Source organism: Pseudomonas sp. MAFF 730105, from assembly GCF_055380705.1.
Genome location: NZ_AP018438.1, coordinates 5,981,520 through 6,096,862 on the forward strand (window position 1 = coordinate 5,981,520; position 115,343 = coordinate 6,096,862).

At 60.9% G+C, this 115,343-nt stretch carries 96 protein-coding genes, 1 tRNA gene and 2 pseudogenes (2 of these 99 cut by a window edge); 50 read left to right on the top strand and 49 right to left on the bottom strand.

The genetic code is table 11. The features are described 5' to 3' along the window. On the bottom strand, nt 1–227 hold the 5' portion of the coding sequence (locus PCOSP_RS26385; protein WP_003206127.1) for an OsmC family protein. Its footprint begins 196 nt before the window's first position; only the first 227 of its 423 coding nucleotides appear in the window; its start codon is at nt 225–227; its stop codon lies beyond the left edge, outside the window. 238 nt (nt 228–465) lie between these two features. Here PCOSP_RS26385 and crp point away from each other — a divergent pair, with 238 nt between their 5' ends. Further along, the gene (gene crp, locus PCOSP_RS26390; RefSeq protein ID WP_041023614.1) at nt 466–1,110 is read left to right on the top strand and encodes a cAMP-activated global transcriptional regulator CRP; all 645 of its coding nucleotides are present in this window, start codon (nt 466–468) and stop codon (nt 1,108–1,110) included. On the opposite strand, the pseudogene PCOSP_RS26395 reads toward crp, so the two are convergent. The 4 genes and pseudogenes from PCOSP_RS26395 to PCOSP_RS26410 form a co-directional block, all read right to left on the bottom strand. Further along, a pseudogene (locus PCOSP_RS26395) lies at nt 1,107–1,801 on the bottom strand (lipoate--protein ligase family protein). The gene crp and the pseudogene PCOSP_RS26395 overlap by 4 nt on opposite strands. 4 nt (nt 1,802–1,805) lie before the next feature. After that, entirely contained in the window at nt 1,806–2,642 is an 837-nt protein-coding gene (gene trpC, locus PCOSP_RS26400; protein WP_139640565.1) for an indole-3-glycerol phosphate synthase TrpC, read from the bottom strand. Beyond that, nucleotides 2,639–3,688, bottom strand: coding sequence for an anthranilate phosphoribosyltransferase (gene trpD / locus PCOSP_RS26405; protein WP_047702270.1), 1,050 nt, complete (start codon nt 3,686–3,688; stop codon nt 2,639–2,641). Before trpD ends, trpC begins: the two co-directional genes overlap by 4 nt. A gap of 9 nt (nt 3,689–3,697) precedes the next feature. Next, a complete protein-coding gene (locus tag PCOSP_RS26410) occupies nt 3,698–4,291 on the bottom strand; it encodes an aminodeoxychorismate/anthranilate synthase component II (protein WP_019693903.1) in 594 nt (197 codons plus the stop codon). A gap of 402 nt (nt 4,292–4,693) precedes the next feature. Between PCOSP_RS26410 and estP the strand changes: the two genes are divergently transcribed. Next, on the top strand, nt 4,694–6,592 hold the full coding sequence (estP, locus tag PCOSP_RS26415; protein WP_464709826.1) for an esterase EstP: 1,899 nt from the start codon (nt 4,694–4,696) through the stop codon (nt 6,590–6,592). A 129-nt stretch (nt 6,593–6,721) separates the two neighbouring features. On the opposite strand, the gene trpE is transcribed toward estP, so the two are convergent. The 10 genes from trpE to PCOSP_RS26465 form a co-directional block, all read right to left on the bottom strand. Then, the gene (trpE, locus tag PCOSP_RS26420) at nt 6,722–8,203 is read right to left on the bottom strand and encodes an anthranilate synthase component I (RefSeq protein ID WP_139640568.1); all 1,482 of its coding nucleotides are present in this window, start codon (nt 8,201–8,203) and stop codon (nt 6,722–6,724) included. A 71-nt stretch (nt 8,204–8,274) separates the two neighbouring features. Then, nucleotides 8,275–9,093: a phosphoglycolate phosphatase gene (locus PCOSP_RS26425; RefSeq protein ID WP_139640570.1), complete on the bottom strand. Its 819-nt coding sequence runs from the start codon at nt 9,091–9,093 to the stop codon at nt 8,275–8,277. Beyond that, on the bottom strand, nt 9,090–9,764 hold the full coding sequence (gene rpe / locus PCOSP_RS26430) for a ribulose-phosphate 3-epimerase (RefSeq protein WP_047702273.1): 675 nt from the start codon (nt 9,762–9,764) through the stop codon (nt 9,090–9,092). Before rpe ends, PCOSP_RS26425 begins: the two co-directional genes overlap by 4 nt. A gap of 78 nt (nt 9,765–9,842) precedes the next feature. Beyond that, a complete protein-coding gene (locus PCOSP_RS26435) occupies nt 9,843–10,991 on the bottom strand; it encodes an iron-containing alcohol dehydrogenase (protein WP_175362419.1) in 1,149 nt (382 codons plus the stop codon). Nucleotides 10,992–11,165: 174 nt separating this feature from the next. Beyond that, nucleotides 11,166–11,990, bottom strand: coding sequence for an ABC transporter permease (locus tag PCOSP_RS26440; RefSeq protein WP_041023958.1), 825 nt, complete (start codon nt 11,988–11,990; stop codon nt 11,166–11,168). 12 nt (nt 11,991–12,002) lie between these two features. After that, on the bottom strand, nt 12,003–13,250 hold the full coding sequence (locus tag PCOSP_RS26445; RefSeq protein WP_175362418.1) for an ABC transporter permease: 1,248 nt from the start codon (nt 13,248–13,250) through the stop codon (nt 12,003–12,005). Nucleotides 13,251–13,451: 201 nt separating this feature from the next. Next, nucleotides 13,452–14,495 (bottom strand): ABC transporter substrate-binding protein, encoded by a 1,044-nt coding sequence (locus PCOSP_RS26450; RefSeq protein ID WP_047702277.1) that lies wholly within the window; start codon nt 14,493–14,495, stop codon nt 13,452–13,454. A 53-nt stretch (nt 14,496–14,548) separates the two neighbouring features. Further along, the gene (locus PCOSP_RS26455; RefSeq protein ID WP_139640577.1) at nt 14,549–15,673 is read right to left on the bottom strand and encodes an ABC transporter ATP-binding protein; all 1,125 of its coding nucleotides are present in this window, start codon (nt 15,671–15,673) and stop codon (nt 14,549–14,551) included. 336 nt (nt 15,674–16,009) lie between these two features. Next, complete coding sequence (locus tag PCOSP_RS26460; RefSeq protein ID WP_041023954.1) at nt 16,010–16,639, bottom strand: response regulator; 630 nt, start codon at nt 16,637–16,639, stop codon at nt 16,010–16,012. 114 nt (nt 16,640–16,753) lie between these two features. Further along, entirely contained in the window at nt 16,754–19,150 is a 2,397-nt protein-coding gene (locus tag PCOSP_RS26465; protein WP_175362417.1) for a PAS domain-containing sensor histidine kinase, read from the bottom strand. Nucleotides 19,151–19,224: 74 nt separating this feature from the next. Here PCOSP_RS26465 and PCOSP_RS26470 point away from each other — a divergent pair, with 74 nt between their 5' ends. Then, nucleotides 19,225–20,220, top strand: coding sequence for an alpha/beta hydrolase family protein (locus tag PCOSP_RS26470; RefSeq protein WP_139640583.1), 996 nt, complete (start codon nt 19,225–19,227; stop codon nt 20,218–20,220). 103 nt (nt 20,221–20,323) lie between these two features. Here PCOSP_RS26470 and PCOSP_RS26475 read toward each other — a convergent pair whose 3' ends face one another. Genes PCOSP_RS26475 through PCOSP_RS26485 form a run of 3 tightly spaced genes read right to left on the bottom strand, consistent with a single transcriptional unit; the run spans nt 20,324 to nt 22,786 of the window. Beyond that, nucleotides 20,324–21,091, bottom strand: coding sequence for a TerB family tellurite resistance protein (locus tag PCOSP_RS26475; protein ID WP_464709828.1), 768 nt, complete (start codon nt 21,089–21,091; stop codon nt 20,324–20,326). A 1-nt stretch (nt 21,092) separates the two neighbouring features. Further along, nucleotides 21,093–21,764, bottom strand: coding sequence for an N-acetylmuramate alpha-1-phosphate uridylyltransferase MurU (gene murU / locus PCOSP_RS26480; protein ID WP_139640587.1), 672 nt, complete (start codon nt 21,762–21,764; stop codon nt 21,093–21,095). Then, the gene (locus PCOSP_RS26485) at nt 21,761–22,786 is read right to left on the bottom strand and encodes an aminoglycoside phosphotransferase family protein (protein ID WP_139640589.1); all 1,026 of its coding nucleotides are present in this window, start codon (nt 22,784–22,786) and stop codon (nt 21,761–21,763) included. Before PCOSP_RS26485 ends, murU begins: the two co-directional genes overlap by 4 nt. Before the next feature lie 130 nt (nt 22,787–22,916). On the opposite strand from PCOSP_RS26485, the gene PCOSP_RS26490 reads away from it, so the two are divergent. The 11 genes and pseudogenes from PCOSP_RS26490 to PCOSP_RS26540 all read left to right on the top strand — a co-directional run bounded on the left by PCOSP_RS26490 (nt 22,917) and on the right by PCOSP_RS26540 (nt 36,998). Further along, entirely contained in the window at nt 22,917–25,715 is a 2,799-nt protein-coding gene (locus tag PCOSP_RS26490) for an LPS-assembly protein LptD (RefSeq protein ID WP_175384782.1), read from the top strand. Next, nucleotides 25,696–27,012: a peptidylprolyl isomerase SurA gene (gene surA / locus PCOSP_RS26495; RefSeq protein WP_139640593.1), complete on the top strand. Its 1,317-nt coding sequence runs from the start codon at nt 25,696–25,698 to the stop codon at nt 27,010–27,012. The genes PCOSP_RS26490 and surA overlap by 20 nt, the downstream gene beginning before the upstream one ends. After that, complete coding sequence (gene pdxA, locus PCOSP_RS26500) at nt 27,009–27,998, top strand: 4-hydroxythreonine-4-phosphate dehydrogenase PdxA (protein WP_175362411.1); 990 nt, start codon at nt 27,009–27,011, stop codon at nt 27,996–27,998. Before surA ends, pdxA begins: the two co-directional genes overlap by 4 nt. Then, a complete protein-coding gene (gene rsmA / locus PCOSP_RS26505) occupies nt 27,995–28,813 on the top strand; it encodes a 16S rRNA (adenine(1518)-N(6)/adenine(1519)-N(6))-dimethyltransferase RsmA (protein ID WP_139640597.1) in 819 nt (272 codons plus the stop codon). Before pdxA ends, rsmA begins: the two co-directional genes overlap by 4 nt. Before the next feature lie 108 nt (nt 28,814–28,921). Next, nucleotides 28,922–29,302 carry a Co2+/Mg2+ efflux protein ApaG gene (gene apaG / locus PCOSP_RS26510; protein WP_041023945.1) on the top strand — a complete coding sequence of 127 codons (381 nt, stop codon included), beginning with the start codon at nt 28,922–28,924 and terminating at the stop codon, nt 29,300–29,302. Then, nucleotides 29,302–30,180 (top strand): symmetrical bis(5'-nucleosyl)-tetraphosphatase, encoded by an 879-nt coding sequence (locus PCOSP_RS26515; RefSeq protein ID WP_139640599.1) that lies wholly within the window; start codon nt 29,302–29,304, stop codon nt 30,178–30,180. The genes apaG and PCOSP_RS26515 overlap by 1 nt, the downstream gene beginning before the upstream one ends. 31 nt (nt 30,181–30,211) lie before the next feature. Then, the gene (glpE, locus tag PCOSP_RS26520; protein ID WP_139640601.1) at nt 30,212–30,541 is read left to right on the top strand and encodes a thiosulfate sulfurtransferase GlpE; all 330 of its coding nucleotides are present in this window, start codon (nt 30,212–30,214) and stop codon (nt 30,539–30,541) included. Between the two features lie 300 nt (nt 30,542–30,841). Beyond that, nucleotides 30,842–32,764: a PrkA family serine protein kinase gene (locus PCOSP_RS26525; RefSeq protein WP_041023943.1), complete on the top strand. Its 1,923-nt coding sequence runs from the start codon at nt 30,842–30,844 to the stop codon at nt 32,762–32,764. A 111-nt stretch (nt 32,765–32,875) separates the two neighbouring features. Continuing rightward, the gene (locus PCOSP_RS26530) at nt 32,876–34,147 is read left to right on the top strand and encodes a YeaH/YhbH family protein (protein WP_139640604.1); all 1,272 of its coding nucleotides are present in this window, start codon (nt 32,876–32,878) and stop codon (nt 34,145–34,147) included. After that, nucleotides 34,144–35,708, top strand: a pseudogene (locus PCOSP_RS26535) (SpoVR family protein). Before PCOSP_RS26530 ends, PCOSP_RS26535 begins: the two are co-directional and overlap by 4 nt. Before the next feature lie 63 nt (nt 35,709–35,771). Continuing rightward, nucleotides 35,772–36,998, top strand: coding sequence for a multifunctional CCA addition/repair protein (locus tag PCOSP_RS26540; protein ID WP_464709830.1), 1,227 nt, complete (start codon nt 35,772–35,774; stop codon nt 36,996–36,998). 116 nt (nt 36,999–37,114) lie between these two features. Here the strand turns inward: PCOSP_RS26540 and folK are convergent, their stop codons facing one another. Together folK and folB are read right to left on the bottom strand one after the other, a co-directional pair. After that, nucleotides 37,115–37,642, bottom strand: coding sequence for a 2-amino-4-hydroxy-6-hydroxymethyldihydropteridine diphosphokinase (gene folK, locus PCOSP_RS26545; RefSeq protein WP_139640608.1), 528 nt, complete (start codon nt 37,640–37,642; stop codon nt 37,115–37,117). Beyond that, the gene (gene folB / locus PCOSP_RS26550; RefSeq protein WP_139640610.1) at nt 37,633–37,986 is read right to left on the bottom strand and encodes a dihydroneopterin aldolase; all 354 of its coding nucleotides are present in this window, start codon (nt 37,984–37,986) and stop codon (nt 37,633–37,635) included. Before folB ends, folK begins: the two co-directional genes overlap by 10 nt. A 74-nt stretch (nt 37,987–38,060) precedes the next feature. Here folB and plsY point away from each other — a divergent pair, with 74 nt between their 5' ends. Then, nucleotides 38,061–38,630 (top strand): glycerol-3-phosphate 1-O-acyltransferase PlsY, encoded by a 570-nt coding sequence (gene plsY / locus PCOSP_RS26555; RefSeq protein WP_024777402.1) that lies wholly within the window; start codon nt 38,061–38,063, stop codon nt 38,628–38,630. 5 nt (nt 38,631–38,635) lie between these two features. Here the strand turns inward: plsY and tsaD are convergent, their stop codons facing one another. Further along, the gene (gene tsaD, locus PCOSP_RS26560; RefSeq protein ID WP_139640612.1) at nt 38,636–39,661 is read right to left on the bottom strand and encodes a tRNA (adenosine(37)-N6)-threonylcarbamoyltransferase complex transferase subunit TsaD; all 1,026 of its coding nucleotides are present in this window, start codon (nt 39,659–39,661) and stop codon (nt 38,636–38,638) included. 199 nt (nt 39,662–39,860) lie between these two features. Between tsaD and rpsU the strand changes: the two genes are divergently transcribed. From rpsU to PCOSP_RS26585, 5 genes are all read left to right on the top strand, one after another. After that, nucleotides 39,861–40,076, top strand: a complete 216-nt coding sequence (gene rpsU / locus PCOSP_RS26565) for a 30S ribosomal protein S21 (RefSeq protein ID WP_002551877.1) — start codon at nt 39,861–39,863, stop codon at nt 40,074–40,076. 478 nt (nt 40,077–40,554) lie between these two features. Then, nucleotides 40,555–42,525 (top strand): DNA primase, encoded by a 1,971-nt coding sequence (gene dnaG, locus PCOSP_RS26570; protein WP_175384779.1) that lies wholly within the window; start codon nt 40,555–40,557, stop codon nt 42,523–42,525. A gap of 67 nt (nt 42,526–42,592) precedes the next feature. Further along, a complete protein-coding gene (gene rpoD / locus PCOSP_RS26575; protein ID WP_139640616.1) occupies nt 42,593–44,440 on the top strand; it encodes an RNA polymerase sigma factor RpoD in 1,848 nt (615 codons plus the stop codon). 126 nt (nt 44,441–44,566) lie between these two features. Beyond that, nucleotides 44,567–48,310, top strand: a complete 3,744-nt coding sequence (locus PCOSP_RS26580; RefSeq protein WP_139640619.1) for a bifunctional diguanylate cyclase/phosphodiesterase — start codon at nt 44,567–44,569, stop codon at nt 48,308–48,310. 15 nt (nt 48,311–48,325) lie between these two features. After that, nucleotides 48,326–48,402: transfer RNA gene (locus PCOSP_RS26585), tRNA-Ile, on the top strand. Nucleotides 48,403–48,472: 70 nt separating this feature from the next. Here the strand turns inward: PCOSP_RS26585 and PCOSP_RS26590 are convergent. After that, the gene (locus tag PCOSP_RS26590; protein ID WP_139640621.1) at nt 48,473–49,669 is read right to left on the bottom strand and encodes a type II toxin-antitoxin system HipA family toxin; all 1,197 of its coding nucleotides are present in this window, start codon (nt 49,667–49,669) and stop codon (nt 48,473–48,475) included. Beyond that, nucleotides 49,669–49,920, bottom strand: coding sequence for a helix-turn-helix transcriptional regulator (locus PCOSP_RS26595; RefSeq protein WP_139640623.1), 252 nt, complete (start codon nt 49,918–49,920; stop codon nt 49,669–49,671). Before PCOSP_RS26595 ends, PCOSP_RS26590 begins: the two co-directional genes overlap by 1 nt. A gap of 251 nt (nt 49,921–50,171) precedes the next feature. Between PCOSP_RS26595 and PCOSP_RS26600 the strand changes: the two genes are divergently transcribed. From PCOSP_RS26600 to PCOSP_RS26650, 11 genes are all read left to right on the top strand, one after another. Next, the gene (locus PCOSP_RS26600; RefSeq protein ID WP_464709832.1) at nt 50,172–52,535 is read left to right on the top strand and encodes a hypothetical protein; all 2,364 of its coding nucleotides are present in this window, start codon (nt 50,172–50,174) and stop codon (nt 52,533–52,535) included. A gap of 35 nt (nt 52,536–52,570) precedes the next feature. Next, a complete protein-coding gene (locus PCOSP_RS26605; RefSeq protein ID WP_024779396.1) occupies nt 52,571–53,032 on the top strand; it encodes an Lrp/AsnC family transcriptional regulator in 462 nt (153 codons plus the stop codon). A gap of 279 nt (nt 53,033–53,311) precedes the next feature. Continuing rightward, nucleotides 53,312–54,994 carry a flavin monoamine oxidase family protein gene (locus PCOSP_RS26610; protein ID WP_041023931.1) on the top strand — a complete coding sequence of 561 codons (1,683 nt, stop codon included), beginning with the start codon at nt 53,312–53,314 and terminating at the stop codon, nt 54,992–54,994. 26 nt (nt 54,995–55,020) lie between these two features. Beyond that, entirely contained in the window at nt 55,021–55,815 is a 795-nt protein-coding gene (locus PCOSP_RS26615; RefSeq protein WP_175384777.1) for a carbon-nitrogen hydrolase family protein, read from the top strand. 55 nt (nt 55,816–55,870) lie between these two features. Beyond that, nucleotides 55,871–58,303 carry a pyrroloquinoline quinone biosynthesis protein PqqF gene (gene pqqF / locus PCOSP_RS26620; protein ID WP_464709833.1) on the top strand — a complete coding sequence of 811 codons (2,433 nt, stop codon included), beginning with the start codon at nt 55,871–55,873 and terminating at the stop codon, nt 58,301–58,303. Between the two features lie 157 nt (nt 58,304–58,460). Next, entirely contained in the window at nt 58,461–58,535 is a 75-nt protein-coding gene (gene pqqA, locus PCOSP_RS26625; RefSeq protein WP_003177660.1) for a pyrroloquinoline quinone precursor peptide PqqA, read from the top strand. An 80-nt stretch (nt 58,536–58,615) separates the two neighbouring features. Beyond that, on the top strand, nt 58,616–59,527 hold the full coding sequence (gene pqqB, locus PCOSP_RS26630; RefSeq protein ID WP_139640631.1) for a pyrroloquinoline quinone biosynthesis protein PqqB: 912 nt from the start codon (nt 58,616–58,618) through the stop codon (nt 59,525–59,527). A gap of 194 nt (nt 59,528–59,721) precedes the next feature. After that, nucleotides 59,722–60,474, top strand: a complete 753-nt coding sequence (gene pqqC, locus PCOSP_RS26635; RefSeq protein WP_139640633.1) for a pyrroloquinoline-quinone synthase PqqC — start codon at nt 59,722–59,724, stop codon at nt 60,472–60,474. After that, a complete protein-coding gene (pqqD, locus tag PCOSP_RS26640) occupies nt 60,471–60,746 on the top strand; it encodes a pyrroloquinoline quinone biosynthesis peptide chaperone PqqD (RefSeq protein ID WP_042730665.1) in 276 nt (91 codons plus the stop codon). The genes pqqC and pqqD overlap by 4 nt, the downstream gene beginning before the upstream one ends. Further along, a complete protein-coding gene (gene pqqE, locus PCOSP_RS26645; RefSeq protein WP_464709835.1) occupies nt 60,718–61,869 on the top strand; it encodes a pyrroloquinoline quinone biosynthesis protein PqqE in 1,152 nt (383 codons plus the stop codon). Before pqqD ends, pqqE begins: the two co-directional genes overlap by 29 nt. Continuing rightward, nucleotides 61,835–63,658, top strand: coding sequence for a S9 family peptidase (locus PCOSP_RS26650; RefSeq protein ID WP_464709836.1), 1,824 nt, complete (start codon nt 61,835–61,837; stop codon nt 63,656–63,658). Before pqqE ends, PCOSP_RS26650 begins: the two co-directional genes overlap by 35 nt. A gap of 122 nt (nt 63,659–63,780) precedes the next feature. On the opposite strand, the gene PCOSP_RS26655 is transcribed toward PCOSP_RS26650, so the two are convergent. The 11 genes from PCOSP_RS26655 to bioB form a co-directional block, all read right to left on the bottom strand. Next, nucleotides 63,781–63,939 carry a YqaE/Pmp3 family membrane protein gene (locus PCOSP_RS26655; protein ID WP_003177654.1) on the bottom strand — a complete coding sequence of 53 codons (159 nt, stop codon included), beginning with the start codon at nt 63,937–63,939 and terminating at the stop codon, nt 63,781–63,783. Nucleotides 63,940–64,268: 329 nt separating this feature from the next. Next, nucleotides 64,269–66,047 carry an acyl-CoA dehydrogenase C-terminal domain-containing protein gene (locus PCOSP_RS26660; protein WP_175362401.1) on the bottom strand — a complete coding sequence of 593 codons (1,779 nt, stop codon included), beginning with the start codon at nt 66,045–66,047 and terminating at the stop codon, nt 64,269–64,271. Between the two features lie 223 nt (nt 66,048–66,270). Next, entirely contained in the window at nt 66,271–68,067 is a 1,797-nt protein-coding gene (locus tag PCOSP_RS26665) for an acyl-CoA dehydrogenase C-terminal domain-containing protein (protein WP_139640640.1), read from the bottom strand. Nucleotides 68,068–68,158: 91 nt separating this feature from the next. After that, complete coding sequence (locus PCOSP_RS26670) at nt 68,159–69,448, bottom strand: GGDEF domain-containing protein (RefSeq protein ID WP_464709838.1); 1,290 nt, start codon at nt 69,446–69,448, stop codon at nt 68,159–68,161. 330 nt (nt 69,449–69,778) lie between these two features. Further along, the gene (locus PCOSP_RS26675) at nt 69,779–71,584 is read right to left on the bottom strand and encodes a phenylacyl-CoA dehydrogenase (RefSeq protein WP_175362400.1); all 1,806 of its coding nucleotides are present in this window, start codon (nt 71,582–71,584) and stop codon (nt 69,779–69,781) included. Between the two features lie 275 nt (nt 71,585–71,859). Continuing rightward, nucleotides 71,860–72,156, bottom strand: coding sequence for a pyrroloquinoline quinone biosynthesis protein PqqE (locus tag PCOSP_RS26680; protein ID WP_139640647.1), 297 nt, complete (start codon nt 72,154–72,156; stop codon nt 71,860–71,862). A gap of 105 nt (nt 72,157–72,261) precedes the next feature. Then, nucleotides 72,262–72,942: a dethiobiotin synthase gene (gene bioD, locus PCOSP_RS26685; RefSeq protein ID WP_464709839.1), complete on the bottom strand. Its 681-nt coding sequence runs from the start codon at nt 72,940–72,942 to the stop codon at nt 72,262–72,264. Continuing rightward, nucleotides 72,939–73,751 (bottom strand): malonyl-ACP O-methyltransferase BioC, encoded by an 813-nt coding sequence (gene bioC, locus PCOSP_RS26690; protein ID WP_464709841.1) that lies wholly within the window; start codon nt 73,749–73,751, stop codon nt 72,939–72,941. The genes bioD and bioC overlap by 4 nt, the downstream gene beginning before the upstream one ends. Continuing rightward, nucleotides 73,744–74,475, bottom strand: coding sequence for an alpha/beta fold hydrolase (locus PCOSP_RS26695; protein WP_139640652.1), 732 nt, complete (start codon nt 74,473–74,475; stop codon nt 73,744–73,746). Before PCOSP_RS26695 ends, bioC begins: the two co-directional genes overlap by 8 nt. Then, entirely contained in the window at nt 74,468–75,646 is a 1,179-nt protein-coding gene (gene bioF / locus PCOSP_RS26700) for an 8-amino-7-oxononanoate synthase (RefSeq protein WP_139640654.1), read from the bottom strand. Before bioF ends, PCOSP_RS26695 begins: the two co-directional genes overlap by 8 nt. A gap of 168 nt (nt 75,647–75,814) precedes the next feature. Continuing rightward, nucleotides 75,815–76,870: a biotin synthase BioB gene (bioB, locus tag PCOSP_RS26705; protein WP_464709842.1), complete on the bottom strand. Its 1,056-nt coding sequence runs from the start codon at nt 76,868–76,870 to the stop codon at nt 75,815–75,817. Between the two features lie 91 nt (nt 76,871–76,961). On the opposite strand from bioB, the gene PCOSP_RS26710 reads away from it, so the two are divergent. The 5 genes from PCOSP_RS26710 (at nt 76,962) to rarD (ending at nt 82,741) form a co-directional block, all read left to right on the top strand. Continuing rightward, nucleotides 76,962–77,702: a double zinc ribbon domain-containing protein gene (locus PCOSP_RS26710; protein WP_464709844.1), complete on the top strand. Its 741-nt coding sequence runs from the start codon at nt 76,962–76,964 to the stop codon at nt 77,700–77,702. Between the two features lie 57 nt (nt 77,703–77,759). Then, complete coding sequence (locus tag PCOSP_RS26715) at nt 77,760–78,524, top strand: TOBE domain-containing protein (RefSeq protein ID WP_175384768.1); 765 nt, start codon at nt 77,760–77,762, stop codon at nt 78,522–78,524. 66 nt (nt 78,525–78,590) lie between these two features. Then, on the top strand, nt 78,591–80,492 hold the full coding sequence (locus PCOSP_RS26720; RefSeq protein WP_464709845.1) for a PhoX family protein: 1,902 nt from the start codon (nt 78,591–78,593) through the stop codon (nt 80,490–80,492). Between the two features lie 171 nt (nt 80,493–80,663). Continuing rightward, complete coding sequence (locus PCOSP_RS26725) at nt 80,664–81,638, top strand: serine/threonine protein kinase (protein ID WP_139640665.1); 975 nt, start codon at nt 80,664–80,666, stop codon at nt 81,636–81,638. Nucleotides 81,639–81,853: 215 nt separating this feature from the next. Then, a complete protein-coding gene (rarD, locus tag PCOSP_RS26730) occupies nt 81,854–82,741 on the top strand; it encodes an EamA family transporter RarD (protein WP_139640667.1) in 888 nt (295 codons plus the stop codon). Between the two features lie 217 nt (nt 82,742–82,958). Here the strand turns inward: rarD and PCOSP_RS26735 are convergent, their stop codons facing one another. Further along, the gene (locus PCOSP_RS26735; RefSeq protein WP_464709847.1) at nt 82,959–83,477 is read right to left on the bottom strand and encodes a glycine cleavage system transcriptional repressor; all 519 of its coding nucleotides are present in this window, start codon (nt 83,475–83,477) and stop codon (nt 82,959–82,961) included. Between the two features lie 548 nt (nt 83,478–84,025). On the opposite strand from PCOSP_RS26735, the gene PCOSP_RS26740 reads away from it, so the two are divergent. Further along, complete coding sequence (locus PCOSP_RS26740; protein ID WP_139640671.1) at nt 84,026–86,203, top strand: malate synthase G; 2,178 nt, start codon at nt 84,026–84,028, stop codon at nt 86,201–86,203. Nucleotides 86,204–86,396: 193 nt separating this feature from the next. Here the strand turns inward: PCOSP_RS26740 and PCOSP_RS26745 are convergent, their stop codons facing one another. Next, complete coding sequence (locus PCOSP_RS26745) at nt 86,397–86,843, bottom strand: response regulator (protein WP_139640673.1); 447 nt, start codon at nt 86,841–86,843, stop codon at nt 86,397–86,399. Nucleotides 86,844–87,096: 253 nt separating this feature from the next. Between PCOSP_RS26745 and PCOSP_RS26750 the strand changes: the two genes are divergently transcribed. From PCOSP_RS26750 to PCOSP_RS26790, 9 genes are all read left to right on the top strand, one after another. Then, nucleotides 87,097–89,037 (top strand): putative nucleotidyltransferase substrate binding domain-containing protein, encoded by a 1,941-nt coding sequence (locus PCOSP_RS26750; RefSeq protein WP_139640675.1) that lies wholly within the window; start codon nt 87,097–87,099, stop codon nt 89,035–89,037. Beyond that, the gene (locus PCOSP_RS26755) at nt 89,034–89,741 is read left to right on the top strand and encodes a 3'-5' exonuclease (RefSeq protein ID WP_464709848.1); all 708 of its coding nucleotides are present in this window, start codon (nt 89,034–89,036) and stop codon (nt 89,739–89,741) included. The genes PCOSP_RS26750 and PCOSP_RS26755 overlap by 4 nt, the downstream gene beginning before the upstream one ends. 220 nt (nt 89,742–89,961) lie before the next feature. Further along, a complete protein-coding gene (locus PCOSP_RS26760; RefSeq protein ID WP_139640678.1) occupies nt 89,962–90,480 on the top strand; it encodes an RNA polymerase sigma factor in 519 nt (172 codons plus the stop codon). After that, nucleotides 90,477–91,460 carry a FecR domain-containing protein gene (locus PCOSP_RS26765; RefSeq protein ID WP_464709850.1) on the top strand — a complete coding sequence of 328 codons (984 nt, stop codon included), beginning with the start codon at nt 90,477–90,479 and terminating at the stop codon, nt 91,458–91,460. Before PCOSP_RS26760 ends, PCOSP_RS26765 begins: the two co-directional genes overlap by 4 nt. Before the next feature lie 234 nt (nt 91,461–91,694). Beyond that, a complete protein-coding gene (locus PCOSP_RS26770) occupies nt 91,695–94,133 on the top strand; it encodes a TonB-dependent siderophore receptor (RefSeq protein ID WP_139640682.1) in 2,439 nt (812 codons plus the stop codon). A 122-nt stretch (nt 94,134–94,255) separates the two neighbouring features. Further along, the gene (locus tag PCOSP_RS26775; protein WP_175362385.1) at nt 94,256–95,386 is read left to right on the top strand and encodes a PepSY-associated TM helix domain-containing protein; all 1,131 of its coding nucleotides are present in this window, start codon (nt 94,256–94,258) and stop codon (nt 95,384–95,386) included. Next, nucleotides 95,383–95,562, top strand: coding sequence for a hypothetical protein (locus tag PCOSP_RS26780; RefSeq protein WP_139640684.1), 180 nt, complete (start codon nt 95,383–95,385; stop codon nt 95,560–95,562). Before PCOSP_RS26775 ends, PCOSP_RS26780 begins: the two co-directional genes overlap by 4 nt. Before the next feature lie 196 nt (nt 95,563–95,758). Continuing rightward, nucleotides 95,759–97,060: an MFS transporter gene (locus PCOSP_RS26785; RefSeq protein WP_464709851.1), complete on the top strand. Its 1,302-nt coding sequence runs from the start codon at nt 95,759–95,761 to the stop codon at nt 97,058–97,060. A gap of 100 nt (nt 97,061–97,160) precedes the next feature. Next, complete coding sequence (locus tag PCOSP_RS26790) at nt 97,161–97,790, top strand: glutathione S-transferase (RefSeq protein WP_053190510.1); 630 nt, start codon at nt 97,161–97,163, stop codon at nt 97,788–97,790. A 183-nt stretch (nt 97,791–97,973) separates the two neighbouring features. On the opposite strand, the gene creD is transcribed toward PCOSP_RS26790, so the two are convergent. From creD to rloA2, 4 genes are all read right to left on the bottom strand, one after another. Next, the gene (gene creD / locus PCOSP_RS26795) at nt 97,974–99,347 is read right to left on the bottom strand and encodes a cell envelope integrity protein CreD (protein ID WP_464709853.1); all 1,374 of its coding nucleotides are present in this window, start codon (nt 99,345–99,347) and stop codon (nt 97,974–97,976) included. Between the two features lie 201 nt (nt 99,348–99,548). Continuing rightward, a complete protein-coding gene (gene creC, locus PCOSP_RS26800) occupies nt 99,549–100,967 on the bottom strand; it encodes a two-component system sensor histidine kinase CreC (RefSeq protein WP_464709854.1) in 1,419 nt (472 codons plus the stop codon). Next, the gene (gene creB / locus PCOSP_RS26805; RefSeq protein ID WP_175362383.1) at nt 100,967–101,653 is read right to left on the bottom strand and encodes a two-component system response regulator CreB; all 687 of its coding nucleotides are present in this window, start codon (nt 101,651–101,653) and stop codon (nt 100,967–100,969) included. The genes creC and creB overlap by 1 nt, the downstream gene beginning before the upstream one ends. A 69-nt stretch (nt 101,654–101,722) precedes the next feature. Next, complete coding sequence (gene rloA2, locus PCOSP_RS26810; RefSeq protein WP_464709855.1) at nt 101,723–102,229, bottom strand: retropepsin-like aspartic peptidase RloA2; 507 nt, start codon at nt 102,227–102,229, stop codon at nt 101,723–101,725. A gap of 173 nt (nt 102,230–102,402) precedes the next feature. On the opposite strand from rloA2, the gene PCOSP_RS26815 reads away from it, so the two are divergent. Then, on the top strand, nt 102,403–103,290 hold the full coding sequence (locus PCOSP_RS26815; RefSeq protein WP_464709856.1) for an acyltransferase: 888 nt from the start codon (nt 102,403–102,405) through the stop codon (nt 103,288–103,290). Here the strand turns inward: PCOSP_RS26815 and PCOSP_RS26820 are convergent, their stop codons facing one another. After that, entirely contained in the window at nt 103,291–103,869 is a 579-nt protein-coding gene (locus PCOSP_RS26820) for a DUF2780 domain-containing protein (protein ID WP_041022262.1), read from the bottom strand. Nucleotides 103,870–104,155: 286 nt separating this feature from the next. Between PCOSP_RS26820 and PCOSP_RS26825 the strand changes: the two genes are divergently transcribed. The 3 genes from PCOSP_RS26825 to PCOSP_RS26835 all read left to right on the top strand — a co-directional run bounded on the left by PCOSP_RS26825 (nt 104,156) and on the right by PCOSP_RS26835 (nt 105,752). Next, nucleotides 104,156–104,569 (top strand): DUF3757 domain-containing protein, encoded by a 414-nt coding sequence (locus PCOSP_RS26825; RefSeq protein ID WP_464709857.1) that lies wholly within the window; start codon nt 104,156–104,158, stop codon nt 104,567–104,569. Between the two features lie 84 nt (nt 104,570–104,653). After that, complete coding sequence (locus PCOSP_RS26830; RefSeq protein ID WP_464709858.1) at nt 104,654–105,232, top strand: hypothetical protein; 579 nt, start codon at nt 104,654–104,656, stop codon at nt 105,230–105,232. A 175-nt stretch (nt 105,233–105,407) separates the two neighbouring features. Further along, on the top strand, nt 105,408–105,752 hold the full coding sequence (locus tag PCOSP_RS26835) for a hypothetical protein (RefSeq protein WP_464709859.1): 345 nt from the start codon (nt 105,408–105,410) through the stop codon (nt 105,750–105,752). A gap of 63 nt (nt 105,753–105,815) precedes the next feature. Here the strand turns inward: PCOSP_RS26835 and fdhA are convergent, their stop codons facing one another. The 8 genes from fdhA to PCOSP_RS26875 all read right to left on the bottom strand — a co-directional run. Next, on the bottom strand, nt 105,816–107,015 hold the full coding sequence (fdhA, locus tag PCOSP_RS26840; protein ID WP_041022259.1) for a formaldehyde dehydrogenase, glutathione-independent: 1,200 nt from the start codon (nt 107,013–107,015) through the stop codon (nt 105,816–105,818). A gap of 183 nt (nt 107,016–107,198) precedes the next feature. Then, nucleotides 107,199–108,056 carry a formyltetrahydrofolate deformylase gene (gene purU / locus PCOSP_RS26845; RefSeq protein WP_047702346.1) on the bottom strand — a complete coding sequence of 286 codons (858 nt, stop codon included), beginning with the start codon at nt 108,054–108,056 and terminating at the stop codon, nt 107,199–107,201. A gap of 125 nt (nt 108,057–108,181) precedes the next feature. Then, nucleotides 108,182–108,814: a sarcosine oxidase subunit gamma gene (locus PCOSP_RS26850; protein ID WP_041022257.1), complete on the bottom strand. Its 633-nt coding sequence runs from the start codon at nt 108,812–108,814 to the stop codon at nt 108,182–108,184. A 132-nt stretch (nt 108,815–108,946) separates the two neighbouring features. Next, nucleotides 108,947–111,964 carry a sarcosine oxidase subunit alpha gene (locus PCOSP_RS26855; protein WP_139640705.1) on the bottom strand — a complete coding sequence of 1,006 codons (3,018 nt, stop codon included), beginning with the start codon at nt 111,962–111,964 and terminating at the stop codon, nt 108,947–108,949. After that, entirely contained in the window at nt 111,961–112,290 is a 330-nt protein-coding gene (locus tag PCOSP_RS26860) for a sarcosine oxidase subunit delta (protein WP_464709861.1), read from the bottom strand. Before PCOSP_RS26860 ends, PCOSP_RS26855 begins: the two co-directional genes overlap by 4 nt. Before the next feature lie 15 nt (nt 112,291–112,305). Continuing rightward, nucleotides 112,306–113,556, bottom strand: a complete 1,251-nt coding sequence (locus PCOSP_RS26865; protein ID WP_024779446.1) for a sarcosine oxidase subunit beta family protein — start codon at nt 113,554–113,556, stop codon at nt 112,306–112,308. A gap of 21 nt (nt 113,557–113,577) precedes the next feature. Continuing rightward, nucleotides 113,578–114,831 carry a serine hydroxymethyltransferase gene (gene glyA, locus PCOSP_RS26870; RefSeq protein WP_024779447.1) on the bottom strand — a complete coding sequence of 418 codons (1,254 nt, stop codon included), beginning with the start codon at nt 114,829–114,831 and terminating at the stop codon, nt 113,578–113,580. A gap of 280 nt (nt 114,832–115,111) precedes the next feature. Continuing rightward, nucleotides 115,112–115,343, bottom strand: partial view of a TraX family protein gene (locus PCOSP_RS26875; protein WP_464709863.1) — the 3' portion only. It continues 473 nt past the right edge of the window; the window shows 232 of its 705 coding nt (coding positions 474–705); its start codon lies off the right edge, out of view — the gene reads right to left on this strand; its stop codon occupies nt 115,112–115,114.

Below are 115,343 nucleotides of genomic sequence, written 5' to 3' on the forward strand. Positions count from 1 at the left end.
GCTTCCAGGAAAGCCTCACAACTTTCGACCGCCTGGCGCGACTTCTTGAGAATGCTGACAACGTCGAAGTTACTGCAACCTCCTACACCCAGCAGAAGCATTTCCATTGGCCGGACACCCAGGTTCCGACCACCGGCTTCCGGCGGGCCGTCCATGACGACCACATGACCGCTGCCCGACTCACCGAGGAACATGGCTTCGCCAGCCCATTGGATGCGTGCCTTCATCGCCAAGACTCCACTGTCTAAAAAAAGGGTCGCCAGCTTAGCACAGCCCCCCGGCATGGCAGCCCTTGCCGTAAGTCGCCTGGACCATCTCCATCCAGGTAAATTCTCGAATCAATTGAGAGTGCCTCTGTTAAGCTGGCGCCCCACCACTGGCTTATCGCCAGCTCATAGCGATTTGCCATTCACGCCCATAAGAAAAACCAGACCAACACATCGCGCAGTATTTCGGGACACAACCATGGTTGCCATTACTCCCACATTCAAGATCAAGAATCTCGACAAGCTCTTGATGCATTGCCAGCGTCGCCGCTATCCAGCCAAACACAACATCATTTGTGCAGGCGACCGTTCAGACACCCTGTTTTTCATCATCAAGGGATCGGTCACGATCCTGATCGAGGATGACGACGGCCGGGAAATGATCATCGCTTATCTCAACTCCGGAGACTTCTTCGGAGAGTTGGGGTTGTTCGAACAGGCGGGCAAGGAACAGGAACGCAGCGCTTGGGTACGGAGCAAGATCGAATGTGAGGTCGCGGAAATCAGCTATGGAAAATTCAGGGAGTTATCCCTGCAAGACCCCGACATTCTTTACGTACTTAGCGGACAAATCGCACAGCGTCTGCGTAATACCACCCGCAAGGTAGGCGACCTCGCCTTCTTCGACGTGACCGGTCGCGTCGCCCGCTGCCTGCTGGAACTGTGCAAGCAGCCCGACGCAATGACGCACCCCGATGGCATGCAGATCAAGGTCACCCGGCAGGAGATCGGTCGGATTGTCGGTTGCTCGCGGGAGATGGTGGGTCGTGTGCTCAAGGACCTGGAGGAACGCAACCTGGTCAACGTCAAGGGCAAGACCATGGTGGTGTTCGGAACGCGCTAGACCAGTGCGCGGAATAGATCCCGATAAAGCCCCTCAAGTCGCTCCAGCGCATGGGGGGCCGGGAATTTCTCGTGCAGGGCGATGTGGCTCCCGGCACGCACGCGTTGCTCCAAACCGCAGGCTTCATTGAAGCGGTTGACTGCGGCAACCATCGACTCGCGTTCGTTTTCCAGCAACAGCGCCCCATGCACCAGACCTACCGGGCGTTGCCCCCCTTGCTCTGACGCCAGCGCTGAGCGGTGCCGACCATTTTCCGACCGTCGAGATTGACGTTGAATCGCCCGTCGCAAAACGCTCCGTCCACCTCGCCCAGCGAAGCCACACCGCCCAGTTCGTCCAGCAACTGGCAGATGGGATCGCACAATCGGCGATACGCGGTTTCGATCCGACCGTGGTCGCCTTCGCTACGGGGTGGAGCATAGACCAGCGCAATATTGACCGTCGCGGCCGATTGCGGCACCGGCTCGCCACCGGTTTCGCGCAGCAGAACAGGCCAGCCGTTGGCAGCCGAAACTTCGCAAGCGAGGTCGAACCCCGGCAGGCGACTCAAACGGCGCGGCATCACCAATGCACGGTCATTGGGTCGCCAGAACAGCAGGCCAAATTCGGCATCGCCCGCGCAGATACTGGCCAACAGTTCCTGTTCGGCTTGCAGGCCAGCTTCGACGCAAAGAGAGATCACCGACGGCATCGGATCAATCCAGCGCCGAACCCGTCACCGGAGTGCCACGCTCGGGGAAGAACAAGCGTTGCAACTCAGTCCCCGGACTTTCAGCCCGCATGAACGCTTCGCCCACCAGGAACGAGTACACGTCGCTGACTTCCATCAGTTCGACATCGGCCCGATTGAGGATGCCACTTTCGGTGATGACCAGGCGATCACGGGGGATACGCGGCAACAGGTCCAAGGTGGTTTCCAGGCTGACTTCAAAGGTGTGCAGGTTGCGGTTGTTCACACCGACCAGCTTGGTATCGAGGGTTTTCAGGGCCCGTTCCAGCTCGTCGCCATCATGCACTTCGACCAGCACATCCAGCCCTACATCCTTGGCGACGGAGGCCAGTTCGGCCATTTTCACGTCGTCCAGCGCGGAGACGATCAACAGCACGCAGTCGGCCCCCAATGCTCGGGCTTCCACGATCTGATAGGGATCGACCATGAAATCCTTGCGGATCACCGGCAGCTTGCACGCCGCACGCGCCTGCTTCAGGTAGTCGTCGTGCCCTTGGAAAAAATCGATATCGGTGAGCACCGAGAGGCAAGTCGCACCGCCCTTCTCGTAGCTCCGGGCAATATCAGCCGGCACGAAGTGCTCACGGATCACACCCTTGCTGGGAGAAGCCTTCTTGATTTCGGCAATCACGGCTGGATGTTTTTTCTTCGCCTGATTGATCAGTGCGTTGGCAAAGCCACGGGGAGCATCCGCTGCACGCGCCAGGCTTTCCAACTCGGCCAGACTGACCCGAGCCCTGCGCTCGGCTACTTCCTCAGCCTTGCGGGCCAGAATTTTTTCCAGAACCGTTGGCACGCTCATCCTTCGTTCTCCACTTTGAATACGGCTGTAAAGGCACCCAGTTCTTCCAGCTTTTCCCGAGCCAGGCCGGTATGCAATGCATCATGGGCCAGTTCCACGCCTTGTTTGAGGCTGCTGGCGTGGTCGGCGGCGTACAACGCAGCGCCGGCGTTGAGCACGATCATTTCTGCGGCCTTCTGGCCATTCTCGGTCTTGCGACGCCCCAGGGCATCACGGATCAGCTCCAGCGACTGGGCCGGTCCATCCACCGCCAGGCCGTGCAGACTCTGGCTCTTCATACCCAGGTCTTCAGGTTCGACCCAGTATTCGCTGATCTGGTCATTTTTTAGTTCAGCCACGAACGTCGGTGCCGCCAGGCTGAACTCGTCCAGTCCGTCTTTCGAATGAACCACCAAAACGTGCTTGCTACCCAGGCGCTGCAGGACTTCCGCCAACGGCCGGCACAACGCCTGGCTGAACACGCCCACCACCTGATGTTTCACGCCGGCCGGATTCGTAAGCGGGCCAAGCATGTTGAACAAGGTACGCAGGCCCAGGTCACGACGCGGGGCCGCGGCATGTTTCATGGCACTGTGATGGGTCTGGGCAAACATGAAGCCGATGCCCACGTTATCGATGCAGCGCGCCACCTGGACCGGCGTCAGGTTCAGGTAGATGCCGGCCGCTTCCAGCAAGTCGGCACTGCCGCTCTTGCCTGAAACCGCCCGATTGCCATGCTTGGCGACGGTGCAACCGGCGGCCGCGACGACGAAGGCCGAGGCAGTGGACACGTTGAAGATATTGGCACCATCACCGCCAGTGCCCACCACATCCACCACGCCGTCCAGGGTCTTGAGTTCGACCTTGTCCGCCAGCTCGCGCATCACCGAGACTGCGCCGACGATTTCGTCGATGCTTTCACTCTTCATGCGCATGGCCATCATGAATGCGCCAATCTGCGCATCCGTGCACTGTCCGGTCATGATCTCGCGCATCACATCGCGCATCTCGTCGGTGCTCAGGTCGAGATGACCAACGATACGACCCAGGGCTGTCTTGATATCCATGGAAAGTCCTTAGCGCGTGCCGCCGGTTTGTTTGAGGAAATTGGCGAACAGCTCGTGGCCCTGTTCGGTAAGGATGGACTCGGGGTGGAACTGCACACCCTCGATGTTCAACGTCTTGTGGCGCAATCCCATGATTTCATCCACCGATCCGTCTTCCAACTGGGTCCATGCGGTCAGCTCCAGGCAGTCGGGCAGGGTTTCGCGCTTGACGATCAGGGAGTGATAGCGAGTGACGGTGAGCGGACGGTTCAGGCCTTCGAACACGCCCTTGTCTTCATGAAATACCGGACTGGTCTTGCCGTGCATGACCTGCCGGGCCCGCACCACATCGCCGCCAAAGGCCTGTCCGATCGACTGATGGCCCAGGCAGACCCCCAGGATGGGCAGTTTGCCGGCGAAATACTTGATGGCTTCGATGGAGACGCCCGCTTCGGTCGGCGTGCACGGGCCTGGTGAAACCACAATGCGCTCGGGCTTGAGGGCTTCGATCTCGGCAATGGTCAATTCGTCGTTGCGCACCACCTTCACTTCGGAGCCCAGCTCGCCGAGGTACTGCACAACGTTGTAGGTAAAGGAGTCGTAATTATCGATCATCAGCAACATGGCGTAAGCAACCTATTGAATTCACTGACTTTAAATACAGCCTTCGAAGAGAACCCGCACGGTACTGCGCTTGGCCGGGCAAATCGTGCGCCAGCGAAACGGCTTTCAAGCGGGTAAAAAAGGCAAATCGGTACAGGTCCGGCAAAGCCGGCAGAGAACGGTCAGGCGCGCCAACGCCAACGGGCGTGAGCCTTGATCATTTGATCCAGAAGTTTGCTGACAATCGACACGGGGGAAGTCTCGTTCATACGTCCGGGCACAGTAGCTTAGCTAGGCGGAGCGCGCAATATGAGCGACCCGACGGGCTTGCAAACAATCGCAACGTTCCGGATGGATGGCCGAACGCAAACAGTCTGGCGCTGTCGTTATTCCAACAACGACAAGACAAAACGGACTTTGCCCATGATCAGACAAACGTTGTTCATTCCCGTCATCGCTTGCCTGCTGATGATGGCCGGTACCCACGCAAGCGCAGCCCCCTACTCCAGCTTCATCGTCTTCGGCGACAGCCTCAACGACGCCGGCCAGCTCACCGACCCCGACGGACCGGCCGGGGCAACCCGACGCTTTACCAACCGTACCGGCCCGGTCTACCTGGATGGCAGCGGCGAGGTCTATTCCGCCAACGCCACCCAACTGCTCGGTGGACGGTTGGGCTACTCCGCCGATGAAACCGCCGCCTCGACCTCGGCGGCCCGTGCCAGCACGGGCCTGGCGGATGGCAACAACTGGGCCGTGGGTGGCTATCGCACCGACCAGATTCTCGACTCGATCACCACCGTTTCCGATACCGGCGAACGTAGTCGTGCCGGCTACCTGGCCAACGGACGGCGCGCCGACCCGAATGCGCTGTATTACATTTCCGGAGGCGGTAACGATTTTCTCCAAGGCCTGGTGTTAAGCCCTGTGCAGGCGCGCGCCGCCGCGAACCGCCTGGCCGACAGTGTCCAGACCCTGCAAACGGCGGGCGCCCGATACGCAGTGGTCTGGCTGCTGCCCGACCTCGGCCTGACACCAGCCTTGAATGGCACCCCTTTGCAGAGTGCTGTCTCGCAACTCAGCAACCAGTTCAACCAGCAGTTGATCACCCGACTGCAAGGTATCGACGCCGAAGTCATTCCACTGAATGTTCCACTGTTGCTGCAGGAAAGCTTCGCCGCCCCCGCACGATTCGGCTTTGCCAGTGGTACGAACCTCGTCGCTACTTGTTTCAGCGGTAATGGCTGCACGGAAAACCCGACTTATGGCATCCACAGCGCCACACCTGATCCGAGCAAACTGGTCTACAACGATTCGGTCCACCCCACCGAAGCCGGACAGAAGCTGATCGCCGACTATGCCTACTCCCTGCTCTCGGCACCCTGGGAGCTGACATTGCTGCCTGAAATGGCCCATTCGACGCTCCGTGCCCACCAGGACGAGCTACGCAACCAATGGCAATCGGACTGGGACAGCTGGCAAGCGGTTGGTCAGTGGCGAGCGATCGTCGCGGGCGGCGGCCAGCATCTGGACCTGGACAGCCAGAGCAACAGCGCCAGCGCCGATGGCAGTGGCCAGAGCCTGAATATCGGAGGCAGTTACCGCCTCAGCGAAGCCTGGCGCGTCGGGGTGGCCGCCGGTTTCTATCGCCAGGACATGGAAGCAGGTCATAACGACTCGGACTACACGCTCAACAGCTACCTGGCCACCGCCTTTGCCCAGTTCCAGCAGAATCGCTGGTGGGCCGATGCTGCGCTGACCGGCGGCAAGCTCGACTACGACAACCTGGAACGCAAGTTCGACCTGGGCGCCAGCCAGGCACAGGAAAAAGGCGATACCGACGGTCGTCTCTGGGCGTTCAGCAGTCGCGTGGGCTACGACATTGCCCGGCCCGGCAGTGAATGGCACCTGTCACCGTTCATCAGTGCCGATTATGCGAAGGTAGAAGTCGACGGTTATTCCGAGAAGAGCAACCGTTCCACGGCCCTGACATTCGATGATCAGACCCGTGACTCGAAACGCCTGGGCATTGGCTTACAGGGCAAATACAACTTCACCCGCCAGACCCAGGTGTTTGGCGAATACGCCCACGAACGTGAGTATGAAGATGATACGCAGAAGGTGAACATTGCCCTCAACAGCCTGCCGGCCAACGACTTCACGCTTGAAGGCTATACGCCACAGAGCCACCTGAGTCGCCTGAGTCTGGGGATCAGCCATAAGCTGACCAACGATCTGGCACTGCGGGGCGGTTATACATTGCGCAAGGATGATGATTTCACCCAGCAAGGGGTGAATGTCGGGGTCAGTCTGGACTTTTGATCGAGGCCCCCTGTGGGAGCGAGCCTGCTCGCGATGGCGACACATCAGACACATTGCTCTTGAAGTGCCGCCGTCAATCGCGAGCAGGCTCGCTCCCACAGTGATTGTGGCTCACAGATGCAGGTGAACTCAGTCGCTCGGAGTCTGCTCGGCCAGCGCCACGGCACGGAACATTGCCCGGCGCTTGTTCAGGGTTTCTTCCCATTCCAGCACTGGTACCGAATCGGCAACGATGCCGCCACCGGCCTGCACATGGAGTTCGCCGTTCTTGATCACGGCCGTCCGGATGGCAATGGCGGTGTCCATGTTGCCGTTCCAGGCGAAATAACCCACGGCACCACCGTATACACCACGCTTGACCGGTTCCAGTTCATCGATGATTTCCATCGCGCGGATTTTTGGCGCACCGGACAAGGTCCCCGCCGGCAGGATCGCCCGCAAGGCGTCCATGGCCGTCAACCCGGCCTTCAACTGGCCGGTGACGTTCGACACGATGTGCATCACGTTGGAATAACGTTCGATGACCATCTTCTCGGTGAGCTTCACCGAGCCGACCTCCGAAACCCGCCCGGTATCGTTGCGGCCCAGGTCGATCAGCATCAGGTGCTCGGCGATTTCCTTGGCATCCGACAACAGGTCCTCTTCCAGCGCCCGATCCGCCTCCTCCGTCGCGCCACGAGGGCGGGTGCCGGCAATCGGTCGCACGGTGATCAGGTTGTCCTCGACTCGCACCAGCACTTCCGGCGAACTGCCCACGACGTGGAAATCACCGAAATTGAAGAAGTACATGTAAGGCGTCGGGTTGAAGCAGCGCAATGCCCGGTACAGATCGATGGGCGCGGCCTTGAAGTCGATGGACATCCGTTGCGACGGCACCACCTGCATGCAGTCGCCCGCCAGGATGTATTCCTTGATGGTATCGACGGCCCTTTCGTAATCGGCCTGGGTAAAGCTGGAACGGAACACTGGATCGGCCGCCGCCTGCTTGCTGAAATCCAGCCCCGGACGCGGGGTGATCGGCTGACGAAGCTTTTCCAACAGGTCCTGCAGGCTTTTCTGACCTTGCTCGTAAGCATCGTCCTGGGAAGGATCCGCCAGGACAATCGCGTGCATCTTGCCAGCGAGGTTGTCGAAGACCACCACCGCATCGGAAACCATCAGCAGGATGTCCGGCACGCCCAGGGGGTCCGGGTTCGGGCAAGTGCCCAGGCGTTTTTCCACATAGCGCACGCAGTCGTAGCCGAAATACCCCACCAGGCCACCGTTGAACCGTGGCAGACCGGGGATGGTCGGCACGTTGTAGCGGGCCTTGAAGGTTTCGACGAAGGCCAGCGGGTCTTCGACCTCGTGGCTTTCGATCTCGACGCCGTCATGGGTCACGCTGATGCGATGGTCATGGACCCGCAGCACCGTACGGCACGGCAGGCCGATGATGGAGTAACGGCCCCATTTTTCGCCGCCCTGCACCGATTCGAGCAGGTAGGAATTGGGCTGGTCGGCCAGCTTGAGGTAGATCGACAGCGGTGTGTCGAAGTCGGCCAGGGTTTCGCAGGCGAGCGGGATACGGTTGTAGCCGGCAGCGGCCAGGCGCAGGAATTCTTCGCGGATCATGAGGGTGCCTCGTGGCAAGAGGAGCTGACAGTCAGGTATGCAAACGCGCCGGATAACCGGCCAGGATCAAGTCAGGCGCGCCAACGCCAGCGGGCCAGGGCCTTCATGACTTTCATCCAGAGTTTGCGAGTGACCACCACGATGGCGTTTCCAGAAGAGGATTGAACAGCATCGGGCAACGTTATCTCAGCGGCCGGGTCCAGGCAACCGGGAATTAACAGGCGCAGGTCGTCGATCACCAGCGAGGGAAACTCTTCAGCGATCGGCCGGCCGTGGTTGTAGCCATAACTCAGCGCCACGCACTTGACCCCCGCCGCTTTCGCCGCCAGCACATCGCTGCGCGAGTCGCCGACAAATAATGATTGGGAGGCCGGGATGTTGGCCATTTTCATGACGAAGAACAGCGCCGCCGGGTCGGGCTTCTTCTGCGGCAAGGTGTCGCCGCCGATGATCCAGCGGAAGTAGCGGCCGATTTTCATCTGGTCCAGCAACGGCGCGACAAAGCGTTCCGGCTTGTTGGTGATCAACGCCATTTCCACGCCTTGCTTGTGCAGCCACTTGAGGGTCGAGCGCACACCGGGGTAGACCACCGTCAGCGGGTGATTGCCTTCATAGGCTTCGTTGAACAACTCCAACGCTCGCTCGGCCTCGGCGTCATCGACTCCCTGGGCGTCGATGTGATTGGCCAGGGCCCGGCGCACCAGCATGGGCGCACCGTTGCCAACCCAATGGCGCACCGCCTCGAGGCCGGCAGGCGGGCGTCCGAGCTTGAGCAGCATGTCGTCCACCGCTGCCGCGAGATCCGGGACCGAATCGACCAGTGTGCCATCGAGGTCGAACATCACCAGACGCGGCAGGCTGCCGGGGAACAGCTGCTCGAAACCGCTCATGGACGGGCCAGAGCCAGTTCGGCGCGCATTTTTTCGATGACTTCCTTGTAGTCCGGCGCGTTGAAGATCGCCGAACCTGCAACGAAGGTGTCGGCGCCGGCCGCGGCGATCTCGCGGATATTGCCCACGTTCACGCCGCCGTCGATTTCCAGGCGAATGTCACGTCCCGAGGCATCGATCAGCGCACGGGCCTCGCGCAGCTTGTCGAGGGTCGCCGGGATGAACTTCTGACCGCCGAAACCAGGGTTGACGCTCATCAACAGGATCATATCGACCTTGTCCATCACGTACTTGAGTACGTCCAGCGGTGTCGCGGGGTTGAACACCAGGCCAGCCTTGCAGCCGCCCTCACGGATCAACTGCAAGGAGCGATCGACGTGCAGCGTGGCTTCGGGGTGGAACGTGATGTAGGTGGCACCGGCTTCGATGAAGTCGCCGACGATACGGTCCACCGGGCTGACCATCAGGTGCGCGTCGATCGGCGCGGTGATGCCGTACTTGCGCAGTGCCGCGCAGACCATCGGGCCGATGGTCAGGTTGGGGACGTAGTGGTTGTCCATGACATCGAAGTGCACGATGTCGGCCCCGGCGGCCAGGACGTTGTCCACTTCTTCGCCCAGGCGGGCGAAGTCGGCGGAGAGAATCGACGGAGCAATGGCGAAGGGCTGCATGACGCACCTGTTTTGAGCGAAATCGCGATGGCGCGCATTGTATACCTCAAGGTTTGGCGCGCCCACCGTGGCCGACGATCAATACGCTGCGCGGTAGATCTTCTCGATATCAGCGACGCTCAGCTTGCGTGGATTGTTACGCATCAACCGCTCGATCCCCGCCGCCTCCACGGCCATGGACGGAATCACGTCCTCGGTGACACCCAGGCCGCTCAAGCCCTTGGGGATCTCTACGGCGCTACACAACGCGGCCATGGCCTCCACCGCTTCGTCGGCGGCTTCAAGATCACTCAAGTGGCCGGTCTTTATGCCCATCGCTTCGGCAATATCCCGCATGCGCTCCACGCAGGCCATTTTGTTCCACTGCATGACATAGGGCAGCAGCAAGGCGTTGGCGACGCCATGGGACACGTGAAAGCGCCCGCCCAATGGATAAGCCAGCGCATGCACCGCGCCGACCCCGGCATTGCCGAACGCCATGCCGGCCATCAGGCTGGCGGTTGCCATATCCTCGCGGGCCTGCAGGTGAGCCGGGTTGGCAAAGGCCTTGGGCAACGCGCGGCTGATCAGTTTGATCGCACCGATGGCCAGGGCATCGGTGATCGGCGAGGCATTGAGCGAAAGGTAGGACTCGACAGCATGAGCCAGCGCATCGACACCACTGGCCGCGGTCACGCCGGGAGGACAGGTCAGGGTCATCTGCGGGCTGACCAGCGCCACGTCCGGCAACAGATAATCGCTGACAATGCCCTTCTTCAATTGTGCAGCCTTGTCGGAAAGGATCGCCACGTTGGTGACCTCCGAGCCGGTCCCCGCCGTGGTGGGAATGGCAATCATCGGCGGGCCCTTGCGGGGGACCTGGTCGACACCGAACATGTCCTGCAGCTCGCCGTGATAACCGGCGTAGACGCCCACGCACTTGGCGATGTCGATGGCACTGCCACCGCCGAGGCCGATCAGGCCATCATGGCCACCGTCGCGGTAGGCCTGCATGCAATCTTCGACGATGGCGATCTCCGGGTCCGGCATGACCCGGTCGAAAATCTCGTAGTCGCGCCCGCCCAAGTGCTGCAGGGCCAGGTCCACGGTGCCGGACCGGACCAGCGCGGCGTCGGTGACGATCAGCGGGTTATCCACATCCAGCCGTGTCAGCTCGGCCGCCAGTTGCTCAATGGCAGCAGCACCGGTGATCAGTTTGTGGGCGATCTTGAATGAGGAAAGACTCATGTGCACGGCCTCTTGTTCGAATATGGGCTGGCACAAGGATAGCTCGGTATTGCGGATCGTGAATACGCCGCAAGTCCTTGTGGGAGCGAGCCTGCTCGCGATAGCGGTGGGACATTCAACATAGAGGCTGAATGTCAGTCCGCTATCGCGAGCAGGCTCGCTCCCACAGAGTACTCAGGCTTGGGTGGTACGCAGTTTCTCACTACGCCCACGCAACCACTCCAGGGTCAGCAGCAGGATCACCGAGAAGGCGATCAACAGCGTCGCCGCTGCCGCGATGGTAGGACTGAGGTTTTCGCGAATGCCGCTGAACATCTGCCGTGGCAGGGTGGCCTGCTCGGGGCCGGCGAGGAACAGGGTCACCACCACTTCATCGAATGAAGTCGCGAAGGCGAACAACGCCCCGGAGATCACTCCCGGGGCGATCAACGGCAAGGTCACCCGACGAAACGCCGTCAATGGCGAAGCGCCCAGGCTGGCGGCGGCTCGCACCAGGTTATGGTTGAAGCCCTGCAAGGTCGCCGAGACGGTGATGATGACGAACGGTACGCCAAGCACCGCGTGGACTACGATCAACGAGATAAAACTGTTGCCCATTCCCAGCGGCGCGAAGAACAGGTAGCTGGCCACGCCGATGATCACCACCGGGACCACCATGGGTGAAATCACCAGCGCCATGACCAGCGCCTTGCCCGGGAAATCGCCACGGGTCAGGCCAATGGCCGCCAGCGTACCGAAGACCATCGCCAGCAACGTGGCAGCCGGGGCCACGATGATGCTGTTCTTCAACGCCCGCATCCACTCGGCCGAGGCGAAGAAGTCCTGATACCAGTGCAGCGAAAAGCCCTGCAGCGGATACACCAGGAAACTGCCGGAGTTGAACGACAGTGGCACGATCACCAGCACCGGCAGGATCAGGAACAACAGAATCAGTCCGCAGAGCGTACGCAAGCAGTAGAACCACACCCGTTCGACGGGAGACATGTAAGGACTCAGCATTTCGATCTCCCCTTAGCTCAGGCGCAGGCGACTGGCGCCCACCAGCCAGCTGTAAATCAGATAAAGCACGATGGTCGCCAGCAACAGCAGCCCGCCGAGCGCCGTGGCCATGCCCCAGTTGATGCTGGTGTTGGTGTAGAACGCGACGAAGTAGCTGACCATCTGGTCGTTCGGGCTGCCCAGCAACGCCGGGGTGATGTAGTAGCCGATAGCGAGGATGAACACCAACAGGCAACCGGCGCCGACACCGGCATAGGTCTGCGGGAAGTACACCCGCCAGAAACTGGCAAATGGATGACAGCCCAGGGAAATCGCCGCCCGCATGTAGGTGGGCGAGATGCCCTTCATCACGCTGTAGATCGGCAGGATCATGAACGGCAGCAGGATGTGGACCATCGAAATGTAGACACCGGTACGGTTGAAGACCAACTCCAGAGGCTTGTCGATGACGCCCATGGCCAGCAGGGCACTGTTGATCAGGCCTCCGGATTGCAACAGTACGATCCACGCCGCCACCCGTACCAGGATCGAAGTCCAGAACGGCAGCAGCACCAGGATCATCAGCAGGTTGCTCTGGCGCGACGGCAGGTTCGCCAACAGGTAGGCCAGTGGATAAGCCAGTACCAGGCAGATCGCGGTGATGACCAGGCCCATCCAGAATGTACGGGCAAAAATGTCGAGGTAGATCGCCTGGTCAGGCGTGGCCGGGGCCAGTTCGCCGAGGTCGTCGATGCGATGATCGACGGACGCCAGCAGGTAATAGGGGGTGACGTTGCTGGTATTGCGGCGGATCACCTGCCAATACGCAGGATCGCCCCAACGCTCATCGAGGTTTTCCAGTGCTTCTTTATAAGAAGGCGGCTCGCTGGCAAATGGCAACGCACGAGCGGTCTTGGTCAGCAGGCTGCGATAGCCGGCCGATTCCATGTTCAGGCGCTTGGACAAGTCGCCCAGAGTCTGATTCTTGCGCGCTTCGGCCAGGTCTTCACTGGCGGCCTTGTACACCGGTTCCCCAGGTAAACCGCGCCCATCCCACGCTGCAATCGCAGCCACGGTACGCGGCATGGTGCCGACCACTTCCGGGTTGCTGACGCTTTTGAACAACAGCGCCACGATTGGCACCAGGAACACCAGCAACAGAAACAGCACCAGCGGCGCGATCAAGGCCTGGGCCTTCCAGCGGTTGACCCGCTCGGCGCGCTTGAGCCGCTGCTTCAAGGTGGGGCTGGTGCCCGCGTTCAGTGGAACGGCGATGGCCATGGCGAACTCCGCAAATCTTTTTTTATCGTTACAGGGACGGTGTGCCGCCCCTGTTCTTTTGAAACACCCGAGACTGACGTCCTGTGGGAGCGAGCCTGCTCGCGATGGCTGCGACGCATTCATTATCGATGTGTCTGACAGACCGCTATCGCGAGCAGGCTCGCTCCCACATGGACCCTATCCAGCCTTCAGCGGGTTGGGTTACTTCGCAGCCCAGGAGTTGAAGCGCTGTTCCAGTTGCTCACCGTTGTCAGCCCAGAAGCTGACATCGATCTGTACCTGGTTGGCGATGTTTTCCGGGGTGGTCGGCATGTCTTTCAAGACATCCTTGGACAGCAACGGTACTGCCTGGGTGTTGGCCGGGCCGTAGGCGATGTTTTCCGAGTAGGTCTTCTGCTGCTGTGGCGCCACCGAGTAGGCGATGAATTTCTTCGCCGCTTCGGCGCGGGTCTTGTCCAGGCCGCGCGGGATGGCCCAGGCGTCGAAGTCGTAGATACCGCCGTTCCACACCACTTTCAGGTTGCTTTCTTTCTGTACCGCGGCGATCCGGCCGTTGTAGGCCGAGCTCATGACCACGTCACCGGAGGCCAGGTACTGCGGCGGCTGTGCGCCGGCCTCCCACCACTGGATGTTCGGCTTGAGTTCGTCGAGCTTCTTGAACGCGCGATCCTGACCATCCTTGCCAGCCAACACCTTGTAGACGTCTTTTGGCGCGACACCGTCGGCCATCAAGGCGAATTCCAGGGTGTACTTGGCGCCCTTACGCAGGCCACGCTTACCCGGGAATTGCTTGGTGTCCCAGAAATCCGCCCAACTGGTCGGCGCGGTTTTCAGTTTGTCGGCGTTGTAGGCCAGGACGGTCGACCATACGAAGAAGCCTACGCCGCAAGGCTGGATGGCGCCCTTGACGTAGTCTTCGGTCTTGCCGAACAGCGCCGGGTCGAGTTGCTCGAACATGTCTTCGTCGCAACCACGGGACAATTCAGGGGACTCGACTTCAACCAGGTCCCACGAGACGCTCTTGGTGTCGACCATGGCCTTGACCTTGGCCATTTCGCCGTTGTACTCGCCAGCCACGATCTTGCCGTTGCCGGCCGCTTCCCACGGTGCGTAAAAGGCTTTGACCTGAGCCGCCTTGTTCGCCCCGCCAAAAGACACCACGGTCAGGTCCGGGCCCGCCGCCATCGCGCTTGCCGCACCCATCATGCCCAGGGTCAGGGCGGTGAACTTCAGGGATCTCAACATTTATTGTTCTCTCCACATGCAGGGTTGGTGTGTTGATTACAGCAGGGGGGCGATCAATTCGCCTCTAGAAGTGGGTCGAGCGCACGCACGTGCTCAACCTGCCAGCCAAGCGGAACCACGTCGCCGACGGCCAGCTCGGGATCGAGCTCGGCAATCGGCTGTTTCACGAAGAAGTCGTTCTTGCCGCAGACTTCCAGGCGAACCCGGACGTGGTCGCCCAGATAGATGAATTCCGCCACCCTCCCTGAGAAGCGGTTGACACATTGTTCGCTTGCGCCGTTGAGGCTCACCCGCTCCGGACGGATCGACAGGGTCACCGGCTCGCCGGGCTTGCCGACGTTGACCGCCAGCGCCTCGACCTTTTCGCCACGGCCCAACTCCACCAGGCAGCGATCGCCGGTTTGGCTGTGCAGGCGGCCGCTGAGACGGTTGTTTTCGCCAATGAAGTTGGCGACGAAGGTATTTTTGGGTTCTTCGTAGAGCGTGCGCGGCGGGGCGATCTGCTGGATTTCGCCCTGATGGAACACCGCCACGCGGTCGGACATGGTCAAGGCTTCGCCCTGGTCGTGGGTCACATAGACCACGGTCACGCCGAGACGCTGGTGCAGGTGTTTGATTTCCATCTGCATGTGTTCACGCAGTTGCTTGTCCAGTGCGCCAAGGGGTTCGTCCATCAGCACCAGTTGTGGCTCGAACACCAGCGCCCGGGCCAGGGCGACACGCTGCTGCTGGCCGCCGGACAATTGCGCCGGGTAACGCTGGGCGAAGGTGTCCAGCTGGACCATGCTCAGTACCCGTTTGACGCGGTCGCTGACATCGCTCTTGTTCAGGCCACGCACGGTCAATGGGAACGCCAGGTTCTCGGCGACGGTCATGTGGGGGAACAGGGCATAGTTCTGGAACACCATGCCGATGTCGCGCTTGTGGGGCGGCACATGGTTGATGGCACGGCCGGCCAACTGGATTTCACCGGCGGTTGGGGTTTCAAAACCCGCGAGCATCATCAGGCTGGTGGTCTTGCCGGAGCCGGACGGCCCGAGCAAGGTCAGGAATTCACCTTTGCGAATGTCCAGGTTGAGGTCCTTGACGATCAGGTTCTCGCCATCGTAGCTCTTTTGCACACCACGAAAGCTGACCAGCACATCACTGGTCCCCGCGCTTGAATCGACCTGGCTCATACCCGCACCTTTTGTATTGATGACTGCTTGTGAATCAAGCCTAGTGGAGCCTCGTGCCCACGCAAATCGGGGCGCAGGAGAGAATCGCCTCAGGCGGATGGAAGAGTCGGGGTAGGGATCGCCCTACAAGGACGGCGGAATTGGATAAAAGCGTCGGGGCTTTTGGGATAAACGCTGAAATTGCGTGCTCTGAGGCATGTCGCAAATGGACATGCCAACTCGAGCGCCCTGTGGGAGCGAGCCTGCTCGCGATGACGGCGGCACATTCAGCATTGATGCAAGCTGACCCACCGCTATCGCGAGCAGGCTCGCTCCCACAAAGGATCTGTGGCGGGCCTAGAGCAACTTATGCTCCATCGCATACTTCACCAGTTCCGCCAGCGAAGTAATGTTGAGCTTCTGCATCAAGCGCGCCTTGTGGGTGCTGATGGTTTTACTGCTCAGGGCCAACTGCTGGGCGATGTCGTTGACGTTGGCACCTTGGGCAAGACGTTCAAAGACCGAGAACTCGCGCTCGGACAGCAGCGAATGCAACGGGCGCGCGTCGGTCAGGCCGACTTCGAACACCATGCGGTCGGCCAGGTCCGGGTCGATGTAACGACCGCCTGCCGCGACTTTGCGAATCGCCATGAGCAGCAATGCCGGGTCGCTGTCCTTGGTCGCGTAGCCAGCCGCACCGACCTTCAGCGCCCGGGCCGCCATCTGCGCCTCGTCATGCATCGACAACACCAGGATCGCCGGTGGATTGTTCAGCGCACGGATTCGCGGGATCGCCTCCAGGCCATTGACCCCCGGCATGGAAATATCCAGCAGCACCACTTCGCAGGGCACGTGCCGCAGGGTTTCGAGCAACTGCTCGCCGTTGCTCGCCTCTCCCGCCACCACCAGATCCTTTGCCAGGCCGATCAATTGTTTGATGCCTTCACGGACGATGGTGTGGTCTTCGGCTACCAGTACACGGATCACGTTCTTCTCCAGATTCAGAATCCAATCGCGAGCAGGCTCGCTCCCACATTAGTGTCCACATAGCCCTGTGGGAGCGAGCCTGCTCGCGATTGGCCCGCCCAGGCAACCCACCCATCAGCCCTCATGCAACGGCACCCGTACCGCCAAGGTAGTCCCCTCCCCCGGTTCACTTTCCAAGGACAATCGCCCGCCCATGATCAGTACCCGTTCGCGCATCCCTACCAGCCCAAAGGATGTCGGCCGACCTGTATCGGCAATAAATCCTACACCGTCATCACTCACGATCAGACACAATTCATCGCCTTCGCAAACCAGCGTCAACTCCACGGTGTGCGCTTGGGCATGACGCATCACGTTGGTCAGCGCTTCCTGGAGAATACGGAACAGGCCAATCGCCTTGGCATCGCTTAAGGGCGGCAGATTGTCGGGCACCTGCACCAGACACGGGATCTGCGTCCGCGCCTCGAAGCGTCGGGCCTGCCATTCGATGGCCGAGGCGATACCGGCATCGAGAATAGGCGGTCGCAACGCCGTCGCCACATCTCGCACCAACTGGAACAGCTGAGCGATCAGACGCTTCATGCTGTTGAGTCGCTCCTGCAGGCCGGGGTCCAGTTGCGCATAGGCCAATTCGCACATGGAAGTCTCCAGCTTCAACACCGTCAACATCTGCCCCAACTCGTCGTGGACTTCCCGGGCGATACGGGCTTTTTCCTCTTCCCGCACACTTTCCAGGTGCGCCGACAATTCGCGCAGTTGCTCCCGGGAGCTGGCCAGCTCCAGCTCGATACGCTTGCTTTCGGTGATGTCCCAGACAATGCCGTCCCAGACGTAGGCGCCATCCTCGAGACGCCGGGTGATTGCCTTGATCTCGGCCCAGCGCTCCCGGCCTTCACGGGTCAGGATGCGCCCCTGCCACGACCAGTCACTGTCGCTGTCCAACGCCTGGTCCTGGGTACGGTGATAATCGGCCTTGTCCTCCGGATGCACCAGGCTGCGCAGACCGGTGTCGCTGCGAGCCAGGGTCGCGGGGGAGTAACCCACCAGGCTTTCGCTGCCTTCGCTGATGTAGGCAAAATCGATCTGCCCGGTCACCGGTGCCCGTTCCAGGCGAAAGACCAGGCCCGGCACGTTGGCCGCGATGCCTTGCAGACGCGCTTCGCTTTCGCGCAACGCCGCCAGCGCGCGGCGGCGCTCAGTCACGTCGTTGAGGTAGACCACCAGGTATTCCGCATCACGGAAACGCAGGAAGCTCAGGGAAACATCGGCCGGCAGGATACTGCCATCGGCCCGCACGCACTCGGTCTCGAAGCTCTGCGGTCCGTCCTCGCTGGCCCGGGCGCGCTTCCACAGGCTCAACCAGCGATCCATGTGCAGGCCCGGCTCGAAATCGATCAAAGGGCGCTCGATGATCGCACCGGGTCCATAGCCAAGCATGGTTTCAGCGGCGCGGTTGGCATAACGCACATGGCTGTCCCAGTTGACCCAGAGAATGCCGACCGTACTTTGATCGATGGAAAACTGGGTGAGACGCAGCGCTTCTTCGCTGGCGGCACGCTGAGCGATGTCTTCACGCGCAGAGCGCAGACGACGCTCCAGCCCACGTTGCTGGCGACGCTGCCAGAATACGATGGCGATGGCGCTCAATAGCAAGGCCAGCATCAACAACGTCAGGTTCTGCCAGAACCCCGGGGTTTCGGTCAGGCGCGGATACTTGGGCTTGAGCCAGCGGCTGTGCAGTTGCTCCAGTTCCCTGGCGGGAATCGCCTGCAGCCCCTTGTCGACGATCTCAGCCAGTTCCGGCCAGTCCCGACGCGTAGCGACCCGCAGCAGTTGCGGCAGCCCGATGTCACCGACCACCGCCAACTCGGCGAACTCCGGCTCGACCATGAGCCTGCCCAACTGCGCCTCGTCGACCACCGCGTATCGGGCCTGCTGAGTGAGCAGCAGTTGCAGGGCCTCACGTTCCATCGGTACGCCTTGCAGATTCAGCATCGGATAGGTGCCATGCAGGTAATCCGCCGTGGCGCTGGGCATGCGTACCGCGACCCGGACCTGGGCGCCGAGCTTTTCCAGCTCCACGCCCTCGGCGCTTTTCTGCTCACCGACAATCAACTGCGGCACGCGCATGTACGGATCGGAAAACAGCCAGAGCCTGAGTCCACCCGGGGTCTGGGTCAGGCCCGGGGCGATATCCACCTCACCGTCGCGCAGCGCGGCCTCCAGTTGCGCCACGTCCTGGAAATTGCGCCAAGTCAGCTCGACATTCAACATCTTGCCCAGCCACTGCATCAACTCGACGTTGGTGCCGGACAGGCGTTGCAGACGCCGATCGTACTGCGCATACGGCGCCTGCAGGACCAGGCCAACCCGCAGTTGGGGATGTTGTGTCAACCATTGGTGTTGTTCGGCACTCCATTGCACGCCATGGGCTGAAGGCGCGGGCGCCGCCCACGTCATCAAGGGAAGCCATAAACAGCCGATAACCCACAGGCAGCAAAAACGCATCATTGAACTCTCATGCACTGACAAATACTGACCAACCCATTAGGCTGCCGGAAATACTTCTGGCCCTGGAATATCCGATGCCCTTTGTCCACCGCCTGGCATTGCCAGCATTGTGCCTGTCGCTGATCCTGCCGAGTGCGTTTTCTGTACAGGCTGCCGAACCGGCGCCTGCCGTGACGGATCAACCTACCGAGACAAAACCGCTCGAGCGCCAACCCCTGCTCGAGCGTAGCCAGGAAGAAGCGGCCGCGCTGGAACGAAAAATCCCGCCACAGGAACAACAACAGCTGCAGACCGGTAGCGATACCTTCCTGGCTCTCTGGAAACCGGCCAACACCAGTGACCCCAAAGGCGCGGTCATCATAATCCCTGGGGCCGGTGAAACCGCTGACTGGCCTCAAGTCATCGGGCCGTTGCGTAAAAAACTGCCCGATGTCGAATGGAACACCCTGAGTATCACGCTGCCAGACCCACAAGGCGATGTCATCGCACCGCGCGCAGTGGAAACCCCGCCGCAAACAAAACCAGCCGACATGGCTGCCGCTGCCCCGGACGCCACGACTGCGGCGCCGATCGAGCAGGTGGCCGGTGGCGAGGCAGACGCTGTCGACCCGGTCGTCGCCGAAGCCGATGAAGAACATGTCAAGGCCGACGCCGAACGCATTTTCGCCCGCATCGATGCGGCACTGGCCTACGCCGAGCAACAGAGCTCGCGCCGCATCGTGCTGTTGGGCCACGGCACCGGCGCCTACTGGGCGGCGCGCTACCTCAGTGAAAAACAGCCTGCGCAAATAGAACGTTTCGTGATGGTCGCCGCGCAGTCCCCGGTCACCGCCAAACCTGGCCTGGCCGAACTCACGCCGACCTTGAAACTGGCAACCGCCGATGTCTTCTACGTGGACAAACCGCTGGATCGCAACGCAGCACTGGAACGTCTTCAGGCGAGCAAACGCCTGAAGGGGTCGAGTTTCAGCCAGGTTTCTCTCAAGGCCTTGCCCAATGCGGCGGCGCAGCAGGAGCAGTTGTTTCGACGGGTTCGAGGGTGGTTGAACCCACAGACTCCCGGTGAATGAGGCTTACCCGGTGCTTTCGCCAGGCACCGGCTCGTGGCGAGGGGATTTATCCCCACGGGCGGCGAAGCCGCCCCAGGGCCTCGCCACTATTTATTCAACGACACTAGCGAAAATCCCGCCGTTCCCGAATCAACCGATAAGCGTTATGCAGCTCCCGAGTCTTGTCCGTGGCCTCGCGCACCTGCAAGGGCGTCGCGCCGCTACCGGCAATTTTGTCCGGATGGTGACGGCTGAGCAGCCGGCGATAGGCCCGCTTGATCTGCGAGGGTTCGGTGCTGGCTGACACCCCCAGCAAACGCAACGCTTCCTGATAGGTCACGCCGCTGTTGGGCAGCGACGGCTTCTGTGGTTCGTAATCAATCGCCAGCGCCTGGACCTGCTGGGGCGTCCAGCCCAACCACTTGCCCCACTGGATGAGCAACTCGCGCTCACTGGCGCCAGCCCGACCATCAGCCCAGACCATCCGCCAACAGGCCCGCAATACACCTTCAGCTGCATGGGGCTGGGTGGCGAGACGGCGTAGATAACCGCGCAAGCGGTCGTTTCCGGACTTGCCTCGGTTGAATGCCGCAATGGCCCGGCGTTGTGCCGGCTCGCTCAGGTCCAGCGCACGCATTTCCTGGCGAGCCTGCTGGATGTGACCGTCGACCACCCGACCATCGATTTTCGCCAGTCGCCCCAACAAGACAAACAACAGCTCGTCGTTGCGCAACGCCGGACGACCGCCCAGACGCTCACGTACCTGTGCCCAGCCGTGCAGGTTCAGGCGCCGGTCCAGCGCCTGTCCCAACAACGCACCGAGCATGGCCCCCGGAATGCTGGCTATGGCAAAGCCCGCTCCGGCTCCTATCAGAGTCCCTGGCCACCACATATCAACGGCTCGCTTCTATCAAGGTTTCGACTTGCATCAAACGTTCGTGGGTTCCCACATCGACCCAGTGCCCTTCCAGGCGCTCGCCACTGACTTGCCCCTCTGCCATGGCTCGGCGCAGCAGCGGTGCGAGCTTGAACGCGCCATCCGTGCAGCCCTCGAACAACCTTGGGTGCAGGACGGCAATGCCGCTATAGGTCAGTTTGTCGGCAGCCGGCTCCCCTTCGTGAACCTTTCCGTCGGCCAGGATGAAATCACCGCCTGGGTGATGTTCAGGATTATCCACCAGCACCAGGTGCGCCAGCCCTTCAAGCGGCCCACGCAAGGCACTGAAATCGTAATCGGTCCAGATATCGCCATTGACCACCACGAACGCCTCATCGCCCAACAGCGGCAAGGCCCGGAAAATTCCACCGCCGGTCTCCAGCGGCTCCCCTTCTGGCGAATAACGAATCCGCACGCCAAATCGCGAACCGTCCCCCAGATGATCCTCGATCTGCTGACCGAGCCAGGCATGGTTGATCACGATATCGCTGAAGCCGGCCGCGACCAGCGCCTGCAGGTGATATTCGATCAATGGAATGCCGCCGACGCGAATCAGCGGCTTGGGGGTCGTCAGGGTCAAGGGGCGCATGCGCTCGCCCTTGCCCGCCGCCAGGATCATCGCCTTCATACCGTCGCTCCGGCCGGACGAGGCAGGCTGGACAACAAGGCGTGCAACTGCGCCAGTTCAGGACGACGAGCAATGACGGCTTCTATATAAGCGAAGAAGCGCGGTACGTCGCCCAGGTAACGCGGCTTGCCATCACGATGGCAGATGCGCGCGAAGATTCCGATGACCTTGAGGTGGCGCTGTACCCCCATCAGATCGCTGGCCCGCAGGAAGTCTTCGATGTCCGGCTGGACGGGGATGCCGAGCGCACTGGCCTGCCGCCAGTAATCCTCCAGCCAGCCACGCACGCGCGCCTCGGGCCAACTGAGGAAGGCGTCCTTGAACAGGCAGGTCACGTCGTAGGTCACAGGACCGTAGACCGCATCCTGAAAATCCAGCACGCCGGGGTTCGGTTCGCTGAGCATCAGGTTGCGCGGCATGTAGTCGCGATGCACCAGCACTTTGGGCTGGGCCAGGGCGCTGTCGATCAGCAGGTCGCTGGCCTCCTGCCAGAGCCGTTGCTGTGTCGAATCGAACTCGATGCCCAGCTCGCGCTTGACGTACCACTCGGGGAACAGTTCCAGCTCCCGACGCAGCAATGCAACGTCATAGCTGGGCAACGGCGCTACCATCGGCAATTGCTGGAAAGCCAGCAGCGCCTGCAGGGCATCACGGAACAAATCGTCGGCATTTTCCCCATCGATCACGTCCAGATAGGTCTGGTTGCCCAAGTCATTGAGCAAAAGAAAGCCGCTTTCGAGATCTTCTGCATAAATTTTCGGCACGTTTATTCCGGATTTCGCCAGCAAAAACGCAATATCCACGAAGGGTTTGCAGTTTTCCTGGGGTGGCGGCGCATCCATCACGATCAGGCTGCGGCCCTCGCCTTCCCAGCGGAAATAACGCCGGAAACTCGCGTCGCTGCTGGCCGCGGTCAATGTGGCCTGGGGGACGGGGCCCCAGCCTTGTGCAGTAAAAAGGATCGGAAGTTGCTCATCGAGCCAAACTTTCAGGTGTTGCAAGCGTACATCTTGGTCGGGCATTGCAAGGGTCTCCGACGGCCCTAGCCGTCAAGCGGGTCATGCTTTATTATCCAGCATCTTTTTCAGACCATCGAGAGGCGTGCGGCCCACACCGCGGGCAGATGGCACGCAGGAAGCCCGGACTAATAAGATGGCATTGAAATCCCCCGCGTTTCGTAAAAAATTTCCGTTGCTGGTCACCGGCAGTCTGCTGGCCCTGCAACCCCTGGCCTCTTCATTCGTCGTCGCGGCGCAGCAGTATGACTGCTCCGTCTCCGCTTCGGGTGCCTGGGACTGTTCCCCCAAGACCCCGGCCGCCGCATTGCCGCCACGTCCGGTGCATGAAGGCAGTGCCGTTGCCGACAGCGGCGACGCTGCAGCCGGCAGCAGTTCGGTTGAAGCAGCCGGCGACAAGCCGGTGCTGGTCACCGAAGCCAAGGGCCGCGGCCTGAAGTCGCGCAGTGCAGACTACAGCCACCTGGACTGGGTTCCACGGGAGAACCTCACCCCTGCGCAATTGGCCGAAACCGGACCTTATTGCTCCGGTGCCTATATCGAGCCGACCCGTCCTGGCATGAATGACAAGACGGCCAAGAGCGACGCGCCGACCTTCCTCGGCGCCAAGGCTTCACGCTACGAGCAGGAACAGCAGGTGGCGACCCTGGCCGGTGACGTGGTCATGCGTCAGGGCAGCATGCAGGTCGAGGCGGACGAAGCCAGCCTGTACCAGGCCGAGAACCGTGGCGAGCTGAGCGGTAACGTACGGGTTCGCGACAATGGTGCGCTGATTGTCGGCGACCACGCCGATGTCCAGCTGGACACCGGCGAAGCCAAGGTCGACAACGCCGAATACGTGATGCACAAGTCGCGCATCCGCGGTAACGCCCTGTACGCCAAGCGTGCCGAGAACGCGATCATCCGCCTCAAGGACGGCACGTACACCACGTGCGAACCGAACAGCAACGCCTGGACGCTCAAGGGCAACAACATCACCCTGAACCCGGCCACCGGCTTCGGTACCGCGACCAACGTGACGCTGCGGGTCAAGGACATCCCGGTCCTCTACACGCCTTATATCTATTTCCCGATCGACGACCGTCGCCAGTCCGGCTTCCTGCCGCCCACCATCGGCAGTGGCAGCGACACCGGTTTCATGTTGGTCACCCCGTACTACTTCAACCTGGCGCCGAACTACGACGCCACGTTGTATCCCCGCTACATGGCCAAGCGTGGCCTGTTGATGGAAGGCGAATTCCGCTACCTGACCAAGTCCAGCGAAGGTCAGTTCGGCGCAGCGTACCTCAACGACGAGGACGACGACCGCAGCAAGCAGACCGACTACAGCAAGACCCGCTACATGTACAACTGGCAGCACAAGGGCGGCCTCGATTCGCGAGTGCTGACGGAAGTCGACTACACCAAGATCAGCGACCCGTATTACTTCCAGGATCTGCAGACCGATCAGATCGGTGTCGAGTCCAGGGATTACGTGAACCAGCAAGGTGCTGTCAGCTATCGTGGCGACACGTATACAGCACGCTTGAACGTCCAGGCCTATCAGATGGCCACGATCTCGAATATCACGCCTTATGATCGACTGCCACAGATCACCTTCAACGGTGCATTACCACAGCATCCTGGCGGCCTGGATATTGCGTATAACACCGAGTTTGTGCGGTTTGATCGTGATTTGAGGAGCGGCAACTACACCGATCAAGACGGCATATCCTCTCCATTCCTAGACCGCAACGTCTCGGGCTTGGCACGCGCTACTGGCGACCGGATGAACCTGGCCCCAGTCATCAGTCTGCCGATGAACGCGAGCTATGGCTTCATCAAGCCATCGCTCAAGTACCAATACACCCAGTACGACCTGGATCTGGACAATCGCGGCAAAACCGATATTGCCAACCAAAATGCTGAAGGCGACCGTCTTCTCGGCACGTACAGCCGTAACCAGAGCCGTGGCGTTCCAATCGCCAGCATCGACAGCGGCTTGTACTTTGATCGCGACACCCAGTGGTTCGGCAAGAACTATCGCCAGACCCTGGAGCCGCGCCTGTACTACCTCTATGTGCCGGAGAAAGACCAGAGCGACATACCGGTCTTCGATACCAGCGAAAGCACCTTCAGCTATTCGTCGCTGTTCCGGGATAACCGCTTCACCGGCTCCGACCGTGTCGGCGATGAGAACAAGTTGTCCCTGGGTGTCACCAACCGCTGGATCGAAGAAAATGGTTTCGAACGCCAGCGCATCAGCGTTGGCCAGGCCTTCTACTTCAAGGACCGCGAGGTTCAACTGCCAGGTATCGATTTCAAGACTCGCGAAGATGCGCACTCCAGCGTTTCCCCTTACGCCCTGGAATACGAATACCGCTGGAACCGCGACTGGCGCACCACGGCCGACTACAACTGGGACCCGGACACCCATAGCCCTCGCTCGGGTAGCGCGATGTTCCACTACCAGCCTGAAGACAACCCGAACAAGGTCATCAACGCCGGTTATCGCTATCGCAATGACCTGGTCCGCTATGACCAGACCACCGGCCGCTGGCAAGTGGGTGGTGGCGACTACGGCACCCCGGGTACACCTGGTTACGTGAAGGACTATTACAAGATCAAGCAGCACGATTTCTCGGTCATCTGGCCGATCGTTCCGCAGTGGAACGCGATCAGCCGCTGGCAGTATGACTACAACCGCAATCGTACCCTGGAAGCCTTCGGTGGTTTCGAATACGACAACTGCTGCTGGAAACTGCGCCTGATCAATCGTTACTGGGTTTCCTATGACGAATTCAGTCAGGAAGCTCCGCAAAACGAAAAAGGCGACCACGGCGTCTTCCTCCAAATTGTCCTGAAGGGACTCGGCGGCCTCACCGGCGCCAAGGTAGAGAGCTTCCTCGACAAAGGCATCCAAGGTTATCGTGAACGTGAAGACCAAGCTTTCTGATTGTCTGCGCCCGCTGATGCTGGGCGCGCTGTTCCTGGGTACCGCGGCCAACGCCGCGGTACAGTCCATCGATAAAGTGGTGGCCATTGTCGATAACGACGTGGTCATGCAGAGCCAGTTGGACCAGCGCGTCCATGAAGTGCAGCAAACCATCGCCAAGCGCGGCGGCGGCCTGCCACCGCCGGGCGTGCTGGATCAGCAAGTGCTTGAGCGCCTGATCGTCGAAAACCTGCAATTGCAGATCGGCGAACGCTCCGGTATTCGCATCACTGACGAAGAGCTGAACCAGGCCGTCGGTACCATTGCCCAGCGCAACAACATGACCATCGAGCAGTTCCGCGCCGCGTTGGCGCATGATGGCCTGTCCTACGACGACGCCCGCGACCAGATCCGCCGCGAGATGATCATCAGCCGCGTGCGCCAGCGCCGAGTGGCTGAACGCATCCAGGTTTCCGAGCAGGAAGTGAAGAACTTCCTCGCTTCCGACCTGGGCAAGATGCAGCTTTCCGAAGAGCTGCACCTGGCGAACATCCTGATTCCTACCCCGGAAAGCGCCAACTCCGAAGCGATTCAGAGCGCTTATCGCCAGGCAATGGATGTCTACCAGCAGCTCAAGCAAGGTGCCGACTTCGGTCAAATGGCCGTCGCCCGCTCGGGCAGCGAAAACGCTCTGGAAGGCGGCGACATGGGCTGGCGCAAACCCGCTCAGCTGCCGCCTCCGTTTGACCGCGAACTGAGTGCCATGGCGGTGGGTGACATTACCCAGCCTGCCCGTACTCCCGGCGGCTTCATTATCCTGAAGGTGCTGGAGAAACGTGGTGGCGGCGCGCAGGTGCGTGACGAAGTACATGTTCGCCACATCCTGATCAAACCCAGCGAAATTCGCAGCGAAGCCGAAACCAAGCGTCTGGCGGAGAAGCTCTACGACCGCATCGAAGCAGGCGAGGACTTCGGCGAACTGGCGAAGAGTTTCTCGGAAGACCCGGGATCGGCCCTCAACGGTGGCGATCTGAACTGGGTTGATCCAAACGCGCTGGTCCCCGAGTTCCGCAAGGTCATGGCCGAAACACCACAAGGCCAACTGTCCAAGCCGTTCAAGAGTCCTTATGGCTGGCATGTCCTGGAAGTCCTTGGCCGTCGCGCCACCGACAGCACCACCCAGGCCCGCGAACAGCAGGCAATGACGGTCCTGCGCAATCGCAAGTATGACGAAGAGCTGCAAACCTGGCTGCGCCAGATCCGCGACGAAGCCTACGTAGAAATCAAACTCCCTGGTGCAGACCAGGCAGCGCAGTGAAACCCAAGCGTTTCGCGCTGACGCCCGGCGAGCCTGCCGGCATAGGTCCCGACCTGTGCCTGTTGCTCGCCGCGCAGCCCCAGCCATATCCCCTGATTGCCATCACCAGCCGCAACCTGCTCCTTGAGCGGGCTGCGCAGTTGGGCGTGGCCGTCGACCTGCTTCCAGTGACACCGGATGCCTGGCCGGACACCCCAGCGCCGGCCAACAGCCTGTATGTCTGGGATACGCCCCTGGGCGCCCCGGTCGTCACCGGACAACTGGATAAGGCCAACGCCAGCTTCGTCCTGGAAACCCTGACCCGGGCCGGCCAGGGCTGCCTGGATGGCGCTTTTGCCGGCATGATCACCGCGCCGGTACACAAGGGCGTGATCAACGAATCCGGTATCGCCTTTTCCGGGCACACCGAATTCCTCGCGGACCTGACCCACACCGCACAGGTCGTGATGATGCTCGCTACCCGTGGTCTGCGGGTGGCCCTGGTGACCACCCACTTGCCCTTGCGGGACATTGCCGACGCCATCACCCCGGAGCGCCTGGAGCGTGTCACGCGGATACTGCACGCCGACCTGCAGGAAAAGTTCGGCATCGCCCACCCACGCATCCTGGTCTGCGGGCTCAACCCCCATGCCGGTGAGGGCGGACACCTGGGCCGCGAAGAAATCGACATCATTGAACCTACATTGGAGCGCTTGCGCAGCGAAGGCATGAACCTGCATGGCCCGCTGCCTGCCGACACTCTGTTTACCCCCAAATATCTGGAGCACTGCGACGCGGTGCTGGCGATGTACCATGACCAGGGCCTGCCCGTGCTGAAGTACAAAGGCTTCGGCGCGGCAGTCAACGTGACCCTGGGCCTGCCGATCATCCGCACTTCGGTGGACCACGGCACCGCCCTGGACCTGGCCGGCAGCGGAAAAATCGATACCGGCAGCCTGCAGGTCGCGCTGGAAACCGCCTACCAGATGGCCGAGACCCATTTATGACCGAGCAATACCAACACCGTGCGCGCAAGCGTTTCGGCCAGAACTTCCTGCATGATGCCGGTGTGATCGATCGCATCCTGCGCTCCATCAATGCCAAGCCCGACGACCGCATGCTGGAAATCGGGCCGGGCCAGGGCGCCCTGACCGAGGGTCTGCTCGGTAGCGGCGCGCAACTGGACGTGGTGGAGCTGGACAAGGACCTGGTTCCGATCCTCAATCAGCAATTTGCCGGCAAGAGCAACTTCAACCTGCATCAGGGCGACGCGCTGAAGTTCGACTTCAACAGTCTGAATGCCGCGCCGAACAGCCTGCGGGTCGTGGGTAACCTGCCATACAACATCTCCACGCCATTGATCTTCCACCTGCTGAGCAACGCTGGCCTGATTCGCGACATGCACTTCATGCTGCAAAAGGAAGTGGTCGAACGTCTCGCCGCCGGTCCTGGCGGTGGTGACTGGGGACGCCTCTCGATCATGGTCCAGTACCATTGCCGTGTCGAACACCTGTTCAATGTCGGCCCTGGGGCCTTCAACCCGCCCCCCAAAGTCGACTCGGCCATTGTCCGCCTCGTCCCCCATGCGGTGCTGCCGCACCCGGCCAAGGACCATCGTCTGCTGGAACGCGTCGTACGCGAAGCCTTCAACCAGCGTCGAAAAACCCTGCGCAATACGCTGAAGTTGCTGCTCAGCAGCGCCGAAATCGAGGCCGCGGGCGTCGATGGCAGCCTGCGCCCCGAGCAACTGGATCTGGCGGCCTTCGTGCGCCTGGCCGACAAGCTTAGCGAACAGGCTGCACCAAAAGCCGAAGCCATCTGACGGACAATCGCCGTCTCGGGTAGGACGCCCCTCTGGTTTACTACCCGATACTTGGCCTAGACTGATCCCTTCAGCCACGCCCGCGTCCCGTTTCTAAGGCCCTTTTGCATGTCCGATCCTCGCTATCAGGTCGACGTCAGCGTCACCACCCGCTTCCTGGCAGAACAGTCACAACCCGAACATAACCGTTTCGCCTTCGCCTACACGATCACCGTGCGCAACAACGGCTCGCTACCGGCCAGGCTGCTGTCGCGGCACTGGGTCATCACCGATGGCGACGGTCATGTCGAAGAGGTGCGTGGCGAGGGCGTGGTCGGCCAGCAACCGCTGATCGACGCCGGCAACAGCCACAGCTACAGCAGCGGCACCGTGATGACGACCCGAGTTGGCACCATGCAGGGTACCTACCAGATGCTGGCCGAAGACGGCAAACGCTTCGATGCCGTCATCAAGCCCTTTCGCCTGGCGGTGCCCGGAGCCTTGCACTGATGGCCACCTATGCGGTCGGCGACCTGCAAGGTTGCCTCAGCCCACTCAAGTGTTTGCTGGAGCGGGTCGCCTTCGACCCGCAGAAAGACACGTTGTGGCTGGTGGGCGATCTGGTCAACCGCGGTCCGCAATCGCTTGAGACGTTGCGCTTCCTCTTCAGCATCCGCCATTCCCTGGTGTGCGTGCTCGGCAATCACGACCTGCACCTGTTGGCCGTCTGGCAAAACATAGAGCGTTTGAAGAAATCCGATACCTTGAAGGAAATCCTCGACGCCCCCGATTGCATCGAATTGTTGGAATGGCTGCGCCAGCAAAAGCTCATGCACTACGACGAACAGCGCAACCTGGCGCTGGTCCACGCCGGCATTCCGCCCCAGTGGTCCCTGCGCAGGGCGCTCAAGTGCGCCGGAGAAGTCGAACAGGCGCTACGCGACGACAACCTGTTCAGTCCCTACCTGGACGGCATGTATGGCAACGATCCAGTCAAATGGGACAACGACCTCACCGGCGTGACCCGCCTTCGGGTCATCACCAATTACTTCACCCGCATGCGCTTCTGCACCCGCGACGGCAAGCTCGACCTCAAGGGCAAGGAAGGCATCGAGACCGCACCACCCGGCTATGCACCCTGGTTCAAGCACAAGGAACGCAAGACCCGTAACCTGAAGATCATTTTCGGTCACTGGGCAGCCCTGCTGGGCCAATGCGACGAGCCAGGACTCTTTGCTCTCGATACCGGCTGCGTGTGGGGCGAAGCGCTGACACTGATGAACATTGATACCGGCGAACGACTGCGTTGCGACTGCGACGAACAAGGTCACGCCAATCCCCATCAACACCCGACCATTGCGTCATCGCCGACCGGCACCGCCGTCTGATCGGCGCCTGGCCTGCTACAGGAGCCCTCCCATGACTGAATTCAAACGTATTCCCCCAGCCCAAGCCCAGGCCCTGCGAGAGCAAGGCGCGGTCGTCGTCGACATCCGCGACCCTGCCACTTTTTCCGCCCTTCATATCAGCGGGTCCAAGCACCTGGATAACCATTCCCTGCATGACTTCATTACCAAGGCCGATCTTGACGCTCCGGTCGTGGTTGTTTGTTATCACGGCAATTCCAGCCAGAGCGCAGCCGCCTATCTGGTCGGCCAGGGCTTCACCGATGTCTATAGCCTGGATGGCGGCTTTGAACTCTGGCGCACGACTTATCCGTCAGAAACGGCGCAAGGCCCTCACGAATAATTTTTTATCCCGCCCCAAACCCGCGTGGACCGCGGGCTTGAGCGATAGCAGACGAACGGTCTGCCATAACTTATTACGCATTCCACCTGTGCCTCTCCGATTCCGAACTATTCTTAGCCTCAGGCCATCCAAAACAGGGGAGAGCCGGTACACCGGCGCGCGGATCATCGGGAGTCAGCTTTCAGGGACCTTCATCCTGGAAGCATTCTGGGGGGATAAACGGCAGCTGGATTCCCAGCGGCTGACCAGCAACGACTGACTGATCCGACACCGGCTCCACGTATCGAGCGAGGTGACGTCATGAGTATTTTTAGCCACTTCCAGCAACGTTTCGAGTCCACGCGGCAGGAGGAATACTCGCTGCAGGAATACCTCGAACTCTGCAAGCAGGACCGCAGTGCCTATGCATCGGCGGCAGAGCGTCTGTTGCTGGCAATCGGAGAACCCGAACTGCTGGATACCTCGACCAACTCGAGGCTCTCGCGGATTTTTTCCAACAAGGTGATCCGCCGCTATCCGGCCTTTGAAGACTTCCACGGGATGGAAGAATGCATCGACCAGATCGTGTCCTATTTCCGCCACGCAGCCCAAGGCCTGGAGGAGAAGAAGCAAATCCTCTATCTGCTTGGCCCTGTGGGTGGCGGTAAATCGTCCCTGGCCGAAAAACTCAAGCAACTGATCGAGAAGGTGCCCTTCTACGCGATCAAGGGCTCACCGGTCTTCGAATCGCCCCTGGGGCTGTTCAACGCCACCGAAGACGGCGCGATCCTCGAAGAAGACTTTGGCATTCCACGCCGCTACCTCAACACCATCATGTCGCCATGGGCCACCAAGCGCCTGGCCGAGTTCGGCGGAGACATCAGCCAGTTCAAGGTGGTCAAGCTCTACCCATCGATCCTCAACCAGATCGGGGTGGCCAAGACCGAACCGGGCGATGAGAACAACCAGGACATTTCGGCCCTGGTGGGCAAGGTCGATATCCGCAAGCTGGAAGAATTCCCGCAGAACGATGCCGATGCCTACAGCTACTCGGGCGCGCTGTGCAGGGCCAACCAGGGCCTGATGGAATTCGTCGAGATGTTCAAGGCGCCCATCAAAGTGCTGCACCCTTTGCTGACCGCAACCCAGGAAGGCAACTACAACAGTACCGAGGGCCTGGGGGCGATTCCATTCAGTGGCATCCTGCTGGCTCACTCGAACGAGTCGGAATGGCACACCTTCCGTAACAACAAGAACAACGAAGCGTTCATCGACCGGATCTACATCGTCAAGGTGCCGTACTGCCTGCGGGTCACCGATGAGGTGAAGATCTACGACAAGCTGCTGTTCAACAGCTCACTGGCCAAGGCCCATTGCGCCCCCGACACCTTGAAGATGCTGGCCCAGTTCACCGTGCTGTCTCGCCTCAAGGAGCCGGAGAACTCCAACATCTATTCGAAGATGCGGGTGTATGACGGTGAAAACCTCAAGGACACCGATCCAAAGGCCAAATCGATCCAGGAATACCGCGACAACGCGGGGGTCGATGAGGGCATGAACGGCCTGTCCACACGGTTCGCGTTCAAGATCCTGTCCAAGGTCTTCAACTTCGACCCCCACGAAATCGCCGCCAACCCGGTTCACCTGTTGTACGTGCTGGAACAGCAGATCGAGCAGGAACAGTTCCAGGCGGAAACCCGTGAGCGGTACCTGCGCTTCCTCAAGGAATACCTGGCGCCGCGTTATATCGAGTTCATTGGCAAGGAGATCCAGACCGCGTATCTGGAGTCCTACAGCGAATATGGCCAGAACATCTTCGACCGCTACGTGCTGTACGCAGACTTCTGGATTCAGGATCAGGAATACCGCGATCCGGAAACCGGGGAAATTCTCAACCGCGTAGCGCTCAACGAGGAGCTGGAAAAAATCGAGAAGCCGGCAGGCATCAGCAATCCGAAGGATTTCCGCAACGAAATCGTCAACTTCGTATTGCGGGCGCGGGCCAACAACAACGGCAAGAACCCCACCTGGCTCAGCTACGAAAAGCTGCGGGTGGTTATCGAGAAGAAAATGTTCTCCAACACCGAGGACCTGTTGCCGGTCATCAGCTTCAACGCCAAGGCCAGCAAGGAGGACCAGCAAAAACACAACGACTTCGTCACACGCATGGTCGAACGTGGCTACACCGACAAACAGGTACGGCTGCTTTCCGAGTGGTATCTGCGGGTCCGGAAATCGCAGTGAGGCAGTGAAGCGACAAGCAGCAAGCCATGGGCTACAAGGGCGCTCACCGTCCTTGTGCTCACGGCTTGCAGCTTGAAGCTGGGAACTTGAAGCTGCCCCGGAGGGCTCCCCATGAGCTATGTGATCGACCGACGCCTCAATGGCAAGAACAAGAGCACGGTGAACCGCCAGCGATTCCTGCGGCGATACCGTGACCACATCAAGAAGGCCGTGGAAGAAGCGGTCAGCCGCCGTTCCATTACCGACATGGAACATGGCGAACAGATCAGCATTCCCGGCCGCGACATCGACGAGCCGGTGCTGCACCATGGCCGCGGCGGCAAACAGACCGTCGTGCACCCCGGCAACAAGGAATTCACCAGCGGCGAGCACATCCCTCGCCCGCCGGGTGGAGGCGGTGGCAAGGGGCCCGGCAAGGCCGGTAACTCCGGCGAGGGCATGGACGAGTTCGTGTTCCAGATTACCCAGGAAGAATTCCTGGAGTTCATGTTCGAAGACCTGGAGCTGCCAAACCTGGTCAAACGCAACCTGACCGGCACCGATACCTTCAAGACCGTGCGCGCCGGCATCAGCAATGAAGGCAATCCATCTCGGATCAATATCATCCGCACGCTCCGGTCAGCCCACGCCCGGCGCATCGCCCTGTCGGGCAGCAGCCGGGCGAAACTGCGCGAGGTCAAGGAAGAGCTGGCTCGACTGAAGCGCGAGGAACCTGACAATTTCGGCGACATTCAGGATCTGGAAGCGGAAATAGAGAAACTCAGCGCCCGTATCCACCGGGTTCCGTTCCTCGACACCTTCGACCTCAAGTACAACTTGTTGGTCAAACAGCCAAACCCCAGCTCCAAGGCCGTGATGTTCTGCCTGATGGACGTTTCAGGCTCCATGACCCAAGCCACCAAGGATATCGCCAAGCGATTCTTCATCCTGCTGTATCTGTTTCTCAAGCGGAACTACGACAAGATCGATGTGGTGTTCATCCGCCATCACACCAGCGCCAGGGAAGTGGATGAAGAAGAGTTCTTCTACTCCAGGGAAACCGGCGGCACCATCGTCTCCAGCGCCTTGAAACTGATGCAGGAAATCATGGCCGAGCGTTATCCGGCCAATGAATGGAACATCTATGCAGCCCAGGCGTCCGACGGGGACAACTGGAACGACGACTCACCGATCTGCCGTGACATCCTGATCAACCAGATCATGCCGTTCGTCCAGTACTACACTTATGTGGAGATTACGCCACGGGAACATCAGGCCCTGTGGTATGAATACGAACGCATCGCCGAAGCCTTTTCCGACACGTTTGCGCAACAGCAACTGGTCTCGGCCGGGGATATCTACCCGGTCTTCCGTGAACTCTTCCAGCGCAGGTTAGTGACATGACCGCCAAAAAAGAGCAGAAGCGCCAACCCATCTCCACAGGCTCCGAATGGACGTTCGAGCTTATCCAGGCCTACGACCGCGAAATCAGCCGTATCGCGGATCGTTATGCCCTCGACACCTACCCCAACCAGATCGAGGTGATCACCGCCGAGCAAATGATGGACGCCTACGCGTCGGTCGGCATGCCGCTGGGTTATCACCACTGGTCCTATGGCAAGCACTTCCTCAGCACTGAAAAATCCTACAGTCGCGGTCAGATGGGGCTGGCTTATGAGATCGTGATCAATTCCGACCCCTGCATCGCCTATCTGATGGAAGAAAACACCATTTGCATGCAGGCACTGGTGGTGGCGCACGCGTGCTATGGCCATAACAGTTTCTTCAAGGGCAACTACCTGTTCCGAACCTGGACCGACGCCAGTTCGATCATCGATTACCTGGTATTCGCCAAGCAGTACATCATGCAATGCGAGGAGCGCCACGGCATCGATGCCGTGGAAGACCTCCTGGACTCCTGCCATGCCCTGATGAACTATGGGGTGGACCGCTACAAAAGGCCGTATCCGATTTCCGCCGAAGAAGAACGCCGGCGCCAGAAGGATCGTGAAGAACACCTGCAAAAGCAGATCAACGACCTGTGGCGCACCATTCCCAAGGGCGCCGACAAGTACAGCGAGAAGGACAACGCGCGATTCCCCGCCGAACCCCAGGAAAACATTCTCTATTTCATCGAAAAACACGCACCGTTGCTGGAGCCGTGGCAGCGGGAGATTGTGCGCATCGTGCGCAAGATTGCCCAGTACTTCTACCCGCAACGCCAGACCCAGGTCATGAACGAGGGGTGGGCCACGTTCTGGCACTACACCTTGATGAACGACCTGTATGACGAAGGCCTGGTCACCGACGGCTTCATGATGGAGTTCCTGACATCCCACACCAGCGTGGTGTTCCAACCCGGATTCGACAGCCCTTATTACAGCGGCATCAACCCTTACGCATTGGGTTTTGCCATGTACCGTGACATACGACGCATGTGCGAGGCCCCCACCGAAGAGGACCGTCGCTGGTTTCCGGAAATTGCCGGCTCGGACTGGTTATCCACGATCAAATTCGCCATGAGCAGCTTCAAGGACGAGAGTTTTATCCTGCAGTACCTCTCGCCCAAGGTGATCCGCGACCTGAAACTGTTCAGCATTCTCGATGACGACCAGAAGGACGACCTGCTGGTGCCCGCCATCCACGACGAAAGCGGCTACCGCATCATCCGCGAAACCCTGGCCGCTCAGTACAACCTGGGCAATCGCGAGCCTAACGTACAGATCTACAGCATCGATCGGCGAGGAGATCGTTCGCTGACCTTGCGTCACCAGGCGCACAACCGCAAACCGCTGGGCGACTCTACCGATGAGGTGCTCAAGCATTTGCATCGCCTGTGGGGCTTCGACATTCACCTGGAAACCCTGCAGGGCGACCAGGTCATGAAAACCCACCATGTCCCCCCAGAAACGAACAGACTGAAGGCGATTACGGCCGCCTGGACCTGGCCGTCATCCATCTTTGATCCCGTTTTCGCCTCCGTTGGCCCGACGCAAAGGTTATCCTGTCGGATCAACGGAGGTTTTTTATGCAGATCTATAAAGTCGGCGGCGCCGTTCGCGATCGCTTGCTGGGCATCCCCGTCGCCGACATCGACCGGGTCGTGGTGGGCGCCACCGCCGAGGAAATGCTCGCCAAAGGGTTTCGCCCCGTGGGTGCTGACTTTCCCGTGTTTCTCGACCCGCGCACGGGCGAGGAATACGCCCTCGCCCGCACGGAACGCAAAAGCGGCCGGGGTTACGGCGGCTTCGTGTTTCATGCCAGCCCTGAAGTCACCCTTGAGGAAGACCTGGTTCGCAGGGACCTGACGATCAATGCCATGGCGGAAGATGATCATGGCAACCTCACCGACCCCTACCACGGCCAGCGCGACCTCGAAGCCCGCCTGCTGCGCCACGTTTCTCCGGCGTTTGCCGAAGATCCGCTCCGAGTCCTGCGGGTTGCCCGCTTTGCCGCCCGTTATGCTCCGCTGGGTTTCAAGGTTGCGGACGAGACTCTGGAGCTGATGCGCCAGCTCAGCGATTCTGGCGAACTGGAAGCCTTGACCGCCGAGCGCAGCTGGAAGGAAATTTCCCGCGCCCTCATGGAAAACCAGCCACAGGTGTTCATCCAGGTCCTGCGCGACTGCGATGCCCTGAAGGTCCTGATGCCTGAGGTCGATGCGCTATTCGGCGTGCCGCAACCCGAAGCCCATCACCCGGAAATCGATACCGGCGTACACACCCTGAGCGTGCTGGAACAGGCCGCCCTGCATCAACAACCGCTGACAGTCCGCTGGGCCTGCCTGTTGCATGATCTCGGCAAAGCCCTGACACCCGAGCAGGATTGGCCGCGACACATCGCCCATGAGCACAAGGGATTGAAACCGATCAAGGCGGTTAACGAACGCTTCAAGGTGCCACGGGACTGCCAGGAATTGGCGCTATTGGTTGGGCAATATCACACCCATGGCCATCGTGCGCTCGAATTGAAAGCGTCCACCTTGCTCGAATTGCTACAGAGCTTTGATGTGTACCGCCGCCCCCAGCGCTTCGAAGAGTTTATCGCAGCCTGCGAAATGGATGCCCGAGGCCGCAAAGGCCTGGAAAATCGAAGTTATCCACAAGCGGATTACCTGCGCGGCGCGGCAGCGGCGGCGCGCGGGGTGGCGGTGCAGCCATTGCTGGAGAAAGGCTTCAAAGGGCCTGAACTGGGGGAGGCGATCAAGCGCGAGCGGCTCAGGGCGTTGAAAGCGTACAAGGAGGGAGCGAACTGACAGGTTTCATGCCCGCTTGCATATTCAACGGACGAGTGACCGCCATCGCGAGCAGGCTCGCTCCCACAGTGTCGGTATCGGATACCTCTGTGGGAGCGAGCCTGCTCACGATGGCGTCAGGAAATTCGCAACAGGTCCGAAGACGTCAGCTGCTCGCCCCGCCATTCAAAAGCCACCGGCGCCAGGACCTGATCAATCTGCGATTCGTCCCACAACGTGGCAAAACTTTTACCTACGCTTGGGTGAACGCGATCCGGCGCAATCAACGACAATGGCCACAAGACAAAGGCATTTTTCAGAATTTCCGCTCGCGGCAGAATCAGACCATCGAAATTGCCGACCTGCTCGCCATACAACAACACGTCGATGTCCAGCGGCAGCCCCTTGCGGTCCGGTGCATAACGACCATTGTCCGCCTCGATGCACTTGAGACGACGATCCAGCTCCATCAACGGCAGGTCCGTGAAGGCCGACACGACGAAATTGAAGAAAGGCCCACTCTTGATGCCCACCGGCTGGCTCTCGAACACCGCCGAACAGCGCATGTCCACCAGAAACGCCGCAAGGGCTTCAAGCCCCGCGCACAAATGGGTTTCGCGCTCGATATTGCTGCCGAGCCCGAGAAAAACCTGTGTCAGCGACATCCGCGCTCGATCTCCACACCCACTCCGCTGGCCGCCGGAACCGCGCCAGGCTTGGTTACTTTCAGACGCAACCAGGTAATCTTGAACTCATCCATCAGTTCCTGGGCCAGCCGCTCGGCGAAAGTCTCGACCAACTCGAACCGGGCCTGCTCGGCAAATGCCTGGATGCGCGATGTGACACTGGCGTAGTCGAGCGCCAGACTCAGGTCATCGCCTGCAGCGGCCGGGCGATTATCCCAAGCGAAACGCAGATCCAGCCGCAGGCACTGTCGGATGTCTCGCTCCCAGTCGTAGGCACCGATTACCGTGTCGACTTCCAGGCCCTCGATAAACACTCTGTCCAAGCACTCTTCTCCGCAGCACGACAAGGGCGCAATGCGCCGTTAGAATCAGGGCATCCTCGCCCGGAATAGTTAGCATGTTTTGGTTACTGGCGATCCTCGCCTACCTGCTCGGCTCGCTGTCCTTCGCCATTGTGCTCAGCCGCCTGACGGGTCACCCCGACCCGCGAATGAGTGGTTCAGGCAATGCCGGCGCCACCAACATGCTGCGCCTGGCCGGACGCAAACTCGCCGTCCTGACCTTGCTTGGCGACCTCTGCAAAGGCCTTGTGCCAGTCCTGATCGCCAGCCTTGCAGGGCTTTCCTTGCAGCAACAGGCCTGGATCGGTGTCTGCGCGGTCATCGGTCATCTGTTCCCGCTGTACTTCCGCTTTCGGGGCGGCAAGGGTGTCGCCACCGCCGCCGGCATGCTGCTGGGCCTGTATCCGCCCGCCGCACTGCTGGCCGTCTCGGCCTGGCTGCTGATGTTCTACCTGACCCGCACCAGCTCATTGGCTGCACTGATCGCCACTCCGCTGACCCTGCCGTTGCTGGCCTGGCAGGAACCCGAGGCCTTGCTGCCAATGACCGCACTGGTGGCGCTGATCGTCTGGCGTCACCGGGGCAATCTACGCGACCTGTTCGCCGGGCGCGAACGGCATTTTTAAATACTTCACAACGGCGACAGCTGCTCCATGGGCCAGCGCGCCTGCACACTGATCGCCAGGCTTTCCTGTTGGCCAGCCTGCAGGCGCTGACAGCCGGCAAAGGCGATCATCGCGCCGTTATCGGTGCAGAATTGCGGCCGGGCGTAATAAACATCGCCTTTCATGTCGCCAAGCATTTTTTCCAGCGACACCCGCAGGGCCTTGTTCGCGCTCACGCCGCCGGCGATGACCAGGCGCTTGAGCCCGGCCTGTTTCAGGGCGCGCTTGCATTTGATGGTCAAAGTCTCCACCACGGCCTGCTGGAACGCCAGCGAGATGTCGCAACGGGCTTGCTCATGGTCGCCCCCGGCGCTGACGCACTGTTGCCAGGTGTTCAGGGCGAAGGTCTTCAAGCCACTGAAACTGAAATCCAGCCCCGGGCGGTCGCACATCGGCCGGGGAAACAGGAAGCGCCCCTCAACCCCTTGAGTCGCTAGCCGTGCGATTTCCGGTCCACCCGGATAATTGAGGCCCATCATCTTTGCGGTTTTGTCAAAAGCTTCGCCAGCCGCGTCGTCCAGGCTTTCCCCCATCAGCGCGTATTGACCGATACCGTCGACCCGGACCAGTTGCGTATGGCCGCCGGAAACCAACAAAGCGACGAACGGAAACTCCGGCGGCTGCGGCTCCAGCATGGGCGCCAGCAGATGGCCTTCCATGTGATGCACGCCCAAGGCGGGTATGCCCCAGGCAAAAGCCAACGCCTGGGCACAGGAAGCCCCGACCAACAACGCCCCCACCAGGCCCGGCCCGGCGGTGTAGGCAACGGCATCGATCTCGGTCGGCACACAGTCGGCTTCGGCCAGGACCTGACGTATCAGGGGCAGCATGCGCTTGACGTGATCGCGGGACGCAAGCTCGGGCACCACGCCGCCGTAGGCGCGGTGCAGGTCGATCTGACTGAACAGCGCATCGGCCAGCAGGCCGCGTTCACTGTCGTAAAGCGCGACGCCGGTTTCGTCGCAGGAAGTTTCTAATCCCAGTACTAGCATGGGTTTGCGCCTTGTGGAGGCTGAATTCGAAGGCGCGCATAATAGTCGCCACGTTGTGCCCCGACCAGCGGTTTTCGATCAGAGGCTTTGCATTCCTGGCGTTGAGGGGTTAACATCCGCAACCCTTAAAAACCGACGTCTTCAAGTGCTCTTTTGCCGCGAGGATGTTGACCCCGGTAATGAATGAAGGTAGCTCTGGATGCCAGCCGTCAAAGTAAAAGAGAACGAACCCTTCGACGTAGCTCTGCGTCGTTTCAAGCGCTCCTGCGAAAAAGCCGGTGTTCTGGCTGAAGTTCGTAGCCGCGAATTCTACGAGAAGCCGACTTCCGAGCGTAAGCGCAAAGCAGCAGCCGCTGTTAAGCGTCACGCCAAGAAAGTTCAGCGCGAACAGCGCCGCGCCGTACGTCTGTACTAATACACAGACGTTCGTAGCAAGCTTCTGCCAAGCCCGGCCTTCAAGCCGGGCTTATGGCATTTGCGGAATAACGCTTGATGCTTCACTGTCAAAGCCGCAGACGCGACCGAGACAACTGCTTCATCACGTCAGACCTGGCTCTTTTGCCAGCGGTGCACGTCTCTTCTGACGAGCCTTCCAAGGCTACTGACGAGCACACCCTGATTCCTCTAACGACGATCAGCCCTTGGCACCTGCTTGCGTGCCCGCTCGATGAGCTATCCGAGGCCTGACCGGCCGTTACCGGATTCAGCGCAACATATTCAAACAGTCGAATACTGATGGTAATTAACGTCAGTGGATTATCGGCAGATACACTTCCCGACAGCAATGATGCAGACAACCCGGTCGAGCCACCGTTTACAGTGTCTCAAAACCAGGACCCGGTTACGCCTGCTGATTCCGGGCCCCTATTTCGCGCAGTGATGATGAGAACGCCATGGCCGGGCTGATTCCCCAGAGCTTTATTGACGACCTCCTGAACCGCACCGACATCGTCGATGTGGTCAGCTCTCGCCTGCAAATGAAAAAGGCCGGCAAGAACTACACCGCCTGCTGTCCGTTCCACAAGGAAAAAACCCCCTCCTTCAGCGTCAGCCCCGACAAGCAGTTCTATTACTGCTTTGGCTGTGGCGCTGGCGGCAATGCCCTCGGTTTCATCATGGACCACGACAACCTGGATTTCCCCCAGGCCGTCGAAGAACTGGCCAAAGCCGCCGGCATGGAAATTCCTCGCGAGGAAAGCGGTCGGGCGCACAAGCCGCGCCAACCCACCGACTCGCCGCTCTATCCGCTGCTGACCGCGGCGGCTGATTTTTATCGCCAGGCCCTGAAAAGCCATCCGGCCCGCAAGGCCGCGGTGGATTACCTCAAGGGCCGCGGCCTGACCGGCGAAATCGCCCGGGACTTCGGCCTCGGCTTCGCCCCGCCGGGCTGGGACAATCTGTACAAGCACTTGAGCAGCGACACGCTGCAGCAGCGCGCCATGATCGACGCCGGCCTACTGATCGAGAACGCCGAAACCGGCAAGCGCTATGACCGCTTCCGCGACCGGGTAATGTTCCCGATCCGTGATACGCGCGGGCGAATCATTGCCTTCGGCGGCCGGGTATTGGGCGACGACAAGCCCAAGTATTTGAATTCACCGGAAACACCGGTGTTCCATAAGGGCCAAGAACTGTACGGCTTGTACGAAGCCCGCAAGAACAACCGCAACCTCGACGAAATCATCGTCGTCGAAGGTTACATGGACGTCATTGCTCTCGCCCAACAGGGCCTGCGCAACGCCGTTGCGACGCTGGGCACGGCCACCAGCGAAGAGCACATGAAGCGGCTTTTCCGTGTCGTGCCCAGTGTGCTGTTCTGTTTCGACGGCGACCAGGCCGGCCGCAATGCCGCCTGGCGCGCACTGGAAGCCACGCTGCCATGCCTGCAGGATGGCCGACGGGCACGCTTTCTGTTCCTGCCGGAAGGCGAGGACCCGGATACCCTGGTGCGCTCAGAAGGCACCGATGCGTTCCGCGCGCGGATCAATCAACATGCGCAGCCATTGGCCGATTATTTTTTCCAGCAGTTGACCGAAGAGGCCGACCCGCGCTCCCTCGAAGGCAAGGCCCACATGGTCACCCTCGCGGCACCGCTGATCGACAAGGTACCCGGCGCCAACCTGCGCACACTGATGCGCCAGCGCCTGACCGAAATCACCGGGCTCAACAGCGAAGCGGTCAGCCAACTGGCCCATAGCACCCCTGCGGAGGCACCACCGGCGTACGACCCGGGCATCGACTACGACGCGATGCCGGATTTCGCCGACTACCATCATCCGCAGCAGGACTATGGGCCGCAGCAGGAATGGACACCGAAAAAAGCCGGTAGCGGCGGCAAGAAATGGGACAAGAAACCCTGGGACAAGAACGGCAAGCGCGGCGATCGCGACCAACCACGTGCCCCACGCGTGCCGGTAGGCGTCGAAGCACCAACTCTGATTGCTCTTCGCACGCTCATTCATCACCCGCAGATGGCTAGCAAGGTCGAAACTGCTGATCATTTCGCAAATGAGAGCAATACCTATGCCCAGCTACTGGTGGCACTGGTCGAGGCCGTGCAGAAAAATCCTAAGCTAAGCTCCATTCAGCTCATGGCTCGCTGGCACGGAACCGATCAGGGGCGCCTGCTTAAGGCGTTAGCAGAAAAAGAGTGGTTGATTGCAAATGACAATCTTGAACAACAGTTTTTAGACACCATTACTAGGTTATCCGCGGGTCAACACGCACAGAACCTGGAAGACCTCATCAGGAAAGCAAGACAGCCGGGGCTGACCGCGGAGGATGCCAGCCAGATAGCAAATGAGATGCGTGAACTATTAAAACGCAATGTCTCCACATCAAACCCGACCTCAACTGGCGCGTGAGGTCACAGCTCAGGTATAATCCTCGGCTTGTTTTTTGCCCGCCAAGACCTTCAGTGGATAGGGTGTTATGTCCGGAAAAGCGCAACAGCAGTCTCGTATCAAAGAGTTGATCCTATTGGGTCGTGAGCAGGGCTACCTGACTTACGCGGAGGTCAACGACCACCTGCCGGAGGATATTTCAGATCCGGAACAGGTGGAAGACATCATCCGCATGATCAACGACATGGGGATCAACGTATTCGAGGTTGCGCCAGATAAGGATGCCCTTATGCTGGCCGACGCCGATACCGACGAGGCGGCCGCTGAAGAAGCGGCCGCAGCGCTGGCGGCTGTCGAGACCGACATTGGTCGCACCACCGACCCTGTGCGCATGTACATGCGTGAAATGGGTACGGTAGAGCTTCTCACGCGTGAAGGCGAAATCGAAATCGCCAAGCGTATTGAAGAAGGCATCCGTGAAGTGATGGGCGCAATCGCGCACTTCCCTGGCACGGTCGACCATATTCTCTCCGAGTACACTCGCGTCACCACCGAGGGTGGCCGCCTGTCCGACGTCCTGAGTGGCTACATCGACCCGGACGACGGCACCACGCCGCCTGCCGCCGAAGTGCCGCCGCCAATCGACGCCAAAGCCGAGAAGGCCGATGACGACAGCGATGACGACGACGCAGAAGCCAGCGATGACGAAGAAGAAGCCGAAAGCGGCCCTGATCCGATCGTCGCCGCACAGCGCTTCGGCGCTGTAGCCGAGCAGATGGAAATCACCCGCAAGGCGCTGAAAAAGCACGGTCGCGACAACAAGCAGGCGATTGCCGAGCTGTTGGCCCTGGCCGAGTTGTTCATGCCGATCAAGCTGGTGCCCAAGCAATTCGAAGGCCTGGTCGAGCGCGTTCGCAGCGCCCTGGATCGTCTGCGTCAGCAAGAGCGCGCGATCATGCAACTGTGCGTGCGTGATGCCCGCATGCCACGTGCCGACTTCCTGCGTCAGTTCCCCGGTAACGAAGTCGACGAAAGCTGGACCGATGCATTGGCCAAAGGCAAGACCAAATACGCCGAAGCCATTGCCCGCCTGCAACCGGACATCGTTCGTTGCCAGCAGAAGCTGAGCGCGCTGGAGACCGAAACCGGCCTGAGCATCGCCGAGATCAAGGACATCAACCGTCGCATGTCGATCGGTGAGGCCAAGGCCCGCCGCGCGAAGAAAGAGATGGTCGAAGCGAACTTGCGTCTGGTGATCTCGATTGCCAAGAAGTACACCAACCGCGGCCTGCAATTCCTCGACCTGATCCAGGAAGGCAACATCGGCCTGATGAAAGCGGTGGACAAGTTCGAATACCGTCGCGGCTATAAGTTCTCGACCTATGCCACCTGGTGGATCCGCCAGGCGATCACCCGTTCGATCGCCGACCAGGCCCGCACCATCCGTATCCCGGTGCACATGATCGAGACCATCAACAAGCTCAACCGTATTTCCCGGCAGATGTTGCAGGAAATGGGTCGCGAACCGACTCCGGAAGAGCTGGGCGAACGCATGGAAATGCCTGAGGACAAGATCCGCAAGGTATTGAAGATCGCCAAAGAGCCGATCTCCATGGAAACGCCGATCGGTGATGATGAAGACTCCCATCTGGGTGACTTCATCGAAGACTCCACAATGCAGTCGCCGATCGATGTCGCCACCGTCGAGAGCCTCAAGGAAGCGACCCGTGAAGTACTCTCCGGCCTCACAGCCCGTGAAGCCAAGGTACTGCGCATGCGTTTCGGCATCGATATGAATACCGACCACACCCTCGAGGAAGTCGGTAAGCAGTTTGACGTGACGCGCGAGCGGATTCGTCAGATCGAAGCCAAGGCGTTGCGCAAACTGCGCCACCCGACACGAAGCGAGCATCTGCGCTCCTTCCTCGACGAGTGACCTTCAAAACCCCCGGCCCTGCCGGGGGTTTTGCCATATGCAGATAAAATCCCCTTCGCTACATCCCCCCCGCCCCATTGCCCGTCTACACTCGAAACATCCTCCCTATGCCATAACGAGACCGTGATGCCCAGACTGACGGCCCTGCTCCTGCTGTCACTGATGACCTGGACCGCAACGGCTGGCGCATTGATGCTCACTGACGAAGAGCGCCGCTGGCTCAAGGACCACCCCGACCTGCGTCTGGGCGTCGATGCCTCATGGCCTCCGTTTGAATTTCGTGACGACCAAGGCCGCTATCAAGGCCTGGCCGCCGATTACGTCGAGGTCATCCGTGAGCGACTGGCTGTCACGCTCACGCCCGTCGAACCTGCCAGTTGGACTGCCCTGCTGGAACAGGTCGCACAAGGCAAGATCGATCTGCTGCCGGGCATCATGTCCACTCCCGAACGCCAGAACTTCCTGGCATTTACGCGCCCTTACCTGGACTTTCCGATTGTCATCCTGGCCCATCGAGGCGGAGCCCAGCCTCACAATCTCAAGGACCTGTACGGGTTGAAAATTGCTGTGGTGGAGAACTATGCGCCCCATGAACTGCTGCGCAATCATCACCCCGACCTGAATCTGGTGGCGCTGCCCAACGTCAGTTCAGCCCTGCAAGCCCTGGCGACCGATGAAGTGGATGCCGTGGTAGGCGACCTTGCCTCCAGTGTCTGGAGTCTGCGCCAGCTCAAACTCGAAGGCCTGTACGTCAGCGGGGAAACGCCGTATCGCTACCAGTTGGCAATGGCCGTCCCTCGCGAGAACAAAATACTGGTGGGCATCCTGGACAAGGTCATCGCCGACATGAGCCCGGCCGAGGTCACTGAAATCCAGGAGAAGTGGGTCGGCAATGTCCGCGACCACCGACAGCTCTGGTCCGACCTGCTGCTTTATGGCCTACCCGGGATGCTGCTCTTGATGGCTATCCTGGTGGCAGTGATTCGTGTCAACCGCCGCCTCAGTTCGGAGATCACCCGTCGAGTCGACCTGGAGCAGGAACTGCGCAGCAGCGAATACCACTATCGCGGACTGGTGGAAAGCCTCTCGGCGATCGCCTGGGAAGCCAAGGTCAGCGACTTCACCTATACCTATGTGTCGCCCCACGCCGAAGACTTGCTCGGCTATCCCCTCTCCCATTGGCTGATCCCAGGCTTCTGGCGCAACATCATTCATCCGGCCGATCTGATCCGCGCCCAGACCTATTGCGATAATGAAGTGCTCGCCGGACGCGACCATTGCATCGATTACCGGGTCATCACCGCCGATGGCCGCTGCCTGTGGGTACGCGACATTGTCAGCCTGATCGAACATGGCCACGAGCCGGTGATGCGCGGGCTGATGATCGACATCAGCGAAGCCAAGCGCACCGAGGAAGCGCTGCGACTCTCCGAGCAGAAATTCGCCTCGGTGTTCCGTCAGTGCCCAGACATTCTGGTGATTGCGCGCCTGCTGGACGGCTGCTTGCTGGAGGTCAACAAAACCTTCGAAGAGCAGATTGGCCTGAGCGCCGACGAGGTGGTGGGCCAAACCGCGACCGAGCTGAACATCTGGGGTATCCAGGGCGTTGGCCCGAGCCTGCTGCAGCGCTTGCAGGCGGGGAGTATCCGCAACCTGGAGATGCCTTTTCGCCGCAGCAACGGCCAAGTGTTCACCGGGCTGATATCCGCCGAACCCTTCGACCTCGACACCACGCCAGCCCTGGTCGTAGTGGTGCGGGACATCAGTCAACTCAAGAAAACCCAACAACAACTGCAAACCTCCGAAGAGAAGTTCGCCAAGGCGTTCCACGCTTCGCCTGACGGCTTGCTGTTGTCCCGACAAAGCGACGGCCTGCTGATTGAGGTCAATGAAGGCTTCAGCCGCATTACCGGATTCAACAGCGCCCTGTCGGTGGACCGCTCCACCCTGGACCTGGGGATCTGGGTCAACCTCAACGAGCGTAAGCAGATGCTCGACCTGCTGCAGCGTGACGGCTACGTCAAGGACTTCAGCTGCCATATCCGGCGCAACGACGGGCAGATACGACTCTGCGAAGTCTCCAGCCGCCCGTTACCCATCGGCAATGAAGACTGCATGCTGACCATCGCCCGAGACATCACCGAACGCCATCTGATGCAGGAAAAACTGCAACAGGCCGCCACCGTGTTCGAAAGCACGGCCGAAGGCGTTCTGATCACCGATACACAACAGCACATCAGCGCCGTGAACCGCGCCTTCAGTGAAATCACCGGCTATAGCGAAACCGAAGCCTTGGGCCATACGCCACGGCTGCTGGCCTCCGGCTTGCACGACAGCGCATTCTACGCCGCGATGTGGCACCAGTTGACGGCAGAGGGACATTGGCAGGGAGAGATCTCCAATCGCCGCAAGAACGGCGAGCTGTACCCCAGTTGGCTGACCATCAGCGCGGTGCGCAATCGTGATCAGCAGGTCACCCATTTCGTCGCCGTCTTCGCCGATATCTCCAGCCTCAAACACGCCCAGGCCAAGCTCGACTACCAGGCTCACCACGACCCGCTCACTGGTCTGCCCAACCGCACGCTGTTCGAAAGCCGCTTGCTGACGGCCCTCAACAACCAGCAGGAAAACGGTGGGCAGGGCGCGGTACTGTTCCTGGACCTTGACCGCTTCAAGCACATCAACGACAGCCTGGGACATCCGGTCGGCGACCTGCTGCTCAAGGGCATCGCCGTGCGCCTGCGGGAGCAACTGCGTGATATCGATACCGTGGCGCGGCTGGGCGGTGACGAGTTCATCATCCTGCTGCCGGGCCTGCAGCAGCCCAGCGATGCCGAGCATATAGCCCTGAAGCTGCTGAACTGTTTCGCCGCGCCGTTTCAGGCCGGCGAACACGAGTTCTTCATCAGCGCCAGCATCGGCACCAGCCTCTACCCCCAGGATGGCTGCGACGTCGCCACACTGGTCAAGAACGCCGATGCGGCGATGTACCGCTCCAAGGCCAAGGGCCGCAACCGGGTGGAAAGCTACACCCGCGACCTCACCGCCCAGGCCAGCGAGCGCGTGGCCATGGAGTACGAACTGCGCAGGGCAATTGAACGTAACGAGCTGTCACTGTCCTTCCAACCGAAAATCAGCCTCGCCGATAACCGACTGGTGGGCGCCGAAGCCTTGGTTCGTTGGACCCACCCGACGTTTGGCGAGGTGCCACCGGAACACTTCATTCCCCTGGCGGAAGAAAACGGCATGATCCTGCAGATCGGCGACTGGGTCCTGGAGCGCGCCTGCCGACAGCTGTACGAGTGGAACAGTGCCTACGAAAGCCTCGGCCCACTGTCGGTCAACCTGGCCGGAGCGCAACTGCGCCAACCGAACCTGCTGATACGTATCGAACAACTCCTGAGAGAGAACCACCTGAAGCCCGGTTTACTGCAACTGGAAATTACCGAAAACTTCATCATGAGCCAGGCCGAAGAAGCCCTGACGGTGCTGCATCAACTCAAGAAGCTCGGCGTCCAACTGGCCATCGACGACTTCGGCACCGGCTACTCCTCCCTGAGCTACCTCAAGCGCCTGCCGCTGGACATTCTCAAGATCGACCAATCCTTCGTCCGCGGCCTGCCCGACGACCCCCACGATGCAGCTATCGTGCGGGCAATCATTGCCCTGGGCCGCAGCATGCAATTCACCATCATCGCCGAGGGCGTCGAAACCCTGGCCCAGCAGCAATTCCTGGCCGAAGAAGGCTGCGAACAGATCCAGGGCTATATTGTCAGCCTGCCCCTGGGCGCCGACGAATTCGCCGCGACGTTTCTGCGTATGACCGTATCGGATTTTTCGGATAGCACAGCTGAGAAACCGTCGCTATAATCCGCGGCCTACTGAGGGCCTATAGCTCAGTCGGTTAGAGCAGAGGACTCATAATCCTTTGGTCCACGGTTCGAGTCCGTGTGGGCCCACCATTTTGAAAGCCGCGCATTGCGCGGTTTTTTCATGCCTGCAAAATAGCTGATTCAGCTCCATACACAGAAATCAACCAAAGGTTTTCATAAAAGGCTCAGCACAGCTGCGGATCGCAGCCACCACATCAGGCGCCTGCTCACAAAACTCAGTCGAGCGAGCCAGCACATGCTCCAATGCCTGTAGTTGATTGCGAATTATCGTTTCCGGCTCGGCGATGCCACATACCTGAGCGAAGTCCAGCACACCTTGTCGAGAGGCAAACAGGGACTTGCTTCCAACCAGATCAAGTGCCAAAACGTCCGCAGGAATGTAGGCCGTCGTATTAACAATATCGTAGGCCGGAGCCAAGCGTGCGTTACGCTGAGTCGGCTCGGAGTACAACAGTCCAAAGTTTTTCAGGTGGGCATCACCGTTACCAACGATACAGCTCAAGGTTACGATGGCAAATAATTGCGCCAGTGAGTCCTCTATATGCTCCGAAGGGCAGAACAGGCGTATGGCCTTGGCAATAGCCGAATAGCTCTTACTATATTTTTGCTCGGCAGGAAGCCCCATCAGTACTGCCATATCCTCAAAACCAATGGGATTGAGTTGCTCGTCCCGGTCAAAGCGTCGCATGACAAACAGTTTGGCATTATCGGAAAGGTAAAACTCCGGAACAGGAATTCCCGCCTCTCTGGCCACGGACATGCACAGGAATTCGTTGATTGCCAATCCAGGAAATTCATCACGACCGCTTTTGATGATCAGATCAGAGGTTTTCGAGGTGAAACGCTGTGTGGCGCTATCCTGGCGCTCTGGAACCAGGACTTTGGGCTGCACACCCGATATCCCTGCACGCAAGATGTAGCGATCGACCAAATCGACAAAGATATCCTCCGCACCATCCCAGGCCAGGATCTCCTCCAGCTTTTCTCCAGGAAACTCTTGACGTCGCAGGAGTGTATCGACGTTCGCTGAGGTGATTGCCACTCGCCCGATAGGCGAGCTACTGCCAGACAAGGCCAGCAGCAGCATGGGATCGACGTTTGCTACTTTAGCCAAACGGTTACGCAACTGCTCCAGAACGTAACCCTCCGGCAAGTTCATCTGGAAGATTGGGTGCAGGTCGCGATGGCGATACTCATCCAGACGTACTGGCATCAACAAACTGATCGCCGCCTGTGCTGCCGCCTCTTCGCGGTAGCGAAACAGATAGTGCCCAGCGCTGCTGAGGATCTTTCCGCTGTCGCCCTCTGGCGTCGTAACCTGCAATGAGGCAACCATCAATCAAACACTCCTTGTATTTCATCCAGCGTAGGCATGACGGCAGTAATGACTGAAAGTTCGCAGTCCAGGGCTGCCACAACCCGTGCATAAGCAGCCATGCCCACCGAGAGGTCACCTTTTTCAATTGCGATGACTTTCTGTCGGGTAATACCAGCTAACCCCGCTAGCCTGGCTTGTGTCAGCCCACGATTGAGACGACGCTGCTTAAGCTGCTCGCCAAGCCGAACGGTGATGAGAGAATAATCCATGTTCTTTATACGTAACAATTATAGATAAATGTAGTGTATACAGGACTTTTCAAGTAAGGAAAAACAAATTCCCTTCAATATTAGGAAGCACCTCCGTCTTTAGGCGCGCATTGCACGGTTTTCCTGTTTTTGAGAGGGTAGCCGCCTCACCAAGCCCGTTACCTAGCCCCCTCACCGAGAAGCCCATCATCGCCACCCCTACCCTCCCCCGACTGTTCCTAGAGCTATTCTGGCAACTCGCCATCCTGCTGGTGCCGGCCTTTTTCGTCACGGTGCTGCCTCCCCCGCTGGCTTTACTGACGGTGCTGTTCTTCGGTCTGTTGATGGGACTTGCGGCGCGCCTGGGCTTTCTGTCAGTGGGACGGGGCTGTGCCCGGTTGATGATTGGCGCCGTGTTTGGCCTGGGTTTCAGCCTGGGCAGGGCGCTGCCCGAGTGGTGGGGGATTCTGGTGGCAATCGTCGCCATCATCGGCGGGCTCGCCTGTGTCAGCAAATGGGAGCGACGTCTCGGCCTGGTGTCGCCCCCTGTCAAAGGACCCAGTGCCTGGGGCGGATCCGAGCCACAACTGACTCCGGAGGGTGAGTCGATCCGGACGTTCAACCACGGCGAAATCGCCATGGGCGGGCCGACCTATTGCGACTATCTGTTTCCCGATGGGGTGCTCCTGCAAGGCCTTGGTTCCTCAGCGGTGTTTTCCAGCGATGGGCGTTATTTCGCCGCGCCGGTGCCGTCCCGGCAGAGCTGGGGGCTGCTCGTTCTCGACCGTCATCAACGCCGGGTCTACCGCTGCGACAACAGTGAGTTCTGGGAGCTGGACACGCTGGACCTCAACAGCCTGAGCGGTCGCTATAGCCCGTTGGTGGACAACAGTGTTCGCCAGACCCGAATCGATGAACTGCTGCAAACCGCCGATGCCGCCAATCTGGTGCCCGTTGCTGATCTCTGGCTGGAACCTGGCAGTTATCCGGACAATATTGTGCACACCTTCGAACGGCGCTCCGCTGACGGACAACAATGCCTGATAGGTGACATCGTCTTGCCCCCGGCTTTTCGCGATCTGCCCCAGCCTTTGGAACCATTGCGTTCACCGCGTTATGCCATCAGCGTCAATGGACAACCGTCAGCCCTGCTGATGGCTGCCGACACGGCATTGGTATGGAGCACCGATCAGCGCGCGCTGGTGTGTCAGGCCCAGGAGCAAACCGAGCATCCGAGCGGCGACCGCTACTGGTTGTGGCAAGTTGATCAGGGCTGGCGGGCACTGCCTTCGCCGTGGGTGAAGCGTGAGGCCGAACCCTCTTTTTATTGGCATGACGTGTCGGGCCTCGACGCGCACCATGTGCATATCGAGTCGTACCTCGACTACCCGCGTCCATCCCTTGGCCGCTATGGCTATCGCCTCGACAGCATCCACAGCGATACCGAAATCCAGGCGGGCCATGACGCCCAAGGTCGGGTGCAGGTCGCCGAGTTTCAATTGACCCGGATGAGCATTGTCATGCCATTGGACAGTCAGGGCCGGCGAGGTGAGTCGTTCATAGCGACGCAGCCGATGCTGGACGGTATTTGCGCGCATCTGATCTGGCTCTGCGACAACAACGAGGGGCTGGGGGCTTATCGCTGTCAGATCGGTGACTGGCGGTTGCCCGGGCGTTGGTTACTGGATCATCGAGTCTCTGACTGCGGCCGTTACCTGGCGCTGTTGCCTTTTGCAGACTCGATGACAGTCGCCACTCACGCCGCCGTTGTCGACGTGAAGGCGCGATGCCTTCTGGAGGGCCCCTCCATGTGGGTGGCCCGCCTACTCGATTTCCGTGATGGCCTGCTGAGCCTGGCGGCGATCACCGGCCGTCTGGACCAGGACCTGAACGGCAACGCACTGCAGCGCTTCAATGTGCCTGCGCCGAACGTCGGTAGCGATCCTTCGTTCTTTCATCCCGATGCGCAATCCCGTCTGTTCTACACCACCGTGGAATTGCAGGTGAGCGATTCACAGTTATGCCGTGTTGCCCCTTGGCGCCTGGTGGATCGACCGCAGGTTGCCATTGCCGAGGGCGACTTCATCCAGCCCTCCCCCACCCACCAGGATGCCGCCTGGCTGTTCGGCAGCGAGACGGAATATGCCGACAGTTGGGTTCGTGCGAATACGCCGCGGCTCGGAGGCCATCTGTTGACCGCATCCGGTTGCGCGTTGAGTGACCTTGCGCCCTCGATGATCTGGTCACCGGATGGCCGCTATCTCGCGCTGACCCGCATGGCCACCGATGTGACAGAGCTTTGTGGAAGCTATCGCGGCTGGCAGTTGCTGCTACTCGATGTTCAAGCGCACACGCTACGGGTGCATTCGCAATGGTTGGGCAACCGTCCGCTGTTTGAAGGTTTCGACGAGCAGCAGCTGCTCATACGCTGTTTTGAACGGGATTGGGAAGCGGAGGACGATGAGGACCCTGGTTTTATCCAATCATTGCCATTGGCGCTATTGCTGCAACTGCCCGTTGAACAGCTGGTCTGCCAGGACGGTTTCTGGCTCAGGGCCTCGCACTTACATCTGGCGCCGTACTGGCAAACGTTGGCGTTACCTGCCATCCACTATTTCGAGCACAGGAGCCTGTAACATGCCTACCACCGATGCCCGCGCCGGAGCCCACCTTGTCTGACACCCGCCCTCCCGTCCTCGACGAAATCGATCGCCAATTGATTGCCGCCCTGCAAATCAATGCCCGGGAAAGCGTCGCCATGCTCGCTCGGCAACTGGGCATCGCCCGAACGACCGTGACCTCGCGGCTGGCCCGGCTGGAAAAAACCAAGGTGATTACCGGCTATGGCGTGCGCCTTGGACAGCGGGTGATCGATGGCGGCCTGCAGGCTTACGTCGGCATCAAGGTCCAACCGCGCTCCGGCAAGGATGTGCTACGGCGTTTGAGCGCCATGGCCCAGGTCCAGCAGTTATGCGCGGTCAGTGGCGAGTTCGATTATGTGGCCTGGCTGCGCACGGATTCGCCGGAACAGCTGGATCAGTTGCTGGACCAGATCGGCAGCGTGGACGGCGTGGAAAAGACCACCACCTCCATCATCCTCAGCAGCAAAATTGATCGGGGGCAGCCGGTCTAGGGCTGTGCCACCCGAATCAATGTGGGAGCGAGCCTGCTCGCGATAGCTTCAGTCCAGCCACCATCTACCTGGGCTGACAAACCGCTATCGCGAGCAGGCTCGCTCCCACAAGGAAGTGCGCTTCGTCATTACGACTTTTAAACGCATCAAAATGACGTTTAATAATTCATAACGACGACACATTGCGTCTTATTAACGTGTTTAACGCGCTCTAGAATGGCCGGCATCTTTCCTATACTCAGACGCGAGTCAGCGTCGAGTCGCCCCTCAAGGTCAGCCATGAACAAGCACAATCGCCACCCAGCAGACGGTAAGAAGCCCATCACCATTTTCGGGCCGGATTTTCCTTTCGCCTTTGACGACTGGATCGAGCATCCGGCCGGTTTGGGCAGTATTCCGGCTGACAATCTCGGAGCGGAGGTGGCGATCGTCGGGGCCGGGATCTCTGGCCTGGTGGCGGCGTACGAACTGATGAAGCTGGGCCTCAAGCCGGTGGTCTACGAGGCGTCGAAAATGGGCGGGCGGCTGCGCTCGCAGGCGTTCAATGGCGCCGAAGGGATTGTTGCCGAATTGGGGGGGATGCGCTTCCCGGTGTCGTCCACGGCGTTCTACCACTATGTCGACAAGCTGGGGCTGGAAACCAAGCCGTTTCCCAACCCGTTGACCCCGGCTTCCGGCAGCACCGTCATCGATCTCGAGGGCCAGACTTACTACGCGCAGAAATTGGCGGACCTTCCCGCGTTGTTCCAGGAAGTGGCCGACGCCTGGGCCGATGCGCTGGAGGACGGCTCGCGCTTCAGCGAGATCCAGCAGGCGATTCGTGACCGTGACGTGTCGCGCCTCAAGGAGCTGTGGAACACGTTGGTGCCGCTGTGGGACGACCGCACCTTCTATGATTTCGTCGCCACCTCCAAGGCATTCGCCAAGCTCTCGTTCCAGCATCGTGAAGTATTCGGCCAGGTCGGTTTCGGCACCGGCGGCTGGGATTCGGACTTCCCCAACTCGATGCTGGAAATCTTCCGCGTGGTGATGACCAACTGCGACGATCACCAGCACCTGGTGGTGGGCGGCGTGGAACAGGTGCCCCACGGTATCTGGAAACACGTGCCGGAACGTTGTGCACACTGGCCGAAAGGCACCAGCCTGAGTTCGCTGCACCTGGGCGCACCCCGCAGCGGTGTGAAGCGCATCGCTCGCGCCGAGGACGGCCGGTTCAGCGTGACGGACGTCTGGGGCGATACCCGGGAATACGCCGCGGTGCTGGTCACCTGCCAGAGCTGGCTGCTGACCACCCAGATCGAATGTGAAGAGGCGCTGTTCTCGCAAAAGATGTGGATGGCCCTGGACCGCACCCGCTACATGCAATCGTCGAAGACTTTTGTCATGGTCGACCGCCCGTTCTGGAAGGACAAGGACCCGGAAACCGGCCGCGACCTGATGAGCATGACCCTCACCGACCGCCTGACCCGCGGTACCTACCTGTTCGACAACGGCGACGACAAGCCAGGCGTTATCTGCCTGTCGTACTCCTGGATGAGCGATGCGCTGAAAATGCTGCCCCATCCCGTGGAAAAACGCGTGAAGCTGGCCCTCGATGCCCTGAAGAAGATCTACCCCAAAGTGGATATCGCCGCCCGGATCATCGGCGATCCGATCACCGTTTCCTGGGAAGCCGACCCGCACTTCCTCGGCGCCTTCAAGGGCGCCTTGCCGGGTCACTATCGCTACAACCAGCGCATGTACGCGCATTTCATGCAAGACGACATGCCGGCAGAACAAAGAGGGATCTTTATCGCTGGCGATGACGTCTCATGGACACCAGCCTGGGTTGAAGGCGCGGTACAGACCTCACTCAATGCCGTGTGGGGAATCATGAAGCACTTCGGCGGTGAAACTCACGCCGAGAACCCGGGTCCAGGTGATGTATTCAACGAGATCGGTCCGATCGCGTTGCCTGAATGACACGGCCCGAATAAAAGGAGTTGTCGATGCGCGTAGCCCTCTATCAATGCCCACCGCTGCCACTGGATCCGGTCGCCAACCTGCAGCGCCTGCATCAGGTGGCGCTGGAGGCCAGGGGCGCCGATGTGCTGGTGCTGCCGGAGATGTTCATGACCGGCTACAACATCGGCGTCGACGCGGTGAATGTATTGGCCGAGGTCTACAACGGTGAATGGGCGCAGCAGATCGGCCGCATTGCCAAGGCCACCGGCCTGGCGATTCTCTATGGCTACCCTGAGCGCAGCGAGGACGGGCAAATCTACAACTCGGTCCAGTTGATCGACGCCCAGGGCGAGCGCCTGGCCAACTATCGCAAGAGCCATCTGTTCGGTGACCTCGACCATGCGATGTTCAGCGCGGGTGATGACTCGCTGCCGATCGTGAGCCTCAACGGCTGGAAGCTCGGTTTCCTGATCTGCTACGACCTGGAGTTCCCGGAGAACGCCCGACGCTTGGCCCTGGCCGGCGCCGAGTTGATCCTGGTCCCGACCGCCAACATGCAGCCCTACGAATTCATCGCCGACGTGACGGTGCGCGCCCGGGCTATCGAAAACCAGTGCTTCGTGGCCTACGCCAATTACTGCGGCCACGAAGGTGAATTGCAGTATTGCGGCCAGAGCAGCATTGCCGCGCCGGATGGCAGCCGTCCGGCCCTGGCGGGACTGGATGAAGCCTTGATCGTGGGGGAGCTGGACCGTCAATTGATGGAAAACTCACGCGCAGCCTACAACTACCTGCATGACCGCCGTCCTGAGCTTTACGGCGACCTGCACAAGCACTGATTGAGAACATCCTGCAATCCGCTAGCATGAGCGCATCTCTGCCTTGGAAGCGCTCATGCCGGCCCCCGATTCCCTCCGCTCCTCCACTGAAACCCTGGTCAATGGCCTAAAGGTGACATTGCGTCATGCAGCCGGTCTCAAACGCAGCGCGGCCGTGCTGCGGGTAGCCGCCGGCAGCCATGATGCGCCATTGGCCTGGCCGGGCATGGCGCACTTCCTTGAGCACCTTTTCTTCCTCGGTACTGAGCGTTTTCCTGCGGGAGAACATTTGATGGCCTACGTGCAACGGCATGGCGGCCAGGTCAACGCACGGACCAGCGAACGCACCACGGACTTTTTCATCGAGCTGCCGCCTGCCGCCTTCGCCGGCGGACTGGACCGGTTGCAGGACATGCTTGCCCATCCGCGCCTGGACGAAGCCGACCAGTTGCGGGAACGGGAAGTGTTGCAGGCGGAGTTCATTGCCTGGTCCCAGGACCCGGCGGCCCAGCGCCAGATTGCCCTGCTGGAAGGCCTCTCGATGGCCCACCCGCTGCGGGGTTTTCACGCCGGCAACCGTGACAGCCTGGCCGTATCGCAGCCTGAATTCCAGACGGCACTGCAGGACTTTTATCGACGGTTCTACCACAACGGCCAAATGACCCTGAGCCTGGTTGGCCCGCAAAGCCTCGATGAGTTGAGCGCTCTGGCAGAATCATTCGGCAACGACCTGCCCGCCGGCGACGTAGCTGCCCGGCAGTCACCACCGAAACTGATGGAATCGGCCGATACCGGTTATCAACAGCTCAGCGACCGTCGCCTCGATCTGCTATTCGCCTTCGAAGACCTGCCCAGCGCTTCACCCCAAGCTTTGGATTTTCTCTGCACCTGGCTGAACACCGGCAAACCGGGCGGCTTGCTGGCCACGTTGCGCCAACGTGGTCTGGCTGACAGCCTCAACGCCACGCCGTTGTATGAATTTGACGGACAGGCGCTGCTGCACATCGAACTCAAGCTCGACGAGCCTCAACGGCACGACGAAATACAGCCGTTGCTGCGCGACTGGTTGGGATTTTTTGCCGCCCAGGATGACTGGGCATCCTTGCGCAAGGCGTTGACTGCCCTGCTCCATTGCCGGCAGGAGACCGCATCGGCGCTGCAATTGGCGCGCTCGGACAGTGAAGGGCGGGGACTCCCCCTGTCGGAGAACGATCTTGTGAGGCTCAGAGAAATCCTCAGGCAGTTGCACCCTGCGACTCACATCACCGAAGCATGGCAACTGCCCGCGCCCAACCCGTTCCTGCAAACGGCCGTCGAGCCACCCCGCGCCGGTCTGATACGCGGTCAGACAAGCGCCCACCGCGGTTTGCGGACCTTCGCCCAGGACCGCTCCCGGGGGCGACGCGACCGCTCACCCATGCAATTCAGACAGGGACTGACGGATCACCCCCGTGAAGGCGTGGTGTACCTGCGCTGGCGACTGGCGGCTCAAACGCCCCACGGTCTTCAGTCCAGGCTGGAACAGCACCTGCAGGAATTGCGAGAGGAGGCCCGGCAGGCCGGTGTTGAAGTCACCATGGAGATCTCCGGAAACCAAAGCCTGCTGAAGCTGATCGGTTTGCAGCCACCGATACCGCTGGTGCTCGAACAGGTCCTGACAAAGTTGGGGGAACCGCTGCCCAACGCTGCAGACGAAACCCCGCTTATGCCGATTCGACATTTGTTGCAGGCGCTGGCGGATCACTGTCGACCGTCGTCTCCACCAGAAACCAGGCCACGGCCCGACAGCGACCAAAGCCTGTGGGCGACCGCCGAATGGGACGGCTTGGCCATCGGCCTTTCTGAAACAGCCCAGGGCGCCATGGGGCCTGCCCTGGCCAGGGTTCCCGGCATTGCCGCCCAGCCAGTCGAGCCGGCGCCGCTCTTGGCGCAGCGTATCTGGCACAGGTTGCCGACCCAGGGCGACGAACAGGCCGTGTTGCTGTTTTGTCCGACACCCACCCTGGCGTTGTCCGACGAAGCCGCTTGGCGGTTACTGGCACAGCTGTGTCAAACGCCGTTCTACCAACGCCTGCGGGTCGAGTTGCAGCTGGGCTACGCGGTGTTCAGCGGATTGAGGCAGATCGATGGGCAAACCGGTCTGCTGTTCGGTGTCCAGTCGCCCAGCGCCTCGGCGACTGAATTGATCACGCACATGAAACAGTTCCTGGAAGCGCTACCGCAACTGATCCGACTGATCGACGATTCGACCTTGCTCGGCCAGCAACGGGCACTCGCCTCCCAGTTCCACAGCGACACCCTGCCCTGCGCCCAAGCGGCCGAACTGCTTTGGCAGGGTAAACTGGCCGGCCGCCCGTCGGATTACCTTGAGCAACTTTGCGCTGCGATCGCGGGACTGAATCGCGCGCAATTGCTCGATGCCGCCGGCCGCCTGATCGACGCCGAAGGTGGCCGGTATTGCCTGAGCAACGGCGCTTGTACGGACGAACATTGGCACATAGCGAAATGATCATTACAGCGTCTGCAATGAGCTTTCTCGGAGAATCGAGGCGTGGAATTTTGTTTAATTTAGTAACATAGCAGCCTAAGCATCTGAACATCTCCGAACGGAGGTGGACTATATGTATAGATCTCAACCGTCCCACCCCAACCAAAGGAGTATTTCCATGTCCTGGTCCAAACCCGCATATATCGACCTGCGTATCGGTTTCGAAGTCACCATGTACTTCGCCAGCCGTTAATTGCTGCAGTCGGTTGAATGCGCAGCAAACGCCTCGGTCTCCCGGGGCGTTTTTTATTTCGGTTTGCAGATGGAGCGGCCATGTTCGTCCAGATTCTAGGTTCCGCCGCTGGCGGCGGTTTCCCTCAATGGAACTGCAATTGCGCCAATTGTGCAGGTTTTCGCAACGGCAGCCTGCGGGCCCAGGCGCGCACCCAGTCGTCCATCGCGATTTCCGATGACGGAGTGAGCTGGGTATTGTGCAACGCCTCTCCGGACATCCGCGCCCAGCTCCAGAGCTTCGCGCCGATGCAGCCTGGTCGTTCCCTGCGCGACACGGGCATTGGCGCGATCATCCTGATGGACAGCCAGATCGACCACACCACCGGCCTGCTCAGCCTGCGGGAAGGCTGCCCGCATCAAGTCTGGTGCACCGACATGGTCCACGAAGACCTGAGCAGCGGTTTTCCCCTGTTCAACATGCTGACCCACTGGAACGGTGGGCTGAGTTGGAACCGCATCGAACTCGACCAGAGCTTCACCGTGCCAGCCTGCCCGAACCTGCGCTTTACCCCGCTACCCCTGCGCAGCGCCGCGCCGCCCTATTCGCCACACCGCTTCGACCCACACCCGGGGGACAACATCGGCTTGATCGTCGAAGACCTGCGTACCGGCGGTAAACTGTTCTACGCACCGGGCTTGGGCAAGGTGGATGGACCGCTGTTGGAGATCATGGCCGGCAGCGATTGCCTGTTAGTGGATGGCACGATGTGGGACGACGATGAGATGCAGCGCCGCGGCGTCGGCACCCGCACAGGTCGGGAGATGGGCCATCTGGCGCAGAACGGTCCCGGCGGTATGCTCGAAGTGCTGGAGCAACTGCCCGAGCCACGCAAGGTACTTATCCATATCAACAATACCAACCCGATTCTTGATGAAGATTCACCGGAACGGGCCGAACTTGTACGCCGAAAGATTGAAGTGGCCTACGACGGAATGAGTATTGAGTTGTAGCAAGGGTGGGATGATTGTGGGAGTGAGCGTGCGCTGTGTCAGCCTGGTTGTGCTGGCCGGACTGGCCCCATCGCGAGCAGGCTCGCTCCCACAGTAGTCCGAGTGCGCCACAGAACCCATGTGGGAGCGAGCCTGCTCGCGATGAGGCCAGCCCAGACGCCACAGAACCCACGGTTATTCCCCGGAGAACCGCAATGACTGATACCCCCCTTTCCCCCGCCGAGTTCGAAGCGGCCCTGCGTGCCAAGGGTGCGTATTACCACATCCATCACCCGTATCACGTGGCGATGTATGAAGGCCGTGCCACTCGCGAGCAAATCCAGGGCTGGGTCGCCAACCGCTTTTACTATCAGGTGAACATTCCGCTGAAGGATGCTGCGATCCTGGCCAATTGCCCGGATCGGGAGATCCGCCGCGAGTGGATCCAGCGCCTGCTCGACCACGACGGTGCACCCGGCGAAGATGGCGGCATCGAGGCCTGGCTGCGGCTGGGCCAGGCCGTGGGGCTGGATCCCGATCAACTGCGTTCCCAGGAACTGGTGCTGCCAGGGGTACGATTCGCCGTGGATGCCTACGTCAACTTCGCCCGCCGGGCCAGCTGGCAGGAAGCCGCCAGTAGCTCGCTGACCGAGCTGTTCGCCCCGCAGATCCATCAGTCTCGCCTGGACAGCTGGCCACAGCACTACCCGTGGATCGATCCGGCCGGCTATGAATACTTCCGCACGCGCCTCGGTCAGGCCCGCCGTGACGTGGAGCATGGCCTGGCGATTACCTTGCAGCATTACACCACCCGCGCGGGTCAGGAGCGCATGCTGGAGATTCTCCAGTTCAAACTGGACATCCTCTGGAGCATGCTCGACGCCATGAGCATGGCCTACGAACTGAACCGCCCGCCCTATCACAGCGTGACCGGACAACGGGTCTGGCACAAAGGAATCCCCTTATGAGTTTCGACCGCAGCAAAACTCCTCGCTGGCGCCCCGGCTATCGCTTCCAGTACGAACCGGCGCAGAAAGGTCATGTGTTGCTCTATCCTGAAGGCATGATCAAGCTCAACGACAGCGCTGCGCTGATCGGTGGCCTGATCGACGGTGAGCGGGATGTCGCGGCCATCATCGGCGAGCTGGCCAAGCAGTTTCCCGACGTGCCCGAACTCGGTGACGACATCGAGCAGTTCATGGAGGTCGCCCGTGCAGAGCACTGGATCGAACTTGCCTGACCAGCCGGTGATCGGCTTGCCGCTGTGGTTGCTGGCGGAGCTGACCTATCGTTGCCCGCTGCAATGCCCCTACTGCTCCAACCCGCTGGACTTCGCCGAGCAGGGCAAGGAGCTGAGCACCGAGCAGTGGTTCAAGGTCTTTCGCGAAGCCAGGGAAATGGGCGCCGCGCAGTTGGGCTTTTCCGGTGGCGAACCGCTGGTGCGCCGGGACCTCGCCGAACTGATCGGCGAGGCGCGCAAATTGGGTTTCTACACCAACCTGATCACCTCCGGCATCGGTTTGACCGAACAGAAAATCAGCGACTTCAAGAAGGCCGGTCTGGATCATATCCAGATCAGCTTCCAGGCCAGCGACGAGCAGGTGAACAACCTGCTGGCCGGCTCGAAGAAAGCCTTCGCACAGAAACTGGAAATGGCCCGGGCAGTGAAGGCCCACGGCTACCCGATGGTGCTCAACTTCGTCACCCATCGGCACAACATCGACAAGATCGACCGCATCATCGAGCTGTGCATAGCCCTTGAGGCCGACTTCGTCGAACTCGCCACCTGCCAGTTCTATGGCTGGGCGCAGCTCAACCGGGTGGGGCTGCTGCCTACCCGGGAACAACTGGAGCGCGCCGAACGCATCACCAACGAATATCGCGCCAGGCTCGAAGCCCAGGGCCATCCGTGCAAGCTGATCTTCGTCACCCCGGACTATTACGAAGAACGTCCCAAGGCCTGCATGAACGGCTGGGGCAGCCTTTTCCTGACGGTGACGCCGGACGGCACCGCGTTGCCTTGTCACGGCGCCCGACAGCTGCCGGTGCAATTTCCCAACGTGCGCGACCACAGCATGCAGCACATCTGGTACGACTCCTTCGGTTTCAACCGCTTCCGCGGCTATGACTGGATGCCTGAGCCGTGCCGCTCCTGCGATGAAAAGGAACAGGACTTCGGCGGTTGTCGCTGTCAGGCGTTCATGCTCACGGGCGATGCCAGCAATGCCGACCCGGTGTGCAGCAAATCCGAACACCACGGGGTGATCCTCAAGGCCCGGGAAGAAGCCGAGCACGCCACCCAGACCATCGAACAACTGGCCTTTCGCAATGAACGAAACTCGCACCTCATCGCTAAAAGCTGACCCCTTCAGCGCCGCCCAGGCCGTTGCGGCGGGGATCGACTTCGCCGAGTTGAAGCTCGGCCCACTGGGTCTGTTCTGGAACGAATATCGCCCGGAAGACGGGGCCTGCCGGATCTGGCAGTGGCAAGACGCCCAGGCCCGCTGCCTGACCCCGGACGGCTTCAGCGCGCGCAGCCGGGTCTATGAATATGGCGGTGGATCGTTCTGCCTGGGCGACGACAGCGTGCTGTTCGTCAACGACGCGGACCAGCAGCTGTACCGCCAATCGCTGAACGGCGAGAGGCCCGTGGCGCTGACGTCGGGAGACTGTCGCTACGGGGATCTCGGTTTTGCCGCCGGCCAGGTATTGGCGGTGGAGGAGCAGGCCAACCAGCATCGCCTGGTAGCGATTGACCTGGCAGATCGACAACGGCATCTCTTGGTCGAAGGCGCCGACTTCTATGCCGCGCCAACCATGAGCCCGGACGGCCAACGGCTGGCCTGGATCGAGTGGAGCCGTCCGCATCAACCGTGGACAGCCACGCGACTGATGCTGGCCGAGCGCACCGCTTCCGGTTGGAGTGAAGCACGCTGCGTGGCGGGCGACACTGAAGAGGAATCCATCCAACAGCCGCGTTTCGATCATGCCAGCCGCTTGTACTGCCTGAGCGATCGCGGCGGCTACTGGCAGCCGTGGGCTGAGTCGACGGACGGCTTGCAACGGCTGCCCTGCGCTGAAGCCGATCATGCTCCCGCACCCTGGCAACTCGGCGGTTGCACCTGGTTGCCATTGGACAGCACCACGTACCTGGCGAGCTGGACCGAGGCGGGTTTCGGGCGGCTCGGCCTGTGCCGCAGCGACGCTGGGCAGGAAGATTTCACCGGCGCCTACAGCCGCTTTCGCAGCCTGGCACTGGACGAGCGATTCATCTACGCCATCGTCGCCTCACCGGTCAGTCCCTCCGCGGTCATCGCGATCGAACGCCACAGCCACGACACACAGGTCCTGGCCGGCGGCGTCGCGCCTCTGCCCGTCGAGCAGATCAGTCGCCCGCAGACCCTGCACTATCCGTCGACGTCGGGCATGGCCCATGGGTTCTTTTACCCAGCCATGGGAGCGGAAACCAAGCCGCCATTGCTGGTTTTCATTCATGGCGGTCCCACCTCGGCCTGTTATCCCCTGTTCGATCCGCGCATCCAGTACTGGACCCAGCGCGGCTTCGCCGTCGCGGACCTCAATTACCGTGGCAGCAGCGGCTATGGCCGAGCCTATCGGCAAGCGCTGCATTTGAACTGGGGCGTGGTGGACGTCGAGGATGCCTGCGCGGTGGTTGGCTACCTGAACGAGCAAGGCCTGATCGATGGCCGCTGTGCGTTCATTCGCGGTGGCAGCGCCGGTGGCTACACGACGCTCTGCGCGCTGGCGTTTCACGACGTATTTCGTGCTGGCGCCAGCCTTTATGGTGTCAGCGATCCGGTCGCCCTGGGTCGCGCCACGCACAAGTTCGAAAGCGATTACCTGGACTGGCTGATCGGCGACCCGCAACAGGACGTCGACCGTTACCGCGCCCGTACCCCGCTGCTGCATGCCGACCAGATCCGCGCGCCGGTGATTTTCTTTCAGGGCGAACTGGACGCCGTGGTGGTGCCACAGCAAACCCGCGATATGGTCAGGGCACTGGAGGACAACGGCGTGACGGTCGAAGCGCACTACTACGCGGATGAACGCCACGGCTTTCGCAAGGCGACGAACCAGGCCCATGCGCTGGAGCATGAGTGGTTGTTCTATCGGAAGGTGATGGCGTTGTAAGGAGATGAAGAACCTGTGGGAGCGAGCCTGCTCGCGATAGCGGTGGATCAGTCGACATCCATGTTGGATGACAGACAGCTATCGCGAGCAAGCTCGCTCCCACATGGGTTTTGCTGCAATGTTCAGCGCTTGGCGATGATATAGACCGCATGGACGATGCCGGGGATGTAACCCAACAGAGTCAGCAGAATATTCAGCCAGAAAGCCCCGCCGAAGCCGACTTGCAGGAACACGCCCAATGGCGGCAACAGAATGGCGATGATGATGCGAATGAAATCCATGGTGGGCTCCTGATGGGCGATGGCTACATTGCCATATAGCACATTGACCCATGACCGCTCGTCAGGGTTCAAACCATCAGTGAGTAGGGCGAAGCCAGGCACGAACAAAAAACGCAGGCAAAAGAAAACCCCGCCGAAGCGGGGCTTTGCAGAATGTTTCCCTGATATCCCTTTCACTCCACCTTCCTGGCGGAATCCTACGTGTCCGTGTTGTTTCTCTGCGCATCCTGCGCGACGTCCATGTGAAGTAGATTAGCCTTGGATCCAATCGACCGATAGAGGGAAATCGACATCACGTAATGTAAGCATTTGCTTACATTACCCTGTTTTCAGAACTGCGCCGCTTCCAGCAGGAACAGCGACTCACTGCCCGCCTTCACCGAAGCGCTCAAGGAGTGGATCCGTGGCAGCAGGCGGGCGAAATAGAACCGCGCGGTTCCCAGCTTGCTGGCATAGAAGTCGTCCTGGCTTTCCTTGCCCAATGCCGCCTTGGCCATCAACGCCCACATGTAGGCGTAGGCGGTGTAACCGAACGCTTGCAGATACTCCACCGACGCCGCGCCGATTTCGTTCGGGTTGCTTTTCGCCCGGTCCAGCAGCCAGTCGGTCAGCTCGTCCAGGGTAGCGACGGCATCATTCAACGGCCGGGTGAACTCGGCCAGATCGCTGCTCGCAGTGGCGGTGAAGTGGCGAATCTCGTCGGCGAACAGCTTGTAGAACGCGCCGCCGCTGCCGACGATCTTGCGCCCCACCAAGTCCAGTGCCTGGATACCGTTGGTGCCTTCGTAGATCTGGGTGATGCGAACATCACGCACCAACTGCTCCTGGCCCCACTCGCGAATATAACCGTGGCCGCCGAAAATCTGCTGGCCATGCACAGTGGTTTCCAGGCCCAGATCCGTCAGGAACGCTTTCGCCACCGGCGTCAGCAACGCAACCAGATCTTCGGCGCGCTTGCGGGTGGCTGGGTCTTCACTGAACTTGGCGGTGTCCAGTTGCATCGCCACGTAGGTGGAGAATGCCCGGCCGCCTTCGTTCGAGGCTTTCATGGTCAGCAACATCCGGCGCACATCGGGGTGGACGATGATCGGGTCGGCGACTTTGTCCTTGTTCTGCGCACCGGTGGGCGAACGGCTCTGCAAGCGATCACGGGCGTATTCGATAGCGTTCTGGTAGGAGCGCTCACCAGACGCCAGGCCCTGGATACCAACACCCAGGCGTTCGTAGTTCATCATGGTGAACATCGCCGCCAGGCCTTTATTCGGCTCGCCGACCAGATAACCCACGGCTTCGTCGAAGTTCATCACACAGGTGGCAGACGCCTGGATGCCCATCTTGTGTTCGATCGACCCGCAGTTGGCCGCGTTGCGCGCGCCCAGGCTGCCGTCGGCATTGACCATGAACTTGGGCACCAGGAACAACGAAATGCCTTTCGGGCCAGCCGGCGCATCCGGCAGTTTTGCCAGCACCAGGTGAATGATGTTCTCGGTGAGGTCGTGCTCGCCGCCGGTGATGAAGATCTTGGTGCCGCTGACCTTGTAGGAGCCGTCGGCCTGGGGTTCGGCCTTGGTGCGAATGATCCCCAGGTCCGTCCCGGCATGGGGCTCGGTCAGGCACATGGAGCCCGCCCAGATGCCGGCGTACATGTTCGGTAGATACGCCGCTTTCAACTCTTCGCTGGCGTGGGCGTTGATCGACAGGCAAGCCCCGGCGGTCAGCATTGGGTACAGACCGAAGGACAGGCTTGCGGAGTTGACCATTTCTTCGACCTGGGCCGAAACGGCCTTGGGCATGCCCATGCCACCGTAGGCAGGATCGCCGCCGACACCAACCCAGCCGCCCTCAGCGTAAGTCTGGTAGGCCTGTGGGAAACCTGCCGGCGTGGTGACGGCACCGTTCGCCCAATGGCAGCCTTCTTCATCAGCGGCACGGCTGAGGGGCGCAATGCTTTTGCTGGTGACTTTGCCGGCTTCTTCGAGAATCGCTTCGACGGTTTCAGCGTCGACGGTCTCGGCCAGTGCCGGCAGCTCGGCCCAGAGTTTCGCGACCTCGAACACTTCATTGAGGACGAAGCGCATATCGCGCAGGGGCGCTTTGTAGTCAGCCATGGCAAACCTCGCAGGATCTAAACAGTTGGTCCGTGGGAAAACGGTTTTAGCAATGGTCGGAGTGTACCTCAACAACTTTTGAGACACATAGGGTCAACACATGACTGTTTTGTTATTTTTAGTCAAAACAAAAGATCACAGGCTTCGCCAGCTCCTACATGAAAATGCGTATCCCCTTTAGGAGCTGGCGAAGCCTGCGATCTCTGTTGGCATTCCCTCTAAATCAAAGCGCAAACAGCTCGGCCGGCAGCTTCATCAGACAGTCGCTTCCCGCCTCGATGGCGGCCCGATGGGCAGCCGTGCGCGGCAACAGGCGCTTGAAGTAGAACTCGCAGGTCGCCAGTTTGCCCCGGCAGAAATCTGCGTCACCGCTACCACCGTCGAGTTGCGCCTGGGCCACCAGCGCCATGCGCAACCACAGGTAGGCCAGGATGATATAGCCGCTGTACATCAGGTAATCCACGGAGGCAGCGCCCACTTCGTCCGGATTCTTCATGGCGGCCATGCCGACCCCGGTCGTCAGTTCGCCCCACTGCCGGTTGAGCCCGTCGAGTTGCGCGATGAAATCCTTTAGCTGCGGGTGTCCGGTATTCGCGGCGCAGAATGTGTGAACGATCTTGGTGAACCCGCGCAGCAACTTGCCCTGGCTGCCCAACACCTTGCGTCCCAACAGGTCCAGGGCCTGGATTCCGTTGGTGCCTTCATAGATCGGCGCGATGCGGCAGTCCCGCACCAACTGCTCCATCCCCCATTCGCGGATGAAACCGTGGCCGCCAAACACCTGCATGCCATGGTTCGTCACTTCCAGTCCGGTTTCGGTCATGAAGGCCTTGCAGATCGGAGTTAGGAACGCCAGCAGATCCTCAGCCTGCTGACGTGCGTTTTCATCGGCGCCCAGGTGCGCCGTGTCCAGCAGTTGCGCGGTGAAATACGTCAGTGCCCGATTGCCTTCATTGAAGGCTTTCATGGTCAGTAGCATCCTGCGCACATCGGGATGGACAATGATCGGATCCGCGACTTTTTCCGGTGCCTTGGGGCCGGTGAGCGAGCGCATCTGCAAGCGGTCGTTGGCGTATCTGATCGCGCCCTGGAAGCTCGTTTCTCCCAGGCACAAGCCCTGCATGCCGGTGCCGAGCCGCGCATGATTCATCATGGTGAACATGCAGTTCAGGCCCTTGTTGGGCTCGCCAATCAGGAATCCCTTGGCATCGTCGAAATTCAACACGCAGGTGGCAGAAGCCTTGATGCCCATCTTGTGTTCGATCGAGCCGCAGGTCACGCCATTACGTTCCCCCGCCTCGCCCGTGGCGTCAGGCAGGAACTTGGGCACGATGAACAGCGAGATGCCCTTGGTGCCGGCGGGGGCATCCGGCAGTTTGGCCAGCACCAGGTGAACGATGTTTTCACTCATGTCGTGTTCACCGGCAGAAATGAAGATCTTGCTGCCGGAGACCTTGTAGCTGCCGTCGGCCTGGGGCACGGCGCGGGTCTTGATAATGCCCAGGTCCGTGCCGCAGTGGGCTTCGGTCAGGCACATGGTGCCGGTCCATTGACCGGCGGTGAGTTTGCTCAGGTAGGTCTGTTTCTGCTCTTCGGTGCCATGGGCGTGAATGGCCGACATGGCGCCGTGGGTCAGGCCCGGATACATGCCCCAGGACGTGTTGCTGGACGCGATCATTTCGCTGATGACCAGGCCCAGGGAACCGGGCAGACCCTGGCCACCATAGCTCGGATCGGCGGCCAAGCCGTGCCAGCCGCCCTCCACATACTGTGCGAAAGCTTCTTTGAAACCGGTAGGCGTGGTCACCACACCGTTGTCGAAATGACAGCCCTCTTCGTCGCCGGAACGATTGAGCGGCGCCAGTACGTTTTCACAGAAGCGCGCACCTTCCTCGAGGATCGCGTTGACCATGTCCGGGCTGGCATCGCTGGCCCCCAGTTCGGCATAGCGGCCATGAAAATCGAAAACGTGGTCGATCAGGAAGCGCATGTCACGCAGGGGAGCTTTGTACTCGGGCATGGTGGTTTTCTCCGGTAGCAGATCGTTCAAACCTACTGCCGGCCACCAAGGCCCACAATCACAGTCCAGGCGCTGAATGCGCCGTCATCACTCAACCCGCGGCGGCTTCCATGCGTACCGCGCCACGGCGGTTCTGACCGAAGGCAACCACACAGTTGCGTCCGGCGCCCTTGGCGTTATAGAGGGCCTGGTCGGCGGACTTGAGGACTTCTTCAGGGGTGCGCTGCTCGACACGTTCCGCGACGCCGATGCTGACCGTTACCGACACGCTGGACGCACCCGCCCCGGAACGCCGCTGGCGGCCTTGTTGGTCATCCTGGGGTCGGCTGTCCGTATTGCGCAGTTGAATGCTGTACGTCTCGATGGACTGGCGGATGACCTCAAGGTGAGGCATGCACTCGTCGATGGTCTTGCCTGCAAACACCAGCGCAAACTCCTCGCCACCGTAGCGATAAGCCCGACCGCCGCCGCCGATTTTCGACAGTTTACTGGCCACCAGGCGCAGCACCTGGTCGCCCACGTCGTGGCCATGGGTGTCGTTGAATTTCTTGAAGTGATCCACATCGCTCATGGCAAGCACATAGTTGCGACCCAGCCGTTGCATGCGCTCGTTCAGTGCCCGCCGTCCCGGCAAGCCGGTCAGCTCATCACGAAACGCCATTTGATAGGCCTCATGGGCAACCGCCGCAGCGATCATCAGCATCACCTGGCTGCACATGATGTTCAGGGTGAATGGCAGGATGAAGGTTTTCGGCAACATCCAGAACAGCCCCAGCACGCCCACCAGTTGCGCGGCATGCAAGGGCCGGGGATTGCGCCAGTATTGCCATGACAGCAACAGGAATACGCCGATGAACACCGGATAGGACAACTGGATCAGGCTCATCCACGCACCATGCAACGCCGGCCAGCGGATCTCCGAAAGCCACAGCAGCAAGGCTTGAGGAAAGCTCTGTTCCAAGGCCAATGCCACACTGCCAAAGGCCAGCAGCACCGCAAACCGCGCCACCATGTCCTGGAACAGGTGGGTGCGCTCCTGCCATGCCGCGAACAGGCCAAACAACAGCGGCAACAACAGACAGACCAGGTGGAATACCACGGCCGCGTCTTCTCGCACCTTGCCGTTGTCCCGGTAGAAATCGGTCTGGGTGTCCAACAGAAAGTAGCCGATGTACACCGTGACCATCAGAAACAGCTCACGTTGACGTCGGTAAACCGCGCAGTACGCACCGCCCAGCAGCAACACCAGCGTAGGAAGAACGTTGAACAACGAGGTGAAGAAAACGTTGAGATCCTTGACGTAGGCAGCCGCAAGCCCCGCCAGCAACAGCAACAGCGAAGGTAGGAAATGACTGAAACGTACAGCGGAAGAACGCGGCAAGGGTAAAGCTCCAACCCGGCTGATCAAAGATGGCATTGTGCCTGCAATCGGGGCAGTAAGGCACGGGAGATGTGACAGATGTCACACTGCCATCGCTGTAACGGCAGGAAGGGATGTTTTCTTAAAGGCCAATTGGATGAATATTGTTTCAGGATCAGCGTATACCCCTGTAGGAGCGAACCTGCTCGCGAAGCGGTGTATCAGATAATTTTTTGTCGACTGACACACCGCATCGCGAGCAGGCTCGCTCCCACAGTTTTTTCCTGCGGGCATGAAAAAGCCGCTGCGTCCCGAAGGAGGCAGCGGCTTTCAGAAGATACCGCCTGAGGCTTAGTAACCCAGTGCGAAGTCTTCTTCTTTCATGTCCATCAAGTTATTGGCGCCCGACAACATGGCAGCCACGTGGGTACGGGTACGCGGCAGGATGCGCTGGAAGTAGAAGCGCGCCGTCTGCAGCTTGGCGGTGTAGAAAGCCTCTTCGGTGGTGCCGGCAGCCAGTTTTTCCGCCGCCAGACGCGCCATGTCGGCCCAGAAGTAGGCCAGGCAGGCGTAACCGGAGTACATCAGGTAGTCCACCGAGGCCGCGCCGACTTCTTCGCGGTCCTTCATGGCCGCCATGCCAACCTTCATGGTCAGCTCGCCCCACTCCTTGTTCAGCGCGGCCAACGGTCCGACGAACTCCTTGACCGCTTCGTTGCCTTCGTTGCCCTGGCAGAACTTGTGGACGATCTTGGTGAAGCCCTTGAGCGCTTCGCCCTGGGTCATCAGCACTTTACGGCCCAGCAGGTCGAGGGCCTGGATGCCGGTGGTGCCTTCGTACAGCATCGAAATGCGACTGTCGCGAACGTTCTGCTCCATGCCCCACTCGGCGATGAAGCCGTGGCCGCCGTAGATCTGCACGCCGTGGTTGGCCGATTCGAAGCCGACTTCGGTCATGAACGCCTTGGCGATCGGCGTCATGAACGCCAATAGCGCATCGGCCTTTTTCTTCTCTTCCTCATCGACGCCGTACTTGACGATGTCGACCTGCTTGGCGGTGAAGTAGACCATCGCCCGGTTACCTTCGGCGAAGGCTTTCATGGTCAGCAGCATGCGACGCACGTCAGGGTGCACGATGATCGGGTCAGCGGGCTTGTCCGGCGCTTTCGGGCCCGTCAGGGAGCGCATTTGCAAGCGGTCACGGGCGTATTTCAAGCCGCCCTGAAAGCCGATTTCAGCGTGGGCCAGGCCTTGCAAAGCGGTGCCCAGGCGTGCGGTGTTCATGAAGGTGAACATGCAGTTCAGGCCTTTGTTCGCCGGGCCGATCAGGAAACCGGTGGCCGCGTCGAAGTTCATCACGCAGGTAGCGTTGCCGTGGATGCCCATCTTGTGTTCGATCGAACCACAGCTCACCGCGTTGCGCTGGCCGATGGTGCCGTCGGCGTTAGGCAGGAACTTGGGCACGATGAACAGCGAAATGCCCTTGGTACCGGCCGGAGCGTCCGGCAGACGCGCCAGAACGATGTGGACGATGTTGTCGGCCATGTCGTGTTCGCCGGCCGAAATGAAGATCTTGGTACCGGTTACCTTGTAGGAGCCATCGGCCTGTGGCTCGGCCTTGGTGCGCAGCATGCCCAGGTCGGTGCCACAGTGGGGTTCGGTCAGGCACATGGTGCCAGTCCATTCACCGGACACCAGCTTGGTCAGGTAAGCCTCTTGCTGCTCGGGCGTACCGTGCTCGGAAATCGTGTTCATCGCGCCGTGGGACAGGCCCGGGTACATGCCCCACGACCAGTTGGCTTCGCCGACCATTTCGCTGACGGCCAGGCCCAGCGACTCCGGCAGGCCCTGACCACCATGCTCGACGTCATGGGCCAGGCTTGGCCAGCCGCCTTCAACGAATTGCTTGTAGGCTTCCTTGAAACCGGTCGGGGTTTTCACGCCGGACTCGCTCCAGGTGCAGCCTTCGGTGTCACCCACACGGTTCAGCGGAGCCAGCACCTGCTCACAAAACTTGGCGCCTTCTTCGAGAATGGCGTCAACCATGTCCGGAGTTGCGTCCTGGCAAGCCGGAAGGCTCTGATAATGCGCTTCATAGCCAAGCAGTTCATCACGAACGAAGCGAATATCACGCAAGGGGGCCTTGTAGTCAGGCATAGCGATAACCTCTGCTGATGTAACCGGGGATGAACGACCGCGTGGATTTGTTATGGCGGTCAAACAGTTGTTTGAAACATACGTTTACGCCTAAATCTTGTCAAGCGCCGATCTTTTGCCGTTCGTCATCGCCCCCTCAAAAAAACTCAGGTACGTCCATCCCGTGCGGTTTACACCCACAGCGAGTGAAGGAAAAGATTAGTTGAGCGTGAGGGAGTTAGAGACGAAAACGCCGCGAATAATCGCGGCGCTTTCGCAAATCGGGGAACTCAAGATCAGGCGAAGGTATCGATCAACGTACCCAGCATTTCGTCGGACGCTTTAGCCACGCTCACGCCCGCTTGCACCTGGAACTTGCCCTGGGCCATTTCAACCATGTTGCTGGCCAGGTCCGACTGCTGGCTGCGATCCACCGACCGCAGGCGATCGACCTGGACTTCGGACGACTGACTGGTAACCGCCCGCTCGATGGTGTTGTTGGCGATTTGAGATGAAGCCTGATCGACACGGTTCTGCCCTGTCTGAATAGTACTCAGACCAGCATAGAATGCGGTACTTCCTGAGATTTCCATGGCAAGGCTCGTATCTTGAAGGGTCGACAAGGCCATTGAATCAGAAGCACTGGGAAAAGGCCCGACAAAAACACTAATGGCACAGTGCCTTGTTATAGGCAAACCCTAATCCAGCAGGTCCAGATGCAGGTACCCGGCCACGGCTTCCGCCGTTACGCCCTTGATTCGTGGCACCCGGCCCAGGCACGGTGCCGGAAGGCGTTCGGCGAGCGTGGCCAGATTTTCCTCCAGGCGCGACGTCTTGGGGTCGACGATATTCGCCACCCAACCAGCCAATTGCAGGCCATCCCGGGCGATGGCTTCGGCGGTGAGCAACGCGTGACTGATACAGCCCAACCGTACCCCCACTACCAGAATTACCGGCAGCCCCAGGGCCATTGCCAGGTCCGAGAGATTGTCCTGATCAGCCAACGGAACGCGCCAACCGCCCGCGCCCTCAATCAAGGTGAAATCGGCTTGCAGGGCCAGCACGTCACGCATCGGCCCCAACAACGACTGCACCGTCAACGCCACGCCGGCTTCCCGGGCCGCCAGATGCGGCGCAATGGCCGGCTCGAACGCCACCGGGTTGACTTGGGCATACGTCAGCGGCACCGAGCATTCCGCGAGCAGGGCCAGGGCGTCGGCATTGCGCAGGCCCTTGGGCATGACTTCGCAACCGGAGGCCACGGGCTTTCCGGCGGCGGTGCTCATGCCGGCCTGTCGTGCTGCGTGCAGCAGGCCGGCCGCAACAGTGGTCTTGCCCACGTCGGTGTCGGTGCCGGTGATGAAGTAAGCCTGGCTCATAGAGGTTTCTCCAGCACGGCGTAGACCACCTGATAGGTCGCGGGCAACCCTTCTACCCGACGAAATTGCTCGTAGGCTTCAATCATCCCCAGGATCCTCGCTCTGCCGGTCAACCCTCCCGGGCGGCCGGGATTCAGATTATGGGCACCGAGGGATTTCAATTCATGGGTCAGGCTGCGTACGTCCGGGTAATGCAACACATGAGGACGGTTCTCGAGGCTGGCGACGTTCAACCCACTGTCCATGCATAACTGTTGATACGTTTCGAATCCCCGAAAACGGTTGACGTGCACCAGGCCATCCACCTGACGCCAGCTTTCGCGCAACTCATACAACGTACCGGCACAGAGGCTGGTGAAGGCAAAGACCCCGCCCGGCTTCAGTACACGATGCGCCTCACTCAACACCGAGGCAAAGTCCGCACACCACTGCACCGCAAGGCTGGAGAACACCAGGTCGCAGCTCGACGCTTGCAGGGGCAGGCGCTCCGCGTCCCCGGCCACGAAATGCGCAGCCCCACCCTGGGGACGGGCATGGTTGAGCATGCCTTCGGCGATATCCAGCGCAACGCCGCTGGCCACGCCGAAGCGCGCGCCCAGCGCACGGGTGAAGTGACCGGTGCCGCACCCCACGTCCATCCAGCGTCCCGGCACGAGCGAGGCAGGTAACTGCTCCAGCAACTGTTGACCCACGTCGCGCTGCAATTCCGCCACGCTGTCGTAGCTGGCCGCCGCCCGGGAGAAAGAGGCTGCCACCTGGCGCTTGTCAGGCAAGGCCCCGGGCAATTTGGGAAGGGATAGGTCAGTCATCACCGGCCTCATGAAAAAAGGCCTGGATCGCCCCCGCGACACCGTGCGGGTCTTCCAGAAGAAATCCATGACCGGCCTGTTCGATCAGGCCGATCTCGACGTCCGGCAACAATGCCAGCAATTCACTCGCGGCTTCGGCCGGCACCAGGGCGTCGAGCCCGGCAAACAGATGCAATTGCGGGCCACGGAAGCGTTGCAAAGCGGCACGGGTATCCAGCTGCGCCAGCACTTGCAGACCGGCCATCGACACCTCCGGCGCGGTGTTCGGTGCGCCGGCCAGCAGCAGCCTCGCCAACCCACGGGGGTCGCTGCAGCCCTGGGCGCATAACAAACTGAAACGCTTGAGGGTCAGGCGTGGATCGGCGGCACACCCGTCGAGGAAACCGTCGAAGGTGTCACTGGCCATCGCGCTCGGCCATTGCTCATGAGCCACAAACGAAGCATTGCTCGCCAGGGTCAACAGCCCGCAGCAATGCTCGCCCCGGCGCGCGGCCAACTCGGAGGCCAGCATGCCGCCCAGGGACCAGCCGCCCAACCAGGCATCCTGGGGCACGCTGGCGTCCAACTCGTCGAGCCATTCCTCGGGATTACTCGTTACCAGGGCCGGCAATGGCTCGATTTCCACCCGCAGATGTTCGTCGAGCCCGTGCAACGCAGCGGCCAGCGGTTCCAGCGGGGAAACGCCCAACCCCCAACCAGGCAGCAATATCAATCGATCACGCATGGCTTGCCTCCGGCCCCAGCAGAGCAAAACACTCGGCCAGTGCATTCAACAATAGTTGCACCTGGGCCTCGCTGTGGGCGGCCGTCAGGGTCACACGCAAACGGGCGCTGCCGGCCGGTACGGTGGGTGGCCGTATCGCGGTGACCATCAGACCCCGTTCGCGCAGCATTTGCGACAGGCGCATCGCTCGCCCGGCATCGCCGATCAGAATCGGCTGGATCGGCGTGAAGCTGTCCATCAGTTGCAGGCCAATCTGCTCCGCGCCATGGCGAAACTGACGGATCAACACTTGCAAATGCTCGCGCCGCCAATGCTCGCTGCGCAACAACTCAAGACTTTTGAGCGTGGCGCAGGCCAGGGCCGGCGGTTGGCTGGTGGTGTAGATATAGGGGCGGGCAAACTGGATCAGGCTCTCGATCAGCTCTTCACTGCCTGCCACAAAAGCGCCAGCGGTGCCGAAGGCCTTGCCCAGGGTGCCGACCAGCACCGGCACGTCGTCCTGGCTGAGGCCGAAGTGCTCGACGATACCGCCTCCGCTCGCGCCCAACGGACCGAAACCGTGAGCATCGTCGACCATCAGCCAGGCGCCCCTGGCCTTGGCTTCACGGGCCAGGGCCGGCAGATCGGCAATGTCGCCGTCCATGCTGAAGACCCCGTCGGTGACCACCAGCGTATTGCCGGTGGCTTTCTCCAGACGGCTGGCCAGGCTCCGGGCGTCGTTGTGCAGATAACGGCTGAAACGCGCGCCGGACAGTATCCCGGCGTCGAGCAACGACGCGTGATTGAGCCGGTCCTCCAGCACCGTATCGCCCTGCCCGACCAGTGCGGTCACGGCGCCGAGGTTGGCCATGTAGCCGGTGGTGAACAGCAGCGCCCGCGGACGACCGGTGAGATCGGCAAGGGCCTCCTCCAGGGCGTGATGGGGACCGCTATGGCCGATCACCAGATGGGAAGCACCGCCACCCACCCCCCAACGGGTCGCCCCGGCACGCCAGGCTTCGATCACCTGCGGGTGATTGGCCAGGCCCAGGTAGTCGTTATTGCAGAACGCCAGCAACGGTTGCCCATCCACCACCACCTCCGGGCCCTGGGGGCTTTCGAGCAGCGGACGTTGGCGATAGAGGTTTTCGGCACGACGGGCAGCCAGGCGTGCGGCGAGATCGAAGGGCATGCTGGCCTCGGGGTGACCACTATTCAAAGATTGAAGGGTTCCCCTGTGGGAGCGAGCCTGCTCGCGATGGCGGTGTGTCATTCGACGTAAATGTTGAATGCTCTATTGCTATCGCGAGCAGGCTCGCTCCCACAGGTCCCCCATTCCAAACAGAAAAATCGGGGTTGATCACACAGCCGCGTTATAGAACTGCTCGCTGCTCTTCTGCTCCACCAGCGCCTGTTCAATCGCGGCCTGGTGCACTTCGTCGGCATGTTCTTCGCGGACTTCGGGCTGGATGCCCAGGCGAGTGAACAGTTGCATGTCCTTGTCGGCCTGCGGGTTGGCGGTGGTCAGCAGCTTGTCGCCGTAGAAAATCGAGTTGGCGCCGGCCAGGAAGGCCAGGGCCTGCATCTGTTCGTTCATCGCTTCGCGACCGGCGGACAGGCGAACATGGGATTTGGGCATCAGGATCCGCGCCACGGCGAGCATGCGGATGAAATCGAACGGGTCGACATCCTCGGCATTTTCCAACGGCGTGCCGGCGACCTTGACCAGCATGTTGATCGGCACCGACTCCGGATGTTCTGGCAGGTTCGCCAACTGGATCAGCAGGTTGGCGCGGTCATCGAGGGACTCGCCCATGCCGAGGATGCCGCCGGAGCAGATCTTCATCCCCGAATCACGCACGTAGGCCAGGGTTTGCAGGCGCTCGCTGTAGGTACGGGTGGTGATGATGCTGCCGTAGAATTCCGGCGAGGTATCGAGGTTGTGGTTGTAGTAATCCAGGCCGGCCTGGGCCAGTGCCTCGGTCTGCTCCTGGTCGAGACGCCCCAGGGTCATGCAGGTTTCCAGGCCCATGGCCTTCACGCCTTTGACCATTTCCAACACGTAGGGCATGTCCTTGGCCGACGGATGCTTCCACGCCGCGCCCATGCAGAAACGGGTCGAACCGATGGCCTTGGCACGCGCGGCCTCTTCGAGGACCTTCTGCACTTCCAGCAGCTTTTCCTTGTCCAGCCCGGTGTTGTAGTGGCCGGATTGCGGACAATATTTGCAATCTTCCGGGCAGGCGCCGGTCTTGATCGAGAGCAGCGTGGAAACCTGAACGCGGTTGGCGTCGAAATGCGCACGATGCACGGTCTGCGCCTGGAACAACAGGTCATTGAACGGCTGGACAAAGAGTGCTTTGACTTCGGCCAAAGACCAGTCATGACGCAGGTTGGCAGTGATGCTGGCGCTCATGGGTATTTCCTTGATTATGCTTGGCTGGCGACTGGGGACACGCAATACCCACAGGCGCGACACGGATGTTCGGCATATTTAAGGAAGAGTCATGCGCTGTCAACCACCATACGAAGGACCGGTTTACATCTGGTTAAAAAACAAGCAATCCTGCCTCCTGTGTGGCGACGCTACCGATACGCAGCAGCCAATCTGCACACCCTGCGAAAGCGAATTACCCTGGCTCGGCGATCAATGCGTCATTTGCGCCCTGCCGCTGCCCATGGCCGGGCTCCGTTGCGGGCAATGCGCCACGCAACCACCAGCTTTCGAGCGCGTCCTGGCGCCCTGGGCTTATGATTTCCCTGTGGACAGTCTGATCACCAGTTTCAAGCACCAGGCAAAATGGCCTCTCGGACGCCTCATAGGCGAACTGTTGGCGCAGTCGCTGCAACATCATTTCGACGAAGGCCTGGAGCGGCCCGACGCGCTGGTGCCGGTACCGCTGGCGGGTCGACGCTTGCGCCAGCGCGGGTTCAACCAGGCGACCCTGCTGGCGCGCTGGCTCGGTGCTGAGTTACAGATTCCCTGCGAAGAACATCTGCTGCTGCGCATCCACGACACCCCGGCGCAACAGGCACTCGATGCCAGGGACCGGCGCCGGAATCTGCGCCAGGCCTTTGCCCTCGCGCCCGATGCCCCGTTGCGCAACCGCCACCTGGCCCTGGTAGACGATGTGCTCACCACCGGCGCAACCGCCCAGACGCTGGCCCAATTGCTGCTCGATGGCGGTGCGGCCCGGGTCGATGTGTATTGCCTGGCGCGCACGCCCAAACCCGGTGAGCCGGCTTGACGCGCGGCGGCCGAGGCGCCAACGTCCATTCATTCACCCTCGCGCGCAGTTTCCGCCATGTCCTTACCTACGCTTCTGACCCAACACATTGTCCGGCGTCCGCAACGCATCGCCCTGTTGCAACATATTGCCGAGCAAGGCTCCATCACCCGTGCCGCCAAGAGCGCGGGCCTGAGCTACAAGGCGGCATGGGATGCCATCGATGAGTTGAACAACCTGGCGGACCAGCCGCTGGTGGAACGCAGCGTCGGTGGCAAGGGCGGTGGCGGTGCCAGGCTGTCGGAAGAAGGGCAACGGGTGCTGCGCCTGTACCTGCGCCTGCAAGCCTTGCAGGCGCAGTTGCTGGAGGCGAGCGAAGACGCCGGGGACCTCGGCCTGCTGAGTCGCCTGATGCTGCGCACCAGCGCTCGCAATCAGTTGCACGGCAAAGTCCTTGGCATCGACGCCCAGGGCCATAACGACCGGGTGCGCCTGGAACTGGCCCGTGGCCTGGTCATCGAGGCACAGATCACCCACGACAGTACGGTGCGCCTGGAGCTGGCTATCGGCACCGAGGTGGTTGCGCTGATCAAGGCCGGCTGGCTGGAATTGTTCCCCAACGGGCCCCTGGAGAAATCAGGCTTAAATGCCCTACAAGGCGTCATCGAACATATCGCCCTGGCCACCGACGGTCCCAGCGAGGTGCGTATCAGCTTGCCCAACGGCCAGACCTTGTGCGCCCTGGCCGATCCGCTACAACTGCAAGCGCGCAACCTGGACACCGGCTCACCGGTGCAAGTGGTGTTTTCGGCAACGAATGTGTTGCTCGGGACACCGTTATAAAGGTACTGAAACAAAAGCTTCATCGACCCGCTTTAAGGTGACTGCCAAACCAGCAGGGAGCCTGAGATGAGCCTATTAGAAGAAAACCAATCCACCGACCTGGAAAAGATCGTCGGCCTGAGCCGCCGTAGCTTTATCGGCGCCGGCGCCTTGTGTGGCGCGGCCATGTTCCTGGGTGGCAACCTGTTGAGCCGCAGCGCCCTTGCCGCCGCCGTCAGCGAAGGCAACAGCAAGTTGCTGGGCTTCGACAGCATCGCTGCCGCCACGACCGACACCCTCACCCTGCCACCCGGCTACAAGTCCTCGGTGTTGATCAGTTGGGGTCAGCCGTTGCAGAAGAACGCCCCCGCATTCGACCCGAGTGGCAATGGCACCGCGCGTGACCAGGAAATGCAATTTGGCGACAACAACGACGGCATGAGCCTGTTCCCGTTCCCGGGCGACGAGAACCGAGCGCTGATGGCAATCAACAACGAATACACCAACTACCGCTACCTCTTCGCCCATGGCGGCCAGCCGCAGTCGGCCGAAGACGTGCACAAGGCCCAGGCCAGCGAAGGCGTATCGGTGATCGAAGTGAAGCGCCAGGGCGGCCAGTGGCAGTTCGTCGAGGCATCGCGCTACAACCGCAGGATCCATGGCAACACCCCGATCGAACTGAGCGGGCCGGCCGCCGGACATGAACTGCTGAAAACCGGCAGCGACAAGAGCGGTAAGAAAGTCCTCGGTACTTTCCAGAACTGCGCCAATGGCATGACGCCGTGGGGCACCTACCTGACCTGCGAAGAAAACTTCACCGACTGCTTTGGCAGCAGCAAGTCCGATTTGCAGTTCGATGAAGCGCAAAAGCGCTACGGCGCCACCGTCACCAGCCGCGAGATCAACTGGCACTTGTACGATCCACGCTTCGATCTGGCGAAGAATCCCAACGAGCTCAATCGCCATGGTTGGGTAGTGGAAATCGACCCATTCGATCCAGCGTCCACCCCCGTGAAACGCACCGCCCTGGGCCGCTTCAAACACGAAAACGCCGCCCTGGCACAAACCGGGGATGGTCGCGCCGTGGTCTACATGGGCGACGACGAGCGTGGTGAATTCATCTACAAATTCGTCAGCCGCGAGCGCATCAATCACAAGAACCCCAAGGCCAACCGCAACCTGTTGGACCATGGCACCTTGTATGTGGCGCGCTTCGACGCCGGCGACAGCAATCCGGACCACCCGAAAGGCAAGGGCCAGTGGATCGAACTGACCCATGGCAAGAACGGCCTCGACGCCAGCAGCGGCTTCGCCGACCAGGCCGAAGTGCTGATCCACGCGCGCCTTGCCGCCAGTGCCGTGGGCGCCACACGAATGGACCGCCCGGAGTGGATCGTAGTCAGCCCGAACGACGGCCAGGTCTATTGCACCCTGACCAACAACGCCAAGCGCGGCGAAGACGGCCAACCGGTGGGCGGACCCAACCCTCGGGCCAAGAACGTCTATGGGCAGATCCTGCGCTGGCGCACCGACCGCGACGACCACGCGTCCATGACCTTCAGCTGGGACCTGTTCGTAGTGGCCGGAAACCCGACCGTACATGCCGGTACACCGAAAGCCGGTTCGTCCAGCATCAACCCGCAGAACATGTTCAATAGCCCCGATGGCCTGGGTTTCGACAAGGCGGGTCGGCTGTGGATCCTCACCGACGGTGACGTCAGCAACACCGGCGACTTCGCCGGCATGGGCAACAACCAGATGCTCTGCGCCGATCCGAACAGCGGCGAAATCCGTCGGTTCATGGTCGGGCCGGTGGGCTGCGAAGTGACCGGCATCAGCTTCGCGCCGGACCAGAAGGCCTTGTTCGTCGGGATCCAGCACCCTGGCGAAAACGGCGGTTCGACCTTCCCCGAGCACCTGCCCAACGGCAAGCCGCGCTCGTCGGTGATGGTGATTACTCGCGAGGACGGCGGAATCATCGGCGCCTGATAGGGCCCCATCGCGAGCAGGCTCGCTCCCACAAGGATCAGCAACCTTGAAGATCCGATGTGGGAGCGAGCCTGCTGGCGATGGCTTCAGCACAGCCACCACCTATCTGCCTCCGTCTGCGCTACCATGCTGGGCCGGACGCGGCAGCCCTGCCGCTGCGCAGGAGTCAGCATGTCCCATCCGTTCGAAACTCTCACACCCGACCTGGTGCTCGATGCCGTAGAAAGTATCGGCTTCCTCAGCGACGCCCGTGTGCTGGCTCTCAACAGCTACGAGAACCGCGTCTACCAAGTCGGCATCGAAGACGCCGAGCCGCTGATCGCCAAGTTCTATCGCCCCCAGCGCTGGACCAACGAGGCGATCCTGGAAGAACACCGCTTCACCTTCGAGCTGGCCGATTGCGAAGTGCCGGTAGTGGCGCCGCTGGTTCACAACGGCGCCAGCCTGCACGAACACGCCGGGTTTCGTTTCACCCTGTTCCCTCGCCGCGGCGGCCGTGCGCCGGAGCCGGGCAATCTCGACCAACTCTATCGCCTTGGCCAATTGCTCGGACGTCTGCATGCGGTAGGCGCCAGCCGCCCGTTCGAACACCGCGAGGCCCTGGGCGTGAAGAACTTCGGCCATGACTCACTGGCGACCGTATTGGAAAGCGGTTTCGTGCCCCGCAGCCTGCTTCCGGCCTACGAGTCGGTGGCAAGGGATCTGCTCAAGCGTGTCGAAGAAACCTACGCCGCCACGCCCCATCAGAACATCCGCATGCACGGTGACTGCCACCCGGGCAACATGATGTGTCGCGACGAGGTTTTCCACATTGTCGATCTGGACGACTGTCGCATGGGCCCGGCGGTACAGGATCTGTGGATGATGCTGGCCGGCGATCGTCAGGCATGCCTGGGCCAGTTATCGGAATTGATGGACGGCTATCAGGAGTTCCATGACTTCGACCCACGGGAACTGGCGTTGATCGAACCTTTGCGCGCCCTGCGCCTGATGCACTACAGCGCCTGGCTGGCCCGTCGCTGGGACGACCCGGCATTCCCCCGCAGCTTCCCGTGGTTCGGCAGCGAGCGCTATTGGGGCGACCAGGTGCTGGCATTGCGCGAGCAACTGGCGGCGCTCAATGAAGAGCCGTTGAAGTTGTTCTGAAGAGCGCACTTCAACCATCACCACAATCCCCTGTGGGAGCGAGCCCGCTCGCGATCGCGGTGTGTCAGACAACATATTCGTAAGCTGATACACCGCGATCGCGAGCAGGCTCGCTCCCACAGGAGGTATTTGCGTTGTTGCTCAAAGGTTCGCCCAAAACCTGACAAATCTACTTACAATCACTCCTTTGTTAGCTGCCTAAGCAAGGATTCTGCATGCAAGCCGCCAACCCGCGTCGCGGGTACATCCTGGGCCTGAGTGCCTACGTCATCTGGGGATTGTTCCCCATCTATTTCAAAGCGATAGCCAGCGTGCCGGCCGTGGAGATCATCATCCACAGGGCGCTGTGGTCGGCGCTGTTCGGCGCGGCGCTGCTGATGGTCTGGAAACACCCAGGCTGGTGGCGCGAGCTGCGGGACAACCCGCGTCGCTTCGCGATCCTGGCCTTAAGTGGCACATTGATCGCGGCCAACTGGCTGATCTACGTCTGGGCGGTGAACAATGGTCGCATGCTCGAAGCCAGCCTGGGTTACTACATCAACCCGCTGGTGAATGTGCTGCTGGGGATGCTGATCCTCGGCGAACGGCTGCGGCGCATGCAATGGCTGGCGGTGGGGTTGGCAGCGGTTGGCGTGGCGCAGCAGGTCTGGCAGGTCGGCAGTTTGCCGTGGGTGTCCCTGGCGTTGGCGTTGACCTTCGGCTTCTATGGTCTGATTCGCAAGCAAGCCCCGGTCAAAGCCTTGCCAGGGCTGGTGGTGGAAACCTGGATGCTGGTACCGATCGCCATAGCCTGGTTGCTGTTCAACCCGACCGCCACCAGTGCCCAGGCAGCGTTCTGGACTACCTCCGAAGCCTGGTGGCTGGTGGCGGCCGGCCCGGTGACACTGGTTCCGCTGGTGTGCTTCAACGCCGCCGCCCGCCATCTGCCCTACACCACGCTGGGCTTTCTCCAGTACATCGCACCGACACTGGTGCTGCTGCTGGCAGTGCTGCTGTTTGGCGAGCATCTGTCGTCCAGCACCTTGGTGGCGTTTCTGTTTATCTGGGCCGGACTTGCGGTGTACAGCATCGACGCTGTGATCAGTATGCGCCGACGCAACTGATCAAAAATCGTACATCCCTCTGCAGGCCACGCTTGACATGGCCTGCGTTGATCCACCCCAAGGTTATCCACAGCGTCATCCCCGCCGTTTGTGCACAAGCCTTTGAAAACTGGCGATTTTTTGATCATCGCCGGCAAAGGCCCGCCGGGCCTGGGCTGGCGCCGGGTCTCTACAGGTTATCCACAGGCAGGTGCAGCTTTTCCTTGGATAACCGGCCTCACGCCTCATCGCTCAGTTTGAGTTCCACCATCAATTCGTCGGCCAAGGTCTCCAAGCGTTCCTGCAAGGTGTCCAACGACAGCGTCAGCGGCACGCCCAGGATCGCTTCGGCGTGAAACAGCAGTTCGCTGCTCATCGGTGCCGGCCCGACATGGGTCACCAGACGCTCGACATTGACCCCCTGCTCACTCAATAACCGGGTGATGTCCCGCACGATGCCGGGACGGTCGTTACCCACCAGCTCCATGGCAATGGGTTTCCAACTGCAGGACTCTTCGATCGTGCTCTGCGCGATGAGCACGCGAATGCCATGGCTCGCCAACCCATGCAAGGCTTCGATCAGTTCCTCATGGGATTCGGCCGGAGCACTGAGACGCAGTATCCCGGCAAATTGCCCCGCCAGATGCGACATGCGGCTTTCCAGCCAGTTACCGCCGTGCTCGGCAATGCATTGGGCGATGCGCTCGACCTGCCCGGGTTTGTCCGGGGCGAAAACGGTGATGACGAGATGGTCCATGGCGCAGCCCTCTTGTTATGGGAAGAAAGAGTATAGGCAGCATGAGCTGTGTAGGAGCTGTCGAGTGCAACAAGGCTGCGATCTTTCCCATACCAATTGATTCGGGAGCGAAAGATCAAAAGCAAAGATCGCAGGCTCCTACACTCGGCGGCCGCATTTATCATTCTGAGGTCCACTTACAATCGTGTACAAGTCATAAGATTTATATGGAACAATTCATCGGTTTTTTGAGAACATCAGACGTCTCGTCGTGACCGTACTGCTTTAGTCGGTCGCGGAACGACGCAATTAGTCTAATTTTCACAACCGCAACTGTTCATGTAGTATTCCGCAGCGAGCACTACATAATGTTGGACCGATGTCTGCCAAGGCGCAGTCGCATCCCTGAAAGCCCCATCAGCAAGGCTTAACGCCCATGATAGGTCCCACCCAGCCGCCAGCGATGGCATGTACTGGTTCCGGGGTTTGTGGTTTAAATGTCCCGAGGCTTCATTGTCAAAATCGAAGAGCTGAAAAGCGAAATAGCTGAGCAGAGTGAGAGGCAAGCAATGACTGAACACGTTCAAGTCGGTGGCCTTCGGGTCGCCAGAGTCCTGTTCGACTTCGTGAACAACGAAGCCATCCCCGGTACCGGTCTGACCGCCGACCAGTTCTGGGCCGGTGCCGACAAGGTCATCCACGACCTGGCACCGAAGAACAAAGCCCTACTCGCCAAACGCGATGATTTCCAGGCTCGGATCGATGCCTGGCACCAGTCGAAGGCCGGCCAGGCCTTTGATGCCGTGGCTTACAAAGCCTTCCTGCAAGACATTGGATACCTGCTGCCAGAAGTGGCGGATTTCCAGGCTACGACCCAAAACGTCGATGACGAAATCGCCCGCATGGCCGGCCCGCAGCTGGTGGTGCCGGTGATGAATGCCCGTTTCGCCCTCAACGCTTCGAACGCCCGCTGGGGTTCGTTGTACGACGCGCTGTACGGAACCGACGCCATCAGCGAAGCCGATGGCGCGGAAAAAGGCAAAGGCTACAACAAGGTTCGCGGCGACAAGGTCATCGCTTTCGCCCGTGCCTTTCTCGACGAAGCAGCCCCCCTGGCGGCCGGCTCCCACGTCGACTCCACCGCCTACAAGATCGTCGACGGCAAACTGGTGGTCGCCCTCAAGGGTGGCAGCAACAGTGGCCTGCGTGACGATGCCCAACTGATCGGTTTCCAGGGCGACGCCTCGGCTCCCACCGCGGTACTGCTCAAGCACAACGGCCTGCACTTCGAAATCCAGGTCGATGCCAGCACCCCGGTCGGCCAGACCGACGCCGCCGGCGTCAAAGACATCCTGATGGAAGCCGCGCTGACCACCATCATGGACTGCGAAGATTCGGTCGCCGCCGTCGATGCCGATGACAAGGTAGTGATCTACCGTAACTGGCTCGGCCTGATGAAAGGCGATCTGTCGGAACAGGTCGCCAAGGGCGGTCAGACATTTACCCGCACCATGAACCCGGACCGCGCGTACACCGCCGTCGACGGTTCGAGCCTGACGCTGCACGGTCGCTCGCTGTTGTTCGTGCGCAATGTCGGTCACCTGATGACCATCGACGCGATCCTCGACAAAGATGGCAACGAAGTGCCGGAAGGCATTCTCGACGGCCTGGTGACAAGCCTGGCGGCGATCCACAGCCTCAACGGCAATACGTCGCGCCGCAACAGCCGCACCGGCTCGGTGTACATCGTCAAGCCGAAGATGCATGGTCCGGAAGAGGCCGCGTTTACCAACGAGCTGTTCGGTCGCATCGAAGACGTGCTGAACCTGCCGCGCAACACCCTCAAGGTCGGGATCATGGATGAGGAGCGCCGCACCACGGTCAACCTCAAGGCCTGCATCAAGGCTGCCAGCGAGCGCGTGGTGTTCATCAACACCGGTTTCCTGGATCGCACCGGCGACGAAATCCACACCTCGATGGAAGCCGGCCCGATGGTGCGCAAGGCCGACATGAAAGCCGAGAAGTGGATCGGCGCCTACGAAAACTGGAACGTCGACATCGGCCTGAGCACCGGCCTGCAAGGTCGTGCGCAGATCGGCAAGGGCATGTGGGCCATGCCGGACCTGATGGCGGCGATGCTCGAACAGAAAATCGCCCATCCGATGGCCGGTGCCAACACCGCTTGGGTTCCATCACCGACCGCCGCCGCGTTGCATGCGCTGCATTACCACAAGGTCGACGTGTTCGCCCGTCAGGCCGAACTGGCCAAGCGAACCCGCGCTTCGGTAGACGATATCCTGACCATCCCGCTGGCGGTCAACCCGAGCTGGACGCCGGAGCAGATCAAAAACGAGTTGGACAACAATGCCCAGGGCATCCTCGGCTACGTGGTGCGCTGGATCGACCAGGGCGTCGGCTGCTCCAAGGTGCCGGACATCAACGATATCGGCCTGATGGAGGACCGGGCGACGCTGCGCATTTCCAGCCAGCACATCGCCAACTGGCTGCGCCATGGCATCGTCACGCAGGACCAGGTGATGGAAAGCCTCAAGCGCATGGCGCCAGTGGTGGACCGCCAGAACGCCAGCGATCCGCTGTACCGTCCGTTGGCACCGGACTTCGACAGCAACATCGCTTTCCAGGCAGCGGTCGAGCTGGTGATCGAAGGCACCCGGCAACCTAACGGCTACACCGAGCCGGTGCTGCACCGTCGTCGCCGCGAGTTCAAGGCGGCCAATGGTCTGTGATTGAGCGGTAGCGATAAATGAGAAAGGCCCTGATCTTGCGATCAGGGCCTTTTTTGTTTGCATAACCGCCTTTGCTGATCATCCCCACGCTCTGCGTGGGGATGCCGCAACGGACGCTCCGCGTTCGGCTCTTCGGGACGCGGAGCGTCCCCGGCTGCATTCCCACGCGGAGCGTGGGAACGATCGCCACAGGCTAGAGATCCATCCCCAGCTCCCGCTTGACCAACTCCAGCAACTTCTCCGTATCTATGGGCTTGAGCAGAAAATCCACCACGCTCAGGTGCATCGCCTCGATGGCGTCCTTCACGTCGGCATCGCCGGACACAATGATGATCGGCAGCGCGGCCCGCTCCGACTCGCGGATCAGGCGCACCAGTTCCAGGCCATCGACATTGCCCATACGCAGATCGGTGATCAGCAGGCCGATCGACGGCTTGGTTTCCAGCATCCTGAGTGCGGTTTCGCCGCTGGCGGCGGTCATGCAATGGATGCCATCCAGCGCCAGGATTTCCGACAGAAGCTCGCGAGCGTCCTTGTCGTCATCGACGATCAAGACTCGCTGCGGCGGCAGGTCAGGCTCCAGCATGACGGCACTCAACGCTTCGCGCTCGGCGTCACTCAAAATATCGTGATCGGACATGATGCTCTCTACATTCCTTGAATCGATCCCCTGGCACAGTGGTCAGACATCGTTCGGCAGCGCTTCAATGTGCACTTCGTCGGATTTTTTTCCAAGAACATTCAATGAAGATTTTTCCAGGGCTCGTGCAGGACTTTTTCTGTAGGTCGTCCCCCTTTGCAGGAACCTAGACTTACGTCCAATGGGCACTCCCCCCTCAGAGGTCGACCATGGGGAACAGATCCGACCACAACAATTCAAAAAAGATTGCGCAATGGTTATGAAAAAAGCGGACGCCTTCATCCAGGCGGGGAAAACCGCGGTGTTGCAGAACATCCAGGGCACGTTGCAGTTCCTCCAACGCTTCCCCCCGTTCAACCAGATGGAAAATGCTCACCTGGCGTACCTGGTGGAACAATGCCTGCTGCGCTTCTACGCGCCAGGTGAAACCATCATCAAGCCGGCCGACGGTCCGGTGGAGCACTTTTACATCGTCAAGCAGGGCCGGGTGGTAGGGGAGCGTCCGCATTCGGCCAAGGGTGGCACCGAGACCACTTTCGAAATCACCACCGGCGAATGCTTTCCCCTTGCCGCACTGCTCGGGGAAAGGGCCACGCGCACCGAGCACCGGGCCGGCGAAGACACGTTCTGCCTGCAATTGAACAAGCAGGCTTTCATCAAATTATTCGCCTTGTCCGGCCCGTTTCGCGATTTCGCCCTGCGCGGGGTCAGCAGCCTGCTCGACCAGGTCAACCAGCAGGTCCAGCAAAAATCCGCGCAGACCCTGGGCACCCAATACTCCCTGAATACCCGCCTGGGTGAGCTGGCGATGCGTCATCCGGTGAGCTGCAGCCCTGACACGCCGTTGCGCGAAGCCGTGAAGCTGATGCACGAGCAACAGGTCGGTAGCATCGTGGTGGTGGACGAACACAAGGCGCCGGTGGGGATTTTCACCCTGCGTGACCTGCGACAGGTCGTGGCCGACGGTTCCGGGGACTTTTCCCAGGCCATCGCGGCGCACATGACCCAGGCACCGTTTTTTCTCTCGCCGGATCACAGCGCCTTCGACGCGGCCATCGCCATGACCGAACGCCACATTGCCCATGTCTGCCTGGTCAAGGAACAGCGCCTGTGTGGCGTGGTATCGGAACGGGATCTGTTTTCCCTGCAGCGAGTCGACCTGGTGCACCTGGCCCGGACCATTCGCAGCGCCCCCCGGGTGGAAAACCTGGTGGCCCTGCGGGGCGAAATCGGCCAACTGGTGGAACGCATGCTGGCCCACGGCGCGTCGTCGACCCAGATCACCCACATCATCACCTTGCTCAACGATCACACCGTGAGCCGCGTCATCGAGCTGACCCTGGCCGAAAAAGGCGATCCGGGAGTGCCGTTCAGTTGGTTGTGCTTTGGCAGTGAAGGCCGGCGCGAGCAAACCCTGCACACCGACCAAGACAACGGCATCCTGTTCGAGGCCCGGGACGCGGCCCATGCGGCGCAGATCCGCGGCCTGCTGCTGCCCATCGCCCAACAGATCAACCAGAGCCTGGCGCTGTGCGGCTTCACGCTGTGCAAGGGCAATATCATGGCCGGCAACCCGGAACTGTGCCTGTCCCGCGCCGAATGGTCCCGACGCTTTGCCGCCTTCATTCGCGAAGCGACGCCGGAAAACCTGCTGGGCTCCAGCATTTATTTCGACCTGCGGGTGGTCTGGGGCGACGAGCAAGGCTGCAATCAGTTGCGCCGGCAGATCCTCGATCAGGTGGGCGATAACCGTCTATTCCAGCGCATGATGGCCGAGAACGCCTTGCGCCATCGCCCTCCGGTCGGGCGTTTCAGGGATTTCGTGCTGAGCCGTAAAAACGGTGAGAAAGCCACCCTGGACCTGAAAGTGCAAGGCCTGACGCCCTTCGTCGACGGCGCCCGCCTGCTGGCGTTGGCCAATGGCATCGAGGCCAACAACACCCTGGAGCGTTTGCGGCAACTGGTCGCCCGGGAGGTGATCGATCCCCTGGATGGTGCGGCCTATGAAGAGGCCTACCACTTCATCCAGCAAACCCGTATGCAGCAACACCAACTGCAGACCCGCGAGAACCTGCCCTACTCCAACCGTGTCGACCCCGACAGCCTCAATCACCTGGATCGGCGGATCCTGCGTGAATCCCTGCGCCAGGCTCAACGCCTGCAAAGCAGCCTGACCTTGAGGTATCAACTGTGAACCTGTTTTCCTGGTTGCGCCCGGCCTCGCCGACGTTGCCGGACGCGTTGCAGCGGCGCCTGGAAAACCTGTCGCCGCCCTCGCCCCTGGATGAGCGCAGCCTGCGGGAACAGCGCTGGGTGGTGGTGGACCTGGAAACCACTGGCTTGAACTTGAACAAGGATCAGGTGCTGTCCATCGGGGCGGTGGTGATCGAAGACGGTGCCATCGATTTCAGCCAGCAGTTCGAGCGCACCTTGCAATGCGAGAAGCAGAAGCTCGGGCCGAGTGTGTTGATCCATGGCCTGGCACCCAGCGCAATCGCCGCGGGCAGCGACCCGGCCGAAGCATTGCTGGCGTTCATGGAGTTCGTCGGCGACAGTCCGCTGCTGGCCTTCCACGCGCCCTTCGATGCCCACATGCTCGGCCGCGCCCTGAAAGACCACCTGGGCTACCGCTTGCAGCACGTGTTCCTCGACGTAGCCGACCTGGCGCCGATGCTCTGCCCCCAGGCAGCGCTGCGCAAGAGCGGCCTGGACGACTGGATCGAGGCTTTCAAGCTGCAAGTGGTTGATCGTCACAATGCCAGCGCCGACGCCCTGGCCACGGCGGAACTGGCACTGATCCTGTTCAGTCGCGCCCGCCAGCAACAGATCCACAGCCCGCTCAACCTGCAACAGTGCCTGGGCCAGTGGAAGCGCCGGCAGCAGGCGCCTTCGATCTAATTCCCCTGGCGATGAACACCCTACCCTGTGGGAGCGAGCCTGCTCGCGATAGCGGTATATCAGTCGACATCAAGGTTGAATGACAGACTGTTATCGCGAGCAGGCTCGCTCCCACAGGTTTCTACACTCGATCATCCCGACCAGCGCCAATTGCATTCCCGCCCCCGCCTCTGCCACAATCGCGAACAATTCTCGTTACTTAAAACATCGGTGATGCTCCGTGTCGTCAGTCCCTAGCCCCCGCAACGATCTGGTTGGTGCGTTGTACCGTGATCATCGCGGTTGGCTACTGGCGTGGTTGCGGCGCAACGTGGCCTGTCCGCAACGGGCCGAGGACTTGAGCCAGGACACCTTCGTGCGCCTGCTCGGCCGTAATGAGCTGACGGCCCCCCGCGAGCCCCGGGCATTCCTGGTGGCAATCGCCAAAGGCCTGCTGTTCGATCATTTCCGTCGGGCCGCCCTGGAGCAGGCTTACCTCACCGAACTGATGCTGATTCCCGAAGGCGAACAGCCGTCGCTGGAAGAACAGCAATTGATCCTCGAAGACCTCAGGCAGATCGATCGCCTGCTCGGCAAGCTGTCGAGCAAGGCTCGCGCCGCGTTCCTGTATAACCGGCTGGACGGCCTCGGCCATGCCGAAATCGCCAAGCGCCTGGGGGTTTCGGTGCCGCGGGTACGCCAGTATCTGGCGCAGGGCATCCGACAGTGCTATATCGCACTCTATGGGGAGCCGACATGAGCCCGGCCCATTCCAAACCGGTCTCGGCCAGCGTGTTGGATGCCGCCATTGCCTGGCAGTTGTCGCTGGATTCAGGCAGCGGCAGCGCTCAGGAGCGCGAAGCGTTCGCCCGCTGGCACGCCGCCGATGAAGAACATGCCCGGGCCTGGCGGCAGTTGGGCATGCTCGACCAGCGCTTCAGCGTTGCCAACGGACCGGCGCGGGCCGCGCTACTGCAATCGCGGGTGAGTATCCGTCGCCGGATACGCAAAGTGGGCAGCAGCCTGGCCAGCATTGTCGCGGTCATCGGCCTGACATTGTTTGCCGGTGAACGTTATCTGCCGCTGGACTACTGGCTGGCCGACCAACGCACCGCAACCGGCGAGCAACGTACCCTGCGCCTGGCCGACGGCACGCTGATCAACCTCAACACCCACAGCGCGCTGGACGTGCGCTTTGACGCTAAACAACGGCGCATTGTTCTCCAGGAGGGCGAGATCCTGGTGGAGACCGGCCACAACGACCCACGTCCGTTTATCGTCGAAACCCGCGAAGGCAGCCTGCGCGCCCTGGGCACGCGGTTCCTGGTCAAGCGCGAGGACGACGGCACTCGCCTGAGCGTATTGCAATCCGCCGTGGCCGCCCACCCACAGGCCTCGGGGCAAGAACAGATTCTGCGCGAAGGCCAGCAGGTGCTGATGCGCCGTGACGGCCTTGGCCCCACCCTGGCCCTGAGCCCCGGCGCCGATGCCTGGACCCGGGGCATGCTGGTGGTAGAGAACGCTCGCCTTGAAGATCTGGTGCATGAGTTGGGGCGCTATCGACGCGGCTACCTGGGGGTCGAGCCAAAAGTGGCGGATTTGCGCATCACCGGCAGCTTTCCGCTGCATGACACCGACCTGGCCCTGAGCGCGCTGCTGCCGACCTTGCCGGTGCAGATCGAGCATCACACGCGGTGGTGGGTGGTGGTGCAACCCAACACCGGGGCCAAGGCCCGATAAAAGGTGATCCATGGGATCGCCTTCGCGAGCAGGCTCACGCCCACAATGGATCGGCGCGCACCCATCCCTGTGGGAGCGAGCCTGCTCGCGAAGGGGCCGTCAGCCCTGCACAAAACAGGTCTGGTCCCCCTATTCAAATCCTGAATCTAAATTATTTTCATCTACCCCTATCACTTTTGCATTTTCATTCGGCATCCAGGCAATTGAGAAATTTTTCCATTCAGGAGCCGCCGTATGTCCCGCCCGCTAGACACCCTGTTGCGCCCCAGCCTGTTGGCCGTTGCCATCGTCCTTGCCGTCCCGTTGGCCAGCGGCCCACTCCTGGCGGCCGAACAGCCGTCCAGCGTGCGCACTTACAACCTGCCCGCCGCGTCACTGGCCAGCACCCTGAACCAGATCGCCAGTCAGGCCGGTCTCGCTCTGAGCCTGAGCCCGACATTGGCCGCAGGCAAAACCTCGGCCCCGGTCCAGGGCCAGTTCGATGCCGCGGGCGCATTGCGTGAAGCCTTGCGCGGCACCGGCTTGCAACTGCAACAGAGCAGCACCGGCACCTACAGCCTGGTGGCCGTGCCCGAAGGCGTCATGGCCCTGCCGGAAACCAGCGTGATCGGCGCCGGCCTGAGCGAAAGCGCCTGGGGCCCGAGCGAGAGCTATGCAGCCACTCGCACCGCCGCCGGCACCAAGACCGATACGCCGATCGTCGAACTGCCGCGCTCGGTCTCGGTGGTGACACGCCAGCAGATGGAGGATCGCTCGGTCCTCAACCTCAACGATGCCCTGCGCTACACCGCCGGTGTGCAGAGCAGCGGCTACGGCTCGGATTCGCGTAACGACTGGCTGCTGGTGCGCGGTTTCATACCGACTCAGTTTCTCGATGGCCTGCCGCTGCCCAAGGGCAACTACATCACACCGAAAATCGAGCCTTGGAACCTGGAGCGCATCGCCGTGCTGCGTGGTCCGGCATCGTCGGTCTACGGCCAGACACCACCCGGCGGCATGCTCGATATGGTCAGCCGTCGCCCACAAGCCGAGAGCAGCCACGAAGTCGAGTTGCAGGCCGGCAGCTATGAACACAAGCAGATCAACTTCGACAGCACCGGCCAGATCGATGACGAAGGCCAATTCCTCTATCGGCTCAGCGGCACCGTGCGCGACAGCAATGCCCAGGTCGATCACATCCCGGACAAGCGCTACAACATCGCCCCGAGCCTGACCTGGAACATCAATGACGACACTCGCCTGACCTTCCTGTCCCAGTACACCCGCGACGACACTGGCATCACCGGGCAATTCCTGCCCTTGCAAGGCACCAAGCTGTCCTCGCCGGCCGGCAAGATTTCCCACCACAAGAACCTGGGCGATCCGGACTGGGAATTCTACGACCGCACCTACTACGCCCTCGGTTATGCCTTCGAACATCGCTTCAACGACACCTGGCAGTTCCGCCAGAACCTGCGCTACACCAAGAGCGACCTGGAATTCCAGGGCCTCACCGCCGGCGGGTCGTTCTTCCCGGCGGGCCCCGATCAAGCCGTGAGCGCCGACGGCACGGTCAAACGCAGCGCCGGTATCGTTAACGAAGACATCAGTCAGTTCGCCGTCGATAACAATTTCCAGGCCGACTTCCAGACCGGTGCCCTGAGCCATACGCTATTGCTTGGCCTGGACCATCAGCGTTCCAACAGCAATTCGCGCTGGAAATGGGGATCCACCGGCGTCCCGACCACCAATATCAACAACCCGATCTATGGGCAGGATTTTTCCAACGTCCAGTACTTCGATATGTACGACTACAACCAGAAGACCCAGCAGACCGGTCTGTATATCCAGGACCAGATGGCCCTGGACAACTGGCGCCTGACCCTAGGCGGTCGTGAGGACTGGATTCACACCGGCACCGAGTTCCACAACCTGAACAACGCCACGAACACTCAGCGCGATAAGAAATTCAGCGGTAACGCCGCACTGAGCTACGTCTTTGATAACGGCGTGACGCCTTATATTTCTTTCGCCCAGTCGTTCCAGGCGGCGGCCGGCTCGACCGTCAACAGCACCGACGCGTTCAAACCGACCGAGGGCGAACAGTACGAGGCTGGCATCAAGTACCAGCCCCCAGGCACCAAGACCCTGCTGACAGCCGCAGTGTTCGACCTGACCCAGAAGAACAACTCCGTGACCGAAAACAACATCACCCGCCAAGTCGGCGAGGTGCAGGTACGCGGCCTGGAGCTGGAAGCCTCCGGTGACGTCACCGACAATCTGAAACTGATTGGTTCCTACACCTACAACGACAGCGAAATCACCAAGGGCACCGCAGCTGAAAAGGGCAAGCGCATGGCCCAGGTGCCACGCAACCAGGCCACCGCGTGGGCCGACTACACCTGGCACAACGGCCTGCTCGACGGCTTCGGTGTCGGTGCCGGTGTGCGTTACGTCGGCGACACCTACGGCAACACCACCAACACCGATTGGGGTCATGTCGGCTCCTACACTGTCTACGACGCATCGGCCCATTACGATCTGGGGCGTGTGAGCAGCTCCCTCAAAGGCGTATCGGTGGCGGTGGACGCAAAGAACATCTTCAACAAGGACTACCTCTCCACCTGCGACGGCTTCTATTGCTACTACGGCGATCAACGCAACGTGGTCGCCAGTGTGAATTACAAGTGGTGATCGGTTTGCCTTTGCAGGCCTTTGAGGGGCACTTGTGGCGAGGGGATTTATCCCCTCGCCACAATGACTCTTGAACTTGGGCCTAGTTACATCAGCATGAACCTCCCGCATCCGGACCCTCCATGAAAAGCAAAACCATCCGCCGCTGGTCCTTTGTCCATACGTGGTCCAGCCTGATCTGCACGGTGTTCCTGCTGATGCTGGCAGTCACCGGGTTGCCACTGATTTTTCATCACGAGATCGAGCAGTTGTTGGGCGACGCTCCGGAGTTTCGGGACATGCCCGCCGATACGCCGCGGCTTGACCTCCAGCAACTGGTGGAAAAGGCCAAGGCCCATCGCCCGGGTGAAGTGGTGCAGTATTTTGGCTGGGACGAGGACGAGCCCAACGGCGTCGTCACCATCATGGCCCCGACACCGGGTACCGAACCCAATGCCTCCCATACTTTCATGCTCGACGCCCGTACCGGCGAGGCCCTGGAGACACCTGCGGCCAATGGCGGCTTCATGATGGTCATGCGGCGCCTGCACGTGGACATGTATGCCGGGCTGCCTGGCAAATTATTGCTGGCATCGATGGGACTGCTGTTCGTGGTCGCCATCGTTTCCGGCGTGGTCCTGTACTTGCCGTTCATGCGGCGCCTGAAGTTCGCCACGGTGCGCCAGGACAAGTCCCCGCGTCTGCGCTGGCTCGACCTGCATAACCTGATCGGCGTGGTCACGCTGGTCTGGGCATTGACGGTTGGAGTCACCGGCGTAATCGCCGCCTGCGCCGACCTGATCATCGCGGCGTGGCGCAACGACAGTCTCAGTGCCATGGTCGAGCCCTACCGCAACGCGGCGCCACTGGAGCAACTGGCGCCGGCCACCCGCCTGCTGGACATCGCCAGGAACGTCGCACCCGGCATGGAGCCGAGCTTCATTGCTTTCCCCGGCACCTTGTTTTCCAGTGCACACCACTATGGCGTGTTCATGAAGGGCAGTACCCACCTGACCGCCCATCTGCTGACACCGGTACTCATCGACGCCAGCACTCTGGACGTCACCGCCGTGGCCGAACGACCGTGGTACATGGACCTTATGAGCCTGTCCCTGCCGCTGCACTTCGGCGACTACGGCGGCAGGCCGATGCAGATCTTCTGGGCGGCCCTGGACGTGCTGACGATCATCGTCCTCGGCAGCGGCGTTTACCTCTGGGTGGTGCGGCGTAGAACGAACCTGCGCGTGGCTGCCGATAGGGAGGCCGTCTCGTGAAGCCCCGGCAGTCAAGTGTCTGGAAAGTGTTCGGCATGCCCGCAGCCATTGGCGCCCTTTGCGCAGCTGGGCTATTCAGCGCCTTGCTCGGCGATGGTCTGTGGGATGCGGTGAGCTGGCTGGGGCTGGGTATCCCTTCTGTCGTGGCGGTGTGGGGACTGGTCCCGCGCCGCTGAGTCACCAGGGCGCTCTAACCGATTGAGCCCCCTCCACAGACCAGTCATACGATGACGCCATCCTCGGGCGCCCTGAAACTCGCCCAATCGCTGACATATTTGTTGACAAATTATTCCTTGCACTTCTATAAAGGCTAATGTTGTACGACAACCTACAACAGCGACACCAACTCCAAAAATAATCGATGGTGAAGTGATGAAGATTAAAGGCATCCGCTGGTGGATGGTCGGCCTGGTCACGGCCGGCCTGATGGTCAACTACCTGGCGCGCAATACCCTCTCGGTGGCTGCTCCGACCCTGATGAGCGAGATGAATATCTCCACCGAGCAGTACTCCCATATCGTCGTCGCCTGGCAAATCTGCTATGCGCTGATGCAGCCGGTGGCCGGTTACATCATCGATGCCATTGGCACCAAGATGGGCTTCGCCATTTTCGCCTTCGCCTGGTCTATCGCCTGCGCCGCCGCAGCAATGGCCTCGGGCTGGCAAGGCCTGGCATTTTTCCGTGGCTTGCTTGGCCTGACAGAAGCCGCCGGGCTGCCCGCCGCCGTCAAGGCATCGACCGAATGGTTCCCCGCCAAGGAGCGCTCGGTCGCCATCGGCTGGTTCAACATCGGCTCGTCGATCGGTGCTGTCCTCGCGCCGCCGCTGGTGGTCTGGGCAATCCTGAACAGTGGGTGGGAACTGGCATTCCTGATCGTCGGTGGCCTGGGCATCGTCTGGACGTTTCTCTGGCTGGTCCTCTATAAGCACCCCCGTGACCAGAAGCGCTTGAGCGACACCGAGCGCGATTACATCATCAGCGGCCAGGAAGCCCACTTCCAGGAGCAGAATCCGAAGAAAGGCAACTGGAAAAAGATCATCGCCAGCCGCAACTTCTACGCCATCGCCTGCGCCCGGATCCTCTCCGAGCCGGCCTGGCAGACCTTCAACGCCTGGATCCCGCTGTATCTGATGACCGAGCGGCACATGAACATCAAGGAGATCGCGATGTTCGCCTGGCTGCCGTTCCTGGCCGCCGACCTGGGTTGCGTGCTGGGCGGTTACCTGAGCCCGTTCTTTCACAAATACTGCAAGGTGTCGCTGTTCACCTCCCGCAAGATGGTCTTGCTGTTCGGCGCGTCCTGCATGGTTGGCCCGGCCTGCATCGGCCTGGTGGACAGTCCGTACACCGCAATCGCCCTGCTGTGCATTGGTGGCTTTGCCCACCAGACCCTGTCGGGTGCGTTGTATGCCATCACGTCCGACTCGTTCGGCAAGAATGAAGTCGCCACCGCCACCGGCATGGGCGGCATGTTCGGTTACCTGGGCGCCGCGGCCTTCACGCTGTTGTTTGGCGTGATGGTGACAAAAATCGGCTATAGCCCGCTGTTCGTGCTGCTGGCGATTTTTGACGTGATTGCTGCGTTCATCGTCTGGACCGTCGCCCGGGAACTCAAGCAACAACCGGCAACGCCAGCCCCGTTGGAGCCGCAGGCCCTTCAACCGGCCGTGTGATCCGAGGCACAGACCGGGCCGCAGGGCTCGGTCACCCTTGCCTTGCGCATTGATGATCGCGCTATGCTGCGCGACATCCTTCCCTGATCGAGACGCTGCCATGTCCGTTCCCAGCATGACGCTGTTCCACAACCCCGCCTCGCCCTTCGTTCGCAAGGTCCTGGTGCTGCTGCACGAAACCGGCCAGCAGGACCGCGTGGCGTTACAGCTCAGCCAGCTCACGCCCGTCAAACCGGACCAGAAACTCATCGATGACAACCCGTTGAGCAAGATCCCGGCCCTGCGCCTGGCCAACGGCAGTGTGATCCACGACAGCCGCGTCATCCTCGATTACCTCGATCACCAGCACGTCGGCAATCCACTGATCCCCCGTGACGGCGCGGCCCGCTGGCGGCGCCTGACCCTGGCCTCCCTGGCTGACGGGATCATGGATGCGGCGGTGATGGTCCGCTATGAAACCGCCCTGCGGCCGGCGGAAAAGCACTGGGACGAATGGCTCGACGCCCAACGGGACAAGATTCGCCGCGCCTTGGGCATGCTCGAAGCCGAAGCGATTGCCGAACTGGCCAGCCATTTTGACGTGGCGTCCATCAGCGTCGCCTGCGCCTTGGGTTACCTGGACCTGCGCCATCCCGACCTGGAATGGCGCAAGACCCATCCGCAGCTGGCGGCGTGGTTTGCCGAGGTGAGCTTGCGGCCTTCAATGGTCGCTACCGTGCCCAGGATCTAGATCTTTCTCCAAATGTGACGACCTCATCGCGAGCAGGCTCGCTCCCACAAAGGACAGCCCCGGACCTGTGGGAGCGAGCCTGCTCGCGATAGAGGCCCACCGGATCCAACGGAAACAACTCAGATACAAGCGCCACGAGCACTTCCCTCACCCGCCGATCTTCGCGCAACCCCAGCGACCGGCTCATTTCACCTCTCCCAGATCGAAGGTCATGGCAGGCGCCGGTTTCGATCCGACCCCGTACCAATCCAGTTTACGGGTCAGCACCATGAACACACCCAACAGCCCGAACAGCAACAGCGAGCCCATCAACAGTGCGTAGTCTTCGGCACTCAACAAGCCGTAGAGCAAGGCATACAGCGCCGCCAACCCCGCCGAGAAGCCCAGGCCATGGTTCACGCTGCGCAGCACATGGCAGACGTAGAACCCGATCAACAGTACACAGGCACTGGCCGACACCAGGTACGCCGGGGCAAAGCCGATGTGTTCCGACAGAGACAACAGCAGCAGGTAGAAGAATGCCAGCGCCACGCCCACCAGGGCATATTGGACCGGGTGCACCGCCAGGCTCTTGAGCACTTCGAAAAGGAAGAAGCCGGCGAAGGTCAGGGCGATGAACAGCAACGCATATTTGATCGCACGATCGCTCTTGAGGTACTGGTCCACCGGGTCGATGAAGCTCACGCCGAAGGCACGGCTGCGGAACGTCTCACAGCTCTCGCCCGACACGCAGTTCTGCAACGCTTCTTCAAGGTTGGTCGAGAAGAACGAGGTCTGCCAGTCGGCGCTGAAGCCCTTCTCGTTGATGTCGCGGCTGACGGGCAAGTAGTTGCCGATGAAGCTCGGGTGCGGCCAGTCGGCGGTCAAGTGCACTTTGCTGGTCTTGCCCACCGGCAGGATCTGCAACTCGCCGGTGCCTTGCAGGCTCAGGTCGAAACCGAAAGTCAGTTCGGCGCTGTTCTGGGCGTTGACCATCGGCAGCGGCACATGCACCCCCTGCCCCACCCAGCCGACCCGCGAGCCGGGCAGGAAGTCCACCGTCTGCTGGTTGAGTTTCAGAGTCAGCGCATTCTCGATACCCCGGATGTCGCTGATGCCCACGGTCAGGTACGGTTCGTCGAAGCGGTAATCAGCCATATCCTTGGCGGCCAGGCCATAGCGCTCAGGCACCTTGAAGCGTCCATCGATCCGGTTGTCGGCGTGGAACAACCGCGCCTCGTAGATCCCCCGGGCACGGGTTTCGGTCCGAACCTGGCCGTCGAGTTCGAACTGCTCCGGCAGGAAATACAACTCACCGCTCTGCTCAACGGTTTCCAAGAAGCGGACACCGGTTTTTTCGTTGGTATTCCAGACCCGCACGTCCTTGCGAAACGGCACCACGATCATCGGCCCGATGAGCTGCTGGCTGTGGCTGGAGCTGCTGGCGATCTCCTGCAACACACCGTCGCGCAGGGACTGGCGTTCGTCGATGAGGCCGTTGATCATCAACAGCGGAATCATCAGCAAGAGAATCAATAGGGCGATCATGCCCAGTTTTATGGCGAGACTGCGGTTCATGTGGGGCTCTCCCTGTTCGAATGGGGAGAGTCTGGCGGCGCTGTGTGGGCTGTTTATGTAGGCAATATGGAGATTGTGTGGAGACTAGAGAACCTGTGGGAGCGAGCCTGCTCGCGAAAGCGGTGTGTCATTGAGGATGATGTCGACGGGTTCACCGCATTCGCGAGCAGGCTCGCTCCCACAAAGGCTATGCGCCGAATCTCAGGGCAACCGCAGCACCACTTCCACCCCGCCCTCGACATTGCCGATAGCGAATTCGCCTCCATGCAGCTGCACCACTTCCTCCACGAAATTGAGCCCCAGGCCGGTGCTCTTGCGGCCGGTGTCCGGGCGCGGCAGGGAATAGAAGCGCTCGCTCAGGCGCGGCAGGGCGTAGTCGGGAATCGGCTCGGCCTGGTTGAACAGGCGGATCTCGACACGATTGCCGCTGCGCCCGGCACTGACGCGCAACACGCCTTCGGCGGGGGTGAAATCCAAGGCATTGTCCAGCAGGTTGCCCAAGGCCTGGCGCAACAGAAACGCTTCGCCGGTCAGCGTCAGGTCGGCGGCGATGTGCCGCTCGACCCGCAGTTGCCGGCGTTCGATCCAACCGCTACGGGCCTCCAGCAGTTCATCCAGCAGCGCCGCCAGCGGCACCGCGACCTGTTCTTCCAGGCCCTGGCGCTGCTCGACCTGGGCCAGGTTGAGCAACCGTTCGATCAGCTGTTGCATGCGCACGCTTTCACTGTCGATGTTGCTGACAAAGCGCTGGTGCTGCGCGGCGGGCATGTCGCTCTGCAACAGCTCGGCGGCGCCGCGAATCGCCGCCAGCGGGCTCTTGAGTTCGTGCGTCAGGGTGTGCACGTAGCGCTCGACGTAGGCCTTGCCTTCGAGCTGCGTACGCATGTGCTCCAGGGCGTGCGCCAGTTGCTCGAACTCGCCGCCGCGATAATGCGGCACTTCCACTCGCTGCCCTTGGCTGACGGCTTGGGCATAGGCGGTCAAGCGGCGTAGCGCCGAGCTGAGCCACCACGACAGCAACGCCCCCAGCACCAGGCCGAGGCCGATCAAGCCGACACCATAGAGCAGCAGTCGCCGTTCCGTGCGGTCGATATAGGGCTGTAGCGAGCTATTGGGCTTGGCCACCGTGACCACGCCGATGATCCGGCCGTTATCGCGGATCGGCGCACCGACGTGCATCACCGAAGAGCTCGGGTCATCCGCGACGCTGCGGCTCGAGCGGGCACCGTACTGGCCACGCAGGGTCAGGTAGACATCGTTCCAGTTCGAGTAGTCCTGGCCCACCGCCACGCCGCTGGAGTCGAGTACCACGATGCCCTTGGCATCCGTGACGTAGATGCGATGGCTGACCTGGTTCTTCGGCAAGCCCCAGATCGTCGCCGCCGGTTGACGCTCGCCGTAGGCCTTGAGCAGCTGCGGCCAACGATTCTGGTTGAGCGTCCCAGCCTTGAAATCATCCCGCAGGATCTCGGCCATCAGGTTGGCCGTGTCCACCAGGGTTTCCTCGGTGGACTGACGAACGCCGGGACGGATCTGCTCGATCACCGTGCCGAGCACGAAATACCCGGTCAAGCCGATGAACAGCACATAGACCAGAAAGATGCGGATTCCCAACGGCATCAGCTATGCCCCGGGCTGTAGCTATAGCCGAGGCCACGATGGGTCTGGATCGGTTCGGCCTCGGCCCTGACCAGGCGCAACTTGGCGCGCACGCTCTTGATGTGGCTGTCGATGCTGCGCTCGTAGCCGGCATCGCTGGCCACGCCCAGGGCGTCGAGCAGCTGTTCGCGACTGAATACCCGTTCGGGCTGCTCCAGCAGACAGTTCAGCAGGCGGAATTCGTGGCGAGTGAGGTTCAGCGGTTTACCGCGATAATTGATTTGCACGCGATCGCTGTCCACCTGGAACAACGCCGCGCCCAGTTCCCCGGCCGGTCGTGGCACTGGCGCTACCCGCTTGAGGATCGCCCGGACCCTGGCGGCCACTTCGCGAGGGCTGAAGGGTTTGACCACGTAATCATCGGCACCGATCTCCAGACCCACGATCCGGTCGATCTCACCATCCCGGGCTGTCAGAAAAATGACCGGAACGTCGCTGAAACGTCTGAGATTTTTGCAAGTCTCGAAACCACTGATATCCGGCAGCCCCACGTCGAGGATGATCAGGTCCGCGGGGGTGCTTTTCTGGTGTTCGAGCGCGGCGGCCCCAAGGCTCAGCCAAGTGGTCTCGAAGCCCTCCCCTTGCAGGGCGAACACCAGCGTATCGGCGATGGCGGCTTCGTCTTCGACAATCAGAATATGAGGCATGTCTTGCGAGCCCGACAGTAAAGTTGCCGGAACGGTGCCCCAAGCCTTGGGGCACGTCAATCGGGGAAATCAGCAGTCGGGCTTGTCCGCCGTGAAACGTCGGGCCGGGTTCACCGCCGCACCGAATTCGCGCAGGGCCTTGGCGCCGATCAATAGCGGGTAATTGAAACTGCTGCGGTCGGTCAGGTTGACCTCGACGGTACGCTTGACGTTACCCAGGCACAGCTCCAGGTCCACGACCGGACGTTTGGTGGGGGCGATCTTTTCATCGTCGTCCTCATCCTCCTCGGAACGGGTCTTGATCTTGCTGATGCGTGCGATCTTGTGCTCGTAGACCTTGTTGCTCGCGTCCTTGGTCGCCAGGCGGAAGCGCACCCAGTCATCACCGTCGCGGGTAAACGTTTCAATGTCCTTGGCCGACAGCGAGGCGGTCAGGGCCCCGGTGTCCATCTTGGCCTTGAGCACCTCACCGCCGATTTCCGGCAGCGCGATGTATTCGTAACGTCCATAGAGGGTCGGCTCGGCGGCCAGCACGGGAAGGGCCGCCAGGGAAAGCAGGGCGAAAATGGATTTCATGCAATAGGGCTCCGTGTGGGTGGCTTTTTAGACCGTGAGCGGCGGATTCGTTCGGTTGCTCCAGAAGGGCAACCAGCATATCGCTCAAAAGGTGAAACATTCGTCCACCACAATTTGGCCTGCCGCCCGAAGCTGCTTATCATGGCCCGCCCACCCGCTTGCAAGAGTCATTTATGCGCCGCCTGCTCACCGGCTGTTTCGTCACCCTGCTGCTGTTGCTCAATACCCTGGTGCTGTTCGGGCCGTTGATGGTGTTCGCGCTGCTCAAGCTGATCCTGCCCGGACGCCTTCGCGACTATGCCTCGTGGGGGGTGATGTGGATCGCCGAAACCTGGGCCGAGATCGACAAACTGATCTTCGCCCTGTGCATCCCCACCCGTTGGGACATTCGCGGCGGCGAAGGCTTGCGTGGCGATACGTCTTACCTGGTCATCAGCAATCACCAATCCTGGGTGGATATTCCCGCCCTCGTCCAGACCCTCAACCGGCGCACGCCGTTCTTCAAGTTTTTCCTCAAGAAGGAGCTGATCTGGGTGCCGTTCCTGGGATTGGCCTGGTGGGCGCTGGATTATCCGTTCATGAAGCGCTACACCAAGGCTTTCCTGGCAAAGAACCCGGAACTGGCCGGCAAGGACCTGGAAATCACTCGGGCGGCCTGCGAGCTGTTCAAGCGCCAGCCCGTCACCGTGGTGAACTACCTCGAAGGGACACGCTTTACCGCCGCAAAAAACCAGCAGCAGCAATCCCCCTTTACCCACTTGCTCAAGCCCAAGGCCGGTGGCGTGGCGTTCGTGCTGGCGGCCATGGGCGAACAACTGGACGCGATACTGGATGTCACCGTGGTGTACCCGCAGGAACGGATTCCGGGGTTCTGGGATTTGATCAACGGTTCCGTGCCGAGGGTCATCATCGATATCCGGACCCGCCCGCTGGATCCAGCACTGTGGCAAGGCGATTACGAAAACGACCCGGTGTTTCGCCAGCATGTCCAGAACTGGGTCAACCAGCTCTGGACCGAAAAGGACCGACGCATCGCCACCTTGCTTGACGAGCGCTGCTGATCAGATACCGGCGCCGGTGCCCCAGATGCCACCGAGGTTCTGCAGCAAGGAGCTGGCTACGCCTTGCTGACCGAGGTACTGGAGGATCACCGGGGCAAACTGACCGATCATGCCGCTGTCCATGCCCAACGCACTGAAGGCGTTGTTCAAGTCATTGGTGTCCTTGACGTTACCCAGCAGGCCATCGAGCAGGGCATTCTTCTGCGAACCGCCACCGAGCAGGCCGCCCAGGCCATTGAGCCCGCCAATGGCGCTGTTGCCGGCGATCTGGTCCAGGCCCGGCACACTTTGGCTCAACTCGGAAAACTGCGGTTCGCTGAGACGATTCTTCGCCAACCCCAACATCGCACCGGCACCGCCGACGGCCTGTTCCGGTGTGATCTTCAATTCCGAACCCAACGTGTTGAGCAGCCCGGCGGCCTCGGGCGCGGCGGCCACGGCGCCCTTCCCCTGCTCACCCTGACCGCCCTGCATGGCCGCCACCGCATTGGCCGCATCACTGAGGCTGAACTGCGCGAAGGCTGGACTGGCCGCCAGCGAGAGCAGGCAAGACAGTGCAAAACCGCGTGAAACCTTCATTGCGAACGTCCTCTTGAGCCAAAAAAAACCGCCCGAGATGAGGGCGGCACAAAATCGTGGGTTGGACTGAGGGCAGCAGGGATTGTTCCCCGGCCACATTCCGACCGTCTTCGGACCAAGCTACAAACGTCCCTCGATTGTCCCCCGCATAGAGGACGACTATCACCGAAAGTGCTATGAAGGCTGCGAGCTAATTCTACATAGGCATAAAAAACTGTCAGGATTGACAGTAGCTCGATCGGCTCCAATGGGGACCATGTTCAATGTGAACCAATGGAGCCTGGACATGAAAAATACTCTGACGGGATGCACGTGGTTATTTCTATTGTTTATCAACCATGTTAAGGCCGGTGAAATAACCTGTCCTGCCATTGCGGAGGTTCGTGAACACCTGAAACTCTCGGATGTTAAGTCCATAGAAGTACAGGATGATCGGGAGTGGGCAGATCAGGGCGCTATTAAAATGGTCGATCCCGCATCCATGAAACTCAACGGTGCCGAGTTTGCTCTCCCCGACATTGACGTTCCACAAACACCGGGAAGAGCAACCCTCACTTGCGCATATGCGTCCGTAAATCTGGCCCTCCAGTATCTTCAAGTACAGCCGCCTTTTTCAGAGTGGACGAACCGGCGCTGCGAAAATCTTGCCCTTCAGGTGTGCAATCTCATCAATGCTGACGACTTCAACCTGAGTTTCTGATTGATTTATCGTTCACCCGCCGCTGGCAGATGACCCGGAGTCAATAGATACCGTACAGTGCGCCTCCCCCTGAAGAGTTTGCCCATGGACGTAAAAATTGGTGGCGCCACCCTCGCGGTCATCCTGGCGGGCATGCTGATTGCGCTGGGTGTCAACGAATGCCAGCGAGGACCGCTGAATCCGGAAGTTGCCGATGGCGTCAGCGAAGAGCAGAAGACCTGGCTGACCATCGAGCACCGCATCAAGCGCTCCGACCCGTCTCTGACCGCGGTAACCCGCGACCAGCAAACGCTTACCATCACCTATCGTCCGGACGCAGCCACCGAGAATGACGAAGGCTGGGTACCGCGCCTGCTGCGTATAGTCGGCCACGGCCTGGCTGCGCTCAATAACGCCCCTGGGGGCAAGCAGTACGCCCAGGTGACAGTCAAGGCCCGGCTCCTTGCCGACGACGACGTTGAACTGGTTTACGACATGCAGGGATTCGACGCGATCAAGACCCAAAGGGACGGCTACACCACCTTCGCCAGCCTGCCCCGCAGCCTCACATTCGACAGGGATGCGCTTGCCCAGGCCCAGCATGAATGTCGGGCTACGAATGTCTGGGGTTTCTACCCTGACTTCTGCGAGCGAGTCAAAACGGCCACTGTAACCCAGCCCTGAGTTGGGTTATCCATGCTGACGGGGAATGAAACGAACAACTTATGGGTATATAAACGAGCGGGCCTATCTCTTATCAGCCTTGAATGCTGTCAGCTCTGACAGTAGTCGAGGGCCTGCCTATCGATGAACATCCAGACTGTCATCAAGTCACGGAGTACATCGAATGTGCAAAATAATGTTCGCCGGGATGTTTTCGCTCGTGGCTTTGCCTGGCCTTATCCACGCTGCGAATATCGCGTCATGCCCTCAGCCGGGCACCATAAAGTCTTTTCATGCTTCCTCATCTTTTCCACCTCCACATAATGAAGGCTTCAAATACACCGCAACCGATGCAAACGGAGGCTCTTGGTCGGGGGAACAATTTCAATCCAACTCAGACGACTTCCTGAGCCACAATCTCAGAGCAGTCTCCATTTCCGCTACGGGAGACACCTGCCAATACGAGGGAAATCCCCAGGAAGATAATCAGGGCAATGTGATCTATCCCCGAGCGCTGACCCTGACCAAAGACAAAAAATGAGCCCCTGGGACCCAATAAAAAGGGCGACATCACTGTCGCCCTTTTTCCGTCTTGCCTACAGCCTTACGCCGCGCTGAACAGCTTGTGCGGGTCGATCACGAATTTCTTCGGCACGCCAGCGTCGAACTCGCCGTAGCCTTTCGGCGCGTCGTCCAGGCTGATGACCTGTACGCCGACGATTTCCGCGATGTTGATGCGGTCCCACATGATCGCCTGCATCAGCGCACGGTTGTACTTCATCACTGGGGTCTGGCCAGTGTGGAAGCTGTGGGACTTGGCCCAGCCGAGGCCGAAACGGATGCTCAGGGCACCGATCTTGGCGGCGGCATCGACCGCGCCCGGATCTTCGGTGACGTACAGGCCAGGAATACCGATCTTGCCGGCGACACGGGTCACTTGCATCAACGAGTTGAGCACGGTGGCCGGGGCTTCGTGCTTGACGCCGTCATGACCATGACCACGGGCTTCGAAGCCTACGCAGTCAACGGCGCAATCGACTTCAGGTTCGCCCAACAACGCGGCGATTTGCTCGTGCAATGGCGTGTCGGTGGACAGGTCGACAACTTCAAAGCCCTGCGCCTTGGCGTGAGCCAGGCGGATGGAGTTGACGTCGCCGACGATCACCACCGCTGCACCGAGCAGACGAGCAGAAGCTGCAGCCGCCAGGCCGACCGGACCGGCACCCGCGATATACACGGTGCTGCCAGGACCAACGCCGGCAGTCACTGCGCCGTGGTAACCGGTAGGCAGGATGTCGGACAGGCAGGTCAGGTCACGGATTTTCTCCATGGCCTTGTCACGGTCCGGCAGTTTCAGCAGGTTGAAGTCGGCATACGGCACCAGCACGTATTCGGCCTGGCCGCCGGTCCAATCACCCATGTCCACGTAACCGTAGGCACCGCCGGCACGGGCCGGGTTGACGGTCAGGCAGACGCCGGTGTGCTGTTCCTTGCAGGAACGGCAACGACCGCACGCAACGTTGAACGGTACCGACACCAGATCACCGATCTTCAGGTTCTCGACGTCGCTGCCTTTCTCGATCACTTCACCGGTGATCTCGTGACCCAGGACCAGGCCGGTCTGGGCGGTGGTACGGCCGCGCACCATGTGTTGGTCGGAGCCGCAGATGTTGGTGGAGACCACGCGCAGGATGACGCCGTGTTCGATCTTCCTGCCACGCGGGTCCTGCATTTTTGGATAGTCGATTTTCTGGACTTCGACCTTGCCGTTGCCGAGATACACGACACCACGATTACCGGACATGCTTTCACCTCGCTGTTGTTTTTATGAAACCGCGCTGCCCAGGCAGGCAGCGCGTTGATTGCTCGGGTTAGTGCTTGTGTCTTTGTTTCTGTGCTGTATGGGAGCGCCTCATCGCGAGCAGGCTCGCTACCACAATGGATACACAATCTCCTGTGGGAGCGAGCCTGCTCGCGATGGCGCCCGTCAGAGCACCACCGTACGATTGGCGTTCAGGAAAACTCGTCTTTCAATGTGATACCCCACGGCCCGGGCCAATGTGAGCCCTTCGATATCCCGCCCCTTGGCGATCAGGTCCTCGGGATAATGACTGTGGTCCACGACCTCCACGCCTTGGGCGATGATCGGGCCCTCGTCCAGGTCGTTGTTGATGTAGTGCGCTGTGGCGCCGACCAGTTTCACGCCCTTGTTGTAGGCCTGGTGATACGGTTTGGCGCCCTTGAAACCCGGCAGCAGGGAGTGGTGGATATTGATCGCCTTGCCGTCGAGCTTGCGACACAGCTCCGGCGACAGCACCTGCATGTAGCGGGCGAGGATCACCAGTTCGGCACCGGTGTCTTCAATCACCTGCCACACCTGCCGTTCCTGGGCCGGCTTGTCGTTCGGGTCCAGGGGGAAATGGTAGTAGGGAATCTGGTGCCAGTCGGCCAGCGGCTTGAGATCCGGGTGATTGGACACCACCGCGACCACGTCCATGGACAACTGGCCGATGCGCTGGCGGTAGAGCAAGTCGTTGAGGCAGTGATCGGCCTTGGACACCATGATCACCACTTTCGGCCGGTAGTTGGGCGGCGTCAGTTCGAACACCATGCCAAAGGCTTCGGCGCGCTCGGCCAGGCCGGCACGGAAATCCTGCTCGTCGAAACCATCGGGTTGGCGAAACTCCACACGAATGAAGAAACGCCCCGAAAGCCGGTCATCGAAGGAGTGGTGCTCGGTGACGTAGCAGCCCTGCTCGAACAGAAAGCGGGTCACCGCGTCCACCGTGCCGAGCACGCTGGGGCAGTCGGCAGTCAAAATCCATGTGTCTGGGGCGCGGCTCATTCGTGATACTCCTCTGATCGTTCCCACGCTCTGCGTGGGAATGCCGCCATGGACGCTCTGCGTCCGCCTTTGGGGACGCCGAGCGTCCCGGGATGCGTTCCCACGCAGAGCGTGGGAACGATCAATCAGGCCTGCACGCTCAAGCCATACTCAGCCGACGCATCCTGCAGCCACAGCCACCAATAATCGGAGAAGCTGCGGCGGATCAGCAGTTCCCAGGTGTCTTCGGCGGTGTGGCGGATCACCAGTTGCGACTTGGCGAACACCGTGCCCACGGCCTTGCCCACCGGGAAGTTGCTTGGGTGTACATCGTAGCTGGTGGACTTCATCAGCACGTCGCGCACGTTCGGGCCGGACAGTTCGAGAATCTGCTGGCCGCCGCTGACGTTGACGATCTGGATGTGCAGGTCGCCCAGGGCTTCACGCAGTTTCTGCTCGGCGGCGAACTCCTCACCGGTCGGCACGACCAGCAACCATTCATCCGGCCCCATCCATTGCAGGCTGGTCTCGCCCTTGACGATAACGCTCAACGCGCCCGGCAATTCGATGCCGAGAGCCTTGTGCACGCCCGCGGCGAATGCCGCATCGTGACCATCGCCACGGATGGTCAGGTGACCCAGGAGTTTTTTCTCGCGCACGGTCACGCCGGCGTTCTTGCGACCCTTGCCCACCAGGCTGGCGAGGTCGGCATGATGCAGCGACGACTCGGCTTTGGCCCCGGTGGTTGGGCGTTGTTGGTAAACATTGGCTGCTGTCATATAGCACCTGTCTCTTGAATTGATCGTTCCCACGCTCTGCGTGGGAATGCCGCCATGGACGCGCTGCGTCCGCTTTGGGGCGCGGAGCGCCCCGGGATGCATTCCCACGCGGAGCGTGGGAACGATCAGGTATCAAATATTCTGCCGATCGCCCTTCGGATCGAAGAACACCGACGAAACGATCTCTGCCTCGATCACGCTGCCATCAGCCTGCGGCGAGAAGACCCGCTCACCGATACGCTTCAAGCCCCCCTTGACCACACCCATGGCGAACGAATAGCCCAGGGAGTTGTGCGCATAGCTGGAGGTCACGTGACCCACCATGGTCATCGGGATCGACTGCTTGGGGTTGAAGACCAACTGTGCGCCTTCCGGCAGCCAGACATTCGGGTCGATCGGCTTGAGGCCCACCAGTTGCTTGCGGTTCTCACGCACGCAATCTTCACGGTTCATGCCACGCCAGCCGATCCACGAGAACGGCTTGGTACGGCCTACGCACCAGCCCATGTTCAGGTCGTCCGGGGTCATCGAGCCGTCGGTGTCCTGGCCGACGATGATGAAGCCCTTCTCGGCCCGCAGTACGTGCATGGTTTCAGTGCCGTACGGGGTCAGGTTGTACTTCTTGCCGGCCTCGACGATCTTCTCGAGCACGCCCATGGCGTAGTCGGCCTGCACGTTGACTTCGTACGACAGCTCGCCGGTGAACGAGATCCGGAACACCCGCGCCGGCACGCCACCCACCAGGCCTTCTTTCCAGGTCATGAACGGGAAGCCGTCACGATCCAGGTCGATGTCGGTGACTTCGCTCAACAGCTTGCGGCTGTTGGGACCCGACAGGGTCATGGTCGCCCAGTGGTCGGTGACCGAGGTGAAGTACACCTTCAGGTCCGGCCATTCGGTCTGCTGGTAGATCTCCAGCCATTGCAGCACACGAGCCGCACCGCCGGTGGTGGTGGTCATGATGAAATGGTTGTCAGCGACGCAGGCGGTCACGCCGTCGTCGAACACCATGCCGTCTTCCTTGCACATCAGGCCGTAGCGAGCCTTGCCCACGTCGAGCTTGGTCCAGGCGTTGGTGTAGATGCGGTTGAGGAACTCACGGGCATCCGGACCCTGGATGTCGATCTTGCCCAGGGTCGAGGCGTCCAGCAGGCCGACGCTGTCGCGCACAGCCTTGCATTCGCGCTTGACCGCGGCATGCATATCTTCGCCGTTCCTTGGGAAGTACCAAGGGCGCTTCCACTGGCCGACGTCTTCGAATTCAGCGCCGTTCTTCACATGCCAGGCATGCAGCGCAGTGAAGCGAACCGGTTCGAAGATGTGCCCGCAGTGCCGGCCGGCCACCGCGCCGAATGTCACCGGCGTGTAGTTCGGACGGAACATGGTGGTGCCCATCTGTGGGATGCTCACGTTCAGCGAACGGGCCGCGATGGCCAGGCCGTTGACGTTGCCCAGCTTGCCCTGGTCGGTACCGAAGCCCAGTGCGGTGTAGCGCTTGACGTGTTCCACCGACTCGAAGCCTTCGCGGGTGGCGAGCTCGATGGCGGCGGCGGTGACGTCGTTCTGCAGGTCGACGAACTGCTTTGGCGCCCGTGCGGTCCCTTTTTCGTGCGGCACCTGGAACAGCGCCAGGGTAGGCTCTTCGTGGCGGCTCAGGGCTTTAGGCAAAACGCCTTCCACGGTCTTGAAGCCGGCTTCGCTGGCCGCGCGCGCGCCGCCCTCGAAACCATCGGCCAGGGTATCACCGAGGCTGTAGACGCCATTCACGCCGCCGACACATACGCGTTTCTGCGGTGCTTCGCCCGGTACGAAACCGAGGATGTCTTCACGCCAGATCGGCTTGCCGCCCAGGTGCGAAGCCAGGTGGACCACCGGGCTGTAGCCGCCGGAGCTGGCGACCAGGTCGCAGTCCAGCCATTCGCCGGGGCTGGTGACTTTTTGTCCGCGAACGTCGATCGCGGCGACGCGAGCAGCAGTCACGCGCTTGCTGCCACGGGCCTCGATCACGGCGCTACCGGTGAGGATGCGGATGCCTTTGGCGCGTGCTTCTTCCACCAGCGCACCACGTGGGTTGCTGCGGGCATCGGCGACGGCGACGACTTGCAGGCCGGCGTCGAACCAGTCCAGCGCAACGCGATAGGCGTGGTCGTTGTTGGTGGACAGCACCAGCTTCTTGCCCGGTGCCACGCCGTAGCGACGCACATAGGTAGAGACTGCACCGGCCAGCATGTTGCCCGGCACGTCGTTGTTGCCGTAGACCAGCGGACGCTCGCAAGCACCGGTAGCCAGCACCACGCGCTTGGCGCGGACGCGGTTGATGCGCTGACGTACCTGGCCGATCGGCGCGCGGTCACCGAGGTGATCGGTGAGGCGTTCGTGGATGGTCAGGAAGTTGTGGTCGTGATAACCATTCACCGTGGCGCGAGGCAACAGCAACACTTCCGGCATCGAGCGCAGCTCAGCCACCACCGCGGCGACCCATTCGGTCGCCGGCTTGCCGTCCAGGCTTTCGCGGGAATCGAGCAGGCTGCCACCGAACTCTTCCTGCTCGTCAGCCACGATCACCCGCGCACCGCTGCGACCGGCGGCCAAGGCCGCGGCCAGGCCGGCAGGGCCGGCACCGACGATCAGCACGTCGCAGTGACGGTTCATGTAGTCGTAGGTATCCGGATCGTTCTCGGTCGGCGAGCGACCCAGGCCGGCGGCCTTGCGGATGTACTTTTCGTAAGTCATCCAGAACGATTGCGGGTACATGAAGGTTTTGTAGTAGAAGCCCGGCGGCATCAGCTTGCCGCCGACCTTGCCGAGAATGCCCATCATGTCGTTGTTCACGCTCGGCCAACCGTTGGTGCTGGTGGCGACCAGGCCCTGGTACAGCGCCTGTTGCGTGGCTCGCACGTTAGGAATCTGCGTGGCTTCGGTGGCGCCGATCTGCAGCACCGCGTTCGGCTCTTCCGCACCGGCGGCGAAGATGCCCCGTGGACGGGAATACTTGAAGCTGCGGCCGATGATGTCGACGCCGTTGGCCAGCAATGCAGCGGCCAGGGAGTCGCCTTCGAAGCCCTTGTAAGTCTGGCCGTTGAAAGTGAAGCTCAGCACTTTGTTGCGGTCGATCCGTCCGCCGTTGGACAGGCGATTGATCTGGCTCATACCTTCTCTCCCAGAGCCTGTGCGGCCGCTTTCGGACTGTCAGCCTTGTCGGTGAATTGCGGCTTTTGGCCGATCTTGTAGGTTTCCAGGATTTCGTAGCTCACGGTGTCGCGGGTCGCGTTGAAGTACTGGCGGCAACCGGCAGCGTGGATCCACAACTCATGGTGCAAACCGCGAGGGTTGTCGCGGAAGAACATGTAGTCGCCCCACTCCTCGTCGGTGCAGCTGTTCGGGTCCAGTGGGCGTGGGATGTGCGCCTGGCCGGACGAATGGAATTCCTCTTCGGAGCGCAGTTCGCCGCAGTGAGGACAGAAGATGTGCAACATAGGGAATTTCTCCTGTTAGTGGGCGACGGCAGCAGCGCCGTGTTCGTCGATCAATGCACCGTTGTGGAAACGGTCGATGGAAAACGGTGCGGCCAGTGGGTGCATTTCACCCTTGGCCAGGCTGGCGGCAAACACGTTGCCCGAGCCCGGAGTGGCCTTGAAGCCACCGGTACCCCAACCGCAGTTGAAGAACATGTTCGGCACCGGCGTCTTGGAGATGATCGGGCAGGCGTCCGGCGTGGTGTCGACGATGCCGCCCCACTGACGGTTCATGCGCACCCGCGAGAGCACCGGGAACATCTCGACGATGGCCTGGATGGTGTGCTCGATCACCGGGTACGAACCGCGCTGGCCGTAGCCGACCCAGCCGTCGATACCGGCACCGATCACCAGGTCGCCCTTGTCGGACTGGCTGATGTAGCCGTGCACGGCGTTGGACATGATCACGCTGTCGATGATCGGCTTGATCGGCTCGGACACCAACGCTTGCAACGGGTGGGATTCGACCGGCAGGCGGAAGCCGGCCAGCTTGGCCATGTGCCCCGAGTTACCGGCGGTCACCACGCCGACGCGCTTGGCGCCGATAAAGCCCTTGTTGGTTTCCACACCGATGCACACGCCGTTTTCCTTGCGGAAACCGATCACTTCGGTCTGCTGGATCAGGTCCACGCCGAGGGCGTCCGCGGCACGGGCAAAGCCCCAGGCCACGGCATCGTGACGGGCCACGCCGCCGCGACGCTGAACGGTAGCGCCCAATACCGGGTAGCGGGTGTTCTTCGAGCAGTCCAGGTACGGAATCTCGTCGGCCACTTGCTTGGCGTTGAGCAGCTCGCCATCTACGCCGTTGAGGCGGTTGGCGTTGACCCGACGCTCGGAGTCACGGATGTCCTGCAGGGTGTGGCACAGGTTGTACACACCGCGCTGGGAGAACATCACGTTGTAGTTCAAGTCCTGGGACAGACCTTCCCAGAGTTTCATCGCGTGTTCGTACAGGTGGGCCGATTCGTCCCACAGGTAGTTGGAGCGCACGATGGTGGTGTTGCGCGCGGTGTTACCACCGCCCAGCCAGCCTTTCTCGACCACGGCCACGTTGGTGATGCCGTGTTCCTTGGCCAGGTAGTAGGCGGTCGCCAGACCATGCCCGCCACCGCCGACGATAACCACGTCGTAGACCTTTTTCGGCGTCGGCGTACGCCACATCCGCTGCCAGTTTTCGTGATGGCTGAGAGAGTGCTTGAAGAGGCCGAAGCCCGAATAGCGTTGCATAGTCATTACTCCAAAACCGACTCAGCGATAAACCGGGAAGTCCGCGCACAGGGCTGCCACTTGCTGGGCGACATTGGCCTCGACATCGGCGTCGCCGAGGTTGTCGAGGATGTCGCAGATCCAGCCGGCCAGCGTCACGCACTGGGAAACCTTGAAGCCGCGCGTGGTCACCGCCGGGGTACCGATGCGCAGGCCCGAAGTCACGAATGGCGACTGCGGATCGTTCGGCACGGCGTTCTTGTTGACGGTGATGTGAGCGCGCCCCAGGGCGGCATCGGCGTCCTTGCCGGTCAAGCCCTGACGGATCAGGCTGACCAGGAACAGGTGGTTATCGGTGCCGCCGGACACTACATCGTAGCCGCGCTTGATGAACACGCCAGCCATGGCCTGGGCGTTTTCGATCACTTGCTGCTGGTAGGCCTTGAAGCCAGGCTCCAGCGCTTCCTTGAAGCACACCGCCTTACCGGCGATCACGTGCATCAGCGGGCCGCCCTGGGCGCCCGGGAATACCGCGGCGTTGAGCTTCTTCTCGATCTCTTCGTTGGACTTGGCCAGGATCAGGCCGCCACGCGGACCACGCAGGGTCTTGTGGGTGGTGGTGGTGACCACGTCGGCGTAAGGCAGTGGGTTCGGGTACAGACCGGCGGCAACCAGGCCAGCGACGTGAGCCATGTCGACGAACAGCAGAGCACCGACCTTGTCGGCGATCTGGCGGAAGCGTGGGAAGTCCAGGGTCTTGGAATAGGCCGAGAAACCGGCAACGATCATTTTCGGCTTGTGCTCGACCGCCAGGCGCTCGACTTCGTCGTAGTCGATCAAGCCGGTGGTGGTGTCGATGCCGTACTGCACGGCGTTGTAGAGCTTGCCCGAGGACGACACTTTGGCGCCATGGGTCAGGTGACCGCCGTGGGCCAGGCTCATGCCCAGGATAGTGTCGCCGGCTTGCAGCAGGGCCAGGTACACGGCGCTGTTGGCCGAGGAACCGGAGTGCGGCTGGACGTTGGCGTAATCGGCGCCGAACAGTTGCTTGGCGCGTTCGATGGCCAGGGCTTCGACCTTGTCGACGTGCTCGCAGCCACCGTAGTAGCGCTTGCCTGGATAGCCTTCGGCGTATTTGTTGGTCAGGCCGCTGCCCTGGGCCTGCATGACACGCTTGCTGGTGTAGTTCTCTGACGCGATCAGTTCGATGTGATCTTCCTGGCGTTGCTCTTCGGCGTTCATCGCCGCCAGCAGTGCATCATCGTAACCTTGGATCTGGTCTTGCTTGCTGAACATCGCGTCTCTCCCAGCGGCGTCGGTACGCCTTTTTGTCTTGGTGAGGCACCGCCCGTTCGACAGTGCCCTTTGGATGCGATGGTATGGCTGGCGCAGGCAGGTCAAATGCCTATGGACGCCACGCAAAGGCGCGTTTACGACATGCACTTGCAGAGTTGAAGGTGTGGATAGAACAAAGCTGTGGGAGCAAGGCTTGCCCGCGATGAAAACAACGCGGTCGCTCGGCTAACCAGGCACCTGGTCGCGGGCAAGCCTTGCTCCCACAACTGTTCCACGGGCGTTACTGGATGACCTGGCGAACCGCGAGCAATACCAGGAAGTGTCCGGGATACAAGGCATACGCCCAACGCCGCATCGCCGGCGGATGAAAACGACCCGCCCGTCGCAAAAGCAACAGCCCGAGTCCTGGCGCAAACAGGCAAGCCAGCATGCCCCACACCGCCACCCCACTCCCCAGCCATGCGGCGCCATAAAGCACCCGCCACTGATTGGCCGCCAGGCACACCAGCCCT

Excerpts from the sequence above, each read along its gene's own strand:
- purU (WP_047702346.1), bottom strand. The coding sequence starts at position 108,056 with ATGAGCCGCGCCCCAGACACATGGATTTTGACTGCCGACTGCCCCAGC.
- PCOSP_RS26735 (WP_464709847.1), bottom strand. The coding sequence starts at position 83,477 with ATGGACCATCTCGTCATCACCGTTTTCGCCCCGGACAAACCCGGGCAG.
- pqqB (WP_139640631.1), top strand. The coding sequence starts at position 58,616 with ATGTTCGTCCAGATTCTAGGTTCCGCCGCTGGCGGCGGTTTCCCTCAA.
- bioC (WP_464709841.1), bottom strand. The coding sequence starts at position 73,751 with ATGACTGACCTATCCCTTCCCAAATTGCCCGGGGCCTTGCCTGACAAG.
- PCOSP_RS26855 (WP_139640705.1), bottom strand. The coding sequence starts at position 111,964 with ATGAGCCAGATCAATCGCCTGTCCAACGGCGGACGGATCGACCGCAAC.
- PCOSP_RS26475 (WP_464709828.1), bottom strand. The coding sequence starts at position 21,091 with ATGTGGTGGCCAGGGACTCTGATAGGAGCCGGAGCGGGCTTTGCCATA.
- fdhA (WP_041022259.1), bottom strand. The coding sequence starts at position 107,015 with ATGTCCGGTAATCGTGGTGTCGTGTATCTCGGCAACGGCAAGGTCGAA.
- PCOSP_RS26465 (WP_175362417.1), bottom strand. The coding sequence starts at position 19,150 with ATGATGCGTTTTTGCTGCCTGTGGGTTATCGGCTGTTTATGGCTTCCC.
- trpE (WP_139640568.1), bottom strand. The coding sequence starts at position 8,203 with ATGATCCGCGAAGAATTCCTGCGCCTGGCCGCTGCCGGCTACAACCGT.
- glpE (WP_139640601.1), top strand. The coding sequence starts at position 30,212 with ATGACTGAATTCAAACGTATTCCCCCAGCCCAAGCCCAGGCCCTGCGA.
- pqqC (WP_139640633.1), top strand. The coding sequence starts at position 59,722 with ATGACTGATACCCCCCTTTCCCCCGCCGAGTTCGAAGCGGCCCTGCGT.
- glyA (WP_024779447.1), bottom strand. The coding sequence starts at position 114,831 with ATGTTCAGCAAGCAAGACCAGATCCAAGGTTACGATGATGCACTGCTG.
- PCOSP_RS26820 (WP_041022262.1), bottom strand. The coding sequence starts at position 103,869 with ATGAAGGTTTCACGCGGTTTTGCACTGTCTTGCCTGCTCTCGCTGGCG.
- PCOSP_RS26525 (WP_041023943.1), top strand. The coding sequence starts at position 30,842 with ATGAGTATTTTTAGCCACTTCCAGCAACGTTTCGAGTCCACGCGGCAG.
- bioD (WP_464709839.1), bottom strand. The coding sequence starts at position 72,942 with ATGAGCCAGGCTTACTTCATCACCGGCACCGACACCGACGTGGGCAAG.
- PCOSP_RS26830 (WP_464709858.1), top strand. The coding sequence starts at position 104,654 with ATGGACGTAAAAATTGGTGGCGCCACCCTCGCGGTCATCCTGGCGGGC.
- PCOSP_RS26865 (WP_024779446.1), bottom strand. The coding sequence starts at position 113,556 with ATGCAACGCTATTCGGGCTTCGGCCTCTTCAAGCACTCTCTCAGCCAT.
- apaG (WP_041023945.1), top strand. The coding sequence starts at position 28,922 with ATGTCCGATCCTCGCTATCAGGTCGACGTCAGCGTCACCACCCGCTTC.
- PCOSP_RS26815 (WP_464709856.1), top strand. The coding sequence starts at position 102,403 with ATGCGCCGCCTGCTCACCGGCTGTTTCGTCACCCTGCTGCTGTTGCTC.
- PCOSP_RS26695 (WP_139640652.1), bottom strand. The coding sequence starts at position 74,475 with ATGCGTGATCGATTGATATTGCTGCCTGGTTGGGGGTTGGGCGTTTCC.
- estP (WP_464709826.1), top strand. The coding sequence starts at position 4,694 with ATGATCAGACAAACGTTGTTCATTCCCGTCATCGCTTGCCTGCTGATG.
- rpsU (WP_002551877.1), top strand. The coding sequence starts at position 39,861 with ATGCCAGCCGTCAAAGTAAAAGAGAACGAACCCTTCGACGTAGCTCTG.
- tsaD (WP_139640612.1), bottom strand. The coding sequence starts at position 39,661 with ATGCTAGTACTGGGATTAGAAACTTCCTGCGACGAAACCGGCGTCGCG.
- PCOSP_RS26790 (WP_053190510.1), top strand. The coding sequence starts at position 97,161 with ATGTCCGTTCCCAGCATGACGCTGTTCCACAACCCCGCCTCGCCCTTC.
- PCOSP_RS26410 (WP_019693903.1), bottom strand. The coding sequence starts at position 4,291 with ATGTTGCTGATGATCGATAATTACGACTCCTTTACCTACAACGTTGTG.
- PCOSP_RS26770 (WP_139640682.1), top strand. The coding sequence starts at position 91,695 with ATGTCCCGCCCGCTAGACACCCTGTTGCGCCCCAGCCTGTTGGCCGTT.
- PCOSP_RS26530 (WP_139640604.1), top strand. The coding sequence starts at position 32,876 with ATGAGCTATGTGATCGACCGACGCCTCAATGGCAAGAACAAGAGCACG.
- PCOSP_RS26665 (WP_139640640.1), bottom strand. The coding sequence starts at position 68,067 with ATGCCCGAGTACAAAGCTCCCCTGCGTGACATGCGCTTCCTGATCGAC.
- plsY (WP_024777402.1), top strand. The coding sequence starts at position 38,061 with ATGTTTTGGTTACTGGCGATCCTCGCCTACCTGCTCGGCTCGCTGTCC.
- PCOSP_RS26615 (WP_175384777.1), top strand. The coding sequence starts at position 55,021 with ATGCGCGTAGCCCTCTATCAATGCCCACCGCTGCCACTGGATCCGGTC.
- PCOSP_RS26590 (WP_139640621.1), bottom strand. The coding sequence starts at position 49,669 with ATGGTTGCCTCATTGCAGGTTACGACGCCAGAGGGCGACAGCGGAAAG.
- PCOSP_RS26725 (WP_139640665.1), top strand. The coding sequence starts at position 80,664 with ATGTCCCATCCGTTCGAAACTCTCACACCCGACCTGGTGCTCGATGCC.
- PCOSP_RS26660 (WP_175362401.1), bottom strand. The coding sequence starts at position 66,047 with ATGGCTGACTACAAAGCGCCCCTGCGCGATATGCGCTTCGTCCTCAAT.
- PCOSP_RS26450 (WP_047702277.1), bottom strand. The coding sequence starts at position 14,495 with ATGTTGAGATCCCTGAAGTTCACCGCCCTGACCCTGGGCATGATGGGT.
- PCOSP_RS26860 (WP_464709861.1), bottom strand. The coding sequence starts at position 112,290 with ATGTTGCACATCTTCTGTCCTCACTGCGGCGAACTGCGCTCCGAAGAG.
- PCOSP_RS26610 (WP_041023931.1), top strand. The coding sequence starts at position 53,312 with ATGAACAAGCACAATCGCCACCCAGCAGACGGTAAGAAGCCCATCACC.
- PCOSP_RS26485 (WP_139640589.1), bottom strand. The coding sequence starts at position 22,786 with ATGCCCGACCAAGATGTACGCTTGCAACACCTGAAAGTTTGGCTCGAT.
- PCOSP_RS26580 (WP_139640619.1), top strand. The coding sequence starts at position 44,567 with ATGCCCAGACTGACGGCCCTGCTCCTGCTGTCACTGATGACCTGGACC.
- PCOSP_RS26850 (WP_041022257.1), bottom strand. The coding sequence starts at position 108,814 with ATGACAGCAGCCAATGTTTACCAACAACGCCCAACCACCGGGGCCAAA.
- PCOSP_RS26675 (WP_175362400.1), bottom strand. The coding sequence starts at position 71,584 with ATGCCTGACTACAAGGCCCCCTTGCGTGATATTCGCTTCGTTCGTGAT.
- rpoD (WP_139640616.1), top strand. The coding sequence starts at position 42,593 with ATGTCCGGAAAAGCGCAACAGCAGTCTCGTATCAAAGAGTTGATCCTA.
- PCOSP_RS26745 (WP_139640673.1), bottom strand. The coding sequence starts at position 86,843 with ATGTCCGATCACGATATTTTGAGTGACGCCGAGCGCGAAGCGTTGAGT.
- PCOSP_RS26715 (WP_175384768.1), top strand. The coding sequence starts at position 77,760 with ATGTCCTTACCTACGCTTCTGACCCAACACATTGTCCGGCGTCCGCAA.
- PCOSP_RS26825 (WP_464709857.1), top strand. The coding sequence starts at position 104,156 with ATGAAAAATACTCTGACGGGATGCACGTGGTTATTTCTATTGTTTATC.
- bioF (WP_139640654.1), bottom strand. The coding sequence starts at position 75,646 with ATGCCCTTCGATCTCGCCGCACGCCTGGCTGCCCGTCGTGCCGAAAAC.
- pqqF (WP_464709833.1), top strand. The coding sequence starts at position 55,871 with ATGCCGGCCCCCGATTCCCTCCGCTCCTCCACTGAAACCCTGGTCAAT.
- PCOSP_RS26740 (WP_139640671.1), top strand. The coding sequence starts at position 84,026 with ATGACTGAACACGTTCAAGTCGGTGGCCTTCGGGTCGCCAGAGTCCTG.
- bioB (WP_464709842.1), bottom strand. The coding sequence starts at position 76,870 with ATGAGCGCCAGCATCACTGCCAACCTGCGTCATGACTGGTCTTTGGCC.
- rarD (WP_139640667.1), top strand. The coding sequence starts at position 81,854 with ATGCAAGCCGCCAACCCGCGTCGCGGGTACATCCTGGGCCTGAGTGCC.
- PCOSP_RS26445 (WP_175362418.1), bottom strand. The coding sequence starts at position 13,250 with ATGGCCATCGCCGTTCCACTGAACGCGGGCACCAGCCCCACCTTGAAG.
- rsmA (WP_139640597.1), top strand. The coding sequence starts at position 27,995 with ATGACCGAGCAATACCAACACCGTGCGCGCAAGCGTTTCGGCCAGAAC.
- creD (WP_464709853.1), bottom strand. The coding sequence starts at position 99,347 with ATGAACCGCAGTCTCGCCATAAAACTGGGCATGATCGCCCTATTGATT.
- PCOSP_RS26435 (WP_175362419.1), bottom strand. The coding sequence starts at position 10,991 with ATGAGTCTTTCCTCATTCAAGATCGCCCACAAACTGATCACCGGTGCT.
- trpC (WP_139640565.1), bottom strand. The coding sequence starts at position 2,642 with ATGAGCGTGCCAACGGTTCTGGAAAAAATTCTGGCCCGCAAGGCTGAG.
- PCOSP_RS26650 (WP_464709836.1), top strand. The coding sequence starts at position 61,835 with ATGAACGAAACTCGCACCTCATCGCTAAAAGCTGACCCCTTCAGCGCC.
- PCOSP_RS26540 (WP_464709830.1), top strand. The coding sequence starts at position 35,772 with ATGCAGATCTATAAAGTCGGCGGCGCCGTTCGCGATCGCTTGCTGGGC.
- PCOSP_RS26775 (WP_175362385.1), top strand. The coding sequence starts at position 94,256 with ATGAAAAGCAAAACCATCCGCCGCTGGTCCTTTGTCCATACGTGGTCC.
- PCOSP_RS26455 (WP_139640577.1), bottom strand. The coding sequence starts at position 15,673 with ATGAGCCAGGTCGATTCAAGCGCGGGGACCAGTGATGTGCTGGTCAGC.
- PCOSP_RS26765 (WP_464709850.1), top strand. The coding sequence starts at position 90,477 with ATGAGCCCGGCCCATTCCAAACCGGTCTCGGCCAGCGTGTTGGATGCC.
- PCOSP_RS26720 (WP_464709845.1), top strand. The coding sequence starts at position 78,591 with ATGAGCCTATTAGAAGAAAACCAATCCACCGACCTGGAAAAGATCGTC.
- dnaG (WP_175384779.1), top strand. The coding sequence starts at position 40,555 with ATGGCCGGGCTGATTCCCCAGAGCTTTATTGACGACCTCCTGAACCGC.
- rloA2 (WP_464709855.1), bottom strand. The coding sequence starts at position 102,229 with ATGAAATCCATTTTCGCCCTGCTTTCCCTGGCGGCCCTTCCCGTGCTG.
- creB (WP_175362383.1), bottom strand. The coding sequence starts at position 101,653 with ATGCCTCATATTCTGATTGTCGAAGACGAAGCCGCCATCGCCGATACG.
- PCOSP_RS26750 (WP_139640675.1), top strand. The coding sequence starts at position 87,097 with ATGGTTATGAAAAAAGCGGACGCCTTCATCCAGGCGGGGAAAACCGCG.
- PCOSP_RS26595 (WP_139640623.1), bottom strand. The coding sequence starts at position 49,920 with ATGGATTATTCTCTCATCACCGTTCGGCTTGGCGAGCAGCTTAAGCAG.
- pqqD (WP_042730665.1), top strand. The coding sequence starts at position 60,471 with ATGAGTTTCGACCGCAGCAAAACTCCTCGCTGGCGCCCCGGCTATCGC.
- PCOSP_RS26655 (WP_003177654.1), bottom strand. The coding sequence starts at position 63,939 with ATGGATTTCATTCGCATCATCATCGCCATTCTGTTGCCGCCATTGGGC.
- rpe (WP_047702273.1), bottom strand. The coding sequence starts at position 9,764 with ATGCAGCCCTTCGCCATTGCTCCGTCGATTCTCTCCGCCGACTTCGCC.
- PCOSP_RS26490 (WP_175384782.1), top strand. The coding sequence starts at position 22,917 with ATGGCATTGAAATCCCCCGCGTTTCGTAAAAAATTTCCGTTGCTGGTC.
- PCOSP_RS26835 (WP_464709859.1), top strand. The coding sequence starts at position 105,408 with ATGTTCGCCGGGATGTTTTCGCTCGTGGCTTTGCCTGGCCTTATCCAC.
- trpD (WP_047702270.1), bottom strand. The coding sequence starts at position 3,688 with ATGGATATCAAGACAGCCCTGGGTCGTATCGTTGGTCATCTCGACCTG.
- PCOSP_RS26425 (WP_139640570.1), bottom strand. The coding sequence starts at position 9,093 with ATGAGCGGTTTCGAGCAGCTGTTCCCCGGCAGCCTGCCGCGTCTGGTG.
- PCOSP_RS26785 (WP_464709851.1), top strand. The coding sequence starts at position 95,759 with ATGAAGATTAAAGGCATCCGCTGGTGGATGGTCGGCCTGGTCACGGCC.
- folK (WP_139640608.1), bottom strand. The coding sequence starts at position 37,642 with ATGTCGCTGACACAGGTTTTTCTCGGGCTCGGCAGCAATATCGAGCGC.
- PCOSP_RS26710 (WP_464709844.1), top strand. The coding sequence starts at position 76,962 with ATGCGCTGTCAACCACCATACGAAGGACCGGTTTACATCTGGTTAAAA.
- creC (WP_464709854.1), bottom strand. The coding sequence starts at position 100,967 with ATGCCGTTGGGAATCCGCATCTTTCTGGTCTATGTGCTGTTCATCGGC.
- PCOSP_RS26515 (WP_139640599.1), top strand. The coding sequence starts at position 29,302 with ATGGCCACCTATGCGGTCGGCGACCTGCAAGGTTGCCTCAGCCCACTC.
- murU (WP_139640587.1), bottom strand. The coding sequence starts at position 21,764 with ATGAAGGCGATGATCCTGGCGGCGGGCAAGGGCGAGCGCATGCGCCCC.
- crp (WP_041023614.1), top strand. The coding sequence starts at position 466 with ATGGTTGCCATTACTCCCACATTCAAGATCAAGAATCTCGACAAGCTC.
- PCOSP_RS26680 (WP_139640647.1), bottom strand. The coding sequence starts at position 72,156 with ATGGAAATCTCAGGAAGTACCGCATTCTATGCTGGTCTGAGTACTATT.
- PCOSP_RS26470 (WP_139640583.1), top strand. The coding sequence starts at position 19,225 with ATGCCCTTTGTCCACCGCCTGGCATTGCCAGCATTGTGCCTGTCGCTG.
- PCOSP_RS26440 (WP_041023958.1), bottom strand. The coding sequence starts at position 11,990 with ATGCTGAGTCCTTACATGTCTCCCGTCGAACGGGTGTGGTTCTACTGC.